Annotated in this window: 101 protein-coding genes, 2 tRNA genes, 1 riboswitch and 2 other annotated features (1 of these 106 running past the window's edge); of the genes, 23 read left to right on the top strand and 80 right to left on the bottom strand. The window is 35.0% G+C overall.

The features are described 5' to 3' along the window. The 6 genes from pnpS to citZ form a co-directional block, all read right to left on the bottom strand. Positions 1-424, bottom strand: partial view of a two-component system histidine kinase PnpS gene (pnpS, locus tag JOD29_RS00515; protein ID WP_124762449.1) — the start only. Its footprint begins 1025 nt before the window's first position; the window shows 424 of its 1449 coding nt (coding positions 1-424); it begins with the start codon at positions 422-424; its stop codon lies off the left edge, out of view. Continuing rightward, a complete protein-coding gene (locus JOD29_RS00510) occupies positions 421-1134 on the bottom strand; it encodes a response regulator transcription factor (protein WP_124762451.1) in 714 nt (237 codons plus the stop codon). Before JOD29_RS00510 ends, pnpS begins: the two co-directional genes overlap by 4 nt. 60 nt (positions 1135-1194) lie before the next feature. Beyond that, positions 1195-1632, bottom strand: a complete 438-nt coding sequence (locus JOD29_RS00505; protein ID WP_124762453.1) for a MaoC/PaaZ C-terminal domain-containing protein — start codon at positions 1630-1632, stop codon at positions 1195-1197. Positions 1633-1871: 239 nt separating this feature from the next. Further along, on the bottom strand, positions 1872-2813 hold the full coding sequence (gene mdh, locus JOD29_RS00500; protein ID WP_124762455.1) for a malate dehydrogenase: 942 nt from the start codon (positions 2811-2813) through the stop codon (positions 1872-1874). A 173-nt stretch (positions 2814-2986) separates the two neighbouring features. Next, positions 2987-4252 (bottom strand): NADP-dependent isocitrate dehydrogenase, encoded by a 1266-nt coding sequence (gene icd, locus JOD29_RS00495; protein WP_124762457.1) that lies wholly within the window; start codon positions 4250-4252, stop codon positions 2987-2989. A gap of 118 nt (positions 4253-4370) precedes the next feature. Then, positions 4371-5486 carry a citrate synthase gene (gene citZ, locus JOD29_RS00490; RefSeq protein WP_124762459.1) on the bottom strand — a complete coding sequence of 372 codons (1116 nt, stop codon included), beginning with the start codon at positions 5484-5486 and terminating at the stop codon, positions 4371-4373. A 238-nt stretch (positions 5487-5724) separates the two neighbouring features. Here citZ and JOD29_RS00485 point away from each other — a divergent pair, with 238 nt between their 5' ends. Continuing rightward, a complete protein-coding gene (locus tag JOD29_RS00485) occupies positions 5725-6702 on the top strand; it encodes an AI-2E family transporter (protein ID WP_420844538.1) in 978 nt (325 codons plus the stop codon). On the opposite strand, the gene JOD29_RS00480 is transcribed toward JOD29_RS00485, so the two are convergent. The 8 genes from JOD29_RS00480 to JOD29_RS00445 form a co-directional block, all read right to left on the bottom strand. Next, positions 6692-7081, bottom strand: coding sequence for an FxsA family protein (locus JOD29_RS00480; protein ID WP_124762463.1), 390 nt, complete (start codon positions 7079-7081; stop codon positions 6692-6694). The genes JOD29_RS00485 and JOD29_RS00480 overlap by 11 nt on opposite strands. A 342-nt stretch (positions 7082-7423) precedes the next feature. After that, a complete protein-coding gene (gene pyk / locus JOD29_RS00475) occupies positions 7424-9184 on the bottom strand; it encodes a pyruvate kinase (RefSeq protein ID WP_124762465.1) in 1761 nt (586 codons plus the stop codon). Between the two features lie 23 nt (positions 9185-9207). Beyond that, a complete protein-coding gene (pfkA, locus tag JOD29_RS00470; protein ID WP_124762467.1) occupies positions 9208-10167 on the bottom strand; it encodes a 6-phosphofructokinase in 960 nt (319 codons plus the stop codon). A 269-nt stretch (positions 10168-10436) separates the two neighbouring features. Next, positions 10437-11399 carry an acetyl-CoA carboxylase carboxyltransferase subunit alpha gene (locus JOD29_RS00465; protein ID WP_124762469.1) on the bottom strand — a complete coding sequence of 321 codons (963 nt, stop codon included), beginning with the start codon at positions 11397-11399 and terminating at the stop codon, positions 10437-10439. Further along, the gene (gene accD, locus JOD29_RS00460; RefSeq protein WP_124762471.1) at positions 11392-12264 is read right to left on the bottom strand and encodes an acetyl-CoA carboxylase, carboxyltransferase subunit beta; all 873 of its coding nucleotides are present in this window, start codon (positions 12262-12264) and stop codon (positions 11392-11394) included. The genes JOD29_RS00465 and accD overlap by 8 nt, the downstream gene beginning before the upstream one ends. 144 nt (positions 12265-12408) lie before the next feature. Continuing rightward, positions 12409-13056 carry a FadR/GntR family transcriptional regulator gene (locus JOD29_RS00455; protein ID WP_124762473.1) on the bottom strand — a complete coding sequence of 216 codons (648 nt, stop codon included), beginning with the start codon at positions 13054-13056 and terminating at the stop codon, positions 12409-12411. A 177-nt stretch (positions 13057-13233) separates the two neighbouring features. Further along, positions 13234-16320, bottom strand: coding sequence for a DNA polymerase III subunit alpha (gene dnaE, locus JOD29_RS00450; protein WP_124762475.1), 3087 nt, complete (start codon positions 16318-16320; stop codon positions 13234-13236). A gap of 17 nt (positions 16321-16337) precedes the next feature. Next, on the bottom strand, positions 16338-17282 hold the full coding sequence (locus JOD29_RS00445) for a DHH family phosphoesterase (protein ID WP_124762477.1): 945 nt from the start codon (positions 17280-17282) through the stop codon (positions 16338-16340). A gap of 108 nt (positions 17283-17390) precedes the next feature. On the opposite strand from JOD29_RS00445, the gene JOD29_RS00440 reads away from it, so the two are divergent. Beyond that, on the top strand, positions 17391-17696 hold the full coding sequence (locus JOD29_RS00440; protein ID WP_124762479.1) for a YtpI family protein: 306 nt from the start codon (positions 17391-17393) through the stop codon (positions 17694-17696). 140 nt (positions 17697-17836) lie between these two features. On the opposite strand, the gene JOD29_RS00435 is transcribed toward JOD29_RS00440, so the two are convergent. Beyond that, entirely contained in the window at positions 17837-19144 is a 1308-nt protein-coding gene (locus JOD29_RS00435; protein WP_124762683.1) for a DRTGG domain-containing protein, read from the bottom strand. 181 nt (positions 19145-19325) lie between these two features. Beyond that, positions 19326-20006: a metal-dependent hydrolase gene (locus JOD29_RS00430; protein WP_124762481.1), complete on the bottom strand. Its 681-nt coding sequence runs from the start codon at positions 20004-20006 to the stop codon at positions 19326-19328. 124 nt (positions 20007-20130) lie between these two features. On the opposite strand from JOD29_RS00430, the gene JOD29_RS00425 reads away from it, so the two are divergent. Further along, a complete protein-coding gene (locus JOD29_RS00425) occupies positions 20131-21219 on the top strand; it encodes a M24 family metallopeptidase (protein ID WP_124762483.1) in 1089 nt (362 codons plus the stop codon). A 45-nt stretch (positions 21220-21264) separates the two neighbouring features. On the opposite strand, the gene ald is transcribed toward JOD29_RS00425, so the two are convergent. Next, entirely contained in the window at positions 21265-22380 is a 1116-nt protein-coding gene (ald, locus tag JOD29_RS00420) for an alanine dehydrogenase (protein ID WP_124762485.1), read from the bottom strand. A gap of 235 nt (positions 22381-22615) precedes the next feature. On the opposite strand from ald, the gene JOD29_RS00415 reads away from it, so the two are divergent. Further along, positions 22616-23071: a universal stress protein gene (locus JOD29_RS00415; protein ID WP_124762487.1), complete on the top strand. Its 456-nt coding sequence runs from the start codon at positions 22616-22618 to the stop codon at positions 23069-23071. Positions 23072-23314: 243 nt separating this feature from the next. Beyond that, positions 23315-24277 carry an acyltransferase family protein gene (locus JOD29_RS00410; protein WP_158610511.1) on the top strand — a complete coding sequence of 321 codons (963 nt, stop codon included), beginning with the start codon at positions 23315-23317 and terminating at the stop codon, positions 24275-24277. 45 nt (positions 24278-24322) lie between these two features. On the opposite strand, the gene JOD29_RS00405 is transcribed toward JOD29_RS00410, so the two are convergent. From JOD29_RS00405 to ezrA, 9 genes are all read right to left on the bottom strand, one after another. Then, positions 24323-25252, bottom strand: a complete 930-nt coding sequence (locus tag JOD29_RS00405) for a class I SAM-dependent methyltransferase (protein WP_124762491.1) — start codon at positions 25250-25252, stop codon at positions 24323-24325. A gap of 139 nt (positions 25253-25391) precedes the next feature. After that, positions 25392-25898 (bottom strand): thiol peroxidase, encoded by a 507-nt coding sequence (tpx, locus tag JOD29_RS00400; protein ID WP_124762493.1) that lies wholly within the window; start codon positions 25896-25898, stop codon positions 25392-25394. A gap of 170 nt (positions 25899-26068) precedes the next feature. Next, positions 26069-26641 (bottom strand): RDD family protein, encoded by a 573-nt coding sequence (locus tag JOD29_RS00395; protein WP_124762495.1) that lies wholly within the window; start codon positions 26639-26641, stop codon positions 26069-26071. Positions 26642-26654: 13 nt separating this feature from the next. Then, the gene (sppA, locus tag JOD29_RS00390) at positions 26655-27668 is read right to left on the bottom strand and encodes a signal peptide peptidase SppA (protein WP_124762497.1); all 1014 of its coding nucleotides are present in this window, start codon (positions 27666-27668) and stop codon (positions 26655-26657) included. A gap of 152 nt (positions 27669-27820) precedes the next feature. Next, on the bottom strand, positions 27821-29407 hold the full coding sequence (mbcS, locus tag JOD29_RS00385) for an acyl-CoA synthetase MbcS (RefSeq protein ID WP_124762499.1): 1587 nt from the start codon (positions 29405-29407) through the stop codon (positions 27821-27823). 168 nt (positions 29408-29575) lie between these two features. After that, positions 29576-29785, bottom strand: a complete 210-nt coding sequence (locus tag JOD29_RS00380; protein ID WP_124762501.1) for an alpha/beta-type small acid-soluble spore protein — start codon at positions 29783-29785, stop codon at positions 29576-29578. A 172-nt stretch (positions 29786-29957) separates the two neighbouring features. Further along, entirely contained in the window at positions 29958-31166 is a 1209-nt protein-coding gene (thiI, locus tag JOD29_RS00375) for a tRNA uracil 4-sulfurtransferase ThiI (RefSeq protein ID WP_124762503.1), read from the bottom strand. Then, entirely contained in the window at positions 31163-32311 is a 1149-nt protein-coding gene (locus JOD29_RS00370) for a cysteine desulfurase family protein (protein WP_124762505.1), read from the bottom strand. Before JOD29_RS00370 ends, thiI begins: the two co-directional genes overlap by 4 nt. Before the next feature lie 328 nt (positions 32312-32639). Then, positions 32640-34343 carry a septation ring formation regulator EzrA gene (ezrA, locus tag JOD29_RS00365; protein ID WP_124762507.1) on the bottom strand — a complete coding sequence of 568 codons (1704 nt, stop codon included), beginning with the start codon at positions 34341-34343 and terminating at the stop codon, positions 32640-32642. A 133-nt stretch (positions 34344-34476) separates the two neighbouring features. On the opposite strand from ezrA, the gene hisJ reads away from it, so the two are divergent. Together hisJ and JOD29_RS00355 are read left to right on the top strand one after the other, a co-directional pair. Beyond that, the gene (gene hisJ, locus JOD29_RS00360; protein WP_124762509.1) at positions 34477-35268 is read left to right on the top strand and encodes a histidinol-phosphatase HisJ; all 792 of its coding nucleotides are present in this window, start codon (positions 34477-34479) and stop codon (positions 35266-35268) included. Between the two features lie 15 nt (positions 35269-35283). Beyond that, complete coding sequence (locus JOD29_RS00355; protein ID WP_124762511.1) at positions 35284-35763, top strand: GAF domain-containing protein; 480 nt, start codon at positions 35284-35286, stop codon at positions 35761-35763. 45 nt (positions 35764-35808) lie between these two features. Here JOD29_RS00355 and JOD29_RS00350 read toward each other — a convergent pair whose 3' ends face one another. After that, a complete protein-coding gene (locus tag JOD29_RS00350) occupies positions 35809-37719 on the bottom strand; it encodes a sensor domain-containing diguanylate cyclase (protein ID WP_239585502.1) in 1911 nt (636 codons plus the stop codon). Positions 37720-38304: 585 nt separating this feature from the next. Here JOD29_RS00350 and rpsD point away from each other — a divergent pair. Next, positions 38305-38907, top strand: a complete 603-nt coding sequence (gene rpsD, locus JOD29_RS00345) for a 30S ribosomal protein S4 (protein ID WP_124762513.1) — start codon at positions 38305-38307, stop codon at positions 38905-38907. Positions 38908-39027: 120 nt separating this feature from the next. Here rpsD and uvsE read toward each other — a convergent pair whose 3' ends face one another. The 5 genes from uvsE to garR all read right to left on the bottom strand — a co-directional run bounded on the left by uvsE (position 39028) and on the right by garR (position 44708). Beyond that, complete coding sequence (gene uvsE, locus JOD29_RS00340) at positions 39028-39993, bottom strand: UV DNA damage repair endonuclease UvsE (protein WP_124762515.1); 966 nt, start codon at positions 39991-39993, stop codon at positions 39028-39030. A gap of 144 nt (positions 39994-40137) precedes the next feature. Next, positions 40138-41457: a gluconate:H+ symporter gene (locus tag JOD29_RS00335; protein WP_124762517.1), complete on the bottom strand. Its 1320-nt coding sequence runs from the start codon at positions 41455-41457 to the stop codon at positions 40138-40140. Between the two features lie 60 nt (positions 41458-41517). After that, positions 41518-42360 (bottom strand): class II fructose-bisphosphate aldolase, encoded by an 843-nt coding sequence (locus tag JOD29_RS00330; RefSeq protein ID WP_124762519.1) that lies wholly within the window; start codon positions 42358-42360, stop codon positions 41518-41520. 16 nt (positions 42361-42376) lie between these two features. Then, on the bottom strand, positions 42377-43810 hold the full coding sequence (locus tag JOD29_RS00325; RefSeq protein ID WP_124762521.1) for a four-carbon acid sugar kinase family protein: 1434 nt from the start codon (positions 43808-43810) through the stop codon (positions 42377-42379). Between the two features lies 1 nt (position 43811). Then, the gene (gene garR, locus JOD29_RS00320; RefSeq protein ID WP_124762523.1) at positions 43812-44708 is read right to left on the bottom strand and encodes a 2-hydroxy-3-oxopropionate reductase; all 897 of its coding nucleotides are present in this window, start codon (positions 44706-44708) and stop codon (positions 43812-43814) included. Between the two features lie 252 nt (positions 44709-44960). Between garR and JOD29_RS00315 the strand changes: the two genes are divergently transcribed. Continuing rightward, a complete protein-coding gene (locus JOD29_RS00315; RefSeq protein WP_124762525.1) occupies positions 44961-45575 on the top strand; it encodes a GntR family transcriptional regulator in 615 nt (204 codons plus the stop codon). A gap of 136 nt (positions 45576-45711) precedes the next feature. After that, positions 45712-46533, top strand: coding sequence for a hypothetical protein (locus tag JOD29_RS00310; RefSeq protein ID WP_124762527.1), 822 nt, complete (start codon positions 45712-45714; stop codon positions 46531-46533). A 47-nt stretch (positions 46534-46580) separates the two neighbouring features. Here JOD29_RS00310 and tyrS read toward each other — a convergent pair whose 3' ends face one another. Continuing rightward, positions 46581-47849, bottom strand: a complete 1269-nt coding sequence (gene tyrS / locus JOD29_RS00305) for a tyrosine--tRNA ligase (protein WP_124762529.1) — start codon at positions 47847-47849, stop codon at positions 46581-46583. Between the two features lie 222 nt (positions 47850-48071). Then, positions 48072-48280 (bottom strand) — a binding site (T-box leader). 124 nt (positions 48281-48404) lie between these two features. Between tyrS and JOD29_RS00300 the strand changes: the two genes are divergently transcribed. After that, positions 48405-51374, top strand: coding sequence for a transglycosylase domain-containing protein (locus JOD29_RS00300; RefSeq protein WP_124762687.1), 2970 nt, complete (start codon positions 48405-48407; stop codon positions 51372-51374). Between the two features lie 369 nt (positions 51375-51743). On the opposite strand, the gene JOD29_RS00295 is transcribed toward JOD29_RS00300, so the two are convergent. From JOD29_RS00295 to JOD29_RS00260, 8 genes are all read right to left on the bottom strand, one after another. After that, the gene (locus JOD29_RS00295; RefSeq protein ID WP_124762531.1) at positions 51744-52895 is read right to left on the bottom strand and encodes an acetylornithine transaminase; all 1152 of its coding nucleotides are present in this window, start codon (positions 52893-52895) and stop codon (positions 51744-51746) included. Between the two features lie 111 nt (positions 52896-53006). Next, positions 53007-53798, bottom strand: a complete 792-nt coding sequence (gene argB, locus JOD29_RS00290) for an acetylglutamate kinase (RefSeq protein WP_124762533.1) — start codon at positions 53796-53798, stop codon at positions 53007-53009. After that, the gene (argJ, locus tag JOD29_RS00285) at positions 53761-54987 is read right to left on the bottom strand and encodes a bifunctional ornithine acetyltransferase/N-acetylglutamate synthase (protein WP_124762535.1); all 1227 of its coding nucleotides are present in this window, start codon (positions 54985-54987) and stop codon (positions 53761-53763) included. Before argJ ends, argB begins: the two co-directional genes overlap by 38 nt. Positions 54988-55011: 24 nt before the next feature. After that, positions 55012-56046 carry an N-acetyl-gamma-glutamyl-phosphate reductase gene (gene argC / locus JOD29_RS00280; protein ID WP_192894177.1) on the bottom strand — a complete coding sequence of 345 codons (1035 nt, stop codon included), beginning with the start codon at positions 56044-56046 and terminating at the stop codon, positions 55012-55014. Positions 56047-56355: 309 nt separating this feature from the next. Next, entirely contained in the window at positions 56356-56511 is a 156-nt protein-coding gene (locus JOD29_RS00275) for a hypothetical protein (protein ID WP_205101596.1), read from the bottom strand. A gap of 9 nt (positions 56512-56520) precedes the next feature. Then, positions 56521-56673, bottom strand: coding sequence for a hypothetical protein (locus JOD29_RS00270; RefSeq protein ID WP_158610512.1), 153 nt, complete (start codon positions 56671-56673; stop codon positions 56521-56523). A 722-nt stretch (positions 56674-57395) separates the two neighbouring features. Next, positions 57396-58409 (bottom strand): catabolite control protein A, encoded by a 1014-nt coding sequence (gene ccpA, locus JOD29_RS00265; RefSeq protein WP_124762537.1) that lies wholly within the window; start codon positions 58407-58409, stop codon positions 57396-57398. Between the two features lie 244 nt (positions 58410-58653). Beyond that, entirely contained in the window at positions 58654-59739 is a 1086-nt protein-coding gene (locus tag JOD29_RS00260; RefSeq protein ID WP_124762539.1) for a bifunctional 3-deoxy-7-phosphoheptulonate synthase/chorismate mutase, read from the bottom strand. 159 nt (positions 59740-59898) lie between these two features. On the opposite strand from JOD29_RS00260, the gene pilM reads away from it, so the two are divergent. Next, on the top strand, positions 59899-62061 hold the full coding sequence (gene pilM, locus JOD29_RS00255; RefSeq protein ID WP_124762541.1) for a pilus assembly protein PilM: 2163 nt from the start codon (positions 59899-59901) through the stop codon (positions 62059-62061). A gap of 22 nt (positions 62062-62083) precedes the next feature. On the opposite strand, the gene JOD29_RS00250 is transcribed toward pilM, so the two are convergent. The 9 genes from JOD29_RS00250 to JOD29_RS00210 all read right to left on the bottom strand — a co-directional run bounded on the left by JOD29_RS00250 (position 62084) and on the right by JOD29_RS00210 (position 72354). After that, positions 62084-62560 (bottom strand): YtxH domain-containing protein, encoded by a 477-nt coding sequence (locus JOD29_RS00250; RefSeq protein ID WP_124762543.1) that lies wholly within the window; start codon positions 62558-62560, stop codon positions 62084-62086. Positions 62561-62585: 25 nt separating this feature from the next. Further along, a complete protein-coding gene (locus JOD29_RS00245; protein ID WP_124762545.1) occupies positions 62586-63074 on the bottom strand; it encodes a DUF948 domain-containing protein in 489 nt (162 codons plus the stop codon). Between the two features lie 205 nt (positions 63075-63279). Beyond that, entirely contained in the window at positions 63280-64581 is a 1302-nt protein-coding gene (gene murC, locus JOD29_RS00240; RefSeq protein ID WP_124762547.1) for a UDP-N-acetylmuramate--L-alanine ligase, read from the bottom strand. Between the two features lie 214 nt (positions 64582-64795). Beyond that, positions 64796-67945, bottom strand: a complete 3150-nt coding sequence (locus JOD29_RS00235; RefSeq protein ID WP_124762549.1) for a DNA translocase FtsK — start codon at positions 67943-67945, stop codon at positions 64796-64798. Between the two features lie 456 nt (positions 67946-68401). Further along, a complete protein-coding gene (gene ytpR / locus JOD29_RS00230) occupies positions 68402-69016 on the bottom strand; it encodes a YtpR family tRNA-binding protein (protein ID WP_124762551.1) in 615 nt (204 codons plus the stop codon). After that, positions 69013-69828, bottom strand: coding sequence for a DUF1444 domain-containing protein (locus JOD29_RS00225; RefSeq protein WP_124762553.1), 816 nt, complete (start codon positions 69826-69828; stop codon positions 69013-69015). Before JOD29_RS00225 ends, ytpR begins: the two co-directional genes overlap by 4 nt. 181 nt (positions 69829-70009) lie before the next feature. Next, entirely contained in the window at positions 70010-70525 is a 516-nt protein-coding gene (locus tag JOD29_RS00220) for a hypothetical protein (protein ID WP_124762556.1), read from the bottom strand. A gap of 91 nt (positions 70526-70616) precedes the next feature. After that, complete coding sequence (locus JOD29_RS00215; protein ID WP_124762558.1) at positions 70617-71141, bottom strand: DUF84 family protein; 525 nt, start codon at positions 71139-71141, stop codon at positions 70617-70619. Between the two features lie 136 nt (positions 71142-71277). Continuing rightward, positions 71278-72354 (bottom strand): M42 family metallopeptidase, encoded by a 1077-nt coding sequence (locus JOD29_RS00210; protein WP_124762560.1) that lies wholly within the window; start codon positions 72352-72354, stop codon positions 71278-71280. 187 nt (positions 72355-72541) lie between these two features. Here JOD29_RS00210 and JOD29_RS00205 point away from each other — a divergent pair, with 187 nt between their 5' ends. After that, the gene (locus tag JOD29_RS00205; RefSeq protein ID WP_124762562.1) at positions 72542-72856 is read left to right on the top strand and encodes a hypothetical protein; all 315 of its coding nucleotides are present in this window, start codon (positions 72542-72544) and stop codon (positions 72854-72856) included. A gap of 240 nt (positions 72857-73096) precedes the next feature. Here the strand turns inward: JOD29_RS00205 and JOD29_RS00200 are convergent, their stop codons facing one another. The 5 genes from JOD29_RS00200 to pepV form a co-directional block, all read right to left on the bottom strand. Next, positions 73097-73966, bottom strand: coding sequence for a YtnP family quorum-quenching lactonase (locus tag JOD29_RS00200; protein WP_124762564.1), 870 nt, complete (start codon positions 73964-73966; stop codon positions 73097-73099). Positions 73967-74072: 106 nt separating this feature from the next. Further along, positions 74073-74720 carry a tRNA (guanosine(46)-N7)-methyltransferase TrmB gene (trmB, locus tag JOD29_RS00195; protein WP_124762566.1) on the bottom strand — a complete coding sequence of 216 codons (648 nt, stop codon included), beginning with the start codon at positions 74718-74720 and terminating at the stop codon, positions 74073-74075. 243 nt (positions 74721-74963) lie between these two features. Continuing rightward, entirely contained in the window at positions 74964-75950 is a 987-nt protein-coding gene (locus tag JOD29_RS00190) for a nuclease-related domain-containing protein (RefSeq protein ID WP_124762568.1), read from the bottom strand. Between the two features lie 290 nt (positions 75951-76240). Next, positions 76241-77092 carry a D-amino-acid transaminase gene (gene dat / locus JOD29_RS00185; protein WP_124762570.1) on the bottom strand — a complete coding sequence of 284 codons (852 nt, stop codon included), beginning with the start codon at positions 77090-77092 and terminating at the stop codon, positions 76241-76243. Between the two features lie 73 nt (positions 77093-77165). Then, positions 77166-78560: a dipeptidase PepV gene (pepV, locus tag JOD29_RS00180; protein WP_124762572.1), complete on the bottom strand. Its 1395-nt coding sequence runs from the start codon at positions 78558-78560 to the stop codon at positions 77166-77168. 315 nt (positions 78561-78875) lie between these two features. On the opposite strand from pepV, the gene JOD29_RS00175 reads away from it, so the two are divergent. Next, positions 78876-79097 carry a DeoR family transcriptional regulator gene (locus JOD29_RS00175; protein ID WP_124762574.1) on the top strand — a complete coding sequence of 74 codons (222 nt, stop codon included), beginning with the start codon at positions 78876-78878 and terminating at the stop codon, positions 79095-79097. A gap of 310 nt (positions 79098-79407) precedes the next feature. On the opposite strand, the gene JOD29_RS00170 is transcribed toward JOD29_RS00175, so the two are convergent. The 5 genes from JOD29_RS00170 to asnB form a co-directional block, all read right to left on the bottom strand. Then, the gene (locus JOD29_RS00170) at positions 79408-80121 is read right to left on the bottom strand and encodes a pseudouridine synthase (RefSeq protein ID WP_124762576.1); all 714 of its coding nucleotides are present in this window, start codon (positions 80119-80121) and stop codon (positions 79408-79410) included. Between the two features lie 8 nt (positions 80122-80129). After that, positions 80130-81743 carry a putative polysaccharide biosynthesis protein gene (locus tag JOD29_RS00165; RefSeq protein ID WP_124762578.1) on the bottom strand — a complete coding sequence of 538 codons (1614 nt, stop codon included), beginning with the start codon at positions 81741-81743 and terminating at the stop codon, positions 80130-80132. A gap of 202 nt (positions 81744-81945) precedes the next feature. Then, positions 81946-82947 (bottom strand): lipid II:glycine glycyltransferase FemX, encoded by a 1002-nt coding sequence (locus tag JOD29_RS00160; protein WP_124762580.1) that lies wholly within the window; start codon positions 82945-82947, stop codon positions 81946-81948. After that, a complete protein-coding gene (locus tag JOD29_RS00155) occupies positions 82947-84173 on the bottom strand; it encodes a carboxylate--amine ligase (protein WP_124762582.1) in 1227 nt (408 codons plus the stop codon). The genes JOD29_RS00160 and JOD29_RS00155 overlap by 1 nt, the downstream gene beginning before the upstream one ends. A gap of 16 nt (positions 84174-84189) precedes the next feature. Further along, entirely contained in the window at positions 84190-86037 is a 1848-nt protein-coding gene (asnB, locus tag JOD29_RS00150; RefSeq protein ID WP_124762586.1) for an asparagine synthase (glutamine-hydrolyzing), read from the bottom strand. 334 nt (positions 86038-86371) lie between these two features. Here asnB and JOD29_RS00145 point away from each other — a divergent pair, with 334 nt between their 5' ends. Then, entirely contained in the window at positions 86372-87628 is a 1257-nt protein-coding gene (locus JOD29_RS00145; protein ID WP_124762588.1) for a BaiN/RdsA family NAD(P)/FAD-dependent oxidoreductase, read from the top strand. Positions 87629-87805: 177 nt separating this feature from the next. Here the strand turns inward: JOD29_RS00145 and JOD29_RS00140 are convergent, their stop codons facing one another. The 5 genes from JOD29_RS00140 to JOD29_RS00120 all read right to left on the bottom strand — a co-directional run bounded on the left by JOD29_RS00140 (position 87806) and on the right by JOD29_RS00120 (position 93876). Further along, on the bottom strand, positions 87806-88057 hold the full coding sequence (locus tag JOD29_RS00140; RefSeq protein WP_124762590.1) for a hypothetical protein: 252 nt from the start codon (positions 88055-88057) through the stop codon (positions 87806-87808). 24 nt (positions 88058-88081) lie between these two features. Beyond that, a complete protein-coding gene (locus JOD29_RS00135; RefSeq protein WP_124762592.1) occupies positions 88082-88264 on the bottom strand; it encodes a hypothetical protein in 183 nt (60 codons plus the stop codon). 12 nt (positions 88265-88276) lie between these two features. Then, on the bottom strand, positions 88277-89473 hold the full coding sequence (locus JOD29_RS00130) for a class I SAM-dependent rRNA methyltransferase (RefSeq protein WP_124762594.1): 1197 nt from the start codon (positions 89471-89473) through the stop codon (positions 88277-88279). 332 nt (positions 89474-89805) lie between these two features. Next, complete coding sequence (leuS, locus tag JOD29_RS00125) at positions 89806-92220, bottom strand: leucine--tRNA ligase (protein ID WP_124762596.1); 2415 nt, start codon at positions 92218-92220, stop codon at positions 89806-89808. 146 nt (positions 92221-92366) lie between these two features. Then, positions 92367-92580 (bottom strand) — a binding site (T-box leader). Positions 92581-92685: 105 nt separating this feature from the next. Next, positions 92686-93876: an MDR family MFS transporter gene (locus JOD29_RS00120; RefSeq protein ID WP_124762598.1), complete on the bottom strand. Its 1191-nt coding sequence runs from the start codon at positions 93874-93876 to the stop codon at positions 92686-92688. Between the two features lie 219 nt (positions 93877-94095). Between JOD29_RS00120 and mnmL the strand changes: the two genes are divergently transcribed. Both mnmL and mnmM read left to right on the top strand, forming a co-directional pair. Further along, the gene (gene mnmL, locus JOD29_RS00115) at positions 94096-95052 is read left to right on the top strand and encodes a tRNA modification radical SAM protein MnmL/YtqA (protein ID WP_124762600.1); all 957 of its coding nucleotides are present in this window, start codon (positions 94096-94098) and stop codon (positions 95050-95052) included. Further along, positions 95053-95637: a tRNA 5-(aminomethyl)-2-thiouridylate-methyltransferase MnmM gene (gene mnmM / locus JOD29_RS00110; RefSeq protein WP_124762602.1), complete on the top strand. Its 585-nt coding sequence runs from the start codon at positions 95053-95055 to the stop codon at positions 95635-95637. A 34-nt stretch (positions 95638-95671) separates the two neighbouring features. Here mnmM and JOD29_RS00105 read toward each other — a convergent pair whose 3' ends face one another. Together JOD29_RS00105 and JOD29_RS00100 are read right to left on the bottom strand one after the other, a co-directional pair. Further along, positions 95672-97198 (bottom strand): alanine/glycine:cation symporter family protein, encoded by a 1527-nt coding sequence (locus JOD29_RS00105; protein ID WP_239585501.1) that lies wholly within the window; start codon positions 97196-97198, stop codon positions 95672-95674. Between the two features lie 252 nt (positions 97199-97450). Next, positions 97451-98254, bottom strand: a complete 804-nt coding sequence (locus JOD29_RS00100; protein WP_124762604.1) for an alpha/beta hydrolase — start codon at positions 98252-98254, stop codon at positions 97451-97453. 131 nt (positions 98255-98385) lie between these two features. On the opposite strand from JOD29_RS00100, the gene JOD29_RS00095 reads away from it, so the two are divergent. Next, positions 98386-98901 (top strand): gamma carbonic anhydrase, encoded by a 516-nt coding sequence (locus tag JOD29_RS00095; RefSeq protein ID WP_124762606.1) that lies wholly within the window; start codon positions 98386-98388, stop codon positions 98899-98901. A gap of 186 nt (positions 98902-99087) precedes the next feature. Then, positions 99088-99636 (top strand): hypothetical protein, encoded by a 549-nt coding sequence (locus tag JOD29_RS00090; RefSeq protein ID WP_124762608.1) that lies wholly within the window; start codon positions 99088-99090, stop codon positions 99634-99636. 127 nt (positions 99637-99763) lie between these two features. Here the strand turns inward: JOD29_RS00090 and metK are convergent, their stop codons facing one another. Then, positions 99764-100960, bottom strand: a complete 1197-nt coding sequence (metK, locus tag JOD29_RS00085) for a methionine adenosyltransferase (RefSeq protein ID WP_124762610.1) — start codon at positions 100958-100960, stop codon at positions 99764-99766. Positions 100961-101206: 246 nt separating this feature from the next. After that, a riboswitch (SAM riboswitch) is annotated at positions 101207-101332 on the bottom strand. Between the two features lie 198 nt (positions 101333-101530). On the opposite strand from metK, the gene pckA reads away from it, so the two are divergent. Continuing rightward, positions 101531-103117, top strand: a complete 1587-nt coding sequence (gene pckA, locus JOD29_RS00080; protein ID WP_124762612.1) for a phosphoenolpyruvate carboxykinase (ATP) — start codon at positions 101531-101533, stop codon at positions 103115-103117. A 135-nt stretch (positions 103118-103252) separates the two neighbouring features. Here pckA and JOD29_RS00075 read toward each other — a convergent pair whose 3' ends face one another. From JOD29_RS00075 to JOD29_RS00060, 4 genes are all read right to left on the bottom strand, one after another. Next, positions 103253-104053 (bottom strand): alpha/beta hydrolase family protein, encoded by an 801-nt coding sequence (locus tag JOD29_RS00075; RefSeq protein ID WP_124762614.1) that lies wholly within the window; start codon positions 104051-104053, stop codon positions 103253-103255. After that, the gene (locus JOD29_RS00070) at positions 104037-104504 is read right to left on the bottom strand and encodes an NUDIX domain-containing protein (RefSeq protein ID WP_124762616.1); all 468 of its coding nucleotides are present in this window, start codon (positions 104502-104504) and stop codon (positions 104037-104039) included. Before JOD29_RS00070 ends, JOD29_RS00075 begins: the two co-directional genes overlap by 17 nt. Before the next feature lie 198 nt (positions 104505-104702). Next, positions 104703-105011, bottom strand: a complete 309-nt coding sequence (locus tag JOD29_RS00065) for a transposase (protein WP_124762618.1) — start codon at positions 105009-105011, stop codon at positions 104703-104705. Between the two features lie 97 nt (positions 105012-105108). Next, positions 105109-105549 (bottom strand): Dps family protein, encoded by a 441-nt coding sequence (locus JOD29_RS00060; RefSeq protein WP_124762620.1) that lies wholly within the window; start codon positions 105547-105549, stop codon positions 105109-105111. A 202-nt stretch (positions 105550-105751) separates the two neighbouring features. Here JOD29_RS00060 and JOD29_RS00055 point away from each other — a divergent pair, with 202 nt between their 5' ends. The 3 genes from JOD29_RS00055 (at position 105752) to JOD29_RS00045 (ending at position 107228) form a co-directional block, all read left to right on the top strand. Continuing rightward, on the top strand, positions 105752-105919 hold the full coding sequence (locus tag JOD29_RS00055) for a YtzI protein (protein WP_124762622.1): 168 nt from the start codon (positions 105752-105754) through the stop codon (positions 105917-105919). Further along, a complete protein-coding gene (gene yidD / locus JOD29_RS00050) occupies positions 105916-106149 on the top strand; it encodes a membrane protein insertion efficiency factor YidD (protein WP_124762624.1) in 234 nt (77 codons plus the stop codon). The genes JOD29_RS00055 and yidD overlap by 4 nt, the downstream gene beginning before the upstream one ends. Before the next feature lie 104 nt (positions 106150-106253). Beyond that, on the top strand, positions 106254-107228 hold the full coding sequence (locus tag JOD29_RS00045) for a metal ABC transporter solute-binding protein, Zn/Mn family (RefSeq protein ID WP_124762625.1): 975 nt from the start codon (positions 106254-106256) through the stop codon (positions 107226-107228). Positions 107229-107289: 61 nt separating this feature from the next. Here the strand turns inward: JOD29_RS00045 and JOD29_RS00040 are convergent, their stop codons facing one another. The 8 genes from JOD29_RS00040 to JOD29_RS00005 form a co-directional block, all read right to left on the bottom strand. Beyond that, positions 107290-108741, bottom strand: coding sequence for an o-succinylbenzoate--CoA ligase (locus tag JOD29_RS00040; protein ID WP_124762627.1), 1452 nt, complete (start codon positions 108739-108741; stop codon positions 107290-107292). 384 nt (positions 108742-109125) lie between these two features. After that, positions 109126-109944 carry a 1,4-dihydroxy-2-naphthoyl-CoA synthase gene (gene menB, locus JOD29_RS00035; protein ID WP_124762629.1) on the bottom strand — a complete coding sequence of 273 codons (819 nt, stop codon included), beginning with the start codon at positions 109942-109944 and terminating at the stop codon, positions 109126-109128. 17 nt (positions 109945-109961) lie between these two features. After that, entirely contained in the window at positions 109962-110777 is an 816-nt protein-coding gene (gene menH / locus JOD29_RS00030) for a 2-succinyl-6-hydroxy-2,4-cyclohexadiene-1-carboxylate synthase (RefSeq protein WP_124762631.1), read from the bottom strand. Beyond that, positions 110774-112492: a 2-succinyl-5-enolpyruvyl-6-hydroxy-3-cyclohexene-1-carboxylic-acid synthase gene (menD, locus tag JOD29_RS00025; protein ID WP_124762633.1), complete on the bottom strand. Its 1719-nt coding sequence runs from the start codon at positions 112490-112492 to the stop codon at positions 110774-110776. The genes menH and menD overlap by 4 nt, the downstream gene beginning before the upstream one ends. Continuing rightward, positions 112485-113870 (bottom strand): isochorismate synthase, encoded by a 1386-nt coding sequence (locus tag JOD29_RS00020; RefSeq protein WP_124762635.1) that lies wholly within the window; start codon positions 113868-113870, stop codon positions 112485-112487. Before JOD29_RS00020 ends, menD begins: the two co-directional genes overlap by 8 nt. Before the next feature lie 236 nt (positions 113871-114106). Beyond that, a complete protein-coding gene (locus JOD29_RS00015; RefSeq protein ID WP_124762637.1) occupies positions 114107-115033 on the bottom strand; it encodes a dipeptidase in 927 nt (308 codons plus the stop codon). Between the two features lie 124 nt (positions 115034-115157). Further along, positions 115158-115229: transfer RNA gene (locus JOD29_RS00010), tRNA-Glu, on the bottom strand. An 8-nt stretch (positions 115230-115237) separates the two neighbouring features. Next, positions 115238-115328: transfer RNA gene (locus JOD29_RS00005), tRNA-Ser, on the bottom strand. Positions 115329-115343 lie beyond the last annotated feature (15 nt).

Below are 115343 nucleotides of genomic sequence, written 5' to 3'. Positions count from 1 at the left end.
GTTCTTCTTCGATTTCACGCATTTTTACCATCTCTTGTAGATTTCGCGCCAAGATATTAATGGAATTTCTTAACTCAACAATTGAAAGTGGTCCATTTGCATATGCTCTAGCTCGATAATTTCCTTTTGTAAGTTCACGAGCAGTTTGGGTAACATTATCAATTGGGTCAAGTAAATTTCGAAATAGTTTATAGGCAACGAAACTAATTAAAAGAAAACTAACAATCAATAAAAAAGATAATGCAATAATAAATTGTGCATTGTAATAGTCAATTTCATTTTTACTTAAATGAAACCCACCAAGTTCTAAGTACTTTTCCAAATAGAATGGAAAAAGCTGACCTAAGACCATGCCAAGGACAGCTAAAATCGAACCTGTTAACAATATGAAGAATAGAAAAAATCGATTACTGAAGGTTTTCATATGTTTTTCGGCTCCTCAAATTTATAGCCTATTCCACGTATTGTTTTAATAAACTTCGGTTTACGAGTATTTTCTTCTATTTTATCTCGCAAATGGCTTATGTGTACATCTACGATTCGAGTATCACCTGCAAAATCATAATTCCAAACTGCACTTAATAATTGGTCTCGAGTCAAAACACGATTTTTATTTTCTAGTAAATACACAAGCAGTTCAAACTCTTTAGGAGTAAACTCAAGTGGTATATTGTCTAAGAAAGCTTCAAAGCGTTCTGGGAATACCTGTAGATTATCGTAAAGATAAAAATTTTTTCCCGTCTCTTCCTCTTCCGGAATTGTAACTGAAGTAAAACGTCTTAACACTGCCTTTACTCGAGCAATAACTTCCCGAGGACTAAAGGGCTTTGTCATATAGTCATCTGCTCCAAGTTCTAAACCTAATACTTTATCGAATTCGTCATCACGAGCAGTCAGCATGATAATTGGAATGTTTTTCTTTAGGCTTCGTAATTCTTTACATACTTCCATTCCATCCATCGTTGGTAACATTAAATCTAGAATGATTAAGTCTGGTGTTTTTTCGATTGCCATTTCAAACCCAACTTTTCCGTCATGAGCTAGCAATACTTCAAAGCCTGCTCGTTCAAGGTTATACTTTAACAACGTTGCGATTGAAAATTCGTCTTCTACGACTAGTATTGTTTTTTCCATAAAAGAATCCTCCAAATATTGATTTGAAACCCCCATTTCAAACCTAGTAAAGGAAAAATATTACACTGGAGGCATTACTTTAAAGACGCCCTCAATTATTTGCTGTTTTTCTTCGTTAAGTGCTGTGACAAAGACATCCACAATATTTTCAACGGTATTTATTTGCTGAACTTCAAGTAATACTTCAATTGTTTCATAATGATACACCGGCAATAAATAAGATATATTTTGCTCTAGTATATATGAACCTGGACCCGGTAAATGTTTGGAAATAGCAGAAGTAATAATGCCATTAAGCATGATTACTGGTACAATTGGTTTCTTGAATGAAGTTTCTGCTGCGTAATCATGTTGAATAAATAATGGATTACTATCATTTGTGAGTCCTAAATATAATAGCAAATCTTTATCTTCAATCTTTTCAGTTAAGTTTAACCTTTCACCAACAGAAAGCTCATCTATCTTTTTACCAATTTTAGTACCCTTTCGTAACAACAATTGAGCAACCCCTTTATTGTTAGATTAACTTTATAGTAACAATTTTTTCTGAAAATAACAATAAAGAAAAGGGGGACCCATTCTTCTGAGAAGTCTCGGTTTAAACACACATCTTAGTGGATTATCAACATGATCAATTCGAAGAAGTATAGTCACACCCAAAAACATTTAGTTGGAACTCTTCAAGTAACAAAAACAAAAAAATCGAGCAAGGTTGTCCCTGCTCGTTCTTAAGCGGATTATTCTAGTACTCCCATTACCGACCGCACAGCTTCAGCTGATTGATCTAGAGCAGCTTTTTCGTCATTAGTTAATTCTAGTTCAAAGATTTTTTCAATACCGTTTGCACCTAGTAATGTTGGAACCCCTAAATAGATGCCTTCGTAACCATACTCACCTTCTAAATAGGCAATTGAAGGTAATACACGTTTTTGATCTTTAATAATAGCCTCTGCCATTTCGACTAACGCAGCAGCAGGAGCGTAGTAAGCGGATCCATTACCTAATAGGTTTACAATCTCTCCACCGCCAACACGTGTGCGTTGAACAATTTCTTCTAATCGTTCAGAAGGAATTAAAGTCTCCAATGGAATACCACCCGCATAGGAATAACGAGTAAGTGGAACCATTGTATCGCCATGTCCCCCTAATACAAAACCTTTAATATCTTTAACTGAAATGTTTAATTCTTCAGCAACGAATGCACAAAAACGAGCTGTATCAAGTACACCTGATTGACCTATTACCCTGTTTTTTGGAAAGCCCGTTTCTTTGAAAACTGTATAAGACATGGCATCCACCGGGTTGGTTAAAACTAGGATGATTGAATTTGGCGAATACTTAGAAATTTCAGATGCCACTGACTTCATTACTTTTTGATTTATTTGAACTAAATCATCTCGGCTCATCCCAGGTTTTCGAGCAACGCCAGCAGTAATAATGACTAGATCAGAATCAGCAGTGTCTTCATAATTCGAAGTACCTCTTACATGAGAATCAAAGCCTTGTACTGGAGCAGCTTCCCACATGTCAAGAGCTTTCCCTTTTGTAGGGTTTTCAGCTTGCGGAATGTCTACTAACACGACGTCTCCAAGTTCTTTTTGTGCTGCTAAAAATGCTGCAGTAGCACCCGTAAAACCAGCACCAATTACAGAGATTTTTTTACGTTTCAAATTTGTCATTTGAGTACGCTCCTTTGATTTAGGTTGTAAGAATGAAGAGAAATTTAAAGAGGAAGATGCATAAAGCACTTCCCCTTTTAATCAATTATATTTTGTTACTTTCATTCACTAAAATCAAATATTTAGCACTCAAAACTAATAATTTCAATCAATATAAATAATTATATTGTAAATTAAAGGTTTTTGATTAATTCATTAGCAAATTCAGAACATGCAACTTCTGTAGCACCTTCCATTAAACGAGCGAAGTCATAAGTTACTACTTTAGAAGAGATTGTTTGTTCTACAGATTTAGTAATTAAATCTGCAGCTTCTTGCCATCCTAAGTGTTCAAGCATTAATACACCTGAAAGAAGTACTGAAGATGGGTTAACTTTGTCAAGACCAGCATATTTTGGAGCTGTTCCGTGAGTTGCTTCGAAAATAGCATGTCCAGTTACGTAGTTGATGTTAGCTCCTGGAGCGATACCAATACCACCAACTTGTGCAGCTAGTGCATCAGAAATGTAGTCACCGTTTAAGTTCATTGTAGCTACTACGTCGAACTCTCTTGGACGAGTTAAAATTTGTTGTAAGAAGATATCAGCGATAGAATCTTTTACGATAACTTTACCAGCAGCTTCAGCATCAGCTTGTGCTTTATTTGCAACTTCTACGCCTTGTTCTGCTTTAATGCGATCGTATTGTTCCCAAGTGAATGTTTGATCACCGAATTCTCTTTCAGCTAGTTCATAACCCCATTTTTTGAATCCACCTTCTGTGAATTTCATGATGTTACCTTTGTGTACTAAAGTAACAGATGGACGATTATGTTTGATTGCATATTCGATAGCTGAACGTACTAAACGTTCTGTACCTTCTTTTGATACTGGTTTAATACCGATACCTGAAGTTTCTGGGAAACGGATTTTATTAACACCCATTTCAGTTTGTAAGAAGTTGATGATTTTTTTAGCATCTGCAGATTCTGCTTCGTATTCAATACCAGCATAGATATCTTCAGTGTTTTCACGGAAAATAACCATATCTACATCTTCAGGACGTTTAACTGGAGATGGTACACCGTCGAAGTGACGTACTGGACGTAAGCAAACATATAAGTCAAGTTGTTGACGTAATGCTACGTTTAAAGAACGAATTCCGCCACCGATTGGAGTAGTAAGAGGTCCTTTAATTGCGATTAAGTATTCATTGATTTTATCTAAAGTTTCTTGTGGTAACCATTCACCTGTTTGGTTGAATGCTTTTTCACCTGCAAGAACTTCTAACCATTCGATTTTCTTTTCGCCATTATATGCTTTTTCTACTGCTGCATCAATTACACGAGATGCTGCTGCCCAGATATCTGGACCAATTCCGTCACCTTCAATGAAAGGAATAACTGGATTGTTTGGTACGTTTAATACGCCGTTTTCTACTACAATTTTACCGTTAGTCATGAATGTTGCCTCCTATATTCACAAGCCTAGGACTGTGTATTATAATGTTCAGCTAGCATTTTAGCCGGATGAACATTATTTAAACACAGTCCCAGACAATTTTAACATATTTTATAAATTATCGTTCATCAACTGGGACATATTTTTGCATACCAGGTCCAACGTATTCTGCACGTGGACGAATCAGACGGTTATTTGCATATTGCTCTAAAATATGTGCTAACCAACCAGATGTACGCGAAACTGCAAAAATCGGTGTGAATAAATCATGTTCAATGCCTAGTGAATCATAAACTGAAGCAGAGAAGAAGTCTACGTTCGCAGGTAGATTTTTTTGTCCTACTACCATGTCATGAATTTTCACAGACATTTCGTAAAGTTCTGGTTTACCTGTTAATGCTGTAAGTTTTTCAGACATTACACGTAAGTGTTTTGCACGTGGGTCTCCTTTACGATATACACGGTGACCGAATCCCATAATTTTTTCTTTGTTATCTAATTTGTTTTGAACATATGATTCAACGTTCTCAATTGAACCAACTTCAGATAACATTTTCATAACTTGCTCATTTGCACCACCATGAAGTGGTCCTTTTAATGCGCCAATTGCAGCTGTAATACCAGAATACACATCAGAAAGTGTAGCTACACAAACACGCGCTGTGAATGTTGAAGCATTTAATTCATGGTCAGCATGAAGTACTAATGCTTTATTGAAAGCTTCAATTTCGATTGGTTGTGGATCTTTTCCATGTAACATATATAAGAAGTTTGCAGCATATCCTAATTCAGGTTTTGGTGCAACTGGTTCTAATCCTTTACGGATACGAGAGAACGCAGTAACAATCGTAGAGATTTTCGCTTGTAAGCGAATTGCTTTACGATAGTTTGCTTCTGGTGTCATTTCGTCAGCTTCATCATCAAATACCCCTAATAATGATACTGCTGAACGTAATGCAGCCATTGGATGCACTGTATTTAATGGATAAGCCTTAAATTGATCAATAATAGCTTGTGGAATTTCAGCATTTTCAGCAAGTTGTTGCTTTAATTCAGCTAATTCATCTGCTTTTGGTAGACGAGTATGCCATAAAAGATAGATTACTTCTTCAAATGAAGCGTTATCTGCTAAATCGTCAATGTTATACCCTACATATGTAAGTGTGTCATCGATGATTGAACTAATTTTCGACTCTGCCGCTACAATACCTTCTAAACCGCGAGTTGCTGTCATAAAAATCGCTCCCTCTTAATTTTTTTCGTTTGTAAGTGCTTTCTTTTTTTCTCAGACACTTAGAATGTTTGCTCATATAAACCTATAAGTTAATCGCTTACATTTGTTATTATAATCAATTTTGACGGCTTTGTGAATGAAATTACTAGAAATAACAAAAATCTTGATTTTAAAATAAAAAATCCGCCCAAAAGAGAATTATTAGATATGAACGAGAGTGAAAATATCAAAAATAGAGGTGAATAATTTGAAAACTAATAAAATTGGCGAATTCTCATTCAAAAGTCTGACGAAGTATTTGGTATTAACATTATACTTTTTGATTTTATGGATGGTTTTACCAATCTCTTTAGCAATATTTTTTGCATATCTGTTATTTCCAGTGGTGGACTTTTGTCATAAGCGATTAAAACTACCATACATATTAAGTGCCATTACCATATCTATATTAATTTTCCTTATCACTTATTCATTTTTTTATATAACTCTTCAAAGCATAATTTCAATTTACCCGGAAATAACAGAACAAGTAAAAGAGTTACAACAAGTTATTAATCATAGTAATTTAATTGTATTTGATTCTATTTTTAATAAATCAATTTCTTTAATTGATTCAGCAATAATGGGCATTGGAAACTTTCTACAAGATGTTATTCAATATTTAATAGAAATGTTTATATTTATCGTTGCATTTTACTTTTCATTATTTGAGTCAAAAAAGAATCGATACTGGTTTTTCATCTATGTGCCAAAGAAATATCGTCAGGAATGGAAAAATTACTTCACGAAAGGGACTAGTTTATTAAGTTATTTTATTTTTGTGGAATTTCAATTATTTATTATCACATTTTTTATACTAAGTTGTGGACTAGCATTACTACAATTCGAACATCCAATTAATAAAGCTTTTCTCATTTCATTAGCTGATAGTCTCCCATTCTTTGGAATTGGTTTGTTTTTGATTCCGATTTCCATTTACTTTTTTGCAGTCGGAGAAAGTTTTATCAGTGTATCAATCATAATATTATATATATTTATACTAATTACCCGACAAATTGTTGAGTCTATGCTGTGGGCATCGACATTCCATATTCGCACTGTCCATACTTTCTTTATAAGCGCAGCTTCAATCTTACTATTTGGGATTTATGGAATTATCCTCAGTCCATTTTTAATATTAATCGTTGTCAAGCTAAAGCAGAAGTCTACTTATTGATAATAATGACTTGATCATTTTTCATCCTGTTACGGATCCAATTATATATAACTGGTTTAAACCATTTACGTGTAATCGGAAATAGCAAAGAAAACCCTAAAAGATCTGTAAGGAAACCTGGAAATAATAATAGAACTCCTCCAAGGAAAACCAGAAACGTATCAATCATCGCTACACCTGGTGGATTACCGTTTGCAATACTTTGATTCATATTTTGAAAAGATTGAACTCCTTGTTTTTTTGCAACGTAAATTCCAACAATGCTTGTTAATAGTATTAATAGCAAAGTATTAACAACACCCAGCCAATTACCTACAATGATAAAAGTAGCGATCTCTGCTAAAATTACAGCCACTAAACTAACAATGATCTTTCTCAAGTAGTGTCCCTCCTATTCATTACTTTATTCATACGAAAAGTTAGGTGAAAAGTTTCGTAATCATATTAAGTGCTAACAATAAAATCGCTTTTTTCAGAAAACAAACAAAAAAATAAAAAGAATTTGCGTAGTTCTCCCAAGGAAACAACAAGCCAAGTTTAGCAACCGTTATGTGTTGCAACGAGAAAATACAAGCCCTGTAGTTGGACAAGAAGTTGCCGTAGCCGTAACTTCTTTCACTTTCTACAAGCCATGGTTCTCGTTTGGCTCTCTTTCCTGGCGAAGAATCGCGAATTCTTTTTATTAATACCTATTTTCTATTAATAAAGATAAACATGTTAATTAAAGTACACTTGCATGACCTTTATATATTACACCAGTTTCGGCATCCATTGTAATTTCTTGACCGTGACGAATTAATGTTGTTGCTTCTTTAACTCCTACAATAACCGGAATTCCTAAACTTAATCCAACAACAGCGGCATGGCTCGTTAGTCCACCCTCTTCGGTGATAATCCCAGCACATTTCTCAATGACTGGCATCATTTCTCGATCTGTTCCTACAGTTACTAAAATGCACCCTTCTGTATCATATGCTGCAGCTTCTTCAGCGTTTTTGACAACGACTGCATTTGCAACAACTGATAATTTACCAACCCCTTGACCTTTTGCTAATAGATCACCGATTACATGGACTTTCATTAAGTTGGTTGTACCTGCTTCTCCGACTGGAACACCAGCAGTTATAATAACAACATCTCCGTGATCCACGTACTGGTATTTTAATGATTCATCAACGGCTAATTCTAAGATTTCATCAGTTGTTTTAACGTGATGTGTCACAATTGGAGTAACACCCCAAACAAGTGTTAACTTTTGTGCAGTTGATATAGAATCAGTAATAGCAATAATTGGTACACCAGGTCGATATTTAGCAATCATTTTTGCTGTTGTTCCACTCGATGTTGGAGCTAAGACAGCTTTTACTCCTAAATTAATAGAGGTATAGGCAACAGCTTGTGAAAGCGCCTCAGTCATTGTAGTTCCTTTTTCTTTACTACGTTTTGCAACAATAGAACGATAATCTAATGAGTTTTCAGTGTACTCTGCAATGTTGTTCATCGTGCGTACTGATTCTATTGGATAAAGACCAGCTGCTGTCTCCCCAGAAAGCATAATAGCATCTGTCCCATCAAAAATTGCGTTTGCGACGTCACTTGCTTCCGCACGAGTAGGACGTGGATTTCGTTGCATAGAATCTAGCATTTGCGTTGCAGTAATAACAGGTTTGCCCACACTATTACATTTTTTAATTAATTGCTTTTGCACTAATGGCACTACTTCAGCAGGTATTTCAACCCCTAAATCTCCTCGAGCAACCATTAAACCATCAGATACTTCGATAATATCATCAATATTATCAACACCCTCTTGGTTTTCAATTTTAGGGATTATTTGGATATGACTACCGCCATTTTGTTCTAGAAGTTCACGAATCTCTAATACATCTTTTGGTGTTCTAACGAAAGAAGCTGCAATAAAATCAACACCTTGTTCAATTCCAAAAAGGATATCCTGTGCATCCTTTTCTGTTATACCTGGAAGCTTAACGGATACTCCCGGTACATTAACACCTTTTTTATTTTTTAACACGCCAGCGTTTTCAACAATCGTATGAATTAAGCCTTTTTCGTTGTCTTTTGCAAGTACTCTAAGCTCAATTAAACCATCATCTAATAAGATTTTATCGTTTTGATCAACATCATCAATTAATTGATTGTAAGTTACAGAAAAACTATTCTGATCTCCAACAACTTCTGTCATGGAAATATCAATTACTTGTCCCGATACAAGATGTAATTCTCCATTTTCCATAGTATGAGTACGAATTTCAGGTCCTTTTGTATCTAGTAAAATTCCAACTGTTTTATTTAGCTTTTCTGCAACATCACGAATTGTTGCAATCCGAACTGCATGCTCTTCATGTGATCCATGTGAAAAATTTAAGCGTGCTACATTCATTCCAGCTTTTATTAGTTCTGCTAGAATTTCTGGTGACTCACTTGCAGGTCCAATTGTACAAACTATCTTTGTTTTTCTCATATTTTTCTCTCCGTTTTCCATAATTATATAGAAAGTTCTTTTGATAAAGTATATAAACTAACATCAGCCTTATGTTTATTGTTGAATACGTCATCCAAGTCGTAATCATAAATTTGATGATTTTTTATGCCAACTGCACGTCCACTTTTACCTTCAAGCAGAACTTCTACAGCTTTAGCTCCTAATCGACTTGCCAGTACACGATCCCTCGCAGTAGGAGAACCTCCACGTTGAATATGACCAAGTACAGATACTCGCGTCGTAATTCCAGCTTTTTCTTTCAACAATTTTGCTAGGTCATTAGCTGATATAGCCCCTTCAGCAACAATAATGATACTATGCTTTTTACCCCGTGCTTCCCCTTGCTTCATTCTTGCAATAATTTCATCTAGATTATACTCTTCTTCAGGAATAATAACTGATTCTGCTCCTGCAGCAAGTCCAGCCCATAGTGCAATATCTCCTGCATTTCTTCCCATTACTTCCACAACAAAAGAATTCTCATGGGATGTTGCCGTATCGCGGATTTTATCGATTGACTCAATTACTGTATTGATGGCTGTATCGAATCCAATTGTATACTCCGTTCCAGGAATATCATTATCAATTGTTCCAGGAACGCCTACACAGGGAAACCCTTTTTCAGTTAATGCTTTTGCACCTCGGTAAGAACCATCTCCCCCGATCACAACTAAAGCTTCAACGCCAGCCTCTTTCATTTTTTCTAACCCTTGAAGTTGATATTCATTTTGTTTAAATTCTGGACAGCGAGAAGAAAATAGTTTTGTCCCACCACGTTGGATAATGCCACCAACAGAGCCTAAATTCAGCAATTCCATTTTACCATGAATAAATCCTTCATAGCCGTGAAATATTCCCATAACTTCGACGCCATGGAAATTTGCCTTACGAACGACTGCGCGAACTGCAGCATTCATCCCCGGTGAATCTCCTCCACTTGTTAATACAGCAATTCTCTTCATCGGTCTAACCCTCCTGTACCATCCTCTACTATTCACATTACCATGAATAACCAGTCATTGTAAGTATTACACACAAGTAAATACATTATCTTAACAAAAAAATATTGATTCATTTTTTGTCATGAAGTTATTGCTTTTAACCAATTTTAATAATCAATTATTTACAAATAAAATGTCAAATCTAATGCAGTTAAAACCACAAAGCCTTATAAAGAAATTAATCGAAAAAACCGTCTACATTATGAAATGAGACGGTTTGATCTATATTATTAGACTTCTAACTCTAAAAACTCACCAATTGCTCTATACTTGTTATAACGATCATCTATTAGTTCTTTTTCTGTTAATGACGTTAATGATTCAAATGATTCTGTAATACATTTTTTGATTGATAAAGCTTGTGCTTTAATATCCTTATGTGCACCACCAGCAATTTCCGGAATAATACCATCAATAATTCCCATTGATTTTAAATCATAAGAAGTAATTTTCATTGCTTCTGCAGCCTGTTTGGCAAGAGTAGCGTCTTTCCATAAAATTGATGCTGCTCCCTCCGGTGAAATAACAGAGTATGTTGAGTTTTCAAGCATATAGATGCGATTTGATACGCCTAACCCTAATGCTCCACCACTACCACCTTCACCGATTACAATACTTATAACTGGAACTTTTAAACCTGCCATTTCAAAAAGGTTATTAGCAATGGCTTCACTTTGGCCACGTTCTTCAGCAGCTTTCCCTGGATATGCTCCCTTTGTATCTATAAAACAAAGAATAGGACGTCCAAATTTTTCTGCCTGTTTCATTAGACGTAAAGCTTTACGATACCCTTCCGGATGAGGCATACCGAAGTTGCGTCGGATATTTTCCTTTGTTGTTTTTCCGCGCTGATGCCCAATTACCGTAATTGGTTTATCATCAAAAAAGGCAATCCCACCAATAATTGCATGATCATCACCGTAGTAACGATCACCATGTAATTCAATAAAATCAGTAAATAACTCTTGGATATAATCCAATGAAGTTGGACGTTCTGGATGTCTAGCTACTTGCACACGATCCCAAGGCTCCATATTGGAATAAATTTTTTCCTCAAGTTGACGTAGTCTATTTTCTAAAGTTTCGATTTCATCTGACATATTAACATCTGCATTGTTAGCAATTTCTTTTAACTCAGCAATTTTTTCGCGGAGCTTCACAATCGGTTCTTCAAACGTCATTGATTTAGACATTTTTTACTCCTCCTTTACCATGAAGCTTAACAATTGTCGCGATTTTTTCACGCATTTCTTTTCTATGGAAAATAGCATCTAATTGGCCATGTTCTAGTAAAAATTCTGCCGTTTGGAAATCCTCTGGTAATTTTTCACGCACAGTTTGTTCAATTACTCGTCTTCCTGCAAACCCAATTAAACTTTTTGGTTCTGCAATATTTAAATCTCCTAATGAAGCAAAACTTGCAGAAACACCACCAGTTGTAGGATGAGTCATAACGGAAATAAATAATTGTCCGTGCTCACTATGACGTTTTAATGCAACGCTTGTCTTAGCCATCTGCATTAAAGAAAGAACTCCTTCTTGCATTCGGGCACCACCACTTGCGGTAAAGATAATGAAGGGCACTTGGTACTCTGTCGCTTTTTCAATAGCTCTTGTTATTTTTTCACCAACTACTGACCCCATGGAACCCATTCTGAAGAAAGAGTCCATAACAGCTACTACAACTTGTTCTCCTTTTAAACTACCGATTCCAGTTAGTACTGCCTCATTTAAACCTGTCTTGATTTGATCTACTTCAATTTTTTCGACATATGAAGGGAACTTTAAAGGGTTCACCGTTTGTAAATGATCATCTAATGATTCAAAAGTATCTTCATCAAGGAAACAAGCAATTCTTTCAGCAGATGTCATTTTCATATGATGGTCACAGTTAGGACAAACCTTTAAGTTATTTTCTAGTTCCTTTGTTAGATGAATTTTTTTACATTCTGGACACTTTGTCATTAAATCTGCTGGGAAAGAATTTTCTTTATCTCGATTCACAATGGCACCTTTTGTTTTTTTGCGATTTATGTTTAATAAATTTCTAATTGCCACAATTTTTCCCCCTAAAAATAAATATTAATCAAATTCGTCTTAGCGTATTTGATACTGTCGCACGGCCAATACCTTTGCACACAGAATATTTCAGCTAGCTTGATACATTTTTTTATACATCGCATGTCACCGAAGAAAAAACTTCTAATTTTCTTCACTTCGTAAATAGTCAATCCAATTTTCGTAAGCTTCAAGTGCTCCCTTTACATATCCAAGTTGTATAGATTTCAAGAGCATTTGAAGAGTTAATTTTTCTTTAGATGTGGTGATTTTTTTTAATGGTTTAGCACTATATGCAGCGAGTTGTAGCCATATTTTCAAGGCTAAACGATTTCCTGATGCTATGATTAATTCTCTTAAAATATGATTTCGAACAACATCATTTCCTACTTCTATTTTGTAAAATAGACTTTCCCAAACAGGTAAAGCTCTTAAGTCTTTGTCGGAACAGATAATTCGAATGGCTTCTTTTTCATACATTCGTCTTGTCTTATGCACCTCTTCTATGGATTGATCTGATTGCAATATAAAAGAGGCTAATATTTCTACTAATTGATGGTGTTGCATAGAGGCAAGAAAAGTTCCTCCACCATGCTTCGTTTCAATAAGCCCTAATAATTCCAGACTTCTTAATGCTTCACGTACCGAGGAACGTCCTACATTTAACCTTTCGGATAGCACTCGTTCTGAAGGTAACTTTTCGCCTGGTTGAATATGTTCCGATTTAATTAATTCCCTTAACTGCTTAACAATCTCTAAAAATACTTTTTTATTTTCCTGTTTAGATTCCATGATTACCTCGCAGTAAAATAGCCTCAAAACAAAGAAAGATATTCTAATGCTATTATTCATTTTCATATTACAAAAGTGGTCTGACCACTTTTGTTAAGCATACATAATTACATAATTTTTGTAAAGAAAAAACTGTACAAAACGCACAGTTTTTACTTCAAATCCTATAATATTTTGTTAAATCAGTTTCATAGACTTTACTTTTATTTGTGATTTTCCAAATCTAAAATCTACGCTTCCCTCTACATATACAATTTTCTCTTCTTTAATCCAGCCGAGTACTTCATTATATTCTTTAGGAAAGAGTGTTGCTGAAACAATACCGTATTCATCTTGTAGTTCTACAAAGGCCATTAATTCACCTTTTTTTGTTCGTATTTGCCTTATTCCCTCAATCATACCGACTAGTTTTATAATGGAATTGGGTCTTAACTGTTGGATTGTTTGGATGTTACTATTTACATTGCCCCATTTTTTTCGTACCATTTCAACCGGGTGTTCGGATAAGTAAAATCCAAGCACTTCTTTTTCAAATTGAAGCTTAATTTTTTGAGGAATTGGCTCTGCATCAATATATTTTGGTTTACCAAAAATAAAATGATTTGATGAAAATAAATCTTCTTCATCATTTGGTCTCACTATTTTTGCATGTTTTTCCGCTGCATCAATGCTTGCAAGTAACGTAGCTCGATCTTTCCCAAAATCATCTAATGCCCCAGATTTAATAAGCGGTTCTATGAATTTACGGTTAAAATGAATCGCACTTAAAGAAACCGCCAATTCGAACAAATCCTCAAATGGGTTCTGTCTTGTATCACGAAGAGTCATTAATCTTTGTATGAAGACTTGGGAAACACCTTTTATAGTAGAAAGACTAAAGCGAATCTTTCCGTTTTCCACCTTAAATGGACGAATACTTTTATGAATTGAAGGCCTTAATAATTCAATACCTTTCCCTTTCGCCTCTGAAATGATTTGAAAGAGTTTATCTTGATTTCCAATTGCATTAGTCATTAAAGCGCTGTAAAAATTTACTGGATAATTGGCTTTCAAATAAGCCATTTGATAAGAAATCATACTGTATGCTACTGCATGACTTTTAGGAAAACCATAATCAGCAAATCGTACAATTAATTCATAAACATCTTCAGCGCTCTTTTGTGGATATCCTTGCTGTATTGCTCCTTTGACAAACGACGTTCTTTGTTCTTCTAACACTTCACGCTTCTTTTTACTTACTGCTCTTCTCAACAAATCTGCCTGACCAATCGTAAATCCAGCAAATAGGTTCGCGATTTTCATAATTTGCTCTTGATAAACGATTACCCCATAAGTTTCTTTTAGAATTGGTTCTAACACAGAATGTGGCATCACGACCGGTTCTTGTCCATGCTTTCTTCTTGCATATACCGAAATAAAGTCCATCGGTCCTGGTCGGTAAAGTGCATTCACTGCAACAATATCTAAAAAATTTGTTGGGATGATTTCCTTAAGAGCTTTTTTCATCCCCTCGGATTCAAGCTGGAAGATTCCAGTTGTATCTCCCTGTTGCAACAACATATATGTTTTTTCATCATTTAATGGAATTTGATTTAAATCAATTTTTACCCGATGAGAATAATAAATTGATTTTCTAATTTGTTCCAAGATGGTTAAATTACGCAATCCTAAAAAGTCCATCTTTAATAATCCAGATTGTTCAATTTCCTGCATAGGCCACTGAGTTAAATAGATTCCATCATGTCCTTCTTGTATAGGTACTACATCCACAAGTGGCATTGGACTCAATACTACACCAGCTGCATGAGTTGAAGAATTTCTAGGGAGCCCTTCTAATTTTAGAGCTGTTTCAAACCATCGACGTCGAATTTCTTCTCCTTCTACCCATTTGCGAAGATCTTCAGAAGAATTATAGGCTTCTTGTAATGTAATACCCAATCGGTTAGGAATTAACCTTGATATCATTTCTAAAGTTTCTTGTTCAAAATTAAACATCCGCGCAACGTCTCTCGCAACAGCTTTTGCAGAAAGAGTACCAAATGTAATAATTTGAGCAACATATTGCTGACCGTATTTTTCAGCAACATATTGAATAACTTTTTGTCTTTTCGTATCGACAAAATCAATATCAATATCGGGTAAAGTAATCCGCTCTGGATTTAAAAATCGTTCAAATAACAATCCATATTTCAGCGGATCCACTTGAGTGATCTGTAAACAATATGCGACGAGCGAACTGGCTGATGACCCACGTCCAGGTCCAGTTAAAATATTCTCTTTACGAGCAAATCTCATAAAATCCGCAACGATTAAAAAATAATCAGCATAGCCCATCGACGTAATGATTTGTATCTCATATTGTAAGCGTTCAATATAATTCCGTTCAGGAGTTTCAGTTTGTAACCGCTCCTTCAAACCAGAGATTGCAGCTCTAGTTAGAACCTCGTCCGCCGATTCTCCATCTTTAAGAGGAAATTTTGGCATAAAGTGTCGATTAAAACTAATGTCTACACGACAGTTTAAAAGTAACTGTTTACTAACTTCTAACCATTGAAGTTGATCGGAATACCAATTCAATAGTTCCTCTTTGGTTGGGAGATATTGCTGAAACATTTGTTTACTTTCGACTTTTTCACTCAATTTCACACCTGTATCTATTGAGCGTAAAACTTCATATGCAAAGTAATCATTTTGATTCACGAATAAGCTTTCATGCATCGCCATGATCGGTGCTTGTAAATGACGACTTAAATGCATGGCATTTTCTTCGAAAGTTGACTTTAATCCACCTGGACGTGATATGCCAATTACAAAGTTAGATTGAAATAATTGTGCAACTTGCCTTGCTTGCTGTTCATAATTCTGATTAAACCAAATTGAATCGTCGTCCATTGCTGGTAAGCTACAAATACACCCCTTTGAGTACCCTACTAACCAACGCCATGGTAGTTGCTCATCCTTCCTAATGGCAATAGCACTACTAATTTTAAGTATATTTTTATATCCCTCATTAGTTTTCGCATACAAGACTAGTGGTAAAGAAATCTCTTCTTCAAATAGTACACGCACTCTAAGCCCGACGACTGGATGAATCCCTGCATTTTTCATACCATGCCAAAAAGGCAAAAGCCCATACAATTTTGTATTAACAATTGCACATGCTTCTGCCTTCTGTTGTTGTAAAAATGGGATGAGCTCTTCAATACGAATTGTACTTTGTAATAAATCTGCACTAGTTCGTATTTGTGTATATACGATTGACAAACTTCATCCCTCCATACTTATTTATATAATCGACAAATTTCTTTTAAATCTTCTATGACTTGATCTGCCTCTTCCCAAGAATATGCAGTAGCACCCGAAGCTAATGGATGTCCTCCTCCGTGATACTTCTTGGCTAATTCATTAATAACAGGACCTTTGGAGCGTATACGCACACGAATCTGATCTGTTTCTTCTATTAGTATCACCCAAGCACAAACACCTTTTATTTCACTCAACGACCCTACTAGTAAAGAAGTCTCAGACGGTGTTACTTTAAATTTCTCAAGGACCTCTTTTGTTAATTTAATATATGCAGCTCCATATTGGTCCATTTTGAAATTTTCATAGATATAGCCTTGTAGATGTAAAAGATTAGGCTCTCTCTCATACATCCCATTAAACAATTCATTCCTGTTAAAGTTATAGCGAATTAATTGTCCAGCAATTTCAAAAGTTCTAAATGTAGCACTTGGATATATAAACCTACCTGTATCTCCTACAATTCCTGCGAACAATAATCTTGCACCAGCATCTGGAAGTTTCCAATTTTTATATTCTCGACCTTCCTCATAGAGTTCAAAGATCATTTCACTAACTGAACTCGCATCAGTATTTACCCATAGTAAATCTCCGTATGCATCATCATTTGGGTGATGATCAATTTTAATGAGGAAATCCCCTTTTATGTATCGCTCATCAGCAATTCGTTCGGTATTTGCAGTATCAACAACGATTACTAGTGCGCCAACATATTCATCATCTTTGATTTCATCAGGACATGCTAAAAAAGTTAGGGAATCATCATGTTCTCCTACTGCAAACACCCTTTTATTTGGATAATTCATTTCAATAATCTGTTTTAATCCAATTTGAGAACCATAAGCATCTGGATCCGGTCGAACATGTCGGTGAAGGATAATTGTATCATACTGCTCAATTTTGTCGATGATTTGTCTTTTCATGTGTTATTCCTCCTGATCTATATATTTTTTGTAATGTATGTTAGCATTTTTGTCTGAAAATAGTTACAATAATGTCAGCATTTACTGGAGTGTTTATGGGAGGTTACTATGTTAAATATTATCTTTATTATTTTAATTGTACTATCTTTCGTTGCTTATCTCTTTTATAAGACGAAACAATTTCGAGTCAATTTACCAATTCGAAAAAAGTGGTATAAAGCAAAGGCAGGTATCGCATTAGGTATTTTCGTTATAGCATTTGGCATAAATACAAGCATTGTGTACCCAACAGCTGTTGGATATGCGATTACAGTCATCTTTGTTATTATAGGTTTTATGGAAGCATATGCTAGTTTTAAACGTGCTAGCCACGAAGGTAAGTTTGTAAAGGAAGAATACGAACTTAATAAATAAGAAAAAAGGTACCGTCTCAAAACTTTTGAGACGGCTTTTTCTTTTGAATTTCAATGTTTGTCTCAGCCTATATAAGTTATTCAAACTATCAACTCAAAAAGGATTAAGTAAATTAAAGTATTAAGGTTCACAGAGGTTCTCTATCGTTCTAAAAGTTGGAACATCATCATTGCTTTACCAACAAGCGTTGAACCATTATAAACATCAAAATCCATTTTCACAAACTTTCGACTCATGTCCAAAATATGTGGAATTACAGTTAATATACTTTCCATTTGTACAGGCTTAATAAAGTAAATAGTCATATTTTCTGCTACAGCGTCTCCACGTTTTTTTCTTTTTAACGCAATTGAACCCACTTCAGAAAGCAATGTTGTAAAGGCACCATAGGAGATTGCCCCGAATTGATTTGTCATTTGTGGAGTGACGGTAAACTCCACAACTAAATCTTCTTCACCCAAAATTTTCATTTCATTTTTTACTATATCGTCAATTGTTTCTCCGTGTTGTGGTTGACGTTGAGCGTGCTGTAACGCCTTTAAAACGTCTTGACGACTAATAACCCCTTGTAATACGGAATCGTCATTTACAATTGGTAATAGATCTATACCTTCCCAGATCATTCGGTGACCGGCAGATGCAACACTTGTTTTCATTGAAGTAGAAATAGGATGTTTCGTCATTACTTTTTCTATCGGTTCTACTCCGTCTTTACCTATTACATCCTTTGCTGTAATCATCCCAATTAATTTATTGTTATTGGTAACAACGGGAAATGCTCCGTGGGTTGTCCTTGTATTTAATTGATGGAAATCATTAATTGTTTGTTCCTTTCTTAACATGGCCGTATCTTCAATTGGAACATAAATATCTTCAATTAGAAGGATATCTTTTTTAATTAACTGGTCATAAATCGCACGGTTAATCATTGTTGCAACTGTAAAAGTATCATAACTTGAAGAAATAATCGGGAGTTCTAATTCATCAGCCAGATGCTTATTTTCTTCTGTCGTATCAAATCCACCTGTAATTAGAACTGCTGCTCCTTCTTTTAAGGCTTGTTCATGAGCCTTGAAACGGTTCCCTACTATTAGTAAGCTTCCTGCATCTGTATAACGCATCATGTCTTCAACTTGCATTGCTCCAATTACAAATTTATTTAACGATTTATGCAAGCCGGACTTTCCGCCTAATACTTGACCATCAACAATGTTTACAATTTCTGCAAAGGTTAATCGTTCGATATTTTCTTTTTTCTTTTTCTCAATACGAATCGTTCCTACTCGTTCAATAGAACTCACTAATCGACGGTTTTCAGCTTCTTTAATCGCTCGATATGCAGTACCTTCACTTACTTGCATTTCCTTTGCGATTTGTCGAACTGAAATTTTGTCGCCAACAGGGAGAGATTCTATATATTGCAAAATTTTCTCATGTTTTGTTGACACTATATCACCTTGTTTCGTCATTCATTTCTTCCAATAGTGTAACATATTTCAAGTATGTATAGAATTAAATACCTATCATTAAACTTCCCTATGTAAAAATGTTATTAAAAATTTGACGAATATAAAAAAGTAGATTGAAATGGACTGTCTAGCCCTTCTTCAACCTACTCTTAAGCAAATGCTAAAGTACTACTTTATCACCACTATTTAATATTTGGACGTTGCTAGTCTTCACTAATTCCGCAAAAGTATTTGGATCTTGTTTAATTACTGGAAACGTATTGTAATGAATCGGTACTACGTTTTTAGGTTTTAGTAATGACACTGCGTAAGCTGCGTCTTCTGGACCCATTGTAAAATTATCTCCTATTGGTAGAAATGCAACATCAATTGGGTGACGTTCTCCAATTAATTTCATATCTCCGAATAATGCAGTATCTCCCGCATGATAAATCGTTACTCCTTCTGCAAAGAAAAGGATTCCACCAGGATTACCTGCATCAATAATTTCACCATTCTCAGTCTCATATACTGAGCCATGGAAAGCTAATGTGTATTTAACTTTCCCAAAAGGAAAACCAAAGGCTCCTCCAATCCCCATATTATGAACATTAACTCCTTGAGTGGCTAAATAGTTAGCTAGTTCATTTGGTGCGACAACTAGTGAATTATTTGCTTTTGCTAATTCAATCGTGTCTCCAACATGGTCGTTATGTCCATGAGTAAGTAAAATCACATCTGGTTTTTCTTCTTCAACTTTTAAATCAGTCAAGCTATTACCACGAATAAAAGGGTCAATAATTATATTTGTTCCATTAGTTTTAATCTTTACGATTGAGTGTCCATGATATGAAATTTCCATTTTTAATTGTTCCTCCTTCAATTACGCTTAATTATTCTTTCTCTTTTGAAAGGCTTTTTTCCTTCTATTTGATATACTATTAAAGCCTTTAACTAATACCACATTTGAAAGAGAGGAATATATGATGGCTAAATTACAACAACTCCAAAATTACCTACAAGAACAAAATATTGATGCCGCCTTTGTTACAACACCAGATAATGTTTTTTATTTTTCAGGATTTAAAAGTAATCCTCATGAACGATTACTTGGTGTAATGGTATTTAAAGAGGCTGAGCCTTTCTTAATTTGCCCCAAAATGGAAGTACCTGATGCGATTAGCGCTGGATGGAATTATGAAGCAGTTGGTCATTTAGATACTGATAATGCTTGGGAAGTATTATCAAACGCTATAAAAAGTCGTGGCGTTCACCTTTCAAGTATTGCAATTGAAAAATCTCATTTAACAGTTGAACGTCTTGAAGCACTTCAACAATTTTACCCACAAGCCAATTTTGTCCGCCTTGATCATAAAATAAACGATTTACGTGTAATAAAAGACCAGGCTGAACTTGAAAAAATGCGTGAAGCCGCACGTTTAGCAGATTTTGCAATTGAAGTTGGATGCAAAGAGATTACTGAAGGAAAAACAGAAATGGAAATTCTGACAGCTATTGAAAATGCCATCAGACAAAAGGGTTACTCTATGTCATTTGAAACAATGGTACTTTCTGGACCTAAGGCTGCGTCCCCTCACGGAACTCCTGGGGATCGAAAAATACAAAAAGGTGATTTCATCCTTTTTGATTTAGGGGTGATTTACGAAGGATATTGCTCTGATATAACTCGTACAGTAGCATTTGGAGAACCAACTAATGAACAGATAGCGATTTATGAAGCTGTTCGTAACGCAAATGAAAGGGCTATTGCTGCTGTTAAACCTGGAATCCGCGCAATGGACTTAGATAAAATTGCACGAGATACGATTGCAGATGCAGGCTATGGCGAATATTTTACACATCGCTTAGGACATGGTTTAGGTATCTCTGTACATGAATTTCCTTCTGTAACTGGAACAAATGAAATGGTACTCTCACCAGGAATGGTCTTCACTATTGAACCGGGTATTTACAATACAGAGATTGCTGGTGTTCGTATAGAAGATGATGTAGTCGTAACAGCTGATGGCGTCGAAGTATTAACAAAATTCACAAAAGAATTAGTAATATTGTAATAATAAAGCTGTTGGTAGAAGAGATCCTTCACCAACAGCTTCTTTTTAATGCAAGATTGTATCAACAGGTACATATTCTCGGCCTTGGTCATCTGCTACTGCTTTATATACGACATGTCCTTCTAATGTATTAATACCTTTTTTCAATGCTTCATTTTCAATACAAGCTTGCTTATACCCCTTGTTTGCAATTAGTAATGCGTAAGGCACTGTATTATTTGTTAAGGCGATAGTTGATGTACGTGGTACAGCACCTGGCATATTTGCAACCGCATAATGAACAACACCATGTTTAATATAAGTTGGGTCATCGTGAGTTGTTACACGGTCTGTTGTTTCAAAGATTCCGCCTTGGTCAATCGCAATATCAATAATTACTGAACCAGGACGCATTGATTTTACCATCTCTTCAGTTACCAATTTCGGTGCTTTAGCGCCAGGAATTAATACAGAACCAATTACTAGATCAGAGTCTTTCACTGATTCTGCAATATTAAATGGATTCGACATTAACGTTTGTATTTGATGTCCAAAAATATCTTCTAATTGGCGTAGACGTTCTGGATTTAAATCTAATATTGTTACATTTGCACCCATTCCAACTGCTACTTTTGCTGCGTTAGTACCTGCTACTCCACCGCCAACGATTGTTACTTTTCCTCGCCCAACACCAGGTACACCACCCAATAATATCCCTTTACCACCATTCACTTTTTCTAAGTACTGAGCTCCAATTTGAACGGACATTTTTCCTGCAACTTCACTCATTGGTGTTAAAAGTGGCAGAGAACGATTTGATAATTGAACCGTTTCATAAGCAATTCCAACAACCTTTTTATCTAATAAATGCTGAGTTAACTCTAACTCAGGCGCTAAATGCAAATATGTGAATAAAATTAATCCTTCATAGAAATATTGATACTCACTTTCAACTGGCTCTTTAACTTTCATAACCATTTCTTGTGCCCATGCTTCTTTAGCATTATCAACAATTGTTGCACCTGCATTTATATAGTCTTCATCAGTAAAAGAGGAGCCTAAGCCTGCCCCGGCTTCAATAAACAGTTGATGTCCAGCGTTAACTAAAGTCACCACTCCAGCAGGTGTCATAGCAACTCGATTTTCGTTGTTTTTTATTTCTTTAGGTACCCCAATTTTCATGATTTCCCTCTCCCCTGTTGTCTATATATAGAAAATTCTAATAACAATACTATTCTAACAATTTTATACAAAAAAAGTAAATAACAATTTCCTATATTCGACAATTTATGACTCATATACAGCTGTTAAAATTTGTTCAAAAGTTTGTGAACAAATTACATATTTTTCTTGTGAATCACTTAGCGGAATCTTCCATTTGTTATAATTAGACCACAAAGTAAAGGAGGAAATGATTATGACTAATCATTATAAAAGTATCATAGTAGCAGTAGATGGTTCTAAAGAGGCTGAATATGCATTTAAAAAATCTATCGAAGTGGCACAACGTAATAAAGATGCTAAATTGAATTTAGTAAACGTAATTGATACTCGCTCTTTTGCAGCAATTGAAGCTTATGATCGTTCAATCGCTGAACGCGCTCAAAAATACTCCGAAGAACTATTAGACGGTTATAAAAAACAGGCTGAAGATGCTGGCATCAGCAATGTGAATATTGTTATCGAATACGGTTCACCTAAAACAATTATTACAAAAGAACTTTCAAAAATTGTAGATGCTGATTTAATTGTTTGTGGTGCTACAGGCTTAAATGCAGTAGAACGTTTCCTTATTGGTTCTGTATCAGAAGCAATTGTTCGTTCATCTAAATGTGATGTACTAGTAGTACGTACTCCTGCAGTTGAAGAATAATAAAAATATATTAGCTGATTTATTTTAACTAAAAATTGAATAACTGAATAATATTAAAAATCAGAGAGTTTCGTACTCTCTGATTTTTTACGTTTTGTCATATGTGCGTTATAATTAAACATCAATTTGTAATAATTTCATGATAGATTGTATGACGTAAATATGATAAAAATATTAAGGTCAACTAATTTATTAGTTTTCGATTGTTAAAAATATAAGTTTATAAAAAAGGAACGATTTATCTTGAACAGAGAAGCTTATTTTGACAACGCCAAAGCCATTTTGATTTTTTTAGTAATCATAGGTCACATGATGTCTAAGTTTATTGGAGATAGTCACCTCATTGGTAGTACCTACTTTTTCATATATACTTTCCATATGCCTGCATTTGTATTGATTTCTGGTTATTTTTCTAAGAAGGTATATCAGCCAGGATATATTCGTAAAATAGCGAAAAAGTTGTTGATCCCATATTTAATATTACAAACAATGTATAGTATGTATTATTATTTTGTTTTTGATGATTCTATAAGTTTTAGCTTGTTTATACCAAGATGGGCTTTATGGTTTTTACTAAGTTTATTCTTTTGGAATATTCTTCTATATTTCTTCGGGAAAATTAAGTTCGGATTGCTACTAGCTATTCTTATTTCTTTATTAGTTGGCTATGTTTCTGAGGTAAATGAAGTTTTAAGCTTATCTCGAACATTTTTCTTTTTCCCATTCTTCTTGATGGGGTATCATCTTGAGAAAAAGCATTTTAAAAAATTAAAGACTCGAACTAATTTAACAATTGGTTTGATCCTTTCAATAGTCATCTTTGCAATTGTATACAAATACATCCCACTAGATTTTAATGTTTGGTTAATGGAAAAAAGAAGCTATGCTGAAATGTCCGATTTACCTTCTAATATAGTATGGTTGGCAAGATTATGTACGTATTTTGTGATGGCAATTGCTACTTACATGTTTTTAGTATTAGTACCTAAAAGAAAAGTGTTTTTCACATCAATTGGTAGAGTGACAATGGCCATTTATTTATCTCATATGGCGATCGTACGTATATTTTACGATTCTACTCTTAGAGACTTCATTGAAAATTCAGGTCAATACTGGATTTTAATTATAGGTGGCATAAGCATTGTATATTTATTATCTAGGAAGCCATTTGTGAAAGTCATGAATAAAATTGCTATGGGTAAATAGAAAGAGAGCTTAACTTCTTATTAGGGGTTAAGCTCTCTTTTATTGTTATTTATTTTCTTTCCATAATTGAACTTTCTCGAAAAACATTGAAAGTGCATTTTTGTTTGACATGTTCGGTACTTTTGCAAGCAAAACTTCACGCGGTGCTTTTAGTTCAGAACTTTGCTTTTGTAGTATGAGGATACTTTTCGCAAGTGTCTTTGCAGCAAAAATATTATCTGGAAGCTGAATGACGGCTTGAATCCAAACGTTCTTTTTCAAATATTTATGTAATTCCTTTGCTTGTTCTGATTCAAATAAATTTGCAGGAATTAAAAAGAATAAATATCCACCATCTCTTGTGTACTTCACTGATTGTTCAATCAACAAGTGATGTGCAAAGCTCATTCCCTCTTTTGCACATAATTCATACTCTAAAGCAACCTCTTCATTTGGGTAGTAACCTACTGGTAAATCACATACAACCGCATCAACAGGGTCAACTAACATCGATTGCAATGCATCTTGATGGTAAAGTGTTACAGGCTGTTGCAAAAGTTCTGCAGATTCTCCAGCTAACCGAATTAATAATTCATCTACTTCTATGCCAGTTGCATTAATCTTACCATCTAACATATTCATTATGGTAAATAATAGATTTCCAGTCCCCAGAGTTGGGTCTAAAATTGAGATTTGTCCGCTCTTTAACTCTTCCTCAAAGAATTGCTCTACAAAATAACCTACAAGTAATCCAAGTGAATCAGGTGTCATTTGATGATTCGGTTGAGAAGATTTTCGCATTCCTTTTAAGATTGCGATTTGGATTGCTTTTCTTAGTTCTTCTCTAGAAGCATCCTCAACATTTAATTTCAACTTCTCATCCAAAACACCTGCTAGTGTATGAAGTACTCCTTCTAAATAAGTCAGATTGTCTGATTGTTCATATCCTTCAGCTTTTTCATTAATAAATGAAAATAATTGTTCGAACTTTTCCATAATGAACTCCTTTAACGACAAACCCACTCAACCTAATTTGTTTGAGTGGGTAATCTTTTATCATTTTTAGTATTTGCTAGTTTTCGTCTAGTCTTTCTACTAAATGATACTATAATAACTTACAACTTTAAATGTTAAATTACTTTGTTAACGCTTTTACTGCTTCAATAGCAGCTTCGTAATTTGGGTGATTTGTAGATTCTGGAACATATTCAACATAAGTTACAGTACCTTCAGCATCAACAACAAAAATTGAACGGGCTAACAAACGAAGTTCTTCAATTGCCACACCATAAGCTTTACCGAATGATAAATCACGGTGGTCAGAAACTGTTACCACATTGTCAATACCCGCAGCACCACACCAACGTTTTTGAGCAAATGGTAAATCTACAGATACCGTATAGATTACTACGTTTTCACCTAATCCTGCTGCTTCTTCATTGAAGCGACGAACTTCTGCATCACATACACCAGTGTCTAAAGAAGGAACTACTACGAATAAACGAATTTTACCTTCTGAATCTTTTAATGAGACTGGCGATAAATCATTTGCAAGCACAGTGAAATCAGGTGCTTTGTCCCCTACTTTAACTTCATTTCCTAATAATGTTACTTGATTTTGTTTAAATGTTATTTGAGCCAAATTGAACGCCTCCTTCTATTTCCAATCTTACTAAAAAGAAACCATTCAATGCAAATAAGACATCTTTTCTTTACGAAATTAACTACCCATTAATGTGAGGGACTTAATAGAAAAGAAATAATAAACCTGTAAAGATCCAGAAAGAATTCTCTACAGGTTTAGGTATTTATTTAAACAGATGGAGATGTTGAGTCATCTATTTTTACATCTTCAACGTGAGTAGTTGTTTTATTATTGTTACTCTTCTTATAAATCTTTTCATGTACCACTACAGTATCTGCTACAATGTCTTGAATACTTTGATTTTTTGGCATAAAGGCCGCGAGAATATACAAAATCGGAATCGTATTATTAATAAAGCGTCCAATTACTTCTCTAAATAGGAGAGTCATCCAATCAAGTTTTTCTCCGTTTACCGTTTTTACTTTAAGTCCAAATATCATTTTTCCAAGGGTTTGTTGCCAAAACTTCGTTGTAATAACGAAATATATATAATAAATAAGCCCAGAAATAATTGTCATCGGCGCATACCAATTCGATTCGGAAAGACTCCAATTAAATAAGTGGAAAATCGGATTAACTAATATCCCAACAATCGCGCTAACAATTAAGGTATCGAAGGAAAATGCCCAAAAGCGCATCCAAAATCCCGCTGTTTTTTCTTCGTAACAGTCCTTTTCCGTTGGCTGCGTTAAATTTTCTCGTACAGGGATTATTGATTCATCATTTTCATTGTGTGTCATTTTGAACCCCCCCTTAGAATTCACCGTATAAATACATCATGCGAGGCGCATCATACGATGACATTAATTTCGTTAACATTCTTTCTTCAGGTGATGGGCCAAAGAATGAACCAATTTTCATTCCTAATATTGAAGAAAGGTCCCCACCGAATCCTGTTTCATATTCGAAAAGCTCAGCATCTTCTAAACCATAATCTGCACGGATTGAAGCAATTGCATCATCTAATCCACCTAATTCATCAACTAATCCGGCTTTAATCGCTTGAGAACCACCTACAATACGACCATCCGCTACTTTTTTCACCTCAGCTTCAGACATTCCACGGCCTTGTTCAACTACGTCTACAAACTGTTCATAGGAATCGTTAATCATTTCCTGCATCATAGCCTTTTCTTCTGCTGTTGTGTCTCTAACACCACTAAACATGTCCTTATGGGCACCTGATTTAATAGTTTCGAATTTAATTCCTAATGTCTCAGCTAAATCGGAGAAGTTATAACTTTGCATAATAACACCAATTGAACCTGTAATTGTTTCACGGTGTGCATAAATTTTATCTGCAGGTGCAGAAATATAATACCCACCAGATGCTGCCATAGATCCCATTGATACATAGATTGGAATATTTCTTTCTTCTTTAATTTGTACTAGTAACTCATGAAATTCTGCAGACTCAATTGCCCCTCCACCAGGTGAATTAACAGACAATACGATACCTTGTATAGAATCATCATATAAGATATTTTCCAATTGAGTTAACATCAATTGGTGGTCATATTCTACTGCTGAAAAAGGAGAACTTGAACCAACATCTTGAATTACACCATTAACTGTAATCAATGCAATTCGTTTATCAAAATCACCTGGTTCAACTACTGTTTCTAGTACTTCAGGTTGTGTAGCCATTAAACTATCAAAATTCGAAAAGAAATCAGTCTTAAAGATTGAGATAATGGTGTTAATACCAATTGAAAAAACAAGTAATAATACGGCCGCACCTAAGGCGATCCATCTTTTTGTATTCATTTACATTCCTCCTCTAATTACTCCAACCATTCTTACGTTTATATTCCTAAAGAAGTTTCAAAAAATTTATGACCTATTGAATTTTCTAGATATGCAAATTATTATCACACTTAAAAGGCTGTGGCAATTAACTACCACAGCCTTTAACAATTCTATTTAACTACATTACTTTCTAGTTCTCTATTACGCAATTCAATACGACGAATTTTACCGGAAGATGTTTTTGGTAATTCATCAACAAATTCAATTGCTCTCGGGTATTTATAAGGAGCTGTAATAGTTTTCACATGTTCTTGTAATTCTTTGACAATTGTTGGGCTCGTCTTTAATAGTGGGTCACGTAAGATAACATATGCTTTTACAATATTCCCACGAATTTCATCTGGACTTGCTACAACAGCACATTCTTTAACAGCTTCATGTTTCACTAATGCATCTTCAACCTCGAAAGGTCCAATTGTATAGCCAGAAGAAACAATAATATCATCCCCGCGTCCCTCAAACCAGAAATATCCTTCCTCATCTTTAAAGGCACGATCTCCTGTAATATACCATTCGCCACGATACTGCTTCTCTGTACGTCCAGGGTCATTTAAATAACCTTTAAATAATGCAGGGGTAGATGAATGAACGGCAATATCACCTACTTCTCCTGTCACTGTAGGCTCCCCTAAGTCATTAATGATTTCAACAACATTACCCGGTGTTGGTTTCCCCATAGAACCTGGTCTCGGTTCCATATCTATTAATGTACCAACTAGTAAAGTATTTTCAGTTTGTCCATATCCATCACGAACTTGTAATGAAAACACCTTTTTAAATTGATTAATAACTTCACTATTTAAAGGTTCTCCAGCGGAAACAGCACTTCTTAGATTCGATAAATCATAAGAGGCTAAGTTATCAACTTTCGCCATTAAACGATATTCTGTTGGTGTACAACATAAAACATTAATTTTGAAATTTTGAAGCATTTGTAAATAACTTTCCGCATCAAATCGTCCTAAATGAACATACGCTGTTGCACCGCTACCTAGTACAGCTAAAAACGGACTCCAAATCCATTTTTGCCAACCAGGCGCTGCAGTTGCCCAAACAATATCCCCTTCTTCTACACCCAACCATTTTGGAGCAGTTGTACGTAAATGCGCGTATCCCCAACCATGTGAGTGAACAACACCTTTTGGATTACCAGTTGTCCCACTCGTATAGGATAAGAATGCTATATCAGATTCTTTAGTTTGTATTCCATTAAATACTTCGGATGCTTGTTCAATTTGGCTACGAATCGAAATCCAAGGTTGTTTTGCTTCACCAAAAACAAATAGAGTCAATTGCCCAAGAAGTTTAACATCTTCAAATTGTTCAAGTTCATTTTCAAATGCAACAATTGCCTTTGCATTTGAATGTTCAATTCTGTAATCAATATCTTTAGCACGCAACATTTCAGAACTTGGTATGATCGTCAATCCTGCTTTTAATGCACCTATATATGTTACGTAGGCCTCAACAGAACGAGGTACCATTACTAGTATGACATCGCCTTTTTGAAGTCCATTATTTCTAAATACATTTGCCACTTTATTTGCTTTTTTGATTAAGTTTGTATATGAAATCTCTTCAATGATTCCATTTTCATGATGAACGATCAATGCCTTTTTGTTCTCGTTTTCTGCATATTTTTCAATTTCATCAGCTATATTGTAAACCTCAGGCGCTAATAAATCTTCTCGTCTCATCTAATTCCTCCTAACTGTATCCTATAGATACATTATGATAATTATAATAACATAAATCGTAAATTTCAAAATTTTGTTCAAAAAGTAACAATTCCGTCATATATGTATGTATAAAATTTAATAACAAATAATAAAAGCTAGTAGCTTTCGCTACTAGCCCCGAGTAGATTATTCAGATCTACCACGTAATTGTGATTCAGCCATTTGCACTAAGCGTTTAGTAATTTCGCCTCCGACTGATCCGTTTGCACGAGAAGACGCTTCAGGTCCGAGTTGAACACCAAACTCTTGCGCGATTTCGTATTTCATTTGGTCTAATGCTTGGTTTGCACCAGGTACTAGAAGTTTGTTTGAGTTACCGTTGTTGTTAGATGCCATGTCTCTCACCTCCTTGTGAATATAGAATGTGCTGTATTCGATTTTTAATACACATTCAATAAGAGGTAATTGTTACCGGTTTTCGTTGTACTTGAAGAACAAAATATCAGACACACGGCGACTAAACAACAACGAGATAGGTTCTATATAACATCAGATTTAGGTTTATAAATTACAGTAAGTCCGCGAATTTATCTTTAGAAGGTTTCTTCTCAGGGAATAAATACATTTCTCTATTTCTTACTGCACGATCGATTAATTCATCAAATTCAGTAAAGCTTTCGTAGTAATTTACTTTATCTACTCTTGGTTTTGTTTTTGGGTTAGCTGGTGTAAAAATTGTACAGCAATCTTCATATGGAAGAATAGATGTTTCATACGTCCCTATTTTTTCTGCAATCTCAATAATTTCAAGTTTATCGAATCCAATTAACGGACGAATAATTGGCGTATTCGTTACATCATTTATTGCTGTGAGACTTTCTAAAGTTTGACTCGCAACTTGTCCTAAACTTTCTCCAGTTACAATTCCTAATGCTCCAATTTCCTCACGAACTTGATCTGCAATTCGCATCATTAATCTACGTGTTGATGTCATTGTCACATTTTCAGGGACACTTTCTTTGATTAACACTTGAATTTCTGTAAATGGAATGACATGTAAACGAATTTTCGCACCAAATTTCGTTAATTCATTTGCTAAATCTTTAACTTTTTCTAGTGAATTATCACTTGTGTATGGTGGACTCGCGAAATGAATTGCTTCTAAACGAACTCCACGCTTCATTAAGAAATAACCGGCAACAGGACTATCAATTCCTCCCGATAACATTAATAATGATTTTCCGTTAGATCCAACTGGCATTCCGCCTGCACCTTGTATTATTTGAGCCATCATATATATAGCATCTGTACGTACTTCAATACGTAATTCAACATCCGGTTTTTTCACGTTGACACTGATATTCGGATAGTTTCTTAGTACATGACCACCAATTTCACGTTGAAGTTCGTGGGAATCAAGCGGGAATGTTTTATCTGAACGACGAACCTCTACTTTAAATGTGATTTCTTTCTCTTTATATAAATCCATAATTTTAATAGCTAAATCTTTAATTGAATCAACATCTTTCTCACACACTGCAACAGGGCTAAAATTTTGTATTCCAAAAACTTTCGTTAAGCCTTCCATTAAAACATCCATTTTTTCTTGATTTTCAATTTCAATGTGCATGCGATCACGTTCAGTTCGAATTTTTAGTGGGGCTATATCATGAAAGGAATAGCGAATATTTTCACGTAATCGAGTAATAAATTCCTTTTTATTTTTCCCTTTTGTAGATAATTCACCGTATCGAATTAGTATTTCTTTCCAAATCATATTTGTTTTTCTCCTTTTAGTTCATTCATTACATTCGTAAAGGCTTTTTTAAATTCCGTTATATCTTCTTCAGTTGTTTTTGCACCAAAACTTATACGAATTACGCCTTTTTTAAATTCACTAGGAACTTTAACCGCTTCTACTACATGGCTTGTTTTCGTTTGTTTCGAAGAACACGCACTAGATGTCGAGACAATAATTCCTCTTTTTTGAAGAGCATTAATTAAAATCTCTCCTTTTAACCCTTTAACACTTAAGGATAAAATATGTCCTGCTCCATCTTTTGTAGACAACAGGTGAATATTATCACCAAATTCCGTTAAAAATTGAATTAGCTCATCATGCCATTTTTTATATTTGTTCATGGACATATCTAAATTTTCTACAGCAATGCGAGCAGCTTTAGCTAACGAAACAGCTTGTGGTACTGCTACGGTACCGCTTCGAAGTCCGAATTCCTGACCACCTCCGAGCAAAAGTGGCGTGATATTTTGTTTTTTACGGAATGCAATGAGACCAGATCCCTTAAGAGCGTGAATTTTGTGACCTGAAATTGTAATAATATCTGGTCCAAGATCTCCGTTAAACTGAATAGGTAATTTACCGAAACTTTGAACAGCATCTACATGAAATGTTGCACGGCTTTTTTCATGAATTATCCTTGCTGCTTCTTCTATTGGCTGTATAGAACCTATTTCGTTATTAACGTGCATAATACTTACTAGCACAGTCTCTTTTCGCAGTTTTTCACGAAGTTCTTCTAAGGATATTTTTCCATTCTGATCAACTTTCAAATAATCCACTTCGAAACCCTCATTACGTAATTCTTTCACAGCTTCTAAAACAGATGGATGTTCAATTTCAGTCGTGATGATATGTTTTCCTTTATGAGTATTTGCCTTTGTTATACCAAATATCGCAAAGTTATTTGATTCTGTTCCACCGGCAGTAAAAAGGATATGTTGTTCCTCCGTGTGAAGAAGTTGGGCAACTTGAGCTCTTGCACGATCTAATAAAGTATTCGCTTCTACACCTGCTTCATGGATGGATGCTGGGTTTGCATAATATGATTCATTAACTTGAACAAATGTATCTAAAACCTCTTTATGTGGTTGTGTTGTTGCACTATTATCTAGATAAATCATTTTTCCTACCTTCTTTTCATGCTGTATTATATAAAGCCTTGGCACAATTTTAGACTGCGTTCTGCATTTCGCCTAGCTAAACAAATTCATATAATATTATTTGGGACGAGTAACTGCAGGAACAGTTCATTTTGTGACGAGAAACCGCAGAAGCAATTTGCTTTTACGCCCTAGTTAATAAAGCGTTACAGAAGGGAGTTTTTATCCCAACTGCTTAAGTAAAATAGTTAGCATACTATTTTACCATAAGAAAACCACCTACACATTGTGCGGTGGCTTTAATTTTTTTTCATTATAACGCTAAATTGATTGTACGTATACAGGTACATTAAGGTTTTGCATACAATTCGTCTTGAATTATTTCTTCAATTTTTTTAATAGCACCTGGTTCAGCTGCTTCAACAGCAGTTGCGGCCAATTCTAAAGCTTTTGCGTAACGATAGTTAAGGAATGCATCCTCTGCTTCGAGTAATTGATCATTTAAATGTGTATTTGTTGCACGATATCTATTTCCATATTGAATAATTCGCTCAATTAGCTTCGCATTCTCAATCATTTCAATAGAGTGATCGTTCACTTCTTGAATACATCTTTGTGCATTAAGCAGATTATAGTTTACCGAATCCATATTTAGAGGAACTTCTTGAAGGCTTTGCATAACAATAAAAATTTGTTCTTCCGCTTCTTCAAGTCTTGCATCCATTTCTTCTGGTATACCTGGAATGTTTGCCTTATGTAATCGGCGATCCGTATCGTGCAGTAATTTTTTTAATGAATCTAGTTGTGTACGAGCTTTATTTTCATCAATACGTAAATTTTTCAAACGGTTTGAGAACTTCTCTTGTTCTTCTTTTATTTGTTCAATTTCTTCGCTTATTTCAACTAACTCTTCCTGCAAGCTTGAGTATGCAGATTTTTCCTCATTTACTCTCATTAACAATAATTCAAATCTCTTCTGAATCACTTCAAGTTGCTTCAATCCTAGTTTTGGAATTTCTGCTTCATCATCAGGTAAGTGATAACTAGTTTGAACATACGCTGCTTCATCACTTACTTCTTTTGTTACACGTAATACTTCACTTAGTGATGAATATGTACTTTCACAATTTCTATCAACAAACTTCTTTGCCATTACTTCTTTTTCAAGTAGGTCATAGTAATGTTCAATTTCATCATTTATTTCTTGAATACGGTCAGCAACTGTTGAAACATTTAAATTAGACATTTCACCTTTCAAACCTTCCAACTCTTGTTCAAGTGAATTTAAATATTCATTTAACTCCAAATGACGTAAATAATAGGATTGCTCTTCCATTTCACGTTGACCACTTCTCAAATCATGAATGGAGGTAGGGATTTTTGTTTGAATTTCAGTTAATAAAGTCGGAACTTCATTTAATAAATTCACTATTTGTTGTGCTTCAGTATTTAACAAAAGTACAATTTCCCTTGCTTGGAGATAATTACCGTTATTTGTCAGGGCATCAAACTGTTCAAACATCTCTGGAAACTGTTCAATTCTATCTTCCAAGTTTTTCAATGCAGGTCCGAATGAATATTGATGGGCCAGTAACGTTTTTCGTGCAGAACGATAATATTCTTTAATTTGCTCAATTTCAATGCGGTTTTTTTCTTCACTACCAATTAATTCTTCTAATTCAGATATAATTTGGTTTTTTGTTTTTTCACACTTTGCAATTTGTTCTTCAATCTCACGTTGAACTTGGGAAGCTTTTTTAAATTTAAATCGATCAATAAATTCTTCCGCATCAAAAAGCATCGAATCAATTTTGATGATATCGACATCCATTACTTCAGTCCACATATTTCGCCATTGTTCAAACATTTCTTCAGTTTGTCCATTCATATTTAGAGCTTTCACCTTTGTAAGCTCTTCAAAGATTGGGTAATGTTGAATTTGCATTTTTTCTTTTTCAAGTCGCTCTATAACAACACTATGTTTACGTCGGATGATTAAACCTACGATAAATAATGCTAATAGTACGATGACCGTAATGATGATATAATTCATCGTGAGCCCCCTATTCCAAAATCACTGAATTGGATATATTGTAAATATAATATAACATTTTTCTTATCTTTTGTTTAAAAAAATAAAGGTTTTTTAAGAAAGTTAACCTTTCTATTTAAAAGGAGGCGTATTTATGAAAAAAGACGGCCATATTCATTCACCTTTTTGTCCTCACGGAACAGATGACCCTTTTGAACAATATATCGAAAAAGCAATCAAGGAAGGCTTTTCCCATATAACTTTCACAGAGCATGCTCCACTCCCTTCTTCATTCGTTGATCCAACACCTGATCAAGACAGTGGCATGAAAAGTGAATATTTATATCCCTATATAGAGGAGCTTAAACAGCTAAAAAAGCGTTACGCTAAACAAATATCTATTAATATAGGGCTAGAAGTAGACTTTATTGTTGGGTACGAGGATGAAACGAGAGGGTTTTTAAATGAAATAGGTCCTCATTTAGATGATGCTATTCTATCTGTCCATTTTTTAAATTGGCAAAATACATATTGTTGTATTGATTTTTCTGAAGATGTTTTTTTAGATTTTTCTAAAAAAGTTGGGAATGTAGAAGCTGTTTATAATTTATATTATGATACAGTTCAACAATCAATTGAAGCAGATTTAGGTCCATACAAACCAAAACGTATTGGACATCCAACACTTATTCATAAATTTCAACTTGCTCACGGCCAAACAATTGACGATGACCATCGCATAAAAGAAATTTTAACGTTATTGAAAGACAATAATTATGAATTAGACGTAAATAGTGCGGGTTATAGTAAAACATTTTGTAAAGAGCCTTATCCACCACTACATTTAATTGAATACGCACGCTCTATTTCATTACCATTAGTTTTTGGTTCAGATGCCCATCAAGCTAAAGACTTACATCAACACTATGATTTAATTTTCAAATAAAATTGGAGGCTTTTTATGTATAGTAAAATTAATTATGAAGGTCCAGTTGCAAAACAATATGATACCTTATCAAAACAACTTGATGCATTGCTTGAGGGAGAAAATGACAGAATAGCAAACCTTAGTAACGCATCTGCTCTATTAAATCAATTTTTAGATCAAATCAATTGGGTTGGGTTTTACATTATGAGAGATGGAGAGCTTGTATTAGGACCATTCCAAGGACTCCCTGCTTGTGTTCGCATTGCAGTTGGAAGAGGTGTTTGTGGTACAGCAGTTGAAAAAAAGCAAACGCTTGTTGTTGATGATGTGCATGCATTCCCTGGCCATATTGCCTGTGATGCGGCATCTAATTCAGAAATTGTTGTACCACTTATCAAAAATGAAGAGGTCATTGGGGTATTAGACATCGATAGCCCGATTAAAAATCGCTTCTCAGTAGAAGATCGACAAGGCTTAGAACAATTTGTAGAAACACTAATGAAGTTCATTTAATAAGTAAAGGGGTATCTCAAAATTACTTTTAAGATACCCCTTTTCTTATGAATGCAATAACATTGCTTCATTAAAAATACAAACCTGATTTTTACCATTCTTTTTCGCATAGTAAAGTGCCGTATCAGCCTCAAGAAAAATTGTTTGAAATTCTTGCTTTTGGTATTCATCCCCTGTAACTAGCCCAGCCGAAATCGTGACTCTTGGATTTGTAACTTCCGGTATAACTTCAACAATTCGATTCGATAATATTATCGCCTCTTCTGGAGAAATCTTTGGGACATAAACTGCCATTTCCTCCCCACCCCATCTCGCACAAATTCCTCGAGTGCCTACTAAAACTCTTAATTGGTCTGCAATTTGAACTAAAATTTCATCACCCACTTGGTGACCGTAAGTATCGTTTACTCGTTTAAAATTATCAATATCAAGCAATAAAAACATGCCACAGTCGTCATTTTTAAGTGCAGATTCGACGTACTCATCTAAATAACTACGAGCATAGAGTTTCGTTAAATGATCATGATCAACCATTTCTTGTAATTGATTTCGTAAAGTGGAATTTGCAATGGCTAATGAAGAATGATGTATTAGGGATTGCATTAGTTTAAAACTATCGAAGGAGAAGAAATAAGAATCTTTATGTAATACAAGACTAAATCCTGTAATTCGCTGTTCGACGATCATTGGTATAGCCATCATAGATTTATACTCCACATTTGGCCCTTTAATACGCGAAAAATCTGCGATGAATAATGGATCTTGCGTTTCTTCAAAATGATTTGAAACATGACTGATATAAAGCATTCCTTCTTCAGTTTTAAATAGTTGCGTTGAGGCATTCGTTACCTTACACTGACTGCCTTCCTTTAAAACGAAACAAAGTTCCATCGGTTGGAACGATTTCATTAATTGTTTTTGTAAAAACAATAACATTTCATTTATGTCTAATTTCATATTTAAGCGTGAAGTTGTTTCGTTTATTAGTTGCAAATCACTAATTAGGCGATGTGATTGATGATATAATTTTGCATTTTCAAGGGCGTTACCTGACGAGTGTGCTAAAATTTCAATAAATTCTTTCTGTGCTTTTGAATAGACATAGGAAATTGGTGCACTGACTTGAAGGATCCCGTAAATCGCTTGGCGTCCTTTAATCGGTGCATTTAATAAACTAGAATTCAAATCAGATGCCTGTTCGGTTGTAATTTTGCCTGACACAAATGCTTCAATCGTAGACGGCCTCTCAGACAAATAATCAAATGGTTTTATCCGAACTTTCGTTTGTCGATCTTGATCATTAGACAAAATCAATTCCACATCAAAGTTTGGGAAATTCTCTTGTATAATTGTTAAGACATTTTTCAATATTACGTCAATATCCATTGTAGAATGGAATAAATCTGTCATATTATATAGTTTACGATATTGATTTTCATTAAAACGAATTTCGACATTTTTATATAACAAATTCATTGCTTTTGTAAAATGATTTAGGAAATCTTCAAAAAATTCCGATTGACAAAAATCAGTCCACTTTTCAGTTGCTTTAAGCAATACTACACTTATAGGGGTATTGTTTCCTACTTTAATTAATAACATATGAGTCAATCCGTTAAATTCCACTTTTTCAGCTAAAAAAGACGGAATTGTAACAATAGAACCTGAGTAAAAATAAGGTTCGAACATCATACAAGGAATGCCACTAAATTTCAATTCCAAAGATACATCTATATTATATGGTTTACAAGTTTCCCCTTCATTTAAAAGAAAACAGCATTGATTTATATCAAAATGTTTAAGTAAACAATTTTGTAATAACATCAAATATTCACTGTGGCTATTAAGGTTTTCAACTGTATTAAAACAAATTTCTAATAAGTCTGATTTAATAGCGTTTAAAGTGTGACGATGTTCTATCATAAAATCACCTTTTCTTCCGTTTAAAGAACGCATACTATTAACTCATAAAAATTATACACTTTTTATGTCAAAATGACTATAATATTCGAGGTAGTGAATTACTTCATACTCTTATTTATGTAAGAGGTCTTGATTCTTTTCAAAATTACTTACAATTCCACTCCTAAAATGTTAGGACTAACGACTTTGTCTCATAAGTGGGATTATAACGAAACTGTTAAAAATAAACGCAGAATAAGAACGCCCCTTTTTCGGGTACCGCGCAAAAAGAATCTTATTGGCCTTAACAATAATAAAATCGGAGTTCATATGTTTTTTAGCTAGTTATGTTGAAAGCACTGTACAAAATACAAATAAATCAAAACGTATTTGATTAAACATACCTTTTCTATTGACGATATGATAAAAAAATTATAAAATGGATTTTGTGTAAAATGAACGCAGCAGTTGTATAAGCTTGTTCTAGTATTTTATTCCTCTATTAATATAGACGGTGTATTGTGTAACTCTATCGGCTGCTAGGGCGAAGGTACATGAAAATAAAATACCGCAAGTGTCGGGTGCAACTGGTTTTTGTTTTACAACAAAAAAAACCAAATTTAAAGGAGGAGACAATACATGTCTCGTTATACAGGTCCATCTTGGAAATTATCTCGTCGCCTTGGTCTTTCTTTAAGTGGCACAGGTAAAGAATTAGAAAAACGCCCTTATGCACCAGGTCAACACGGTCCAAACCAACGCAAAAAATTATCTGAATATGGTTTACAATTACAAGAAAAACAAAAACTTCGTCATATGTACGGTATGACTGAACGTCAATTCAAAAACCTATTCACTAAAGCTTCTAAAATTAAAGGTGTTGTTGGTGAAAACTTCATGATCCTTCTTGAAACTCGCCTTGACAACCTAGTATACCGTTTAGGTTTCGCTCGCACTCGTCGCGGAGCTCGTCAATTAGTTAACCACGGTCACATTTTAGTTGATGGTAAACGCGTTGATATTCCTTCTTACAGTGTTAAACCAGGTCAAGTGATTTCTCTTCGTGAAAAATCTCAAAACCTTGCTGTAATTACAGAAGCAATCGAAGCTAATAACTTCGTACCAGATTATATCTCATTTGATGCAGACAAAAAAGAAGGTACATTTGTACGTCTTCCAGAACGTTCTGAATTATCATCTGATATCCAAGAATCATTAATCGTTGAGTTCTACTCTCGTTAATCGTTATTCTTTAAACGATCCAGAATCCTTGTTAAAGGTTCTGGATCGTTTTTTATAATAAATAAGTACAAATAGGAATGTGCAATTAATTTACTTTTGACAGGTAATGAATTGTTCTCACTACTTCAAATAAAATGAGGACCCATCAATCATTTCAACGTCTTCTCTTTTTTTAATATCTTCAATTAAAGCAAATAGAGCTTCATCCTTCTTTTTAGCCTCAATCATACAGTGAATTTCTGGAACAGACCCTTTAATCTTATTTAAAAATTCAAAGAACATGCTCACATCAACATAATCTGAATGATGACGGAATTCTGCATCACTTTTCGGACTCGAAATATGCATTTTGATTGGAAGGGGTGAATCCTTCCATGTTGTTATAACGCGTTCCCAATTTTCTTCCCAATTAATGTTTTGGTGGTGAGCTAGATGATGATGATAATCAAATACAAGCGGAATGCCTAATTTTTCACATAAATAAAGTGTATCGTCCAGTGTAAATGATGTATCATCGTTTTCAAGTATAATCAATTGTTGTATGGATTTTGGAACAGACATCCAATTATCAATAAAACGCTCCAGTGATTTTACTGTTTCATTATAATTACCACCAACATGAAGCACACAGCGATGAGCTGGATTTATTGCCATACCCTTTAAAATAAGATAATGCATTTTCAAAGTTTTTATTGAATTTTTTAATACATCCATTTTGGAAGAATTCAGGACAACAAAATGGTCAGGATGAAAGTCAATTCTCATGCTATTTTTTTCAGCATATTCCCCTATTTCACGTAGCTTCTCTTTTAATGGTTTCATATAATTCCAATCAGCAAGTTCTTCGTGATTAGCTAACGGAATTAATCGAGAGGTTAATCGATAAAAGTGGATCTCATGAAACACATTATGTTTTAGCAGCCTGTGTGTATTCTCTAAATTAGCTAGTGCAATCCGTTCTAACTTACGAATTGCTGCTTCACGGTCCCTGATTTTTTGAAATTGAGTGAACGTCATTGTTTGGGAAGGAGAAGAATTTTTAAGTTCTACACTCATCGCAACGTATCCTAATCGTACTATCGTCATTTTTTCCACCTCCACAATAGTATGAAATAAATAGTGTGGCAGTAGACATAGTTATTTAATAATATTAATTAGTTATCTTCTATTAAAAAAGACACAATGAATAGAGTTTTGATTAACTCTTATTCACTATGTCTTCAGATACTTTTATAGGAACATATCTAATATTAATACGCCAATTAAACCAACAATAGAAATAATTGATGTTAAGGCTGTCCACGTTTTAAATGTTTTCCCTATTGACATGTTGAAGTATTCTTTAACAATCCAGAACCCTGCATCATTTACGTGTGAGAAACCAACACTACCTGCACCAGCAGCTAATGTCATTAATACTGGGCTCGCACCTGTAACAGCAATAATAGGTGCCGCAATCCCTGCTGCAGTCATCCCAGCGACTGTTGCTGACCCTAATGCTACACGTAAAACTGCACCAATTAACCAAACCAAAAGAATTGGTGAAAGTGTCGTATTTTCCATTATTCCCGCGATATATTGATCGATTCCACTATCAAGTAATACTTGCTTGAAAGCACCACCGCCTGCGATTATTAATAAAATTAACGCGATCCCTGCTGTTGCATCAGCAAATATATTCATAATTTCTTTCATGTTCTTACCTCGGTTAAGACCGAATGTAAACATGGCTACTATTACCGAGATTAATAATGCAGTGCTTGCAGTACCAATAAAATCAGTAAACGGTCGAACGGCAGAATCTGGTGCTACTATTTCAACGACTGTCTTAATACCAATTAAAATTACCGGTAAAAGTGCAGTTATAATACTTGTCACAAATCCTGGCATTTCATGATCTTCAAATGTTTTAGGCGTAAATAATCCTTTTGGTATTTCAACCTCTAAATCTTCTTTTTTGAATAATTTAGTAAACAATGGACCTGCTATAATAATAGAAGGTATAGCAATAACTACTCCCCAAATAATTGTTTGACCAATATTAGCACCGAAGATTTCCGCAATTGCTGTAGGTCCAGGATGCGGAGGAACAAATCCATGCATTGTAATTAATGCTGCTATTACTGGAAGGCCAATGTAAAGAAGTGGTACACCTGCTGCTGTAGCAATCGTAAATATTAAAGGAATAAGTACAACAACCCCTGTTTCGAAGAACAAGGCTATTCCTACTACACTAGCAGTGATCACTGATGCTAATTGAACACGTTTTTTTCCAAATGCAGTTAACATCGTAGAGGCAATACGTTGAGCACCACCGGAGTCAGTCATTAATTTACCTAAAACTGCTCCGAATATAATAATCATTGTTAAGCTACCCAGTGAATTACCTAAACCCGTTTGAACGGAAGTCATCGCTTCAATTGGTGTCATTCCTTCTAATACGGCTACGACTAATGCTGCAACGATTAGGGAAATGAAAGCGTTTAACTTTAATCCCATCATAAGAACTAATAGAAGTAAAACTCCTATAATAATAGAAACTATTGGCATATTATTCCTCTTTCTTTGTAAGAAGAATGCGGTACAATTGTAGCGCATTCTTCTATTATATTATTTATTCATTAGTAACTTCGTAAATTTTTCCATTACTGGTTCCATCGATTGTTGCATATCTGCCATAATTGTTGATAAATGTGCATTCTTACGTTCTTCATTTTTGAACATTTCGTCAAGATGTCGTGTTGCAGCAAGTGAAACTTCTGTATTCACATTGATTTTGCATATTCCTCTAGCAACAGATTCTTTAATAATTTCTTCTGGAGTTCCTGAAGCACCGTGTAATACAAGTGGTACATCCACCATTTCACGAATCTCATCTAGTAAATCTAATCGGATATTGGGTTCTCCTTTATACATTCCATGAACAGTCCCAATCGCCGCAGCTAAAAAATCGACACCTGTTTCCTCAACAAACTTCCTTGCCTCTTTTGGATCAGTTAATGTTCCTGCACCTTCTTCTTCATCTGAGAAAGCACCTAGAGCAACAGATCCAATTTCAGCCTCTACACTAACGCCTGCCATATGAGCAATTTCTGTAATATCTTTCGTAAGACGTGTATTATTCTCTAAATCGAATTTTGAACCATCATACATAACAGAAGTAAAGCCCGCACGAATCGCTCGAATGATTGATTCTTTCTCATATGCATGATCTAAATGAAGCGCTACCGGTACTGAAGACTTTGCTGCTAAAGTTTTTACTAAACTAGCAAAACCTTCGACATCAACCGTCCCAAAATAACGTTCACCTAGAGCGATAATAACAGGATGTTGTAACTGTTCAGATACACGAATTGCCGCTTGAACAGTTTCTAAGTTATATACATTAAAAGCAGCTATTGCATATTTTTCATGTTTTGCTTTTAAAAGCATATCTTTTGTATTCACTAGCATTCTTGCCGACACCTCCCTAGTTATCTTGTAGTAGTTCTGCAACTTCTTTCAATGTGGTTTTTGTACCTACATTACCAGGGAAGATCACATATGGTAATCCTGGGAATTTTGAATCGTCCCCTGTGTACCAAACGGGAATACCAGGTTTTACTTGTCCAGCTACAATGGCATGTTTCACACCAAGACCATTTGTTCCAATATCACTTGATGTGATACCACCTTTTGCAATGATATAACTAGGGCGAACCTGTAGTCGTTTTACGATATTTGTAACTGCATTAGAGATTTTAACAGAAAGCTTTAATTCTTCTTCTTTTTTATTTTCTCCTAGATCTAAACGTTCACGTTTTGTATAAACTGAAACCGTTTGTCCTTTAGAAATAAGTTCATTGACTAAGTTTACAATTCGATCTTCTTCAGCTTTAAAAGCAGAATCATTTAACACTAAATGTACATTAAATTCGATGAAATGTATGAAGTCACATTTTTTTAATTCTTCAAATTGCTCAGTTGTTTTCTTTACATGTGAACCAATCATAATTAGTCCACCATTTGTCGAGTTATCCTTCACTAATTCTTCACGTGATAGAAGTGGACGATCACTTACCCCACCAATTACTTTAGTTAATGCAGCAGCACTTCTGAACATAAACACTTTTCCTTTGCGCATCGCTCGAACTAATGCGATCACAAATACTTTCACGTCTAGATAATCAACTGTATTTACTACAATCTTATTAAAGTTATTAACCGCCATTAACTGATCAACAATGGCATCAATGTTTAATGATCGAATATCTTCTATTGAAATAAAAGTCGCATCACTTGCTTTGTAACGTCCATTCGATTTTTCTTCTGCCCATTCAGCTAAATTAGAGGCAGAGTAGCCAAATGTACGGTCTTTAGCAAATTCTGTTTCTCCGGCAGGCACTAGTTCTTCATCATACTGAACATAATGAATGTTATTAATTGTGAATCTTCCGCCTTCTTGGAAGAAAGGTATGATAACTTCTCCATCAAATTTAGTTGTTGAAAGCTCTTCAACTGTGTCTTTTAACACTTCTGTTTCTAATGGATAATGTCCACGTAATGTAGAGTCTCCACGACTGATTATGATAAATTCTCTATTAAACTTTTTAGCAGTTTCTTGCACAATTTTTGCGATTTCTTTGTGCGCCTTTTCAGTTTCATTAGCTGTAAAACCACGAGAATTAGTGAGGATAAAGAACATGGAATTCTCTTCTGCAAAACCAGCTTCAATACTTTCAGCTGACCAATCAGTAAAAACAGATATGTTATGAACAGTCTGTACACCAGTTGGATCATCATCTAACACAATGATTTTTTTGTTTAACTCCTTTAATTCTTTTGCTAATATTTCATTAACCAAATCAGCTTGCGGAAGCGTTGGTAGTGAAGAAAATGTTTCTTGTACGTTTAAATTTTTCATGTTAGTTTTGCACTCTCTTTACTTCAACATTTGCTAATTTTTCATAGTACTGAACAATGCCACCATGGTCATCCATTATTTTTCCATCTGCCTTTAAAGCATGGAAGATTTCAAGTAAATGACTTGAAAGTGGAAGAGGTACATCTAGGTTATGTGCCGTATCCATAACATTTGCAATGTCCTTCATGTTAATTGCCATTGTGCCACCAGGTTTAAAGTTGCGTTCTAAAATTAAAGGTACCTTCGCATCTAACACCGCACTACCCGCTAAACCACCACGAATTGCTTGGTACATTTTATCAATATCTATACCGGCCTTAGCAGCTAAAACAAGTGCTTCAGACATTGCAGCAATATTTAAATTTACAATAATTTGATTCGCTAACTTGGCTGTTACACCACTACCGTTATCTCCAACTAATACAATATCTTTACCGACAGCTTGTAAAACATCTTTTACTGATTCAAACACGTCATCTTTACCGCCAGCCATAATAGATAATGTTCCATCAATCGCTTTCGGCTCTCCACCACTTACAGGGGCATCAATCATATGGACACCTTTTTTTGCAGTTTCGTTTGCTATTTCAACTGAATCAACAGGAGAAATTGAACTCATATCTATAATTACTAATCCTTCTTTAGCTGTTTTTAATACACCATTCTCACCAAGAATTGTTGATTTTACGTGAGGAGAAGCAGGTAACATTGTAATGATTACATCACGTGTTTCACCCATTTCCATAACAGAACCAGCTGTTGCACCAGCTTCAACTACGGAGTTTACCGCATTTTGATTTATATCAAATACCATTACATTAAATCCAGCTTTGATTAAATTTATAGCCATGGGTTTCCCCATAATTCCTAATCCAACAAATCCTACTTTTTTAGCCAATTCCATTCTCTCCTTTTGAAACCATTATTTAAATTCACCAGTTAGTATTAACTAAATGGTCTAAACTTTATTTCATTTTAAAAAAGCGCTTACATTATGAAATAAATTGTACACAATTTTATAATTTTTGTACACAATAAATAATTAAATGTATACTTTTTTTATTATTTGTATACATTTAATACTTTTACCTTTAAATTTTTTCTCCAGACTTATATACTAAATAGTAGAAGACTACTAGGAGCGATTGAAGTGAAGAAAAAAGATGTACATTCGTACACATATGCTTACGAATATATACGAGATCAAATTTTGAGCGGTAAAATTGACCCAGAAACAAAACTGACTGAAACAAGCCTTGCCGAAAAACTCGGTATAAGTCGTACACCAATTCGTTCAGCAATAGCAAAACTTGAACAAGAAGGACTTATAAAAAATAAACGTATATTTATCCCGAGCTCCATTGATATGCGAAATATCTTTCAGGTGCGGATATTGCTTGAGGGTTACGCAGCCAAATATTGTGCTAATTTTATTACAGAGAATGCATTACTTCGTTTAAGAGAATGTGTAGATATTGGACACAATGGAACAACTGAAGAAATAATGAATGCAAATTATCAGTTTCATCAGATTATAGTGGAAGAGGCGAATAATCCTTTAATTACTGATATCATTGAACGAATGCAATCAATTATTTATCTTGCTAGAAAAACTGTTGTGCAACAAAAAAGACCATTCCTAATAGAAGAACATGAATTAATTTGTAATGCGATTGAATCACATAACGGAGAATTAGCAGAACAATTAATGATTGAACATCTTCAAAAAGATTTAGAATTTAGCTTAAATCATATATCTAACTAATCAGAGAGTTTCAGCGAGACATCATTAGAAGAAATGTCTCGCCTTTTAATTATGGATGAAAAGGCACAGTCTACGGAAAGTACACCCTTTCTTTATATCGCATACTATATAAAGTAGTAAGGGGGTGTGAACATACATGGGTTTATTCATCAATGAAAATGAACACCCGGGACTGTTTAGGCAAACTACTTCACCTATTGAGCCCAATCAAATTGAATATCGCAGGGATGCCATGGCGGATTTTTTGGAGGAGCAAATAGTCTCGAATAAAAACATTCATCGTGCAATCGACATGTTAAATAATTCTCAGAACAAAATAACACAACAACAAATAAGAAGATGGAAAGAAATAGAAGATCGATTAATTGAACTAAAATTCCTTACTTCTCGACACGAAAAACTAGAACATGATGTAATCGATTGGCTAGAAAAGTTAGAAAATCAAAATTCTGAATTACACGGATTGATAAAAACTGAAAAGGAAGACAAGCAAAAACTTTTAAATAAAATACAACATGTCGATATCTCTCATGAAAATTTAGTAAAACAGTTACAGCAATTTGAACTATCAAAGGAAGAGATTGTGAAACGGTTAGATCAGTTTGATGGGATGAAAAATGAAGTGGTTCTAAGGTTAGAACAATTAGGTACGGTCAATGAAGAAGTGTTACAAAAAATGGATCAACAACATGATTTACATCATCACATGGCCGAACAAATGACAGTAATTGAGGAAACCCAACAAGAAGTATTAAAACGTGTGGATCATCAGGAAGGATTTATGGAAAAGATGATCCATCAAATAGACCATGTACGATTTATATTATTTGAACGTACTAATTCGTTAGAAGAGAAAATTGAAAAGGTTTATCAACAAACCATATCTTTCATCCAAAAGTTTAAAAGTGATTCAAATAAAAAACCCACGTTTGTACCATATAAAGAGAACGATGAATAAAAAATAGACCCTTCAAACCTATTTTCGGTTTCAAGGGTCTATTTAAATTAATTAAATTTAACCATATGGTATTTTTTCTTTCCACGTCGAACGATTGCAAATTCATCTTCTAAACGATTTTCACCATTTACTACGTAGTCAAGATCTGTAATTTTTTCTCCATTTATAGAGATTGCTCCATTTGTTACATCTTCACGTGCTTGACGTTTTGATGAAGAAATTCCTGCTTCTACAATAAAGTCCACTATATTTTTATCTTCTTTTGGAACTTCAACTGAAGGAATTCCAGCAAATGCAACTTTCATTTCTTCAACAGATAAAGATTTTAAATCCCCTGAGAATAAAGCAGCTGTAATACGTTCTGCTTGAGCTAATCCTTCTTCTCCATGAATAAGTTTCGTCATTTCAGAAGCTAATGTTTTTTGCGCTTTACGTAAATGTGGCTCTTCTCGAACCGTTACTTCTAATGCTTCAATCTCTTCACGATTTAAGAAAGTAAAGATTTTTAAATATTTAATAACATCAGCATCTGCAGTATTAACCCAAAATTGATAAAACTCGTATGGTGATGTTTTTTCTGCATCTAACCATACAGCACCACCCGCTGTTTTCCCGAATTTTGTTCCATCCGCTTTTGTCACTAATGGAATTGTAAAACCAAATGCATTTGTTTCTTCCTCATGAGTTTTTCGAATAACCTCAAGACCAGTAGTAATATTCCCCCATTGGTCGGAACCACCAACTTGGATGCGGACATTATGATGATCATATAAATGATTAAAGTCTAAACCTTGTAAAATTGTATACGTGAATTCAGTGAATGAAATTCCTGTTTCAAGTCGAGATGCAATTGTATCTTTTGCTAGTAAGTAGTTAACATTTACTAATTTCCCATAGTCACGTAGAAAATCGATGACACTCATTTCGCCAACCCAGTCATAGTTGTTTACTAAGATTGCGCCGTTTTCACCCACATTAAAGTCAAAGATGCGTTCCATTTGTGCTTTTAAGCCCGCAACATTTTGTGAAATTTGGTCAGCTGTTAATAAGTTACGCTCAGAGGAACGACCTGATGGGTCCCCAATCATTCCAGTTGCTCCACCCACTAAAAGTACTGGGCGGTGACCAGCTTGTTGGAATCGGCGAAGTGTTAAAAGAGGAACAATATGACCAATATGCATAGAATCTGCAGTTGGATCTACTCCTACATATAACGATACTTTTTCTTCATTTAATAATTTTTCCATTCCTTCAGCGTCAGTTTGTTGATATAACAAACCTCGCCATTGTAAATCTTCGATTAATTGATTTGCCATTTGTGTAATCCTCCTATCTTTTTGGTAAAACTAATTATTATAAATATTCAAAATTTGAAAAACAAATTTAGTACACCTAACTAGTTTTTTTTAAAATAAGTAAGCTTCCCTAGGTAATAATAAAAGTGAGTCTTCCTATTTGTTATATAGACATAACATTCTCGCACGAATAGCTTAGATGGCGCCTTTACTAATAAAAAAACCCTGCATGCAATAAATGCATGCAGGGACGTTATAATTAAAGTAACGCGGTACCACCCGGCTTGAAGAAAGTGAATACCTTCTTCCTCTCATAAGTCGTCATATCGCGACGAACACGTTAAGCTCCAAGAACGTAATTCATGCTTATCACTGTGACTAGCTTTCACCAAACCGCTAGCTCTCTAAGACAGGGAGTGTAAACACTACTTCAATCTTTTCGACACTTAAAAAACTATAATGAATATTCTACTATTATTTATCACATTGTCAATAACTATGTTCGCACAACTTAGAAATATGCTATAATAAACGAGATTTTAGGGGGTGGATTAAGTGAAAAATTGGTTAGAACAGTTGAAAAGGCGAATCGAAAAATTAAACGAAAAAATAGAAATAATTACTTCTTCTAATCGAATGAGTAAAATTCGAATTACGGGAAGTGTATTATGGAATTTAGGATTAGTCTTTATGATTCTACTCTTAACTGGTCTTGTATTTTTCTTTTCAATCGGAATGGGCTATTTCGCATCTCTCGTAAAGGATGAACCTCTTCATTCAAAGAAAGAGATGAAAGAACAAATTTATAGCTACGAAGAAACCAGTGAAATATATTTTGCAAATAATATTTACATAGGTAAGCTACGAACTGATTTAGAACGCCGCGAAACATCACTTGAAAATATATCACCATTAGTAATTAATGCCGTAATTGCTACGGAGGATGAATATTTTAGAGAGCACAATGGAATAGTTCCAAAAGCAGTTTTTCGTGGACTTTTCCAAGACTTCACCAACTCATCTACACAAACAGGCGGATCTACATTAACACAACAACTCATTAAAAACCAAATCTTAACCAATGAAGTTTCTTATGAGCGAAAAGCCAGAGAAATACTACTTGCCTTTCGATTAGAAAAATTCATGACAAAAGAAGAAATCTTAGAAGCATATTTAAATATTATTCCTTATGGCCGAAATGCATCTGGGCGCAATATTGCTGGCGTCGAAACAGCTGCAGAAGGGATATTTGGAGTAAAAGCTTCCGAACTAACTTTACCACAAGCAGCGTATATTGCTGGAATCCCACAAGCACCTTTTGCATATACACCTTTTACTCAAAGAGGACAATTAAAAGATGTAAATGGCTTACAACCTGGGATTGACCGAATGAAGGTCGTTCTATTCAGGATGAAAGAAGTTGGTTATATTACGGATGAACAGTATCAAGAAGCCGTAACTTATGATATAACAAAAGATTTCCGAGAACCGGAAGCCCAAGCAGTTGATAATTATCCATGGATTACATATGAACTTGAGGCTAGAGCTACTAGAATCATCGCAGATATTTTAGCTGAAAAAGATGGAATCGATCCTAAACGATTAAAAGAAGAGGAAAATCTATTAGAAAAATATATGATTTTAGCTGATCGTGATGTACGTTCTAATGGATATCGCATCTATTCAACAATCGATAAAGAAATGTATGATTCAATGCAGGAACAAGCGAAAAACTTCAAATATTATGGACATACATTTGTGAAGACTGAAACAGACCCTGAAACAGGTGAAAATATCGATGTTCAAATGCCTGTTCAAGTAGGTAGTATACTAATTGAGAATAAAACTGGGAAAATCTTAAGCTTTGTAGCTGGTCGTGACTTTGAAATAACTGAGTTAAATCATGCGACACAGGCCTATCGCCAAAATGGTTCGACAATGAAGCCTTTATTAGTTTACGCACCTGCAATTGAGTATGGACTTATTGGTGCAGGAAGCCCAGTTGTCGATGTTAAATTTGTTCGTAAATCAGACGGATATTCTCCATCTAACTATTTAGTAAATGATGAACGTGGTATTATGCCAGCCCGCGAAGCACTAGCACATTCACAAAACTTAACTGCAATACGACTTTACGACAGAATCCTGGATAGACGTCCAGCTGATTTGTTAGAAAAAATGGATTTCTCTAGATTAACTGAGGGCGACTATACGAACTTAGCAACTGCAATTGGTGCCCTTGAAGTTGGCTCAACTGTTGAAGAGAATACAAATGCCTTTGCAACTTTTGCTAATAATGGTCAGTTTATTGATGCTTATATGATTGAAAAAATTGAAGATTTAGATGGAAACATTATTTATGAACATAAAGTAGAACCTGTTGAAGTATTTACTCCCGAAACTTCTTATATTATTACGGATATGATGCGAGACGTATTAAAATATGGAACAGGTACAAGAGCAAAAAATACATTAAAGTTCTCTTCAGACTTTGCAGCGAAAACAGGTACAACTCAAGATTATAAAGATGTTTGGTTTGTAGGCTATAACCCTAATGTTTCATTAGGAGTTTGGTTAGGTTACGATGAACAACGTTCCCTTTACCAATTTAATAATCAGTATTTACAACCAAGCACACGAATTAATGTACTTTGGGCAACCTTAATGAATACAGCATATGATGTTAACCCAGATTTAGTAGGGGCAAAAGATCCGTTCCAAAAACCCGAAAATGTCGTAACAGCATCGTTTTGTGGTTTATCAGGTCTAGCTCCATCCAATGCTTGTAGTAATGCTGGATTAATTCGATCCGATTTATTTAATCGAAATATATTCTTACCAACTCAAGCAGATGATAGTTTTGTTTCAGCTTCTTCCGCAACTGTAAACATTGATGGTAGAACTTACAAAGCATTAGATTCAACACCTAGAGAGTTTACGTACTCAGGAGGTGGGGTTGGCTTGAATCAAGAGTTTGTCGACCGTATGTTGGGCAGATTAGGGGGAGATTCTTCAAAACTGCTACCAAGAAATTCAACATTAAGTAATCGTGTTGTTTCAGGAGCAACTTTTAATCCTGATGGTAGTCCACCAGCAGCAGTATCAGCAACTTTAAGCGGTAATAATATTTCATGGTCAAAATCTACCTCTAATGATGTTGTTGGATATCGAGTATATAATATTTCAGGTGGTGGACGTTCCTTTATTTCATCTATTAGAAGTAGTGATGGACGAAGTATTACTGTTTCAAATGGAAGTTACGTAGTTGTAGCTGTGGATATTACTGGTAGAGAATCTTCACATTCAAATACCGTCACTACAACTAACAGTACTCCACAAACACCAAAACCGGAGAATCCGGTGCAAAAACCAGATGAAGGCAATTTAAATACGGGCGGAAATGACGAGAAGCCAAAACCTGACCCAGGAAATGGAAACGGAAATCACCCGGGGAATAATAATGGAAACAGTAATAGCGGACACACTGAAGAACCGAATAACGGTGAATCTGGAAATGGTCCTACGAATCCAGAACAACCATCTTAAAATTTAAGAAAAAGAATTAAAAACTATCACTTCGTATGGCAAAGGATGTATGACCGACATCGTAAAAAAGTTAAATGGTATCATACATTAAAAATCGTTTATTCTTTATAATCGATAAACACTCCAACAAATACAAAGTGTCAACCATTCTTTTGAAAGCGCGGTCTACTAATGTAGACCGCGTAAATTTTTTGGATCATTAGTAAGACACATTAAACGAGATGCCTCACACAATGCCAGTGGGAAAACTCCTGGTAACCATGCGCAGTTATCTAATCCAATGTCTTCTTTTTTCTAAACAAAACTAAAGGTCACAAAAGCCTAGAGCTTTTGTGACCTTTTACTTTTTTAAAATTCACTTATCTACTATTATACTGTTGTTGAAACCTTTAGTAGAATTTTTTCAATAATCCCTACTGCTTGATCAATTTCCTCATTTGTAACAGTTAATGGTGGAACTAAACGAATTACCTTTGGACCAGCAGCTACAACAAGTAACCCTTCATTTTCAGCATCAACAATGTATTGTGCCACATCTTGACCACCGCATTCGATTCCAATCATTAACCCTTTTCCGCGAATATTAAATTGATCTTCAGGAAGTACTTCTTTTAATTTTTTAACCAAATACTCAGATTTCTTTTGCACATCATTTAAGAACTCATCATTAAAGACATTGTCCACAACAGTTTGAGCTACTGCAACACCTAATGGATTACCTCCATATGTAGTACCATGTGTTCCAGGACCAAATGTTTCATACAATTCTGCAGTTCCTAAAATCCCACCAAATGGGAAGCCGCCAGCAATTCCTTTTGCCATTGAAACGATATCTGGTTTTAGTGCAGTTTGTTCAAATGCGAAGCGAGTCCCTGTACGCCCAATTCCAGTTTGTACTTCGTCTACAATTAATAAAATATCGCTATTGTCACAGATTTCCTGAATTGCTTGTGCAAATTCATCTGTGATTACATTTACTCCACCTTCACCTTGTATAACTTCTAGCATAATTGCAGCAACTGAATCATTAACAGCTTCTTTAAGTGCCTGCACATCGTTATATGGTAAATAAGTAAATTGGCTTACTAACGGACCAAATCCTTTATGGATTTTTTCTTGTCCTGTAGCTGTCATTGCACCAAAAGTTCTACCATGGAACGATTGTTCAAAAGTAATAATATGATGTTTTCCAGTATGTTTTCGCGCTAATTTAATTGCTGCTTCGTTAGCTTCTGCACCACTGTTACAGAAAAATGCATGTGATAAATGGTTATCTTTTACAAGTGATTCTGCTAGTTTTACTTGCCCCGGGCTCTCATAAAGATTGCTAGTATGCCAAATCTTTTCACTTTGTTTTTGGATTGCTTCTACAAGAGCGGGATGAGCATGTCCTAAACAACAAACTGCAATTCCACTTGTAAAATCTAAATAACTTTTACCATTTTGGTCCTTAACAACTGTTCCTTTTCCTTCTACGATACTAATTGGTCTTCTTGAATAATTATTAAATAATGCACTCATTGCACTAGCTCCTTTATGTCTATTTCTAACTGTTGGAAGATTCGGTCTTTTCCGAGTTGATTTTGGTCAAAAATATGTCTCTTACTTTTTGTCGTTCAAACCATGTTGAACTTAAAGAGAATAATTAGGTTCGCGGATTTCAGATAAAATTTTCGTTCCTGTTAAACTATCATCTACTATTTGAACAGAAGGAACCCCTGCTTCTAATACTTGAAGTGCGCCTTGTACTTTTGGAATCATTCCACCATAAATATGTCCTTCTTCAATCCATTGATTAATTAAAGTTTCAGTAGCCTCTTTTTGATATTCATCTAAAATTCGGATTCCTGAAACATCGGTTACAAGTAATAGACTTTCAGCACTTACAGCTAATGCCACTTCACTTGCCACTGTATCCCCATTGATATTTAAGCCTTGTCCTTCAAGAGAAGTCCCGACACACGCAATTACAGGTACAACATTGATTGCTGAGAGTTGCTCAATTATTTCTGTATTAATTTCTTTAATATCCCCAACAAAACCATAAGTCTCCTGATCTAAATACTCGCACTGAATTAATCCCGCATCAAATCCATTAAGTCCTACAGCTTTAATACCAGCTTTATTAAGTTCAAAGACTAGTTTTGTATTTACAGTACCGATTAACGTATTTTGAACGATATCGATCGCATCTTCATTTGTAACACGAATCCCATTTATTGCATGAGTTTTAACATTTTGCTTTTCGAGCTCTCTATTAATTGCTGGGCCACCACCATGTGTAATAATTACATCATAGCCCTGTTCCTGTAATAATTTGAAGTTTGAAAAGAAGGACTGATTCAATCCTTCTAATGTACTTCCACCAAGCTTAATAACGATTTTTTTACGATCTGTATGATGCGTTGATTTGAACGTAGTCATAAGTTAAATCACACCCCCATGCGAATCCATGTCCTTCACCTTGACCTAAAGTAACAGAAATTTTCACTTCATTACCTTTTAAAATTTTAATAAGTTCTTCCTCTGAAAATGGAACAGGCTCCCCATTTTCAACCATCATTGCGTTACCAATTTTTATTGTAATTTTTTCAGGATCTACTGTTGCACCACTATAACCTACAGCCGCAATAATACGTCCCCAATTGGCGTCACATCCGAATACCGCAGTTTTTACTAATGGAGATCCTACAACTGTTTTCGCAATTTTACGAGCTTCCTCATCAGAAATTGCACCATCAACTTCAACTTCAATTAGTTTCGTTGCCCCTTCACCATCTCTTGCAATTGCTTTTGCTAAATCTTCTGCCACTGCTTTTAAAGCATTGTAGAAGTTCACCCAATCAGGATGAAGTGGTGACAATGGTTCATTTCCAGCTAATCCATTAGCTAAAACTAATACTGTATCATTTGTTGATGTATCCCCATCAACTGTAATTGAGTTAAATGTGATATCTGTAATTTCAGATAATGCTTTTTGTAATTCATCTGATTCAATATTTGCATCTGTTGTAATAAAACCAAGCATAGTCGCCATATTTGGCTCGATCATTCCTGACCCTTTTGCAGTACCAGAAATAATCACTTCTTTTCCATCAATGATTGTACTATACGTTGTATCTTTCATTACTGTATCAGTTGTTAAGATTGCTTGAGCAAAGTTAATTCCATTTTCTAGTGTATCCCCTAGTTGAATCTTTTCAACACCAGTACGAACTGGAGCCATATTCATGATTTCGCCGATTACTCCAGTAGATGCGACACCTACCAAATATGGTTCAATGCCAAGCTTTTCTGCTGCAAGCTGTTGCATTTCATACGCATCCGCAATTCCTTGTTTTCCAGTACATGCATTTGCATTTCCTGAATTTACAATGATTGCTTGCATTTTCCCACTATTGTAAACAACTTCTTTTGATACTTTTATAGGTGCTGCATGTACAGCATTTGTTGTAAACACACCTGCAACACTCGCTGGTACTTCACTTACTAACATTGCTAAGTCTTTTTTCTTATGTTTGATACCGCAATGAATTCCATCTGCAGTAAAGCCTTTTGGTGAAACAATATTTTTACTAGATAATTTCTTTAACTCAATTACTAAATTTGACATTTCTTTTTTTCTCCTTTTTTCACCTTAAATGAATAGAGGTACAACATGTAAGCCGCTTGTTTGAGGTAAATTCATTTGCACATTCATATTTTGAATTGCTTGACCTGCAGCGCCTTTTACTAAATTATCAATTACACCTACGATTGTTGCTCTATTTGTTCGTTCATCCAACTTCACATGAATATCACAGAAATTCGACCCCTTTACTCGGTTTGTACCGACAGCAGAAGCCTCAGAAATAACACGCACAAAAGGATGATCACGATATGTTTCAATTAAACACTCTGTCAGCTGTTTATTTGTAACACCTGCATGTACTGGAGCATAGGTAGTTGATAATATACCTCTCGTCATAGGAACTAGATGTGTATTAAAGGTAATATTAGTCTTTGCACCTGCAAACATCTCTATTGCCTGTTCTATTTCTGGTATATGTTGATGTTGATTAATTTTATATATTGATAGATTTTCATTTGCTTCACTGAAATGAGTTGTTTGTGATGGTTTAATTCCAGCACCTGAAATTCCACTTTTTGCATCGATAACTAAGTAATTAGGATCAATTAATTCGTTTTTAATTAATGGAAGAATCGATAATAATACAGCAGTTGGGTAACATCCAGGATTAGCTATAACAGATGCTTCTTTAATATTTTTCTCATTCCATTCAGTTAGACCGTATACACTTTGTTGAATGATTTCTAAAGGAGCTGGTTTCTTTTTATACCATTTTTCATAACTACTTGGATCTTGTAGGCGATAATCCCCTGATAAATCTATTAATTTGGGTCCCACTCCTACTAGAGGTGGTAATAATTCGCTTGTTACCCCAGAAGGAGTACTTGTAAACACAACGTCAAAAGTTGATAATGTATCAACGTTAATTTCGTTTAAAGGTTTGTCATGGATAGAAACTAAATGACCAAATCTCGTTGAAAATGTTTCCCCTGCGCTAGAGGATGTGAATAATTCAATGTGCTCTACTTCTGGGTGATTGTGTAAAAAACGTATTAATTCTAAGCCGCCATATCCTGTTGCTCCAATAATCCCTACTTTCAATTCCTTCACTCCTAATAACAAGATAGCACTAGTATAATAGTGCATAAATATATAGTCAATACGTATTTTTATTTATTCATATTTTTTTAATATGCTTTCAAATCTTAAGGAATACCATTTTCATTAAGATGTATCCCGTAATCAAAATTTAATGTTCTGAATAAAAATGCATTAATCACTAGAGAATAATTGCTATATACAAAGTGGATATTATCTCTATTAATCTTCCAATTTGATAAATCACCTGTAAGTAGGTTTAAGTCCCACACCTTAAGTACACGACGCATCTCTAAAAATTAAATTTTTTCGTTAGGCTCTATCTTCGCGTAAAACAATAAATCCTTTTATAATTTCATCGCGAACAGAATGATGTTTACAGATTTCACCTATTTCTATCACATCTGCATGTGCTAATAATTTTCTTTCAACTTTGAATGGGTCCAAGTCGTTCCCCACTGAAGTCATTTACGTCAGCTATACAGCCTTGGAACCAAAAATGCCTTCTTCATCTTTATATGTCTCTTGAAAGATACCATTCCCCCTTTTAATAATAGGATTCATAGCAACTTTTATTATGATGGTATACCTTCTACAAATGCTGCTAATTTTTCTTTGATTTTCATCCACATAAAAATTACCCCTTTCTATCATTACTAAACCTCAAATCACTGTAAATTATTTGTAAATTTCTATTAATTAAGAAAATTAACATTTTACAACAATTGTTAAATTACTGCACAGCCAAAAGCATTCCACTCCAAAGTATCAGAATTATAGAAAAATAGTTAAATTTATAACTCGATTTTACAATAAATGGATTTTGACAAACATAATTTTTTAAATGTTCTAACACTTTATGCATATCAGGCAAATTAAAACATTTTTGTAGCATAAATTGTAATTTGATTAAATTTATATTTTCCGGGATGATGTATCGAGCTTGAAACATACAAAAAATTATCATCCCATAGAAAGATTCCAGGCAAGATACATTAAATATTGAAGGACAATTTCTCCCGAACAACTCCAGAACATTTCATCTCATCCAAAGAAAATAAGATAATAGAGAGCAAGCAAGGGCAAAAAACGGAAAACACCATTTTCTCAAAGAGAAAATGGTGTTAGTTTGTTGTTATGCATCCATGGAAACTTACTAAAACTTTATTCTATTAATGAATCTGATTAAGCATCGTCGAATGGCAACACTTATTAATATGTAGTCGCCAATCCACTTTAATCAATCTATAAAATATCAAATCTTATAGTAAGTTATTTGGCATTTCTTAAAAATTATACTTGTGTACTAGCCTCTGCATTATTCATTACCTACTTACATTCTTCCTTAAAGGTTATTCCTGAATAGATGTCTTTACAGAATGTCGATATTCAATTCGATGTGGTAATAAAACTGACTGATTTTCAATTTCTTCTTTATTCATAATCTTTGTTAATAAACGCATTGCAACTGCACCGATATCATATAGAGGCAATACTACACTTGTTAAGCGAGGTCTCACCATTCTAGCAAGTTTTGAATTCTCAAAACTGATCACTTCAATATCATTAGGAACGTTTCTTCCGTGATCCTGTGCCCCATGTATGATTCCAATCGCTAATTCATCACTTCCAGCAAAAAATGCTGTAGGTGGGTTTTCTAATTTATTAAATACTTCCCATGATTCTAGTCCACCATCATATGAACCATCTTCAAATACAATTAATTGTTCATCCACTTCAATGTTTGCATCTTCTAAAGCTTTTTTATAAGCTTCCAGTTTATATTTTGAGTTAATTGTAAATTGCATCGGTCCAGAAATAAAGGCAATTCGTTTATGACCATTATTGATTAGTATTTGGACTGCCTCATAAGCTGCTTGAAAATAATCGATATTTACTGAAGCAAATTTATTTGTCTCATCAACTGATCCAGCTAGGACAATTGGTACTGGAGAATGTTCCATTTCCTGAACTAATTTAGGTGTAACAGCATCACTGATCATCACGATACCGTCTACCTGTTTCCCTAGCATTGTGTCGATAAGGGATAATTCCTTTTCTTCACTTTGGTCAGAATTCGCTAAAATAATATTATAGCTGTACATTGTGGCAATATCTTCGATTCCACGTGCTGCTTCAGCATAAATAATGTTGGCGATGTCTGGAATAATTACACCGACAGTCGTTGTTTTTTTACTTGCTAAACCACGTGCAACTGCATTTGGTCTATACTCTAATCTTTCAATGACTTCTAAAACTTTTTTTCTTGTTGCTGGTTTTACGTTTTGATTTCCATTCACTACACGTGAAACAGTTGCCATTGAAACATTAGCTTCACGAGCAACATCATATATGGTTACAGTCAAAGGGTTTAGCCTCCTTATATCAATCTTATTTACCTCATCATACGATAATATCCTTTTCTTTTCCATTTTAACACCCAAAATGGAATTGTTCGAAAAATTGAACTTTTATTTAAGATATTTTTTTGTCTGGAAAGCTTATGTTATTCACAAATATGAAAGGAAAAATGATTAATCATTTTATACATAAACACATCAAAAAAAGCTGTACAATAATGTCATTAAGACTTATTGACAGCCCTTGTTATTAAGCTTTTAACTCGTACTGTTTCATGAATTGTTGAATTTCAGAATAGAATTGGTCAAATTGAGGAATATCCATTTGTTGTTGTGAATCTGATAGAGCGACAGATGGATCTGGATGTACTTCAGCCATTACACCATCAGCACCAATTGCGATTGCAGCTTTAGCACATGGTAACAATAAATCACGACGACCCGTTGAATGTGTTACGTCAACAAATACAGGTAAATGAGTTTCTTGTTTTAAAATTGGTACTGCAGAAATATCTAACGTATTACGTGTTGCTTTTTCATATGTGCGGATTCCGCGCTCACATAACATAATATTTTCATTACCTTTTGACATAATGTATTCAGCTGCGTGAATGAACTCATCGATTGTTGCAGCTAAACCACGTTTTAATAAAACAGGTTTCTTAGTTTCACCGACTGCTTTAAGTAATTCAAAGTTCTGCATATTACGCGCACCAATTTGGATAACATCGATATAATCAAGTGCTTCTTCGATATGAGCAGGTGTTACAATTTCAGTAACTACCGATAAACCATATTCTTTAGAAACTTGTTTTAATATTTTAAGTCCTTCAACACCTAATCCTTGGAAATCATATGGAGAAGTACGTGGTTTGAATGCCCCACCACGGATCATTTTTAAACCTTTTGCTTTAATTGATTCTGCAACTGCTGCCACTTGTTCATATGATTCTACCGAACATGGTCCGAATACAAAGGTTGGAGCACCTGCCCCCACTTGTTCACCATTAATATTAATGACTGTATCTTCAGACTTTTTCTTACGTGATACAAGTAACTCTTTTTTCTTGCTTTCTTCTAATTGTTTTAGAGAAGTTGTAAAAATTTGCTTAAATATATAATCAACCGTCATTTGATTTAACGGGCCTTTATTATTGTCTTTTAAAAGGTTTAACATATGACGCTCACGTAGAGGGTCGTATCGATTAACACCTTGTTTTTCTTTAATTTTACCGATTTCATTAACAATTTCAGCACGTTCATTGATTAAACGCAATATTTCTAGATTTAGTTCATCAATTTGAATTCGAAGTGTTTCTAAGTTTTGTCTACTCATTCCTTTTTCCATCTCCTTTTAGCCAACTCTTTCAGATTGCTAAAATGTATGATACATTTTAAGTTAATCATATTATAATCCACAATATTCAGAATGTCACGTAATAATTTAGCGATTCAACTCGCTAAAGTGCATTTTATATTGAAAGGAAGCGATTTTTTGGGTTCGACATTATTCGCATTAGATATTGGTACTCGCTCTGTTGTCGGAATAATTTTAGAAGTACAAGATAACCACTTTCATGTTACAGATATATTAATAAAAGAACATAAAGAACGTGTGATGGTTGATGGACAAATACATAATGTTGTACACGTGGCTGATTTAATAAAAGAAATAAAGCTAGAACTTGAGTTTAAACATGGTCCCTTAACAAAAGTAAATGTTGCTGCTGCAGGACGATCATTGATTACTGAACAAGCAAGTCTAACGATTCAAATTAATAATCGGCCAATCTTAACAGAAGAAGATATTAGTAGATTAGAATTACAAGCTGTACAACTCGCACAACAACAGCTTTTACAAAATGATGAAGTTCAAAAAGCAAGTCATTATTACTGTGTTGGGTACTCCGTCTTATTTTATAAGCTAGATGGTGAAGAAATTGGGAGTTTAATAGACCAACAAGGTGAAGAAGTAACAATTGAAGTAATTGCAACTTTCTTACCTCGTGTGGTTGTCGAATCTCTACTTGCTGCATTAAAAAGAGCAGATTTAGAAATGGAAGCGATGACACTTGAACCGATTGCTGCCATAAACGTTTTAATTCCCTCTTCTATGAGAAGATTGAATGTCGCGCTAGTTGATATTGGTGCTGGTACTTCTGATATCGCAATTACTGACAAAGGGACTATTATAGCATATGGTATGGTTCCAATTGCAGGCGATGAAATAACGGAAGCATTAAGTGAACACTATCTACTAGATTTCCCTATAGCCGAATCAACAAAACGCTTATTACAAACCGAAGAGTCGATTCCTATTCAAGATATATTAGGTTTTGAACAAGTTTACACACGGGAAGAAGTAATCAATACTTTAACACCTTCAATCAAACATCTAGCGAAATCTATTGGTCGTGAGATCCTAAATTTAAATAATCAGCAGGCACCGAAAGCTGTTATGTTGGTTGGTGGTGGTAGCCTAACTCCCAACTTAACAAAAGAATTAGCCTCCATATTACAATTACCAGTTAACCGTGTTGCTGTTAGAGGCATAGATGCCATCCAAAACTTAACGAAAAATGAATTGATCCCTGTAACACCTGAACTTGTTACACCTATCGGAATTGCCATTGCCGCAAAAAAAGCACCTATACAATATATGTCGGTTACAGTAAATGATCAGGTCATTCGCTTATTTGAAATGAAAGAAATGACTGTAGCAGATGCATTTCTAGTAGCCAATATAACGGCGAAACAATTATATGGAAAACCTGGTAAGGGAATTTCAATTCATGTTAATGGTGGTAAAATCGATATTCCTGGAGGACACGGTGAGGCTACTACCATCTATGTAAACGGTCAATTGGCATCTGCAAAATCTAATATTCAGCATGGCGATGTCATTACGCTTTCAGAAGGCAAAGATGGTCAAGATGCAACAGCAACTTTAAAAGATATTATTGATAGTGCTTCGATTAAATCATTAAAAATCCAGGACACTGTCTATGAAATCGAACCTGAAGTGAAGGTAAACGGGAAAATGGTCTCCTTAGAAACTTTCCTTCATAACGATGATCAAGTATTGGTCAAGACTAGTGAAACCATTGAGGAAATCTTAAAACAACTTAATCGGATTGATTTACTTAATAAGACCTCTCCTTTCTACATAACCGTTAATAATCAGCGAATGTTTCTACCAGAACATACATCTAAAATTTGGATTAATGAAAAACCGGGTAAATTACAATATTCTTTACGTAATGGGGATCATTTATTAATCGAAGAAGTACCATGTCCGAATGTTCAGTCTATATTGAACCGCTTAAGTCTAGTACTTGAGGATAAAATGATTGTGACTTTCCAAGGTGAGGAAATTGAACTTGTAAAAACGTGTAATGAAGTTTTCATTAATGGTACCATAGGACAAGCTCAGTCAGTTGTTCAAAATGGGGATCAACTTGTAATCAATCAAATCGAAGAAAAAGGTTGGCGTTACCAAGATATTTTCCGATTTACTAATTGGCAGCTTCCTTCAAACTTTAAAGGTCAATTTACAGTACTACGAAATGGAGAGCCTTCATCACTACATGAGGATATTTTTGGAGGAGACATTTTAGAAATTCAATTAACCGAAACAAATTTAAAAGGCTGTCCTTGATTGGACAGCCTTTTCGCTTTTATTAAATGGATGAAGGACGTGATATTTCTGCCATATCCATTCCTTCAGTATATTCAGACGAACTTGTTTCCTCCAAAGGTTCTTCCCCTTCATATGAAACCGTACCATCATCAAAAACAGTAGGAACTTTTGTTGTTTTTGTTTTAACCTTATCAACTAATTGAGTCGATTGTTCTTTAATTTGATTTGATAACTGGGTAGTTTTTTCTTTTGCTGTTGAAGAAAGAACTAGACTTTTTTCACGAATATTTACGGCTTGTGTTGCAACATCTGTACGTAAATCTCTACCTGCTTTAGGAGCTAATAATAGTCCTACAGCTGCACCCACAATTCCTCCTACAAATGCACCGATAACAAAATCTTTCATATTCACCGTCTCCTCTTCGTAAATTGGATCGATATTACCTGTATAAACTTGAGGTAAATGAGATGGATTTAAATCTTTCACTTCGTTATAATTCGGTTTTTCTACTGCCATTTGCTACACATCCCCTTTTGTAATTTTATTTACGGCGTTTCAATCTTGAAGTGTTTTTGATCGCTTCTTCTGCAGCCTCATCAACTGCTTCAACCTGATTCACCACTTTACGTTGCTTCCACTTTTCTGCAATTTCCATGGCAACATTGCTCCATTGCACAACTTGCGCAATTTTTTCCTCATTCTTATTAACTTCAGTTGTTATTGAAGAAGTAATATTATTGATTGAATTATTTAATCCGTTAATGGAGTCCCCGATATTTTTAACCGCATTTACAACCGTATTTAATTTCTCTGATTTTTCCACAATATCCTCAGCTAAAGAATTTGTTTTCTCTAAAAGAAAGGTAGTTTCACGTGTGATGCCTTCTAATTGTCCTTCAATTCCAGCTACTGTTCCTGCCATACTGTTAAGTGTGTTTTTAAGTGAAAATAATGTCATACCTACGCTAAAACATAATACTAAAAAACCAATTGCTGCAATTAATGCCGCGATGTATAAAATGACTTCCAAGATGATGACCTCCTATGACTAGTTACATATTCTTTTCGACAAATATTTTATAATTCCTTCAATATTTGCAAAAAGGACCAACTCACTGTTCTTCCTGAGTGGCCCCTTTTACCCGGCGAATAATCTTTCGCATCTGACGTACTATCTAATCTAGAGGATTCCCGCTTCTCTTAAAGAAACCCTATACTATTTACAACATGTATGCTTAGTTCTTTAGCTTTTCTTCAAATGCATCCTGGAATTTATGAACATCCCCTGCACCCATAAATAGGAAAACTGCATCTTTATGATTTTTTAGAACTTCTATAGATTCAATCTTAAGTACCTCACTACCTTCAATCAATGAAACTAGATCTTGGATCGATAATGAGCCAGACTTTTCTCTAGCTGAACTAAAAATGTCACATAAATATACAGCATCTGCACTTTTCAAACTATCAGCAAATTGTTGTAAAAAGGCTTGTGTTCTTGTAAACGTATGTGGCTGGAATATGGCAACTAACTCCTGATCAGGATACTTTTGACGTGCAGATTGTATAGTTGCTTTAATTTCTGTTGGATGATGAGCATAATCATCTACAAGGACATTGTTCCCAATTTTTGTTTCAGTAAACCTTCTTTTCACACCAGAGTAAGTACTTAATCGTTCTTGAATTAATTGAGCAGGTATTCCTTCGTAATGGCATAAAGAAATAACGGCTAATGAATTTAATACAGTATGATCTCCGTACATTGGAATGAAGAATTTATCATAGAATTCATTTCTTACGTACACTTCAAAAGTAGTACCTTCAGTAGTTTTAACGATGTTACGAGCAGAGAAATCATTATGAGTTCCAAACCCGTAATAAACAACAGGTACGTTTGCCTGAATTTTTTGAAGGTTCTCGTCATCACCACAAGCGATGATTGCCTTTTTCACTTGCAATGCCATCTGTTGAAATGCAGAATAAACATCTTCAATATTTGCGAAATAATCAGGATGGTCAAAATCAATATTCGTCATGACAGCATAGTCAGGATGGTATGCTAGAAAATGACGTCTGTATTCACAAGCTTCCATAACAAAGAATGAAGCTTCTTCTTTCCCCGAACCTGTACCATCCCCAATTAAGAAAGATGTTGGCATATATCCACCGATAACATGGCTCATTAATCCAGTCGTAGATGTTTTCCCATGTGCACCAGTAATGGCAATGGATGTATAATTTTTAATATAATCACCAAGGAATTTGTGGTATCGAATGACTTCTACTCCTAGTTCATTTGCACGCACAAGTTCTGGATGATCATCAGGAAAAGCATTCCCTGCAATGACCGTCATCCCCGGCTCTATATTATCTGGATTAAATTCTAAAATGGTAATATTACGATCTCTTAATGGTTGTTCTGTAAAATAATATGTTGCAACATCTGATCCTTGAACTTTTTCTCCTGAGTCAAACAAAATTTGAGCTAAGGAACTCATTCCAGAACCTTTGATTCCTGTAAAATGATATACTGTCATGTTAAAAACCTCCCGGGATACAATTGACCCCACTTGAATATGCGAATGTAATTTTAAATTTAGTTTGTGCATAATAGTTTATTTTTAAAAACATAACCAATTATAGCACTAATTATATTAAACAATAAATGTAGTATTCTATGTTTTTAGAGTCAAATGCACTCTTTTAGTCTATTTTCTCACTTGAAAAAAAATGAGAGGGATTTCCCCCTCATCACTCAAACATTGATGTTAAATCAGATTCTGTGATATAAACTTCTCGAGGTTTACTTCCTCTTTGTTCAGAAACAAATCCTTGTTTTTCAAGCATATCAATTAGACGTGCTGCTCTATTATAGCCAATATGGTATTTTCGTTGGATTGAAGAAGTAGATGCTGTACCCTGTTCAAATACAAAACGACACACCTCTTCAAACAACTCATCTTGCTCTTCAACTACTTCTGCTTTTTTTAATAATTCCTCTTGTTGGAAGAAGTAATCTGGTTCCCCCTGCTGTCTAACATGTTCAATCACTTCTTCGATTTCATCATCTGTCACAAAGGTTCCTTGAAGACGGGTTGGAGCGCTCATACCGTTTCCTAAATACAACATATCGCCTCTGCCTAGTAAACGTTCAGCACCTTGAGCATCAAGAATTGTCCTTGAGTCAATTTGTGAAGAAACTGCAAATGCTATACGGGTTGGTATATTTGATTTTATTAAACCAGTAATAACATCTACTGAAGGACGCTGCGTTGCTAATATTAAATGTATTCCACATGCCCTTGCTTTTTGAGCTATTCTCGCTATTGCTTCTTCAACATCAGCCGGTGACATCATCATCAAATCAGCTAACTCATCTATTACGATTAGAATATAAGGAAGCTTTTTATTATATTCTCCATTTGCCTCAGCAAGTTTATTATATCGTGGTAAGTCACGAGCACCTGCGTGAGCAAATAATTGATAACGATTTTCCATTTCTTCAACAGCCCACTTTAGCGCTGCAGTTGCAGCTTTTACGTCCGTAATAACAGGACTGACTAAATGAGGAATATGATTAAATGGAGCTAACTCTACCATTTTTGGGTCAATTAACATTAATTTTAATTCGTGCGGATCAGCCTTATAAAGGAGACTCACTAATATGGAATTAATGCAAACTGACTTCCCGGAACCAGTAGCGCCTGCTATCAAACCGTGAGGCATTTTACGCAAGTCGATTGTCACAGGTTTACCTGTTAAATCAAGTCCTAGAGCAGCTTCTAAAGGAGATTCCGATTGTTGAAACGATTCACTTGTTGTTACTTCCGATAAGCGAACTGCGCGTGAAATTCGATTTGGAATCTCAATTCCTATTGAACTTTTACCTGGGATAGGGGCTTGAATTCGAATATCTTTTGCTGCAAGCGCTAGCTTTAGATCATCAGCTAAGTTTCGTATTTTACTTACCTTCGTTCCATGACCAACTGTAATTTCAAATTGAGTAACTGCTGGACCTTGCATAATTGACTCTATTTGTGCTGTTACTTGGAAGTGAGATAACGCTTCTACAAGAATATCAGCTTGACTATCCATCCAATCACGATCTTGTGTTTTCTCTTCTGGCGGAGATAAATAATCAATTGATGGTTTTACATATACTTTTGTAGGAGCCTTTACAACTTGTTCCGCTTCAATGAAAACTGGGGAATTTTCAACTTCCTCAGTATTTTCCATTGGAGTTTCTTCAGTTGAGTTCGAAGTATTTACCACAATAGGTTTTGTTATTTCCTCAACATTTTCCGTTTGCAGAGTTTCCGTCTCAACCTCTTGTTCTTCAGTAGATTTTCCTTCTTGTAGTACCGGATTGCTCAATGATAAATTTGGGACGTTTAAATCATGATCATCATTATTCTGTATTAGAAGATTTTCAACTTCTTTCTTTACAGTTAACGGCTGAGTTGATTCAGTTAGTTGTGTATGATTGTTATTTTTCACGTATAACAATGATTTTGCTTTTTCTTTAAGTGCCAACTTTTCTTTATCAGATTTGAGCATTAGTACATTAAAAGGAAGTTTACTACCTTTTGACTCTTCTTTCTTAGTCGAAAAACTCTCTTGAGCGTTTTCCTCATTTAATGCCATATTATTATCTTCCAATTGGCTGATTGTTGTTTCTTCATGAAGAACTCCATCTTCCAATGAACGGTTCACTGCTGGATCCATTTCTAAAATTTCATCATTGAGTTCAAATTTCGGAGAATCTCCCTCTACTACATCATCCACCACATCGTCTGCAACTCTTGAAACCTCTTCATTTTTTTCATAGATTCGATCCTCGTTGATATTCGCTTGCTCATTAATTTCTTGTTCGCTAAGTTCATTTTCTTCTGAGTAAGTATTTGACTCGGCGTCTTGCTCTATTATTACATTGGTACTTTCCTCAGTAATCTGCACCTCATTGACTTCCATTGCACGTTGCTCTTCTACATGAACATCATTCATTTGTTCTCCGATGACTTCATTACTAACCACTATTGTTTTTACATCGGTTTGTTTTTCTATAACGATCGGTTCATCGATTACTTTTTCAGCAAGAGGAGCTTCAATTTTTTCTACTGTATTTTGGTTTTCTACTTTTTCTATGGAAGTTTGTTCTTCTATTATTTCCATAGTAGCAGCAACTTCTTTATTTTCTTTTACATATTCATACTCATCGTGTACTTCAACCTTATTAAGTTCTAAATCCCTTTCATTCTTCAAGCCTTTATCGTAGATTAATGAATCAATATCCTTTGAAGTTGTCGGTTCCTCATCTGCTCTTTTCGTTAGTAGTTCATTTAAAGGGCTTGGTTTTGAATAACCGTAAATAGGAGATGGTACCTTAGATGGTACAAATCTCTTTCGATATGGATCTATTGTATTTTGCTCAACTTCTTTTTGTTTCGGTACCTGTGGTCGATTTTTTTCCTGACGAATTGGTACTTTCTCAACTTTTTGGGTTTCTACCCTCTGAATTGAATGATGAACCCTAGTAGGTTTACCTTTTTTCTTTTGCCGTTTTTCTAGTAATTCACGTATCCTTGAGACTTCCACATCATAAACTTGCGAACCTGATGGGAGTTGGATGGAAGACTTTACATAATTAACGGAATATGAATCTCCATGACTTTCAAGTGAACGGTTTAATTTCGTAGAATGCTTCATGGAAGGCTTTGAATCATCCAGTTCATCATCTGATATTACTGGGAAACGAAAGGATGCTTTCTTCACTTGATTAATCTGTTGTGGATTATTTTTCACGTTTTCTTCTTTTTCATTTTCGTACTCGATCAATTCATCATCATCATCATCTATTTCAGCTAAAAATAATTTCGATAAATGTTTTTTAAACCAGTTCATTGCTAATCACTCTTTCCTAAAAACATAGCCATTTTATTATATGTCAAATATAGAAAATGGGCTCTTTTAATTTTAACCAATAAATCTTATTACCTAAATTGATTAAGTTATTGCGAAGGAGTCCCCATTATAAAAATAATCTGCCTTTCTTTAAAAGAAACGCTTTTAGCAAAAGCATATCATAATTACATTGCAAAATGATAACAATGATAAAACATTTAAACAAAAGATGAAAACTTTTGAAATGAATTTTTAATCAGATTTGTAAATATTTCAATTTGGACTAATAATTAAATGAAAGTAATTAAAGTGCTTATGTATAATGTTCGATTTTTCTTTAAAAATTCCTTTATATAGCAACTTGAAAAGGTTGTCAAAAAATCTGTAATACATTTTCAAAAATAAAAGAATTCGCCCTCATACTAGATGATTTAGCGAATTCTCTATATTAGATGATTATTTTGATGTGACCGTAAAAGGTTGTCCTACTTCTGCACCTTCATCTAGTACTAAAATACCTTTTGCAGATGGTGCATTTGGAATTGCAAGTTCACGAGCAGAGCAAAGCATACCAAATGAATCAACTCCGCGTAAATTTCCTTCTTTAATAACCATTCCTGAAGGCATAACAGCACCAATTTTTGCTACTACAACCTTTTGACCCTCTTCTACATTTGGAGCACCGCATACAATTTGCAATGTTTCTTCTCCAACATTTACTTTACAAATACTTAATTTATCAGCATTTGGATGCTTTTCTTTTTCTTCAACGAAACCTACTACAAATTTAGGAGAAAAATCTACATCTAATGAAACCTGTGCTCCGTTTTCTTTTAAAGCAGCTTCAATTTTTTGTACTAGTTCAGGTGTAATATCCACATTACCTTGTACATCTAATTCAAGGTAGTTACTTGCATTGAATAAATTAAATGCTTTGATTTCTCCAGTTTCTTTTTCTTTTAGTATTGCAACATCTTGCACTTTTTCAACTTCCGTGTTTACGATTGCTTCTGTTGCTAATTGGACTAGTAATACATCTCCAACGTATTTTTTATTATATGCTACAATCATTTTTCATCTTGCTCCTTTTTCACTCTGTTCTTTGCTAATATAAAAATTGGCTCTAACTCGCCATTCTCATAAACAAATGATAATGAAGTAATTGGCACAGCTCCAACTGAAAAGAAATGCATTGTCATTTGTGCTAATACATCATAACCTGTTTCATTTCGAATATCACCAATAATTAATACATCTTGATGAGGGACAGATACAGTCATGTCTCCTTCAATTTGATTCTTCATTTTATTTAAAAAAGCATCATTTAAAATTCGACTTGCATCATACCCATCATTTTCATTGATGAAATAATAGATATTCCCCGCTACCTCGTCTTTTTTCATATTCGTAGGTAATTTTCGAACTGAAAAGCGAGCAGCTTCACGAATTTGATTAGCTGTTACATTTAACTTCGAAAGCATGGATTCATCAATTAAACGATATGTATTGCCCAAATCAAGTGCATAATAAATGCGCGTTTCGGCAGTATGGTCAGTCGTAATAAAATGATGGCCTTCTTTGGATGTTAATGGAAATGAGGTAGAACGAATGATTGGATACACCAATGATAAATCTTGGAATCCTTCGGTATGTTCCTTTTCCATTGCTAAAAAGGTTTGGTCGATTGTATAAATGACTTCTTCTATGGCTTTTTCTTTTCTTACATTATATTTGGATAATATTTCAGGAAGTGAAATATCGATTCCGCGTTTGATCGACTTGTGTTCGATTCTTAATTTGTCATGTTCTTGATCGAAATTAAATTCATATCTTTGGTCATCTAATCGTTTTTTTAATTCTTCAACTAGTTGTTTCGATTTCATGTAGTCAACCCTTTCATTCCTAATAACATCCTACACAAAGAGTTAGTTTCCGTAAAGTGAACCGTATTCATTACTTCTTACTTTTATGTATGGTCAGGTAATTAAGCTATTAAATAAAAGGTAAGAGTGCAAACAAATTCAATTGAGTCGAACTTGTCTACACTCTAAATAATACTAATTTTTAATCTAATATATTTACTGAACGAACAATTTGCATCATGTCGACAAGTTTTACATCGATATTTTTATCTTCTGAAATTGTCGTCATTTTAACTCCACCGCTACTTACAACGAGCTCAAATTGTTCACCGTGTTCAACAACCGCTGTAAATCCAAAGGCACCATCTAACTCGACTGTTTGTTCTTTTACAATCTGGTTAGATTTGTTGTTCTTTAGAATTTCGTAATGAAGATTACTATCTTCATCTTCATTTATATTAACAAAAAGAATGTAGCTTTCATTACCTTTTTTTAAAAGAAGGTTGTTTTTATCTTCACTTTGTTCAACAGTATATCCTTTTGGAACAAACAATTCTATTTTATCTAATGTTTGATTTGGCTTTTGAGGATTTTCTTCAAATACTGTTTGTGCACTAGCTACGCCTGTATCAATCTGTTCTTCTACAGATTTCCCACACCCTGCTAATACTAGAACTAAAGTGAATATTGTTATTGCAAGAAACCATTTCCGTTTCATACATTATTCCTCACTTTCTATTCCAACATACATTGTAATGATAGATTTTAATTCTTGCAATAAACATAGCTCGAATTTTTAAACTACTCTATCATTTAGTTAAGGAATTGTGAAATATATATTGCCCTATTAGTAGCTTGACGATGTGTTCAAACATTTCTGTACGATCGACCAAATTGGCTGTAAATACACCAATCGCACCGGAGTTATGTCTTGTCCCAATTTCATTTGTGTACTCATCCATTACTGGCCCAAGTTCTTTGCCATCACGTAATTGGTCAGCAATCTCTTTTGGCAAAATAAACGTTGCACCAGCTGATGTAATCATTGTTCCATCTTTTAAAGCAAGTGCTCCCCAATTGCAACAATACATTACTCCATCCATCTCACGAACTCCACCTTCAAGACCAAAATTTAAATCAGCACCCGATGCTTTTAATGTATTTACTGCTCTATTAATTGCCCCTTGTCTTGTTTCCTCGTCTGAAAAAGGCTGCTCTGAAACATTAGAAGATACATTGAATTGCTCATATCTGGCTTCATTAAAGTATGTACTTACAACATTTTCAATTGCTTTTGTTTTTGCTCTATTTTTTGTACCGATTGCTACTCTCATTACTTTCACCCGTTTTATCTTTATAAATTTTTGTTCCATTTGTATATTAAAAAAAGAAAAAGAGAGTGTTGTGATCACTCTCTCTTCACTTTTATCCATTGTCAGTGTTATATCTAAATATATTACTTAGCGAGTTCTATACATTTTGACGAATACTTTCAACTGTAGAACGGTCTGCTGATTTAACTAGTTTTACTAATAGCTCTTTTGCTGCAGCATAGTCATCTATATGAATAATTGATGCGGCTGTATGAATATAACGGGAACAAATACCTATGACAGCACTTGGAATTCCTTCATTGGCAATATGCACTTTCCCTGCATCCGTTCCACCTGGAGAAACGAAATATTGATAAGGAATCTTATTCGATTCTGCTGTATCTAATATAAACTCTCTCATTCCTCTATGTGTCACCATAGTACGGTCAAAGATTCGTAGTAACGTACCTTTTCCTAATTGCCCAAATTGATTTTTATCACCAGTTGTATCGTTAGCAGGAGAAGCATCTAATGCGAAAAATAAATCAGGTTTAATCATGTAGGCAGAAACTTGTGCTCCGCGCAATCCAACCTCTTCCATTACATTCGCACCTGAATATAAATGGTTAACAACTTTTTCGTTTTGTAATTCTTTTAATAGTTCAATTGCTAATCCACAACCATATCGATTATCCCATGCTTTGGCCATGATTTTTTTCGGGTTTTCCATTGGTGTAAATGGACATATAGGAATTATGGACTGACCTGGTTGAATCCCCATCTTTTCAGCATCTTCTTTACTATCTGCGCCAACATCAATTAGCATATTTTTAATTTCCATTGGTTTAGACTTTTCAGCATCTGATAATAAATGTGGAGGGATCGAAGCAATTACCCCTGGGATTTCTTTATCTTTCGCATATACAGTCACACGTTGTGCTAGTAAAACTTGATTTGACCAGCCACCTAATGTTTGAAAGCGAAGCATTCCGTTGTCAGTGATATTTGTTACCATAAAAGCAACTTCATCCATATGCCCTGCAACTAAAATTTTTGGTGCATTTGAATCTTCAGCTTTTCTTAAACCAAAAATCCCACCTAAATTGTCCTGGATAATTTCATCTGAATATTTCTCGAGTTCCCCTCGCATGAATTTTCGCACAGCATGTTCATTTCCAGGAGCACCTGGTAATTCTGTTAACGTTTTAAAAAGCTGTAAAGTTTCCTGATTCATATTCGGAACACTCCTTATTTTCTTTTCTAACTTCTTTATAGTAGCATAAACATTTCCATATTCGAATTAATCGTGCTAGAAATTAAGGTTTTTAAGTAAAGATCTTATCGGTTTCTTTTACTGCATAAATTTGGTCTGATGGTATTAATAATGGTAAAATAAATAATAGTGCAAAGGAGGATGACTTATGAAATTACGTGATTTTATGTTAGGAGTAGCAACAGGATTAGCTGCTGCAATCGTTATTAAAGAAGCATCTGAAAAAATTTCACCGTATGTTCCTGCAAATCAAGTGCTTAACAATGTCAAAGCAGAATTTAAAAAAGAAACACCAATTGATGGTTCTTGGATTTACATGAAAACTGAGGACTTTGATAACGGAGTCATGTCAATACCAGTGTATCGAGGTGGCATTTCTAGAATGGTCGATGGCGAAATTGAGTATTTTGAATTTGCGGCCGACGCGCGTTCAGGTGTAATCGTTGACTTAGTAAAATCGTAATCCGTTAGTCATCCAAAAAGAAAGGCGAAGTACGCCCGATTAACTCTGACAACAACTGGAGGAACCGGCTTAAAGGGCGCTTTCTGCCCTCGCCGGAAGAAGTGAAGTGCGCGAGTGCAAAGTCGCAACAGCTAACAAATAAGTTTTATAAAGGGACAGTCCTCGTGTATATTAGTTTACGATGACTGTCCCTTGTATTATTCTTTAAAGAATTAGAAGTACAACTGTACTCCGTTTCTTTTATCTTTGAAATTGAATTCTCGCTTCTTTTGTACGGCTCAAGGAATCAACAACGATTTTACCTGATTCATCCCACTGAATCATTCGGTAGTAAGCATCATGATAAAAAATAAATTTATAGCCATTGGCAAGTGCTTCTTTTAGGAGCTTTTCTTTTGCAAAAACGCTTGTCATTGGATAATCATCATAAGCTAATACCCAAAGAGGATTTTGATGAGCATGTGTCGGCATGATATCAGCCATGTGTAGCATAGTTTCCCCATTTTGCGTTAGTTTAATAATGGCATGACCATCACTATGACCTCCTGTATGAATCATTTCAATTCCAGGTGCCACTTGTAAACGATCTTCAAACGTTTCAACTAAGTGTTGAATAGGCTCCCAATTTTCCTTCCAATAAGTGTTGCGAGAACGAATATTAGGATTACGCATTTCATCCCATTCAACTTTAGAAGTATAAATTTTTGCATTTGGGAAAGTTGGAACTAGAGTTTCTCCTTCCCAACGTGTTAACCCACCTGCATGATCAAAATGTAAATGAGTCATTAAAACATAATGTATATCTTCTGCAGTTATCCCAAGTTCTTTAAGACTCTCTAATATTGTAGACTCCTCTGTTACACCAAAATTACGAAGTTGCTTTTCTGTTAGTTTATTAAATCCAACACCGCTGTCAATTAAGTAATTTTTTCCCTCGTATTGAATTAACATTGGCTCACAAGCAAGTTCTATTTGATTTAACTCGTTAACAGGGTATTTTCGAGACCAAAGTGGTTTTGGTACTACCCCAAACATCGCTCCCCCATCAAGTGAAGTAACTCCCCCGTTTAACCATGTTAAAGACATGCCATGAAATTGAAGTTTGTCCATTCCCATTTCTCCCCTTTGTTCATCTTATTAGGTTTGAAATCAAATTCTAAACGATGAATGACGACTGCTGTCTGACTGTTATCCCTATAGCCAATAAAACTTTGCTTTATTCTTTAATAAATTGTGCTTCTAGGCGATAAATCGGTTGTCCCTTTGCGGAGAATTTTTCTTCATATTCTGTCATGATATTGTCTTCAGGCATATTTGCATGTAAATCAAGTGAAACATATTTTAAAAGCATGCCGTACTCTGAAATACTGACTAATGAATACTCAAATAATCCACGGTTATCTGTTTTAAAATGAACTTCGCCACGATCGATTAAAATCGATTCATATATTTTCAAAAATCCTTCGTGTGTTAGGCGACGTTTTGCATGTCGCGTTTTTGGCCAAGGATCTGAAAAATTTAAATAAACACGACTTACATCATTTTTCTCAAAATATTTATTTAAATCTGCCCCATTTACTTTTAATAAGCGTAAATTAGACGGTGCATCTGCTTCTACGATTTTTTCTAGGGCACATACAATTACACTATCATAAAGTTCAATTCCAATATAATTGATATGTGGATTGGCTTTTGCCATCCCTAACACAAATTGTCCTTTACCAGTCCCTACTTCAATATGGAGTGGTTGATCATTTTGGAATACCTCTTTCCACTTACCTTTGTATTGTTCTGGATTTTGGATAATGATCTCAGGATGTGCATTAATAAATTCCTCTGCCCAAGGTTTGTTTCTTAATCTCACTTACTAGTCCTCATTTCTTTTGTTGTTACTCAATTCTAATTTGCATGGCGCAGTTACGCGCAGCTTTCTTATTAAATGAAGTTAAAGTTAATTATAACTTAATTCTCTACAATTTTCATATTACTGCTATATTAATTTGGCTTTCTGGAGATTTTTTCCTCTAGCGGTCGTGGTAAAAATATCGGAAACTTATTCCCTAATCTTTTAAGTTTCTAAAAATCCATAATTTCCGACTACGATCCGCTACTGCTCTTTTTTTTCGGTATTCCATATATCTCGATTATAGGAAGTTGTTTGAACATGATTTAAAATAGCTTGTGCTGCTTGAATTTGCATATGCTTCATTGGTGATGGTGAACGCCGTAACCCTTGCATCCAATTAGGAAATTCCCTTTTATCTATAAATTTGACATTAAAAGCAGTTCCGGGGTAGTCAAAAAAGCCATTTCTAGAAAGTAATACTTTTCGTATCGGCATATCAATATTCCCCTGGCTAAAGAGTTTAGATAATATGGACTCCATTCGATTTAATTGAATCATCGGATTTAATACTTTCTTATCAGTCTTTCCTACTTTTTTAGTCCAGAACCGTTCACCGTTACCCAAATATACTGCTTGATTTTCATATTCAACAAGGGTAATACATAGGCAATCAGTTGGGGTTAAAATTATGATATCTAATTCGACTGGTGCCTTTTTCACTTGAACTATTGGATAATAAAATACTAAATAATTATCTGGTAAGCGTTGTAAAACATTGCGTAAAAAACTATCTCTTAAAAATTTGGGATCCACATATGATTTTTCTCTTAAAGTTGAACTTGCCCATTTAATTTGAAAATGGAAAAATTGATTCAGAAACATTTTCTTTAAATCCTCTAAATTTTGGGGGTGATATACAATATTCGGTTCGAATAGTAAGTCAAATTCATCATTTGCTTCATCTTCATCATTTGAAATTAATTCGTCAGAGACATTCACTTGTTCTAAATCTTCTTCATTCGCCGGTTTTCTTCTTAAGAATTTGTTAATAAAGGAAAAACGTTTTGAACTTTTTTCTTCTTCAAACTCTTCTATATGTTCCCATTTAGGAATTTCCTTTCCTAATTCCCACTGTTGTTTTATTCGTTCCCATTGACTCTTTTTTACGCGAACAAATTGGGTTGGGTATCGGTTTAATCCAACTTGATATCTTGAAATATAATCTTGAAGCTTTATTAATTGAGCCAATTACGACACACTCCATCTTTTCTATGTATCAATAGTTTAATTTTACATGAGGCATTATAAAAAAAATAGTGGCCCGTCCAATTACCCTTTCCCAAGATCATTCTTTATGTCAATCAAAAAGAATTCGCTCCATTTCGTGTAATCTTAAGCACACAATTGAGTAGTTTGTTGAACCGAGCAAAAGGATTTCTCACCTTTTTGCCAACTCTCCTACTACGTCTTGATGAGCTCACTTTCCTACTTTGTCGCGAATTCTTTCGAATAAAATATTGTGTTTAATTGTGAAATCTTTATGCTTTCAATGAATTAGGAATTTTAGTTTGGAACTGGGCATGTAATTTACTCGTCCATTCACCCACATTTCCACTATTTATTTTTTGTCCGTCGATTTCAATTACCGGTGTTATTTCTGATGTTGTTGAAGAAACAAACAGTTCGTCCATCTCTATAGCCTGTGTCTTTGTAAAGGCCTGTTCTTTAACAGGAAGCCCTATCTCCTCCGCACACTTCAAAACAACTGCACGAGTAATACCATGTAAGATTAAATTATTTGCAGGATGTGTATATAGGACACCATCTTTTATGCCAAACACATTAGTAGAAGAACCTTCAGTAACGATTTCTCCACGGTGTAAAATTGCTTCGTAGCATCCTTTTTCGTGTGCCTCTTGTTTTGCTAGAACCGCACCTAATAAATTTAGAGTTTTAATATCACAACGTAACCAACGAATATCCTCAACGAACGTTGCCGAAACACCTTTTTCAAAATTTTCTAAGGGGCGTGGCGATTCTTTCGTAGTACCAGTTAAGACAGGTAAAACAGTATCACCTGGGAATTGGTGAATACGTGGTGCTGTGCCTCTCGTAATTTGGAAATATAAATTCCCCGTATTTAAGTTGTTTGCTTCAACTAATTCGTGTAGTAATTTGTGTAATTTATCCTTTGTGTATGGAATTGTTATTCGAATTTTTTCAGCACTCAAATAAAAACGATTGATATGTTCTTCAGCAGTAAACATTTCCCCATCATATACTTTAATTACTTCGTAAACTCCATCACCAAATTGATAGCCACGGTCTTCTTTATCAATAATTACTTCTTGATCATTTACAATTTTATCATTCCATAATGTGTATTCCACAATAGCACCCCATTTTCATTTTAAAAGTTAAGAAATAATAGATCTTTGAAGTCGGAAAAACTTCTAGCCATTCTTATTTACTTGCTAGCTCAACAATTGCTTCTGCATAGATTGCAGCAGCTTTTACTAAATTTTCAATAACAACAAATTCATCTATCTGGTGGGCTACATCTGGTTCACCAGGGAACAACATTCCAAATGCTACACCTTTTTTCATTGTCCGAGCATATGTTCCACCACCGGTTGATAATGGTTTCCCTATGTCGTCATTCGTATATTTTCTATAAGCATTCAATAAGGTTTGAACAAATTCATCTTCTTCGCTTACATAGTGTGGCTCGGAATTTGAGACGACATCAAGTGCAAATGGTTTTGAATGTAATTCATTTTGAGCATTTGTTATTTTTTCTTCAAATGGATATGTGACCGAATAACGCATACTCACTTGAATTTTTCCACCTTGGTTTTGATCGAATGAAACAATTCCTGCATTTAGGGTTGTTTCGCCAGACATCTCATCTGCAAAATTCAATTTTAATGCTTGCCCATAAGGTTCCCCGTCAAATACTTTTACAATAAACTTTACAAAATCTAAGCTTGCAGGAGTTGTTAAATGTTCCAATAAAAACTTCGATAATAACACGGCTGCATTTCGACCTTTTTCTGGTTCCATTGCATGAGCAGATTTTCCTTTTACAGTAAAAATGTATTGATTTCCTTTCTTCTCTACAGCACCTTCAGCTTTTTGCTCTTGTAAAAATATTTGGAAGTTGTCTTCTATTTGGTCTACTAGATTCAGGGCAGTTGCTTGTGCGATGTCAGGGACCATATTCGTTCTTTTACCTGCTTGAAATGATATTAATTGTTCATTTGTTTCTATATTACTAGTTTGTGATAACTGTAATGTAGCTATGCCCTTTTCTGCGTTAATAAGAGGGAAATCAGCATCTGGGGCAAATCCAATGGATGGCATTTCTTCTTTTTCAAAATAACGTGAAACACAACGGAAACCACTTTCTTCATCACTACCAATGATCATTCTTACTCTTTTATTTAACGGAATTCCTGCATCTTTTACCAATTTCATTGCAAGCCATGCTGCCATTGTTGGGCCCTTATCATCAATTGCACCTCGGCCAAACAACTTCCCATTTACGATTTCACCTTTAAATGGAGGGTATGTCCACCCATCTCCTGCTGGTACAACATCGACATGACAAAGGATTCCAAGTAATTCATTTCCTTCTCCCATTTCGATATGACCAGCGACTTGGTCAATGGATTTTGTTTTGAATCCTTGCTCTTCCCCTTTTTTAAGTAACCAATTTAAGGCTTCAAGAGGACCAGGACCAAAGGGAGCTTCCGATGTTGCTTTTTCTTCATCAAGTACACTTTCAATTTGAATTAATTGCTGTAATTCCGAAATCAATTCATCTTTCCTTGACTCGGCCAAGTTTAGCCAATCCATAAACAATCACCCCTTAATACGGTTATTTTACTATTTCTTCATAAAAAAACAACTAAAGTTAAGACCTACTTGCATATAATGTGTAAACAACTCTATTTCTAACTATAAACATTGTAAAAATTATATTAATTAACTGAGAATTATGGAATTATTAATAGTTTGTTGTTATAATGACACTGTCAGAATCTATAAGTTGACAAATAAAATTAGAAAAGGGGATGTCTAAGGCAGAAATTTAAAGCCTATAGTGCACCTCTGCACTTGTGTCGTCCGCTAGTCTTTGCCATGAGAATTAAGATCGAAGGAGTGGTTTTTATGAAACCAACTACTGACAGAATGCTTAATCGTATTAAAGACGTGTACATGTTTATCCTTAACAACGGGACGGTGTCTACACAGGATTTAGTCGAAGAGTTCAATATCACTCCTCGCACCATTCAGAGAGATTTGAATGTGTTAGCCTTTAATGACTTAGTTGTAAGCCCAAGTAGAGGCAAATGGACAACGACGAAGAAAAAAGTTAAATTGACATCTTAGAATATAAGAATAAGCTAGACTTATTCAACCCATACAATTATGAATTGGCAAATCTCAGTCCGAGTTTCGGACACGTGTTAACACGTGTCAATTCTTTTATTAATCGCTCGACTCGCTGAAGGTATATCTTTTTTTCAATTGTTTTCCAAACTGAAAAAGAGATTCGTACCCAATTTATATTTACCACCTTAAGATGAATTTCATCTGAACAAAGAAAAAAGAATGACCTTTCGTCGGGGTCATTCTTTTTTCTTTCTTTATGTGTTATTAACATGTTAATTTCGTTAGAAAACCTACTTCAAATGCATTACTATGATGGATTTTTTAATAAATTTAATTCCTCAGTAGTTAGCTCCCGATAATCACCAAGCTCTAAGGAGTCATCCAATTCTAAACTTCCCATTGAAAGACGTTTTAAATAAGTCACTTTTTTCCCTTGTGTTTCAAACATACGCTTGACCTGATGGAACTTCCCTTCCTGTATTGTTAATTCAATTTCGGAAGTTGGCGCAGATTTTAGAATAACAAGATGTCCTGGCTTTGTTATATAACCATCATCTAATTCTACTCCTAATTTAAACGCTTCCACATCTTGTTCCGTCACAACTCCATTAATGATGGCATAGTACGTCTTCGGAACATGCTTTTTCGGAGAAAGTAAATTATGTGCTAAATTACCGTCATTTGTAAGTAGTAATAGTCCCTCAGTGTCTTTATCTAACCGTCCAACAGGAAAGGGCTTAAAATGCTGCGCTAAAGGATCTAATAAGTCGATCACCGTTTGATCTCTTAAATCTTCTGTAGCTGAAACAACCCCAGGTGGTTTATTCATCATATAGTAGACAAATTCTGTATACTCTACCCGTTCTCCAAAAACACTTACATTTTGGTTTGCAGGATCCACATGCATTGCTGAATCCTTTACTACTTCACCGTCAACAGTAACACCTTTTTGTTTTAATAATTGTTTTACTTCTTTACGTGAACCATATCCCATATTTGATAATAATTTATCTAATCGCATTTTCTCACCTACTTGAACCCTAATTTATTAGCTACTTTTGTAATACGTCCACCTAATAACTTTTGTGCTAGGCCGAGTCGAAGTGATAAATATCCGTAAACCATTATCCCTACCGCAACACAAACCATGGCAACAAGGATGGCTGATATCTTACTTTCTACTTGTCCAAACAAAGCAAGTAACCCTTGGTGTGAAATAAATACACCAATGGCCATAAGTATTGTTAGAATACAAATTAGTATTATACGACGTTTTACCATAACAGAACGATAATCCAATGCCTTTTTTAATACAACAATATTTATGACAACTGAAATAATGTATCCAATGGCAGTTGCTATAATTGCACCATCTGCTTGCATTACTTTAATTAAAGGTGTATTAAGAACTAGTTTGACTAATAATCCAGTTAGTAAACTAAAGACAATCCATTTCTGATAATCAATTCCTTGTAAAAGTGCTGCAGTTACTTGGAACAAGGCAAATAATATAGCAACAGGTGCATAGTGAGCCAAAATACTCGCTCCCATTTCACTTTCCGAATATAAAATGAAATAAATTTCATTCGATAAAAGAGAAATCCCGATCACTGCTGGTAAAGTTACGAAAATCAGAATTTGGTATGTTTTATCCATCGCATCATGTAATAATCCAAAGTCACGTTGAGTGTAATATTTAGTAATGGTCGGTACTAGGGCTAATGATAAACCAGTAGCTAACATAACCGGAATAATCACAACTTTATGCGTTGTAAAATTAATCATACTTAAGTAGATATCAGAGACTTCGGACAAACCAATTGATGCCATTGCACGATTAAACGTTAACATATCAACTAATTGGAATAATGAATTCGCCATCCCCACAAAAATCATCGGTAACGAATATTTGATTACTTCCCCGTAAATTTTTGAAAGCTGAATTTCTGATCCCGTTACACTTTGACTTCGTAACAATTCGAATTCTACTTTGTACTTTTTCCAGAAATAAAATAGTACCGCAAGCCCACCAATTGCGCCGATAAAAGCAGCAAATACAGATAATGAAACAGCTGTTTCAGCTTTTCCTTTAAAAATAAATACTACTGCATATGAACCGGCAAGTAAAAATAGGACGCGGACAATTTGTTCAACTAATTGTGAAACAGCAGTAGGCTCCATTTTTCCATAGCCCTGAAAAAAGCCTCGCCACAAACTCATAAATGGTACAACAATTAATGCAAAACTTACCCAGCGAATTACAGAAGCAACTTCCTCGACAGAAAAGACTTGCTTATCACTACTGATTACAACCTCTGCAATTGGTGTTGCGAGTAAAAATAGTACAATAAAAGCTAAGAAACCAGTAATCATCATCGTGAGAAGACCCGATTTCAAAAGCTTCCGACCTGATTCATAATCACCAATTGCATTATATTTCGAAACAAATTTCGATACTGCAATTGGAGCTCCAGAAACAGCAACAGCTAGCATAAGTGTATAAGGGATATATGCATACTGATAAAGTGCCACATTTTCTTCCCCTACAATCGCGTAAAAAGGAAAAATATAGATTAAGCCAAGCACTTTTGATAAAAACATTCCAATCGTTAATATCGCTGTGCCTTTCATCAAAGAGGACATCATATCCATCCAATCTTTATAAGATAAAGTGAACTAAGTAAATATTACTACATATGCTTACACAAAATTTAATCATAAGTTTTAGGTATGTATTTGCTTCATTAAAATTAAATCAAACCAAAGAATCAATTTTTCTTTGGTTAAAAAAGAAGCACCATCTCAAAAAGTAAATTCACCAATTGAGATAGCCCTTTCTTGTAGATTATCTTGATATAAATGTTTGATATGCTTCTTCATCAAGTACATAATCGATTTCACCAAGATATTCGGTATAATTGTCAGGATAACAAAATCCTTCTTTAAATCGATATAAACCATCTGAATCGTTTAATTCAAAAACGCCACCAAAATCATAGCGATTTTTCTTTTGTTCTACTGCCCATTTAATCATTTCCCATTGTAATAAATGAGGAGCCATTAAATTACGTTTCACATTCGGACTTCCACCATATGCATACCACGTCTTATCACCATAGCTTAATGCTAATGCTCCAGCAATAATGTCACCTTCATGTTCTGCAAGGTATACACGGAAATTTTCTCCGTAAGCTTCTAACATGCGTTCATAGTAATTATACGGACGATATGTAATGCCATGACGTTCACTCATTGTAACATATAAGTCGTAAAATACCTTTAGGTCATCAATTGATTGACTGAAACGAGTAGTAACCCCTTTACGTTCAGCTAAGCGAATATTGTAACGTGTTTTCTTATGGAAGCTAGCTAATAACTCTTCTTCTGTTTTTCCTTTTAAATCAAGGACCATATTAAAGCGAGGCTGTGTTGTATCATGTGATGACACATTACGTGAACGCAAACGATAGCCAAGAGATTGATATGCTTCTACTAAGTCTTCATCATACAATACTTCTGGGTCAATGCGTAAAAGAAAAGCATTTTCTTCTTTTGCGTAACGCGCTGCTTCCTTCATTAGCTTATCTACCAATTCTGTATCCTTTGGGTCACATACTGGACCTTTACAGCAATATGCAAGCGCTTGATCACCAACAGCATTCACCATCAGAATTGACATCGCAGCAATAATTTGACCATCTTCCTCTAAGTAAACATAAAGTGGTCTCCAATTGTTTTTGACATGGGACCAACCTGTATCTTGTGTTGCAGTTGCAAATGGAGCAGTACGAACAAATTGTTCATAACGCTCCAAATCAGCCGCATTTGTCTGATCAACAACCGGCATTACTTGTCACCCTTCTTTGTAAAATACTTCTCATAACGCTCTTCGTAATTTTTATAATACTTACGAACATTCCAAGAACGTTTAATGGATTTATCTTGATCGTAGTTTAATGTTGTACAATAACGGTTTTCTGCAATTAGTTTTCGCATATATTCCACAGCTTCTTGGTCTTCTGTATAGTTTAAAGCAACTTCTTTTGGAACACCAAGCCATAGATGTTCTGTTTTTGCATAAACAACTGGCTCTTTTTTTCCATAAACTAGATCTTCAGCTGCGTATTGAGCGATATTATATCCACTTCCTGTTGTAAAGAAGCTACTACGGCCTTGACGTAAATTAATTTCAAATACTTTATATTTGCCATCACGTGCATCATATTTCATATCGAAATTTGCAAAGCCAGTATAACCAATATTCTCTAAAAACTGTTGGAACTGTTTATAAATATCTTCATTGTATTCATTAACAATCGCTACATAATTTCCAATTAAACTAGGTGTACAATCTTCAAGTAAAGGTCTACCTAAACACATCATGCGAACTTTACCATCTCGACCACAATAAGCATTTAACACTCGCATATTTGAATCATCACCAGGAATGAAATCTTGAACGATCATCTTTCCTGTATAAGTTGAGTTATAAATATTTTGTAATGTTTGTTCGAAAGTAGCTTGATCTTTGATGATATATGCTTTTTGCTTCCCTTCAAATTCCGCTTCTAAATACGCAACACTATCTGCAGGTTTTAACGCGATTGGGTAATCAAAAGGTAATTCTACATTTGTATGTTGTTCTTTTGAAACAATATACGTCGCCGGGTAGTCTAAACCATACTTCTCACAAAGATCATAAAATCGGTCTTTATATAATAATTCGTCAATCCATTTTTCATTGACAAATGGCATTTCATAGTATTCAGATAATTGTTCCTTATGACGAATGGCAAGCTCTGCATATCCATCACTACTTGCAACTAAAATTAGCTTAGTTGCCTCTTGTGTTAATTCCTTTGCGTAGTCAATCAACCCTTGAAGGAAAATAGTTGGTTCCATAAAGTTTTCAATTACTTTAATGGTAATGAAACTTGATTGGTCTGTCATAAACAATTTTCCCTGACCAACACAACGGCTCTCTGTACCATAGGCCATATGGAATGAACGAGCCATTCCATATGCATTGACATCAGTACCTAAAATTACTGGAATAAAATCCTGTTTAGCCATGTATTCTTAAGCCCCCTTACATATCTACGAAGAATCGTTTATACCATACTAAGAACACATAAGTTGTCCAAATATAACGTCCGCGGTTTGCTTTTCCTTGATAATGCTCATCTAAATATCCAACTAATTGATTTGTATCAAAGAATTCTTTGGCAAAATCTGTTGTAAACATTTCTTTTACTAGGTTATAGTATTTTTCTTCACGTAACCAGTGACGAATTGGAACCGGGAAACCAAGTTTTGGACGTTTCGCCCATTCTTCTGGAAGCTCTTCATGTGCGGCCTTACGTAGAGCAAATTTAGTATTAATATCGTTTACACGATATTTTGATGGGATTTTTTTCGCAAGCTCCATTACTTCTTTATCTAAAAATGGTACTCGTAGTTCAATTGAGTGTGCCATACTCATTTTGTCAGCTTTTAGTAAAATGTCCCCTGGCATCCAAAGATGTAAGTCTAAATATTGCATTTTCGTTACGTCATCTTCACCAGGTACTTCATCGTAAATACGTTTTGTAATAGACTTAACTGATGGACCATTTTTATAGGCTGGTTTTAATACGTTAACTGCATCCTCTTCATCCCATACAACGGCTTCCCCAATAAAACGTTCCTCAACTGTTTGTCCACCTTTTACAAGGAAATGTGTATATTGATTTTTCGGCATTTTTTCAGCAATGCCACGAATTACTTTACGAAGCCCAAATGGAACTTTTTCGTACTTTTCCATTTTAGGAGAGTTTTGGTACCATGGATAGCCACCAAAAATCTCGTCCGCTCCTTCTCCAGAAAGCACAACTGTTACATCTTTACTTGCTAATTCACTTAAGAAGTATAGTGGAACAGATGAAGGGTTCGATTGTGGTTCATCCATATGATATTGAATTGTTGGTAGTTTTTCGAAACACTCTTCAGCAGAAATATATTTACGTTCATTTTGAACATTTAATATATCAGATAATTCTTTTGCTAAGTTCGTTTCATTAAACATTGCTTCATAGTCTTTAAACCCTACAGAGAACGATTTATTTGGACGTAAAAGAGCCGTGATATAACTTGAGTCAATTCCGCCAGAAAGGAATGAACCAACTTTCACATCACTAATTTGGTGCTTCTCAACTGAATCTTTCATTGTTTCGCGAATTTCTTTTACATAATGTTCTAACGTTTTTTCTCTTACGTTAAATTTCTTATCCCAATATTTCACAATGCGCTTTTCACCATTCTTAATTACCATGTAGTGCGCTGGCGGTAATTTATAAACCCCTTTAAAGAAGGTTTCATCCATAGAAGAGTATTGGAATGTTAAATATGGACGTAAAGCGTCTTTGTTTAATTCTTTAATAAATGATGGGTGTGGTAAAAATGCTTTGATTTCAGAGCCGAAGATAAATGTTTTATCTGTAGTATTACTCGTATAGTAAAGCGGTTTAATACCAAAACCGTCACGTGCGATAAACTGAAGATCATTCTTCTTATCCCAAATACAAAACGCAAACATTCCGCGAAGTTTTTTTACAAATTCAAAACCATATTCCACATACCCGTAAATCAAAACTTCACTATCCGATTTTGTTTTAAATGTATGCCCTTTTGCAATTAAATCTTCACGTAACTCTTGGAAGTTATAAATTTCTCCATTGAACACAAGAACAATACTACCATCTGCACTATAAAGAGGTTGGTTTGCTACATCCGATAAGTCGATAATACTTAAGCGTCTGAAACCTAAAGTTACTTTATCATCTGTATGTATACCGCCACTATCTGGTCCTCGATGGATGATAGTATTCATCATATTTTCAATAGTTTGGTGATGATCAATAATATTTGTTCCATTAATATATCCTATAAATCCACACATTTATGTTCACCTCATGGTTTCAATTAAGCTCAAAAAAGAGTGCATTCTTTGCACTGTACAAACAAAATTCTTAATTTATTTTCAAATTTTGTGTTAAAAATAATAGCATAGCCTTTACATCATATCATCTTAATCGATATTTGTAAGATTTTGTAGCTACGATAAATGATTATAATGCTATTCCTTTAAGTTTTCAATTAAACGTAGTAAATTGATACCTCAATTTAATATTGTTTAAGTAGGTAAGATAAAAGCTCATGCGATCTGCTTCCCTACAATGTGTAACCGTGTATAATGGGGACAGTAAATATTTAAGAGAAAGTGAGCTCTGGGCATGGTAGATGTAATTGTAATTGGCGGTGGGCCTTCTGGTTTAATGGCTGCAATAGCTGCTGCAGAACAGCAGAAAAAAGTAATGTTAATTGAAAAAGGAAGTAAACTCGGTAAAAAATTGGCCATTTCTGGCGGTGGACGATGCAATGTTACAAATCGATTACCTGCAGAGGAAATTGTAAAGAACATTCCGGGGAACGGGCGTTTTTTATACAGTCCATTTACCGTTTATAATAATGAAGATATCATTTCATTTTTCGAGGGATTAGGCGTTGCGTTGAAAGAGGAAGACCATGGACGAATGTTTCCAGTGTCAAACCGCGCACAAGATGTAGTAGATGCACTCGTCTCTGAATTAAAACGATTGAATGTTGAAATACGGTTACAAACGACTGTTAGCAAATTACTTATGGATGATGAGAAGATTTTGGGTGCACGTCTTGCTGACGGAACAGAAATTCGTAGTAATGCAGTGATCGTAGCTGTGGGTGGAAAAGCGGTGCCTCAAACAGGCTCAACAGGTGATGGTTATCCTTGGGCAGAGCGTGCTGGACATACGGTGACAGATTTATATCCTACAGAGGTACCAGTTATCTCAAAAGAGTCCTTCATCCAGTCTCGTGAACTTCAAGGTCTTGCTTTACGCGATGTAGCTGTTTCCGTACTTAATAAAAAAGGAAAAGTACTTGTTACTCATCAAATGGACATGCTTTTTACTCATTTTGGTATAAGCGGCCCTGCCATTTTAAGATGTAGTCAGTTTATTGTAAAAGAACGCAAAAAGAACGGCGACAACCCTGTACAGGTTCGTATCCAAACTTTAGTAGATTACAATGAAGAAACGTGCTTACAATTTTTAAATAAGTTAATTAAAGAAGAGCCCAAAAAATCAGTAAAAAATTTGTGGAAATCAATTGCTCCTGAAAGATGGTTGTTATTTTTAATGGAGCGTGCTGGAATTGATTCATCACTCACAGGTCCAGAATTGTCACAAGAGAAAATTCGACACTTAGCACGTGAACTTGTTGCATTTACAATGGACGTTCATGGGACGCAACCCTTAGAAAAAGCCTTTGTAACGGGTGGAGGGGTTTCTGTCAAAGAAATCGAACCAAAAACAATGGCTTCTAAGAAAAAGTACGGGTTATTTTTCTGTGGGGAAATATTAGATATACATGGTTATACTGGTGGCTACAATATTACAAGCGCACTTGTAACTGGACGTATTGCTGGAATGAGTGCGGGGTCTTTGGAATAACTCATACTATCTTGAATCAGGGAAGCGAAAGAAAAGGCTGTAGCCATGCCCGCAAGCGTACGCTAAAGCGGAGAAGAACTGCTACTTTATAAGATAAAAAATAAAGTCATGAAAATTTTACTTGCCGTAAAATTTTCATGACTTTTCAGTTTTGAGTTAGGTTTTATTTCAGCATCATTATAAATATAAAAGATAATCGTCGATTTCCGTTCCAGGCGCTACGCTTTCCACGGGCACGGCTCCTCCAACTAATTTTTGCGGTCGTTCACCGCAAAAATGGATTTTCCGCTCGTGCTGTTCCAGTAGGAAGCTGTGCTCTTTGCGAAAGGCGAAGCCGGCAGCAACAGTCTTCGCGCCAATCAGGTCGATAAAATAAAAAAGACTGCAAACAATTTCAAATTTCTTTGGAATTGTCTCAGTCTTGATCATAGCGTTTTTCCTCTATTCGTTCCCTTAACGATCTAGTTCTTGATAACGTGTTTGGAAACGTCCACCATCTGCTACTACAGAGTGATACAAAGCTTTTAATGCCCGGTTTTTCTCTAAACCCATTTCACTTTTTATTTTCTTTAGCTCATCATGAAGTTCTCGCTCTTCATTCACTAATTTCAACATCGTTGATTTTGTATATTTCATAAATACCAATCCTTATTTCAATAATTGTATAATACACACTTTTAAGTAATTAAATTCTGGATATTCGTCTGGTGTGCAAAAGTCTTCAGGTAGTTGATGTTGTTCAACAATTTTATAGCTTTGATTTGTTTCCTTAAATGCTTTATCGATGAAGCTTTTAAATTTCTTCATATCAAAGCTAGCATTATTTGTTGACGCGATTATGATTCCTTTTGGTGCGGTGATAGCTAATGCATCTTTTATCAACTTAGGATAATCTTTCGACGTACTAAATGTCATTTTTTTCGTTCGAGCAAAGCTTGGTGGATCCAACACAACAACATCAAACTTCATGTTATGTTTTGCAGCATAATGAAAATAATCAAATACATTCATTACTTTAATTTGGTGTTGTTCATAATCAATTCCATTAACACTAAATTGCTCAATTGTTTTTGATAGGCTTCGTTTTGCAAGATCAACGCTCGTTGTTTCGTATGCGCCTCCTAATGCGGCTGCAACGGAAAATGCCCCCGTATAAGAAAATGTATTTAACACCGTTTTCCCTTGAGAGAAACGCTCACGTAATGCAAGTCTTACATTTCGTTGATCAAGAAAGATTCCGGTCATCGCACCATCATTTAAATCAACTGCGTAGTTCATACCATTTTCTTTAATAATTAGCGGAAACTCGCCTTTTTCTCCTGTGACATAGTCATCTTGTTCAATATATTGACCATTCGTATTGAAACGTTTTTTCTCATAAATCCCACGGTAATTAACCACTTCTTTTAATGCTTCAAAAATCATTTCACGGAATGAGTATATTCCTTCACTATAAAAACTCACCATGTAAAAGCCTTCGAAAAAGTCAATTGTTAATCCACCAATTCCATCACCTTCGCCATTGAACGCACGGAACGCAGTCGTTTCGGTTGAATTAAAGAATTGTTCACGCTTTTCAATTGCTAATTTAAACTTACTTTCGAAAAATGTTTGGTCAATTTCTTCCTGTTGATTTCTTGTTAACACCCATCCAATACCTTTGTTTTGCTTTCCGTAATAACCAGTCGCAACGTATTTACCATTAGGTCGAACAATTTTTAGTAGTGTTCCTTCTGGAATCATATCTTCAATTGGCTCTGCTGCATCTTTTAAAATAAGTGGAAAACCATTAGAGATTTCCCCTACAAAATAGCGGTTTAATTTTAATTCAATAGATTTCATCATGTCATCCTAACTATATAATAATTCATAGCACTTACTTGAAATTAAATAAAACAATTAAAATACGCAGTCATATAAATTGTTCCCTTATATATGAATACTTACTTCAAGGTCTTAACTCTTTAAGTTAATTTCGAATCAAAGTTAATTCATTCATTATGACACGCTTAAACTAAAATTGCGAATATTAATTAGGATAGGCAAATAAGCTCGCTAATTAACATGGTCAATAAAAAAAATCTATCGAAAAATTAATTAAACAAAGTAATCGCTTGTATATAAAAAAATGTCTCCAAGAAGAAGAGAACCTCCTTGGAGACATTGGAAAAGACTAATTATTTTACTACAATATTTACTAGTTTACCTGGTACAGCAATCACTTTCACAATTGTTTTTCCCTCTGTAAACTCTTTTACTTTTTCATCGGCTTGAGCAACTTCTTCTAGTTGTTCTTTTGATGCATCTTTTGCTACTTTTACTTTCGAACGCACTTTCCCGTTTACTTGAACTACAACTTCTACTTCGTCATCCACGAGTTTCGCTTCATCATACACTGGCCATTGTTCGTAAGTAATTGTATTGGTATGACCTAAAATTGCCCATAGTTCTTCAGCAACGTGCGGTGCAATTGGTGCCAACAATTTAACAAAGCCTTCTGCATATTCCATTGGGAAGCTTTCCGCTTTATAGCAATCATTAATAAATACCATCATTTGCGAAATAGCTGTATTAAATCTTAAGTGTTCATAGTCCTCAGTCACTTTTTTCACAGTTTGGTGATATGATTTTTCAAGTGTTGTATCGGAAACTTTTTGTACTTTTCCAGCTAATTTACCTTCATCAGTAGTGTAAAGACGCCAAATACGATCTAAGAAACGGCGTGCACCATCAAGACCATTCGTAGACCATGCAACAGATGCATCTAAAGGTCCCATGAACATTTCATATAAACGTAATGTATCAGCACCATGACTATGAATGATATCATCAGGATTTACAACATTTCCTTTTGATTTCGACATTTTTTCATTACCTTCACCTAAAATCATTCCTTGGTTGAATAATTTTTGGAATGGTTCTTTCGTTGGAACAACCCCTAAATCGTAAAGGACTTTGTGCCAGAAACGAGCGTATAGTAAGTGTAGTACAGCATGCTCAGCACCGCCGATGTAAATATCAACAGGTAACCAACGTTTTAATAATTCTGGATCTGCAAGTGCTTCACTATTTTTTGGATCGATATAACGTAAGAAGTACCAGCTTGACCCTGCCCATTGCGGCATTGTATTTGTTTCGCGGCGACCTTTTTTACCTGTTACAGGGTCTACAACATTTACCCATTCTTCGATATTCGCTAGTGGTGATTCACCAGTACCAGAAGGGCGAATATTGGACGTTTTCGGTAATTCTAATGGTAATTCGTTTTCAGGGATTGTTGTCATTGTGCCGTCTTCCCAATGAATAACAGGAATTGGTTCTCCCCAATAACGTTGACGAGAGAACAACCAGTCTCGTAGACGATAAGAAATTTTCTTTTCCCCTACTCCTTTTTCTTCTAACCAGCGAATCGCTTTTGAAATACCTTCGACTTTATTTAACCCATTTAAGAAGTCTGAATTAATGTGCGGACCATCACCAGTGAAGGCTTCATTTTCAATATCTCCACCTTCTAGTACAGGAATAATCTCTAATCCGAACTCTTTAGCAAACTCATAGTCACGTTCGTCATGTGCTGGAACAGCCATAATTGCACCAGTTCCGTAAGACGCTAACACATAATCTGCAATCCAAATTGGAATTTCTTTACCGTTAATTGGATTCACTGCAAATGCACCTGTGAATACACCTGTTTTTTCTTTTGCTAAATCAGTACGTTCTAAATCAGATTTCATTTTTACTTTGTCTAGGTATGCCTCCACTGCTTCACGCTGTTCAGCAGTTGTAATTGCATCAACTAACTTATGTTCAGGTGCTAATACACAATATGTGGCACCAAATAAAGTATCAGGACGAGTTGTAAATACTTCAAAATCTTTGTCGCTACCTGCAACTGTAAATTTCACTTGTGCACCTTCAGAGCGGCCAATCCAGTTACGTTGCATATCTTTAATTGACTCAGGCCAATCTACTTCTTCTAAATCATCAAGTAAACGATCTGCATATTTTGTAATACGTAAAACCCATTGACGCATAGGACGACGCTCTACTGGATGCCCACCGCGTTCTGATTTTCCGTCGATTACTTCTTCATTAGCAAGAACTGTTCCTAATGCTGGACACCAGTTTACAGCAATTTCATCTACATAAGCTAGGTCCATTTCAACAAGCTTTGTAAAGATCCACTGAGTCCATTTGTAATACTCTGGGTCTGTTGTGTTAATTTCCCGGTCCCAATCATAAGAAAAACCTAACTCTTGAATTTGACGTTTGAATGTTGCAATATTCTTCGCTGTAAATTCAGCTGGATCGTTTCCAGTATCTAATGCATACTGCTCAGCTGGAAGACCGAATGCATCCCACCCCATCGGATGAAGTACATCGTAACCTTGCATACGTTTGAAGCGTGATAAAATATCTGTCGCTGTATAACCTTCAGGGTGTCCAACGTGTAAACCAGCTCCAGATGGGTACGGGAACATGTCTAATGCATAGAACTTTGGCTTAGATGCATCTTCTAATGTTTTAAATGATTTATTTTCTTCCCAATATTGCTGCCATTTTTTTTCGATTTGTTGATGATTAAAACTCATGGGTATATTGCCTCCTATATATATTTAAAGCCACATGGGTGCTTGCAGGAATTAAATTCGAATGTTGTTTATAACTGTAGATTATCCTAAATAACGGTAAAATTAACAAAATATTTAAAAAATAAAAAAAAACGTCCCTTTCCTTAGAAAGGGACGAGAGAATTTATAGACCCCCGCGGTACCACCCAGATTAGTGACACTTCACTCAACTCTTTACCTTAACGCGGTTAACGGCTTTAGATACTACATTTCCCCAAAGCAGACTCAAAGGCGAGTTCGACTTCTAAACTTACTAGCTTTCACCAACCGCTAGCTCTCTAAAAAGCTTCAAAATCTACTATTCCTTCTCACAGTCGTACTAATCTTAATGAATTCATTTTAATGGAAAATTTAAAAAAGTCAAGTAATATAAACAATCACACGATTAGGCTAATAATTTGTTCGTTTTTTTACTAATTTATTAGATTACAATGAATCAATACCTTTTACGATCCGAGTTTTTCTAAGAGGCCGCTCAAATACAAGACAAGGTACAATGGCGATGATAAAGAACGAACATAGTATCCAAATTAAAACTTCCATATTATAGAGATCCACAATCACTCCACCGAAAAAAGGACCGATCATTCTACCAATGGCCGCTACACTATTCACTACTCCTTGATATGAACCATTTTTACCATTAGGAGCAATTTCATTTGCAATAGTTGGGACAGCTGGAAATACAAATATTTCACCAAGGGTTAGAATAACCATCGCGAATGCAAAAATTTTAAAACTATCCGCAAAAATAATAACAATAAAAGAAAACATCATGACAATTACACCAAAAACTAATTGACCTTTAATTTGTTTTTCAAAGCGACGAATAATCGGACTAATTATAGGTTGAAGGGTGATTATTAATAGCCCATTGATTGTCCAAAGCAGGCTATATTGATTTAAACTGATGCCCATTCCTTGTATATGTGTAGATAGTGTTGTAGGCCACTGTGAATAGGCAATCCAAGTGAGCAAATAACCCGAGCACACAATTAACAATGCATAGAATGGTGTTTTATTTTTTATTTCTACGTGTTCAATTGCTTCCGTTTTTTCCTTCACAACTTTCGAATCCATCTTTCGATATCCGATGACAGCTAACAAAAAGAAAGCAATATATAACAAAAGATTCGATATAAATAAGAAGTCAAAACTAATGGCTGCAATAGGTCCCGCTAATGCGGGTCCGACTGCCACACCTAAATTGGATGCTAAATATATAGCATTAAATGCTTTACGTCCCCCTTCTGGCCATACTGCCCCTACCATTGCAAACATGCTAGGCATGACAATACCAATACTAAATCCAGTTATCGTTAAAAACCAAACATAATGTGGCCATCCATGCCAAATTGACATTCCAGTTAAAGCTACTAGCGTAATGACTATTCCTGTCATAATGGAATAATAGCCACCGATTTTATCGAATAGGTATCCACCAATTAGATTCCCTAATACCCCTGCTCCTGCATTAATCATTAAAACCAAACCAGCTATTGATAAAGATTTGCCTAAATGATCATGCATGTAAATTGTATTAAGCGGCCATAGAAAGGAGTTTCCAGTAGTATTCAAAAACATTCCAATAACTAAGAGCCAGACACTTTTTGGCATATTATTTCCTCCAGAACCATGCTACTCCAACATATAGTATGCCTCTTTCACGCATACTACAAGTATTTTAATAGAAGACAAAATTGCGCAAATACTCTTAATCTATAATGATCAATTCCATTGAAATAATGCGTGAATATTGAAACTTGTGGAAATTTTAAATGAAAAATGCATTAAGACAAGCACCGTGTTAAAATTATTGTTGGAGGAGTGAACACAATGTCTGAACAACAATTTCCTTTTCCCTCAGACGGGAAACGTTATTATACATGGAATCGCTATTTGCGAAATGAATTTGGCCACAAAGTATATAAAGTGGCATTAGATGCTGGATTTGATTGTCCGAATCGAGATGGTACAGTTGCTTTTGGTGGCTGTACGTTCTGTAGTGCAGCAGGAAGTGGTGACTTTGCGGGTGACCGAGTAGACCCAATTCCAGTTCAATTTGAAAAAATTAAAGAAAAAATGCAGAACAAGTGGAAAGATGGTAAAACGATGGCTTACTTCCAAGCCTACACAAATACCCATGCCCCACTTCCAGTTTTGAAAGAAAAATTCGAAGCAGCACTTGCTTGCGAAGGTGTCATGGGGTTAAGTATTGCAACACGTCCAGACTGCTTACCGGACGATGTAGTTGAGTATTTAGCTGAGTTAAATGAACGTACGTATTTATGGGTTGAGCTTGGTCTTCAAACAGTACACGAAAAAACAGCTAACTTAATTAATCGCGCCCATGATTTTGCTACATATGTAGAAGGTGTAGAAAAATTAAGAAAACATGGGATCCGAATATGTACTCACATAATTAATGGTCTTCCCTTAGAAGATTACGATATGATGATGGAAACTGCACGAGAAGTAGCAAAACTAGATGTACAAGGAATCAAAATCCATTTACTACACTTATTAAAAGGGACACCACTAGTGAAACAATATGAAAAAGGAATGCTCGAATTTCTTGAAAAAGATCAATATATCCAACTCGTAGCAGACCAATTAGAAGTAATCCCCCCAGAGATGATTGTTCACCGTATTACAGGGGATGGACCAATTGATTTAATGATTGGCCCAATGTGGAGTGTTAATAAATGGGAAGTTTTAAATGGAATTGATGCCGAATTAGAACGTCGTGGTAGCTGGCAAGGAAAATTGTATAACGCGGAAGTGAAGCGATAAGTGAAATTGGAAAGAGTTTTACAATATACAAAAACTTTATTATCGCTTTCCATTGAAAAAGGCGAAGTTGCCGTCGATGGAACTGCAGGAAACGGCCATGATACATTATTTTTAGCTGAACTTGTTGGAGAAAATGGACATGTTTATTCATTTGATATTCAACAACAAGCTGTAGATGCTACTGAGCAAAAACTTAAGGAACATGACTTGTTATCACGTGCTACGGTAATCTTAGATGGCCATGAACATATTTCAAAATATGTTCATAGTGAAATTGCTGGTGCAGTATTTAATTTAGGCTATTTACCAGGTGCTAATCATCAGATTGTTACAAGAGGCAATACAACTATCCAAGCATTAAAACAAATACTAACACAATTAAAAATTGGCGGCATCATTGTTCTAGTAGTTTATTATGGTCATGATGGTGGCACAGAAGAACGAGATGCAGTAATTGATTTTGTTAGCGGGTTATCTCAAAAACACGTTCACGTATTACAATATAAATTTTTAAATCAAAAAAATAATCCACCATTTATCATTGCACTCGAAAAAATAAAACAACTGCCCGAAGAATCCTATTAACGGTTCTTCAGGCAGTTCTTTTTTTACCCCTTAATTACTTTTTAACAATCTCCTTATCTTGAGCTTGTTTGCTTGCATTCTTTAAAGGGCCATTATTTTTAATAGAAGCTAATTCGTTCTTTCTTTCAACCCAGAAATCAGCATTTTTAATTCCTAATTTCTCAGGATCGAATTGTGGGTCTAATCCTTGTGCCTTTTGTTGCTCATAATCCTTTAAAGCAAGAAGAGCAGGTTTCATTAAGATGAGAATTGCGATGACGTTAATCCATACCATTAACCCTAATCCTAAGTCACCAAAACTCCAGGCTAAATCCGAAGTTCTTACAGCTCCATAGAAAGTTGAGAGAATTAATACAATTTTTAATGCAAAGGTAAATACCCCTTCTGTTTTCCCTGTGAATAAATATGCTACATTTGTTTCTGCAATGTAGTAATAAGCCATAATTGTTGTAAATGCAAAGAAGAATAATGCAATTGCAACAAACATTGAACCAAAATTATTAAGCGCTGGGAATGCCGCGTTAACCGCTAATTGAGTGAACTCTGTATAAGTTGCCCCAGGTATATTTTCAGCTATTAATGCCCCTTGATCGCTACCTACATTTGTATTGTAAGTACCCATAAATAAAATCATTAATGCTGTAGCCGAACAAACAAGTAATGTATCGATATAAATTGAAGCAGATTGAACCAATCCCTGTTTTACAGGATGTGACACTTCAGCAGCTGCCGCAGCATGAGGGCCTGTTCCTTGTCCCGCTTCATTTGAATAGACTGCACGTTTAACTCCCCAAGCAATTGCCGCACCAATCATTCCACCAAATGTTGCATCTACATTAAATGCACTTCTTATAATAAGGGAAAAAACTGCTGGGACTTCGGAAATATTCATAAAAATTACTACGATTGCTACTAACATGTACAATACAGCCATGAAAGGAACAATAATTTGAGCTGCATTTGCAATACGTTTTACTCCACCCAAAATAATAAATGCTAAAATACCAACAACAACTAATCCTGTGATCCAAGGTTCGATCCCAAATGCATTATTTACTGCACTAGAAATAGCATTGGATTGGACACCAGGCATTAAAATTGCCACAGCTAGAATTGCTGCAATAGCGAAAACTACACCAAACCAGCGTTGACCAGTTCCTTTTTCAATATAAAAAGCTGGTCCCCCACGATATAACCCATTTTTCTTTTCTTTATAGATTTGTGCTAAAGTTGATTCAACATAAGCAGTTGAAGCACCTATAAATGCTGTAATCCACATCCAAAACACAGCTCCAGGTCCACCAAAGGCAATTGCTGTTGCTGTACCTACAATATTCCCCGTACCTACACGTCCAGATAGAGCAATTGACAACGCTTGGAATGAACTCACTCCAGCATCTGATTTTTCACCAGTAAACATTAAGACAAACATATCTTTAATTCGCCTTACTTGAACAAACTTCGTTAAAATGGTGAACAATAAGCCAACGACTAGTATTCCATAAATCATAACTGGTCCCCAAAGCAAATCATTTAGCCATGAAACTATACTTTCTATCATACATACACCCCTTTTAAATATATTGTTGTTGGAATATTCTTATATATTACAGAAACAACTTTTCTGATTCAACAATTATTTATATATTCAGATAAAAGGTGATGTAAAACTGTTATACAACAAGGGAAAATGAGTATTTTTTCGACATTTTTCTACTTAAAATAAAAAAGGATGTCGAATTAGACACCCTAAAAAAATTGAATTCAATCACTAGTAAGTTTCATAACTACCTGATTATATAAATTGAAAAGTTTATTTAATAATATAACCAAGAGAACGCATTACATTATTCATAAAATCTTTTACATAAATAAAAACTAATTCTCTTTCTTGATCGTGAAATAAATTATGGTAGCTGTATGCCCAATCCTTATAATGTATTTCTGATGCACCTTGTTGTAATAGCCACTTTTTCGATATTTTCACGTCTGTGATTTTATCTTGTTGAGCTGTCATCATTAAAAGAGGTAATGACAATGAACTTTCTTCTTGAGTTGTAAGATTTTTCATCAATTGTTGAAGGCTCCGAAAAGAACGCACAGTAATATTCGAATTATAAGGTAGTTCGCCTGTCATTTCATGATAACCTTCTAAATGTCTCGTTAATAATTTTTTATCCAAATCGAGTGAGATTTTCTTCTTTGGTGTTATTGTTCCTAGAGAGGTTAATGCATTCGTTAAAAGATTTGTTTTCTTTTTCAAATGCAACCACGGTGAACTTAAAATTAATCCTGCACATTCTACTTTATTTTTTTTAAGGAATTGAATGGCTAAAGTTCCACCTAATCCTTGTCCAAGGATAAAAACAGGCATTCCATAAGTTAATGCGATTTGCATTAAGTGTTTAATATATAGCATATATTCAACGACTGTTTCATCATGTACCCTATTATATTTAGCATCCTCACCGTGACCTGGCAAGTCACCCATGACAACGTGATAACCTTCTGACCTAAATTGTTCAATCAGCCATGCATACCACTGATGATGCTCAAAAGCACTATGAATAATCACAACTACTGCTTTAGGTTTTCCTTCTGCTTCCCATTTCCACATTGTTATTCCTCCAGAGACTGCTGTCCAAAAGGTAATTTTTAGGCAGCCACTTTACTATTGTTAATATTTTCAATTTTTAATTTTATTTGATACGATAATTATTATAATACTTAGAAATGAGGAGTTATACGATGATTTATCCCTTTAAAGAAAAAAATCCTAAGATTGACCCATCTGTTTATATTGCAGACTATGCAACAATTACGGGTGATGTAACGATCGGTGCCGAAACCTCCATATGGTTTAACACAGTCATTCGGGGGGATGTTGCACCAACAATTATTGGAAAACGTTGCAGCATCCAAGATCTTAGCTGCTTACATCAAAGTCCTAATAATCCTCTAATTATAGAAGACGAAGTGACAATTGGCCACCAAGTGACGTTACATAGCTGTGTTATTCGTAAACGAGCTTTAATTGGCATGGGTTCCATTATTTTAGACCGCGCTGAAATTGGTGAAGGTGCTTTTATCGGAGCTGGTAGCCTAGTGCCTCCGGGTAAAAAGATCCCACCAAATTCTCTTGCTATGGGAAGACCTGCAAAAGTTGTAAGGGAAATTACTGAAGAAGATCGCACAGATATGGACCGAATCATCCGTGAATATGTAGAAAAAGGACAATACTACAAATCATTACAAAAAAAATAATAGAATTTAAAAAGTTATGAGCATTAAGTCATCATAACTTTTTTTCATCCCCCTAATTGTTATGTAATTCATTATTTAATAGACAGAAGAATATGATTATATCAATCAATTATGCCAATCGTGTATTTGAAAGTACAACAAATTCCATGTTGAACAGAATCATGAAAAACAAAAGGGGTCAACACTTTGTTAAATAACCGAAAAAATTTGTATTGGGTTCTATCTGTACTCATTCTAATTACTGCACCAATTATTGTTTTGCTTACGCCTATAGTTGTAACATCTATTTTATTTGACAATCAAGAAAAAATCGCAATTATTACATATAGCAAAAGCTTCATTATGTATGGATTAGCATTTGGAGTTGCTTTCATTACCTTACTTTTTCTTTATTTTATTAAATCAATTTTTGTTAAGATTTTCTTTAGCCTTTTTGCTATCTTCAGTTTTATTCAACTTTATAGTTTAGGTACAGGCTATTATGTATATTTCGATGAAAACTATATCGAATATAATCCTCTTTTCGGTGAAAAAACGATTTATCAGTGGGATGAAATTACTAACGTGGTTCACGAAACGTATAATGAACAAACTAACGAAGCTGAAAAATATATTTTTCAATTTCAAAATGGGTCTAGTTTAGAAATTATTCCAACAAGCACATTGGACGTAAAGGTGAAAGAACAACTTTATAATAAAATCTTAGAAACAGAGGCTTCCTACGAAGAATACTAAGAAGCTGATAGTAGATATTCTGAAAGATGATTTAATAAAACCAATTCTATGTAAAAATAGCTGTCCAGAAAAATTTCCGGACAGCTATTCCTTGCTTTATTTTATATTTCCCTGCAAGAAAAATAATTTATAAGTTGGCTTTTTCTTTTAATTTTTCAGCGATATCAGTGCTTTCCCAAGGAACATTTAAATCAGTACGACCGAAATGTCCATAAGCTGCAGTTTGTTTGTAAATTGGTCTGCGAAGGTCAAGCATTTTAATGATTCCTGCCGGGCGTAAATCAAATAGCTCATTAACCCATTCTACTAGTTGGTTTTCAGCTACTTTACCTGTACCGAAAGTATCAATTGAAATTGACACTGGACGTGCTACACCAATTGCATAAGCAAGCTGCACTTCTGCTCTTTCCGCTAAACCAGAAGCAACGATATTTTTGGCAACATAACGTGCTGCATATGCTGCTGAACGGTCAACTTTTGTTGGATCTTTTCCTGAGAATGCTCCCCCGCCATGACGTGCATAACCACCGTAAGTGTCCACGATAATTTTTCGACCTGTAAGTCCAGCATCTCCTTTAGGCCCACCAATTACAAAGCGACCTGTTGGGTTAATGAAGTATTTAGTATCTCCATCAATTAATTCCTGTGGAACAACATGTCCAATTACATGTTCTTTTAAGTCTGAATGAATTTGTTCTAGTGTAACATCTTCGTCATGTTGAGTAGAAATGACAATTGTGTCAATACGAACTGGATGATTGTTTTCATCATATTCAACAGTTACTTGTGTTTTACCATCAGGACGTAAATAAGGGATTTCTTTAGATTTACGTACTTCAGTTAAACGACGTGCTAATTTATGAGCTAAACTAATTGGTAAAGGCATTAGTTCAGGTGTTTCATTACAAGCGTATCCAAACATTAATCCTTGGTCACCTGCACCGATTGCTTCAATATCCTCATCAGTCATAGAACCTTCACGTGCTTCAAGAGCTTGGTCTACGCCTTGTGCAATATCAGGTGATTGCTCACCGATTGCAGTAAGAACAGCTAAATTTTCAGCGTCAAAGCCATATTTTCCTCGTGTATAGCCAATACTAGTTACTGTATCACGAACAACGCTTTTGATATCTACATAAGTAGATGTAGTTATTTCACCTGCAACAAGGACTAAGCCAGTTGTTACAGTTGTTTCGCAAGCAACGCGTGCATTTGGATCTTCTGTTAAAATTGCATCTAAAATCGCATCGGAAATTTGGTCACAAATCTTATCCGGATGCCCTTCTGTTACACTTTCTGATGTAAACAGTCGACGGTTTGTCATTTGGTTTCCTCCTAGCATCGTAGAGTTTTTCTCGATTTTGATACGGTACTCATTACCCATGTCTAGTCCGTTCCCAAAGGAATTGAACTTCAAGCCGTTACTGCTTTTTAACACGAGGACTTAGAAAGGCAAAAATAAATTAAGTAGTATATAATCAATTCTACTATCGTTCTTATTTTAAACAAAAAAAAATTCCTTACTCACGTTTTTACATGAGGAAAGGAAAAATTAATTCATTACCTTTCACTCTTATCGTTCAAGGGGAAATTCCCTTGCATCAGGATTAGCACCAACACTTTATATTTTATTTAAAATATATTGCAGGTTGCCGGGTTTCATAGGGCCTGACCCTCCACCAGCTCGGGATAAGAGTATCCGTTCAATATAACATCATACGTAATGTATTTATGTCTGTCAAATGTTTTTGGTTCGTTCAGAAAACTTTTAAAAATCATCAAAATTTTTATCCCATTAGTATAGATTATTTAAATCAATGTGTTATACTATTTTTGAAATTATTTAAACCTCCCATGTCTTGGGAATTTTATAAAAAAGGATGGTATTTGATCGATGAATTCAGTAGAAATCGCTAACGAACTGAAGGAATTATTAAACGGTAAGAACATAAATGTCCAACTTTCGGTACCACAATTAGTTGAAAAAGCTACCTCAAGAGGGGAGGCTGACCTTACCGCTGACGGTGCTATCGTTGCCAAAACTGGGAAATATACTGGTCGATCACCAAAAGATAAATATACTGTTGTTGAAGAAAGCTCTCAAGATAAAATTGATTGGGGTAAAGTAAACCAACCAATCTCATCTGAGGTATTTGATCAACTTTATATTAAAGTTGTTAATTATTTAAAGGAAAAAGATGAATTATTCGTATTTAAAGGATTCGCTGGTGCAGACAAAGATTCTCAACTCCATATTCAAGTAGTAAACGAATACGCTTGGCATAATCTCTTCTGTCATCAACTATTTATCCGTCCAACTGAAGATGAGTTGAAATCTCACGAAGCAGAATTTACAATTGTATCTGCTCCTGGCTTTAAAGCAGACCCAGCAATTGATGGTACAAATTCAGAAACATTTATTATTGTTTCTTTAGAGAAAAAGATCATCCTGATTGGTGGTACTGAATACGCTGGTGAAATGAAAAAATCTATTTTCGGAATTATGAACTACTTATTACCAGAAAGTGGAATCCTTTCAATGCACTGTTCAGCTAACGTTGGCGAAGCTGGCGATGTAGCTTTATTCTTCGGTTTATCAGGTACTGGTAAAACTACATTATCTGCAGATGCAAACCGTAAATTAATCGGTGACGATGAACACGGTTGGTCTGATAATGGTGTCTTTAATATCGAAGGTGGTTGCTACGCTAAAACAATTAACCTTTCTGCTGAAAAAGAACCAGAAATTTATAATGCAATCCGTTTCGGCTCAGTTTTAGAAAACGTTGTAGTCGATTCAGAAACTCGTATTCCAAATTATGATGATAATTCATTAACAGAAAACACACGTGCTGCATATCCAATTCATTATATTGATAATATTGTAACGCCTTCTGTTGCTGGTCACCCAAAAACAATCGTATTTTTAACTGCTGATGCATTCGGTGTACTACCTCCTATTTCGAAGTTAACAAAAGAGCAAGCAATGTATCACTTCTTAAGTGGATTCACTTCAAAATTAGCAGGTACAGAACGTGGTGTAACAGAACCAGAACCTGTTTTCTCAACATGTTTCGGTTCACCATTCCTTCCACTTCCAGCAACTCGTTACGCTGAAATGTTAGGTGAAAAAATTGACGAGCACGGCGCACAAGTATTCCTAGTAAACACTGGTTGGACTGGTGGAGAATATGGTGTAGGTAGTCGTATGAAGCTTTCTTATACTCGTACAATGGTTCGTGCAGCAATTGATGGTAAACTAAATGATGTTGCTACAACTCAAGATACTGTATTTGGATTACACATTCCTATAACAGTAGAGGGTGTACCTAGCGAAGTTTTAAATCCACGTGATGCTTGGGCAGATAAAGAAGCTTATGATCAAAAAGCTAAACAATTAGCGGATTTATTTAAAGAAAACTTTAATAAATTCAGTAACGTTTCTGAAGAAATCACTAATAACGGTGGACCTTTAGTTTAATTACCGACATAATGTTTTTAACTTAATATCATATAAAAGGGACTGTTCAGAAGTCAATTTCTGATCAGTCCCTTTCTTATATTTAAATAACTTGAACAAAAATATCGCATATGTCCTCTTTGCCTATAAGTGGTGTTAAAATGCCTTTCCAGACACTTCCTTTGTTTTCATCCATTCACTTAATGCTCGAACAGTCTGTCGATTCTTTTCAGGCGGATAATGATGTGATAACCCTGATGAAAACCATGTTTCAACCGTTTTTTGTTGTTTCATTAATGCCTGTTCTAATTGATAGGAGTGATTAATACTGACATTCTCATCTTCTGTTCCATGAATAATTAAAACAGGTGCATTTACTTTCTCAATATTAAATAATGGAGTTCGTTCATCATATAATTCTCTTAATTTACTTGGAGAACCACCAATAATTCGCTTTATCGTTCTGCGCATATCAACACGTTCATTGTACATTGAAACTACATCAGATACACCCGCCCAAGTTACGCATGATGCAACATCATCTCTAAGAATTGTTGTCCATAACGCCATTAAACCACCTCGCGAAAACCCAAAAACATGAAAGGTCGGTTTATTAGAAAACACCTTTAAAATATCTGCGCCATATAAGGCATCATATCGGTCCTCTCCAGCAAACTCATCACGACCTTCACCACCACGATTTCCTCTATAATAAGGAGCAAACACGACAAATCCCTGTTGTGCGAATTCTGCAATTCGGGCTGGTCGTACATTTCCAAGGGATTGTAGGCCCCCGCGCAAATAAAGTAAGGCGTCATAATCACCAGTTTTTTTAGGTTTTGCTAAAAGACCTTTTACACGATATCCTTGCGACCAATACAAAATTTCTTTAATTTCAATATTGGGATTTGGACAAGGAAATTTTCTAATTGATTCAATACTACCATTTTCTTTCAAGGTTCTTCACTTCCTGTAACATCTTTTTCATACCTTCATCTCTCATATAAAAGCTTAAATTCGGATGATTTTCTAATTCTTCTGTTGTAAGCCAAGTCATCCCGAGAGTTTCATGTTCTTCAATGAATTCATCTATTTTTTCAACTTTACCCGTGAATACAGCCTTACAAAACGGGCTCTCATCATAAACAATATAATAAGCAAACCATTTTAGGTCTGTTATATGTACAGCAGTCTCTTCGTACACTTCCCGAATCGCAGCTTGTTTTAAAGTTTCACCCGGTTCTACTTTGCCCCCAGGGAACTCTACTCCGCGTTTTTTATGAATAGTACAAAGCCACTTATCATGATAATTAACAAATGTTAATACATGCTTAGGTTCTATTTCAAAAGGTCCTTGATCAAATCTTAGTACTACTTTATGGCCATTCTCATCAATAAATTGAAACATCCCTTCTCAACTCCTATTAGAAAAGCTTAAAAAGTCCAATTAAACTTTGCTACTTATAACCCCAAAACAGCATTTTTTTGCCATCCGTATTTGTAGGGAGAAACACTTCGAGCAAAAGGAATCGAAGCAGCAACTTTAGCTTTGGTACGTTTAAACTAGTCAGTTCTAATAATAGAATATCGAAGGGATGTTTTGGATTCAATGGAAATAAGGTAATTGTTCCACAAATTCCCTTGTTTTCTCATCGCCAAATTCATGAATTAGCGCGTATACTCTTTTCAAGCGGCCATCAATTTCATCATTTACTTCATCTAAATGATATGGAATATAAGGTAAATGTGCACGAACAAGATTATCAAATTCTAAAGAATTAAGCTGCGTAAAAAGCTTTTCAAAAATTCTAGCTCTATGACGATCCATTTTTAATTCAAATTCACAAGGTAACCCACATGGCGCATAACTAAAAGATTGATTAGCAACGGAAACATAAATTGAAGTAGTATCCATGAGCTCCACTCCTTTTTTATAGTATGAAACAAAAATTTAAACCTATTCAAAAAGCACGATTCGCTCATCTATCAACAAATCGTGCATATCATAAGTACTATTCTCCAAGAAATGCATTGAGCATCCATGAATGTTTTTCTAGACTTTGGAAGGTCGCATTTAACATATCTTCTGTACGGTCATCTCCTTCTTCTCCTGCTTGATTCATCGCTTCTTTTAGGGCTTTCATAATGGTTGTAAAATCAGTAATAATCGTTTGAACCATTTCGTTTGTTGTTTCATTTCCATTTGCCTCTTGAACAAGGGACATCTCTAAATGTTCTCTTAATGTAGCTACTGGTTTACCACCTTTTGATAAAATGCGCTCTGCTACTTCATCTAAATTTAATGTGACTTCGTTGTATAATTCTTCAAATTTACTATGCAATGTAAAAAACGAAGGGCCCGTTACATACCAATGATAATTATGCAGTTTTGTATAAAGTACAGACCAAGTTGCTACTAAATCATTTAGTTGTTCTACTAAATTTTTTGCCATTTAACTCACCTCAAATTATTATTAAAAACATGCATCTTTGATCGAATAAATTGAAGTTGTAATCAATACATTCGTAAAGTGCTCAGCATTTATAAAATCAGTTTTACTATTTCCTAATTTTAAAATAATATTCGAATTTATTTTCTTTGATTTCCTAAGAATTGTTCTATAATTGAATTAGTGATTTTAAGAGGTGATAAAATTGGATACGACACTTGCAATCCTTGTTTTAGTTGCAATTATTTATGTACTCATCATTATTGGAGCAGTTGTATTTATTGTTTCCAGAAAACGCGGTGCTTTTAAGCAAACAATTGATCCAATGCCAGTACAACAATTTACAAATGAAAAAGAGTCGAAAAAGAAATGAAATATCCTTTTATATGGCTCATTAGATTTTACCGCAAGTTTATTTCACCAGTGACACCACCATCATGCCGTTTTCATCCTACTTGTTCACAATATGGGTTGGAGGCATTTCAAAAGCACGGAGCTATTAAAGGTGTTATATTAACAACAATTCGTATTTTAAAATGTCAACCGTTCCATCCAGGAGGATTTGATCCAGTCCCTGAAAAATGGCCTTTGAAGAAAGAATAATTTCAAAGGTTTTTTTTATTGTCTTTTATTGCTATTTCATGTATGATTTAAATTGTGATTTTTTCAAATCGTAATTATTACTATTTAAGAGGTGTGAATTTATATTGAAAAGGTTATCAAGCATCATTTTATTATTTGTGGTGGGAATTATTTTAACTGCTTGTAATGCTGACAAAACAACTTCTGAAACAAATACAGATTCAAATAAAGTAAATGTATACACAACAGTATATCCATTAAGCTTCTTTGCAGAAAAAATTGGTGGAGAATATGTAAATGTTTCGTCCATCTATCCTCCAGGTTCCAATGAACATACATTTGAGCCAACCCAACAAGATATGATGAAATTAGCCGATGCAGATATTTTCTTCTACATTGGTTTAGGTTTAGAGGGTTTTGTTGAAAATGCGAAAAAAACATTAGCAAATGAAAATGTAACACTCGTTGCAACTGCTGATCATGTTTCTAAGGAAGAGTTACTTACGTCTACTGGAAGTGGTGAACATGCAGGCGAAACTGAAGAACATGACCATGAAGATACACATAATCATGGAGAATTTGATCCGCATGTTTGGTTGTCTCCAACTATTTCACAAGATCTAGCATTAGCGATTAAGGAAGAGTTAGTCAAAGAAATGCCTGAACAAGAAAAAACATTCAATGCAAACTATGAAAACTTAGTTAAGGAATTAGACACACTTAATAATGAGTTTGAGAAAATGGCATCTGAAGCATCTTCTAAAACGTTCTTCGTATCCCATAGTGCATTTGGGTTTATTGCAGGTCAATATGGTTTAGAACAAGTAGCAATTGCAGGCATGAACTCTCAAAGTGAACCATCCCAAAAAGAATTGACTAAAATCGTGGACTTAGCAGAAGAGTTAAATATTAAATATATACTTTTTGAACAAAATGTATCATCGAACTTAACTTCTACTATTCAACAGGAAGTTGGAGCAAAATCTTTAACCTTGCATAATTTAAGTGTTTTAACTGAAGAAGACGTTCAAAATAATGAAGATTACTTTACGTTAATGAATAAAAATATTGAAACTTTACGAACAGCATTAAATCCTTAAAAAAATTCCCAATTAATCGTTTTTGATTAATTGGGATTATTTTTTATGCTCATTGTGAATTTTAATTGTTTGTTTCAATTAACTCTTTTAGCTTTCTTCTCATCAATTTGTTCGAACCGTTTCTTGGTAACGTTTGAACAATGTAGATTTCTTTTGGGACTTTATATTTTGCTAATTTATTTAAACAGTAAGAAAGGATATCATCTTTTGTTGCATAATCCTTTAATACAACAAATGCTATAGGTACTTGTCCCCAAGTCTCATCCTCTATTCCGCAAACCCCTGCTTCCCGAATAGCAGAATGACCCATAAGTACATTCTCAATTTCTGCAGGATATATATTCTCTCCACCTGAAATGATTAAATCTGAACGGCGATCTACGACATATAAATATCCTTCTTCATCTAGATAGCCAATATCTCCTGTATGTAACCAACCATTAACCGTCGAATTCTTATTAGAGAATCTTCCTACATATCCAGGTGTTACATGAGGACCTTTTATTAATATTTCTCCTTCTTCACTTGGTCCTGATGCATTTGCGATACGTATTTGATTGAAGAATAATGGTTTTCCTGCAGAGCCGAGCTTACGTAATGCATCCTCATTTGATAATGTGGCTGTTTGAGAAGAAGTTTCTGTCATTCCATATGTTTGAGAAACAGCTAGACCTAGTGAGTGTGCACGTTCAATATAATTTTTAGGAACGGGGCCACCCCCTGCTAACATTACTTTAAAATCTTCTGATGCCTTTAAACCGCGCTCCTCTAGTCCATGAATAATTCGTTCTAATGTTACAGCAACAACAGACATATGCGTAACATTACCCGCTGATATATCTTCAACAGCTTGGTTTGGATCAAATTTACGATATAGTCGAACCTCATTTCCGTATAAAAGCGACCTTACTAATATAGAAAATCCACTAATATGAAATAATGGAACGGCGCATAACCACGTATCCTTTTCTGATAGGCCAATATTTAATACAGACGAGAGGGCATTTGCCTGGTGATTAGCAACGGTTTGACGAACTCCTTTTGGAAACCCTGTTGTACCGGAAGTATACATGATAGTGATTGTTTGATCTAACGCCCATTCTTCACTAATTGAGACGCCTTGTCCTTTTGCATTTTTATTTTCTATTGTTGAAAATAATATATAGTTTGTCCCCTCAGGAAGTAGATTAATATCTTCATCGTCTACTAACACAAGAGATACATTCGCATCCTCAATTTGATAAGCTAATTCATCTTTTGCTAACTTTCGATTTAACATAACCATTTCGCAACGTAAATGCATGCAACCATAAATCATAAAAATTAATCGTGGTTGACTTGGACCTAATATAGCAATACGATTTCCATCTTGTATATTAAACATCGAAAGTTGTTTGGCACGTTCTAAAGAAATTGTTTTCATTTGTTCCCACGTCCAAGAAATCCCCTCATATGTTAAAGCAATACGTGAGGGAGTTAATTTTGCACGCTGTAAAACCCAGTTTGGATACATATAATTTCCTCCAGTTCATTGCAGTAGTTACAGTTTAACTCTTATTTTGTCACTGTACAAAAAAATAGTAAGGAAATGTGCCTCCTTACTACAAGATCATACAAATAGTTAATATAAAATTATTTTTTTGTCTTTCATTTTTTTCATTTATAGCAATAAAAAATAGAAAGTTATGGACTAAAAAATTCTTTATATAAAAAAAGTAAGAGAAATTCTAGTTTCTCTTGCTTTTTGAGTTATTCAGCTTATTAATCTTCTTGATCTCCAGCTGCGAACGCCAGCTTCTCGCGCAACTGAAACCGCCTTCAAGGGCAAAAAGCGCCCTTAAAGGGATTTCTCCAGTTGTTGTCGAAGCTAAACGGGCGTTCTCCGCTTTTCTTTTAATCAAGGGAATCTTGGGAATTGGCCAAAGTCTGGTTTGCGTTTTTCTTTGAATGCGTCACGGCCTTCTTTAGCTTCATCAGTTGTGTAGTAAAGAAGTGTAGCGTCGCCAGCCATTTGTTGTAGACCTGCTAAACCATCTGTATCTGCATTCATGGCAGCTTTTAGGAAGCGAAGAGCAGTTGGTGACATTTCTAGCATTTCTTCACACCATTTTACTGTTTCGTCTTCTAATTGCTCTAGAGGAACAACTGTGTTTACTAAGCCCATTTCAAGTGCTTGCTGTGCGTCATATTGACGACATAAGTACCAGATTTCACGTGCTTTTTTATGTCCAACGATACGAGCTAAATAGCCAGAACCATAACCCGCATCAAACGAACCTACGCGAGGACCTGTTTGACCGAAACGAGCGTTTTCAGCCGCAATTGAAAGGTCACAAACAACATGCAATACATGTCCTCCGCCAATTGCATAACCCGCAATCATGGCAACAACTGGTTTAGGAATAACACGGATTAAACGTTGTAAATCTAACACGTTTAAACGTGGAATTTCGTCTTCCCCTACATAACCACCGTGACCACGTACTTTTTGATCTCCGCCTGAGCAGAATGCCATGTCACCTTCACCTGTAAGAATAATGGCACCAATATTTTTATCATCGCGAGCGCGAGAAAATGCATCAATCATTTCCTCTACTGTTTTCGGACGAAATGCATTGCGCACTTCTGGACGATTAATTGTAATCTTTGCAATACCGTTATAGAACTCATACTTAATGTCTTCATAAGTATGTAAGCTTGTCCATTGTCTAGTCAAAGTATTGTCCCCCTCTTCTATTTTGAAAACACTTTCTTTACTATTGTAGCAAATTGTGTCGAATTTTCCACATGAATTGCATGCCCAACATTACTTACTATGATCTGTTCAGCTTTTGGTATTCGCTCTTTCATTAATTTTGCAATTTGGCAAAACTTTTGATCCAATTCCCCAGTTATTAAATAAACGGGAAAAGATACGCCTTCAAGTTCATTCCATAAAGACATTTGTGCGCCGGTTCCCATTCCACGTAAACTATTTGCAAGACCGATTTCAGTTTGCCCTAGTCTCTCTTCTCGAATAGCTTGTTGTACTTCTAATGGTAAGTTTTTTTGAGAAGAAAATAGTGGTATGTTCTCCCATTGGTTTACAAAATTCTCAATTCCGAATTGCTCAATTTTGTTAGCAAGAAGTTCATCAGCCTTTATTCTCGCTTCTTGCTCTTCCTTAGAGTCCAAACCTGGTGATGCACTTTCTAATATCAGATGTTTTATTCGGTCCGGGTAAGAAACAGCATATGAAAGCGCTACTCTCCCACCCATTGAATAACCAAGTAACGTAAACCGTTGTAATTTTAATTGTTGAAATAAGCATTCTAAATCTTCTATTTGTTCGGACATAGAGTATCTAGATGCGTCAGATGGTGCATCTGTTTTTCCATGACCTAATAAGTCTATAGCAATAATACGTATTGATGATGGAAGTTGCTTCGATAATTGTCCCCAAGTGTTTACACTACCTGTAAAGCCATGTAACAACACAACTGTTTCATGACCTTCCTCATTCCAAACTTGAAAATTAACTCGTATCCCTCGTACTAGAGCAGTTGTCATGCTTCTATCTCCGAATTGATTTGTTGCCAAAGCGTTCGATGCGCGAGAACATTCTCTTTTCGATCTGTAAAGATTTCAATTAGACGTAATGGGTTCACTTGTTGATGATCAAATAGTGTAGACAACTCTTTATTATTTTTAATTTCTATATATTCCATATCATACATATTGGCAACATCTTTAAATTGAAGTGCCGTTGGTGTACCAAATAAATCCTCATAATATTCTTCAACTGTTGATTGAGATAAGTACGAGAAAATTCCTCCACCGTCATTATTCATGACAATAACAGTAATTTTGCAGTCTTGATATCTTGTTGCAATGAGCGCATTAACGTCATGTAAAAACGCCAAGTCACCAATTAATAAATACATGTCACGATTTTTTCTTGCCATGCTAAAACCTAATGCTGTAGACATAACACCATCTATCCCATTAGCGCCGCGGTTGGCAAAGATTTGGATATCCTTTTTCGTTGGGGTTAAGAATGTATCTATATCTCTAATTGGCATGCTACTACTTACAAATAGGTCACTACCTTCTGGTAACAACTCAAGTAATTGACGTACCATTGCCCCTTCATCTGAATGGTGGTTAACGTATTCTGAAATATGTTGTACTGCAATATCTTCTCCAGTTCTCCAACTATTTAAATATTGCTCTTGAGTTATATTGCACTCAATGGGTAAATCAGATAACCATTCACCGACTGTTGCTTGAATCGAATGTGTTGCAACAGTTGTTGAATCACGGAACATCGGATCTTCATCAATGACAATATAATTTTTGGGAATATTGTTAGTTAAGAAAATTGTTAAAAACTTTGATACCGGTTGAGCACCAAAACGAATAACAGTTTCCGTTATGACCTTTTCTTTAAACGTATCACCCCTTAATAGTGCATCATACGTTGAGATTATGTACGGCATGCAATCTTCAGGAATACTTGACCTCATATTTGAAAGACTTTCAACTAATACTGGCCATTTTAATTTCCGTATGAATGACCATAAGTAATGGACATCAGTACCTAGCGAAAGCTCCCCAATGATGACGAACCCTTTCTGTGTTTCATTAATGATGGACGTAAAAGAATTAACAGCCTCTTCAGATGGTAAACACATACCTATATAACTTTTTTGAAATGTAGCTTCAGGTAACGTTTGTTGAAAGTCAATCAACAATGGCTCACGGAAAGGTACATTTAAATGTACCGGTCCCATTGGTGCAGTCATCGCAATATTTACACCTCGTGCAATATGTCGTTCAATAAAGGGAAGCGTTTGTTTGGCTTCATCTGGTATTGGAAATTCAGCTGACCACTTCACTTGTTCCCCGTATAGTCTAATTTGATTAATAGCTTGTGGTGCACCTACCTCACGTAATTCATGAGGACGATCTGCAGTTATAACAATTAAAGGAACTCGAGCATATTTTGCTTCTACTATTGCAGGATAATAATTCGCTGCTGCAGTACCTGAAGTACATAAAAGTACCACTGGTTGGCCTTTTGCTTTCGCAATACCTAAAGCAAAAAATGCTGCTGAACGCTCATCCACTTGTCTATAAACATTTAATGCTTCTGTTGAAGCAAAGCCATATGCTAAAGGAGTAGAGCGTGACCCAGGGCTAATCACAACATCTTGAACTCCACTTTGCACCAATGAGGCAACAATTTTGTAAACATAATCCGTTAATATTTTTCGATCACTCATTTATTTCTCCTCCCAAAGCACGCAACATTGGTCGAAATTTAACTAATGTTTCTTCGTATTCAGAAATAGGCTCAGAATCAGCAACGATTCCTCCCCCTGCATATAAGTAAGCTTTATGGTCAATTAATGCTGCCGAGCGAATTGCAACGGCAAATTCACCATTTCCTTCAGCATCAATCCACCCAATTGGTGCTGCATATAGACCACGATTCATGGGTTCATATTGACGAATAATAGCAAGTGCCTCTTGTCTAGGAACTCCACCTAATGCTGGCGTAGGATGGAGCGATTTCACTAACTGTAGAATGGTTGCGTTTGGTGAAAGCTTCCCTTCAACTGGTGTAAAGAGATGCTGAATATCCCTAATCTTTAAAAGTTTAGGGTGTTTCGGTACTTTATACTCCAGGCAATTTTTAGCGAACGTATTAACAATCATTTCAACTACATATTGATGCTCGCCTAAGTTTTTCGCATCATTTAATAAAATTTGACCTAATGCATGGTCTTCTTCAGCAGTCTTTCCCCTTTTAATAGAACCTGCGACACATGAAGAATAAGCCTGTCCATGAACGACCTTCACAAGCCTTTCCGGTGATGCACCGAAAAATAAAAGATTCTCCCGTTCAAGACCGAATAAATAACTTTCAGGTTGTTCGTGAATGACGTGAGACAGAATTTGCGGTGAAGTAACCATATCATCAAACTCCATGGATAAAGAGCGAGCGATTACTACTTTTTCAGCTTCTTTTGATTTTATGTGCCCTGTTACTTTTTGAATAGAATCTAAATACTCGTCTTTATATAGTTCATGATAATTTGTTGGTAATGGTTTTTCATAAGTTTTTAATTCTCTAACTTGTGCAGCATGAATTAAATAATCTCTTTCCTGACGTAAAGAGTCAAAAATACTTGCACTGTTATCCTGATCAGTAATCAAATGAATACTTACATAAGCTTTATCATGTTGGATTGTTAGTTGAAACGTCGCTACTGCAAAAAAGGCCTCTGGAAACCCTTCCCACTCTCCTTTATGCTCGTTTTCTGGATCGAATGTGAATCCTCCAAAAAGGATAGGTTGTGCCTCTCGTTCTTCCTTCACAATGTTTTTCGTTAACTTTTTCCATTCTTCTTCTATATGGTTAAACCGATTTAAACCTTTATTATTTTCTAGAACATAGGCATGTCCTAAACCGACGATTGTTAGTGTTTTCTCACGATTTTGCCAAAAAAAGCGCTGACCTTTATATTTAGATTCTCCTGCTGCAAAAAATGCTAAAGCAGATAATCGACTAACTTCAATTGTTTCAATATAGAAGGATGCTTTTGAGTTAAAAGAGCTTGACTCTACCTCCGTGGCTTTAAACCACTTTTGATGCATGAAAAATCCCTCCGATAAATTTCAATTAAAAAACAAAATAGCAGAATTTTTTTCTGCTTATCTAAGTCCTATTTTAATTTTGGTTCTTTTTGCGAATTTTACTCTACTCTATCATATCACTTTTTTTAATATAACAATATGTATTAACTTTGATTCATCAACCTTTTCTATTTTAAATTAAACTCGATAAAAATACTAAAAAAACGCTGTGTTTTCAGACACAACGCTTCCTTTGTTTATATTTGATTGACAAAGTTTTTAAAACCCTTCCAAGCAATTAATTCCACTTCTTCTTCTGATAACCTATTCTGCAATTCTCGAATTAAATTAGGGTAATCCTCGGCATTCGTTAAATTTTCAACAAATAAATCAATACCATCAAAATCTGAACCTAATCCAATATTTTCAATACCCACTATATTTTTCAAAAAGATAATATGCTCAATTAATTTTTCTACTGTCGTATTTTTTGAATCTTCTTCAATAAATGGTGGGTAAAATACAACATGAATTCTACCACCATGTGCAACTAATGCTCGTAATTGTCCATCTGTTAAATTCCTCGTATGATCACATAACGCTCTAGAATTAGAATGACTAGCAATTAAATGTTTTGCTATACCTAATACATCATAAAATCCCTGTTCATTTAAATGGGCTACATCGACAATTATATCTCGTTCATTAAGTAATTGAATGACCTGTTTAGCAAATGGCTTTAGTCCTTTTTTGGGGTCCTCTAAGGCTCCATATGCAACAGTATTTTCATAATTCCAAGTTAATCCTACAAGCTTAACCCCTGCATTTAATAAGACTAATAACTTTTCAAGATCATCTCCAATAGCATCTAGTCCTTCTAAACTTAAAACAGCTCCTATTTGACCTTCCTGTAATTGATCAATTTGCTTCCAATCAGTAATGTGTATAACATCTGGAACTTGCAGAACCTTGTCATAAAAAGCCTCCACTTGCCTTAATGCCTCCTGAAACTTTAAATGCTGTGGAATTCTAGGGTGAATGAATATAGCAAATACCTGAACTTTAACATTACCTTTTTTTAACCGTTCAAAACTTGCTTGAAGTCTTTCGTCTTGAATGAAGTCACTATTTTCTAATCGAGTTAATTTATCTAATACATCACAATGTAAATCAATAATATGCATGGATCCACCACCTTTTTTGATCTTTCCATTAAATCATATTCAAGAGTATATAAACTAATTATTATTCTTTAAATAAAGGAAAATACAATAAAAAAACGAGATGAATAGATTCATCTCGTTTTTATGACCCGTACGGGATTCGAACCCGTGTTACCGCCGTGAAAGGGCGGTGTCTTAACCACTTGACCAACGGGCCAAACATAATGGCGGAGAAGGAGGGATTTGAACCCTCGCGCCGGTTACCCGACCTACACCCTTAGCAGGGGCGCCTCTTCAGCCTCTTGAGTACTTCCCCAATATGGCTCCGAAG

This window comes from Lysinibacillus composti (assembly GCF_016908465.1).
Lineage (GTDB): Bacteria > Bacillota > Bacilli > Bacillales_A > Planococcaceae > Ureibacillus > Ureibacillus composti_A.
This window is presented reverse-complemented; position numbering and strand designations above follow the sequence as displayed.

What these genes read in the sequence shown, in the direction of transcription:
- JOD29_RS00135 (WP_124762592.1), bottom strand. Translation starts at nt 88,264, where the DNA reads ATGAAATATACAAAATCAACGATGTTGAAATTAGTGAATGAAGAGCGA.
- JOD29_RS00350 (WP_239585502.1), bottom strand. Translation starts at nt 37,719, where the DNA reads ATGCGTTCTTTAAACGGAAGAAAAGGTGATTTTATGATAGAACATCGT.
- menH (WP_124762631.1), bottom strand. Translation starts at nt 110,777, where the DNA reads ATGACAACTGCTCTAGTACGAGGGATACGAGTTAATTTTCAAGTTTGG.
- JOD29_RS00405 (WP_124762491.1), bottom strand. Translation starts at nt 25,252, where the DNA reads ATGGAAAAGTTCGAACAATTATTTTCATTTATTAATGAAAAAGCTGAA.
- JOD29_RS00175 (WP_124762574.1), top strand. Translation starts at nt 78,876, where the DNA reads ATGAAACCAACTACTGACAGAATGCTTAATCGTATTAAAGACGTGTAC.
- argJ (WP_124762535.1), bottom strand. Translation starts at nt 54,987, where the DNA reads ATGTCAAATTTAGTAATTGAGTTAAAGAAATTATCTAGTAAAAATATT.
- JOD29_RS00235 (WP_124762549.1), bottom strand. Translation starts at nt 67,945, where the DNA reads ATGAACTGGTTTAAAAAACATTTATCGAAATTATTTTTAGCTGAAATA.
- ytpR (WP_124762551.1), bottom strand. Translation starts at nt 69,016, where the DNA reads ATGATTGTAGCATATAATAAAAAATACGTTGGAGATGTATTACTAGTC.
- JOD29_RS00250 (WP_124762543.1), bottom strand. Translation starts at nt 62,560, where the DNA reads ATGGCAGTAGAAAAACCGAATTATAACGAAGTGAAAGATTTAAATCCA.
- pyk (WP_124762465.1), bottom strand. Translation starts at nt 9,184, where the DNA reads ATGAGAAAAACAAAGATAGTTTGTACAATTGGACCTGCAAGTGAGTCA.
- JOD29_RS00130 (WP_124762594.1), bottom strand. Translation starts at nt 89,473, where the DNA reads ATGATGAAATCTATTGAATTAAAATTAAACCGCTATTTTGTAGGGGAA.
- JOD29_RS00325 (WP_124762521.1), bottom strand. Translation starts at nt 43,810, where the DNA reads ATGAAAAATTTAAACGTACAAGAAACATTTTCTTCACTACCAACGCTT.
- thiI (WP_124762503.1), bottom strand. Translation starts at nt 31,166, where the DNA reads ATGATTTGGAAAGAAATACTAATTCGATACGGTGAATTATCTACAAAA.
- JOD29_RS00440 (WP_124762479.1), top strand. Translation starts at nt 17,391, where the DNA reads ATGTTAAATATTATCTTTATTATTTTAATTGTACTATCTTTCGTTGCT.
- JOD29_RS00275 (WP_205101596.1), bottom strand. Translation starts at nt 56,511, where the DNA reads ATGACTTCAGTGGGGAACGACTTGGACCCATTCAAAGTTGAAAGAAAA.
- JOD29_RS00120 (WP_124762598.1), bottom strand. Translation starts at nt 93,876, where the DNA reads ATGCCAAAAAGTGTCTGGCTCTTAGTTATTGGAATGTTTTTGAATACT.
- JOD29_RS00295 (WP_124762531.1), bottom strand. Translation starts at nt 52,895, where the DNA reads ATGAGTGCATTATTTAATAATTATTCAAGAAGACCAATTAGTATCGTA.
- mdh (WP_124762455.1), bottom strand. Translation starts at nt 2,813, where the DNA reads ATGACAAATTTGAAACGTAAAAAAATCTCTGTAATTGGTGCTGGTTTT.
- JOD29_RS00020 (WP_124762635.1), bottom strand. Translation starts at nt 113,870, where the DNA reads ATGCATCAAAAGTGGTTTAAAGCCACGGAGGTAGAGTCAAGCTCTTTT.
- JOD29_RS00095 (WP_124762606.1), top strand. Translation starts at nt 98,386, where the DNA reads ATGATTTATCCCTTTAAAGAAAAAAATCCTAAGATTGACCCATCTGTT.
- citZ (WP_124762459.1), bottom strand. Translation starts at nt 5,486, where the DNA reads ATGACAGCAACTCGCGGTTTAGAAGGTATTGTAGCGGCAGAGTCGAAA.
- JOD29_RS00105 (WP_239585501.1), bottom strand. Translation starts at nt 97,198, where the DNA reads ATGATAGAAAGTATAGTTTCATGGCTAAATGATTTGCTTTGGGGACCA.
- JOD29_RS00210 (WP_124762560.1), bottom strand. Translation starts at nt 72,354, where the DNA reads ATGAATCAGGAAACTTTACAGCTTTTTAAAACGTTAACAGAATTACCA.
- JOD29_RS00140 (WP_124762590.1), bottom strand. Translation starts at nt 88,057, where the DNA reads ATGATCAAGACTGAGACAATTCCAAAGAAATTTGAAATTGTTTGCAGT.
- JOD29_RS00070 (WP_124762616.1), bottom strand. Translation starts at nt 104,504, where the DNA reads ATGTTTCAATTTATTGATGAGAATGGCCATAAAGTAGTACTAAGATTT.
- JOD29_RS00260 (WP_124762539.1), bottom strand. Translation starts at nt 59,739, where the DNA reads ATGAGTAGACAAAACTTAGAAACACTTCGAATTCAAATTGATGAACTA.
- mbcS (WP_124762499.1), bottom strand. Translation starts at nt 29,407, where the DNA reads ATGAGACGAGAAGATTTATTAGCGCCTGAGGTTTACAATATAGCTGAT.
- JOD29_RS00165 (WP_124762578.1), bottom strand. Translation starts at nt 81,743, where the DNA reads ATGTCCTCTTTGATGAAAGGCACAGCGATATTAACGATTGGAATGTTT.
- JOD29_RS00310 (WP_124762527.1), top strand. Translation starts at nt 45,712, where the DNA reads ATGGGTTTATTCATCAATGAAAATGAACACCCGGGACTGTTTAGGCAA.
- murC (WP_124762547.1), bottom strand. Translation starts at nt 64,581, where the DNA reads ATGACAGTATATCATTTTACAGGAATCAAAGGTTCTGGAATGAGTTCC.
- JOD29_RS00040 (WP_124762627.1), bottom strand. Translation starts at nt 108,741, where the DNA reads ATGTATCCAAACTGGGTTTTACAGCGTGCAAAATTAACTCCCTCACGT.
- JOD29_RS00455 (WP_124762473.1), bottom strand. Translation starts at nt 13,056, where the DNA reads ATGGAATCTAAACAGGAAAATAAAAAAGTATTTTTAGAGATTGTTAAG.
- JOD29_RS00355 (WP_124762511.1), top strand. Translation starts at nt 35,284, where the DNA reads ATGTATAGTAAAATTAATTATGAAGGTCCAGTTGCAAAACAATATGAT.
- menD (WP_124762633.1), bottom strand. Translation starts at nt 112,492, where the DNA reads ATGAGTGATCGAAAAATATTAACGGATTATGTTTACAAAATTGTTGCC.
- JOD29_RS00100 (WP_124762604.1), bottom strand. Translation starts at nt 98,254, where the DNA reads ATGTGGAAATGGGAAGCAGAAGGAAAACCTAAAGCAGTAGTTGTGATT.
- sppA (WP_124762497.1), bottom strand. Translation starts at nt 27,668, where the DNA reads ATGAATACAAAAAGATGGATCGCCTTAGGTGCGGCCGTATTATTACTT.
- JOD29_RS00015 (WP_124762637.1), bottom strand. Translation starts at nt 115,033, where the DNA reads ATGCATATTATTGATTTACATTGTGATGTATTAGATAAATTAACTCGA.
- JOD29_RS00380 (WP_124762501.1), bottom strand. Translation starts at nt 29,785, where the DNA reads ATGGCATCTAACAACAACGGTAACTCAAACAAACTTCTAGTACCTGGT.
- JOD29_RS00145 (WP_124762588.1), top strand. Translation starts at nt 86,372, where the DNA reads ATGGTAGATGTAATTGTAATTGGCGGTGGGCCTTCTGGTTTAATGGCT.
- hisJ (WP_124762509.1), top strand. Translation starts at nt 34,477, where the DNA reads ATGAAAAAAGACGGCCATATTCATTCACCTTTTTGTCCTCACGGAACA.
- uvsE (WP_124762515.1), bottom strand. Translation starts at nt 39,993, where the DNA reads ATGACGATAGTACGATTAGGATACGTTGCGATGAGTGTAGAACTTAAA.
- JOD29_RS00215 (WP_124762558.1), bottom strand. Translation starts at nt 71,141, where the DNA reads ATGAGAGTAGCAATCGGTACAAAAAATAGAGCAAAAACAAAAGCAATT.
- JOD29_RS00395 (WP_124762495.1), bottom strand. Translation starts at nt 26,641, where the DNA reads ATGACACACAATGAAAATGATGAATCAATAATCCCTGTACGAGAAAAT.
- JOD29_RS00330 (WP_124762519.1), bottom strand. Translation starts at nt 42,360, where the DNA reads ATGCTAGTGAATACAAAAGATATGCTTTTAAAAGCAAAACATGAAAAA.
- JOD29_RS00155 (WP_124762582.1), bottom strand. Translation starts at nt 84,173, where the DNA reads ATGGCTAAACAGGATTTTATTCCAGTAATTTTAGGTACTGATGTCAAT.
- mnmL (WP_124762600.1), top strand. Translation starts at nt 94,096, where the DNA reads ATGTCTGAACAACAATTTCCTTTTCCCTCAGACGGGAAACGTTATTAT.
- pepV (WP_124762572.1), bottom strand. Translation starts at nt 78,560, where the DNA reads ATGGATTGGCTAAACTTGGCCGAGTCAAGGAAAGATGAATTGATTTCG.
- leuS (WP_124762596.1), bottom strand. Translation starts at nt 92,220, where the DNA reads ATGAGTTTTAATCATCAACAAATCGAAAAAAAATGGCAGCAATATTGG.
- metK (WP_124762610.1), bottom strand. Translation starts at nt 100,960, where the DNA reads ATGACAAACCGTCGACTGTTTACATCAGAAAGTGTAACAGAAGGGCAT.
- JOD29_RS00335 (WP_124762517.1), bottom strand. Translation starts at nt 41,457, where the DNA reads ATGCCAATAGTTTCTATTATTATAGGAGTTTTACTTCTATTAGTTCTT.
- pckA (WP_124762612.1), top strand. Translation starts at nt 101,531, where the DNA reads ATGAATTCAGTAGAAATCGCTAACGAACTGAAGGAATTATTAAACGGT.
- JOD29_RS00370 (WP_124762505.1), bottom strand. Translation starts at nt 32,311, where the DNA reads ATGATTTATCTAGATAATAGTGCAACAACACAACCACATAAAGAGGTT.
- JOD29_RS00415 (WP_124762487.1), top strand. Translation starts at nt 22,616, where the DNA reads ATGACTAATCATTATAAAAGTATCATAGTAGCAGTAGATGGTTCTAAA.
- asnB (WP_124762586.1), bottom strand. Translation starts at nt 86,037, where the DNA reads ATGTGTGGATTTATAGGATATATTAATGGAACAAATATTATTGATCAT.
- ezrA (WP_124762507.1), bottom strand. Translation starts at nt 34,343, where the DNA reads ATGAATTATATCATCATTACGGTCATCGTACTATTAGCATTATTTATC.
- rpsD (WP_124762513.1), top strand. Translation starts at nt 38,305, where the DNA reads ATGTCTCGTTATACAGGTCCATCTTGGAAATTATCTCGTCGCCTTGGT.
- JOD29_RS00510 (WP_124762451.1), bottom strand. Translation starts at nt 1,134, where the DNA reads ATGGAAAAAACAATACTAGTCGTAGAAGACGAATTTTCAATCGCAACG.
- tyrS (WP_124762529.1), bottom strand. Translation starts at nt 47,849, where the DNA reads ATGGCAAATCAATTAATCGAAGATTTACAATGGCGAGGTTTGTTATAT.
- ald (WP_124762485.1), bottom strand. Translation starts at nt 22,380, where the DNA reads ATGAAAATTGGGGTACCTAAAGAAATAAAAAACAACGAAAATCGAGTT.
- JOD29_RS00205 (WP_124762562.1), top strand. Translation starts at nt 72,542, where the DNA reads ATGAAATTACGTGATTTTATGTTAGGAGTAGCAACAGGATTAGCTGCT.
- JOD29_RS00170 (WP_124762576.1), bottom strand. Translation starts at nt 80,121, where the DNA reads ATGCGATTAGATAAATTATTATCAAATATGGGATATGGTTCACGTAAA.
- JOD29_RS00430 (WP_124762481.1), bottom strand. Translation starts at nt 20,006, where the DNA reads ATGGAAATTTCATATCATGGACACTCAATCGTAAAGATTAAAACTAAT.
- JOD29_RS00465 (WP_124762469.1), bottom strand. Translation starts at nt 11,399, where the DNA reads ATGTCTAAATCAATGACGTTTGAAGAACCGATTGTGAAGCTCCGCGAA.
- icd (WP_124762457.1), bottom strand. Translation starts at nt 4,252, where the DNA reads ATGACTAACGGTAAAATTGTAGTAGAAAACGGCGTATTAAACGTACCA.
- JOD29_RS00225 (WP_124762553.1), bottom strand. Translation starts at nt 69,828, where the DNA reads ATGAAATCGAAACAACTAGTTGAAGAATTAAAAAAACGATTAGATGAC.
- JOD29_RS00445 (WP_124762477.1), bottom strand. Translation starts at nt 17,282, where the DNA reads ATGAAAAGACAAATCATCGACAAAATTGAGCAGTATGATACAATTATC.
- yidD (WP_124762624.1), top strand. Translation starts at nt 105,916, where the DNA reads ATGAAATATCCTTTTATATGGCTCATTAGATTTTACCGCAAGTTTATT.
- argB (WP_124762533.1), bottom strand. Translation starts at nt 53,798, where the DNA reads ATGACTACGTTCAAATCAACGCATCATACAGATCGTAAAAAAATCGTT.
- JOD29_RS00160 (WP_124762580.1), bottom strand. Translation starts at nt 82,947, where the DNA reads ATGCCGGTTGTTGATCAGACAAATGCGGCTGATTTGGAGCGTTATGAA.
- JOD29_RS00060 (WP_124762620.1), bottom strand. Translation starts at nt 105,549, where the DNA reads ATGGCAAAAAATTTAGTAGAACAACTAAATGATTTAGTAGCAACTTGG.
- pfkA (WP_124762467.1), bottom strand. Translation starts at nt 10,167, where the DNA reads ATGAAGAGAATTGCTGTATTAACAAGTGGAGGAGATTCACCGGGGATG.
- JOD29_RS00200 (WP_124762564.1), bottom strand. Translation starts at nt 73,966, where the DNA reads ATGGACAAACTTCAATTTCATGGCATGTCTTTAACATGGTTAAACGGG.
- JOD29_RS00065 (WP_124762618.1), bottom strand. Translation starts at nt 105,011, where the DNA reads ATGGATACTACTTCAATTTATGTTTCCGTTGCTAATCAATCTTTTAGT.
- JOD29_RS00220 (WP_124762556.1), bottom strand. Translation starts at nt 70,525, where the DNA reads ATGAAACGGAAATGGTTTCTTGCAATAACAATATTCACTTTAGTTCTA.
- JOD29_RS00425 (WP_124762483.1), top strand. Translation starts at nt 20,131, where the DNA reads ATGGCTAAATTACAACAACTCCAAAATTACCTACAAGAACAAAATATT.